The organism is Aquabacterium sp. CECT 9606 (genome assembly GCF_918741295.1).
In the GTDB taxonomy this organism is placed as follows: domain Bacteria; phylum Pseudomonadota; class Gammaproteobacteria; order Burkholderiales; family Burkholderiaceae_C; genus Aquabacterium.
In genome coordinates this window covers 1,360,929-1,476,271 of the sequence record NZ_CAKKNB010000001.1, presented here as the reverse complement: position 1 = coordinate 1,476,271, position 115,343 = coordinate 1,360,929, and the positions used below count along the sequence as shown (strand labels likewise).

At 62.1% G+C, this 115,343-nt stretch carries 98 protein-coding genes (2 of these 98 cut by a window edge); 57 read left to right on the top strand and 41 right to left on the bottom strand.

Features of this window, described 5'->3' with window-relative positions; all coding sequences use genetic code 11:
• Positions 1 to 304, top strand: the 3' portion of a protein-coding gene (locus tag LQ232_RS06880) for a methylamine utilization protein (RefSeq protein WP_230179517.1). 290 nt of this gene lie to the left of the window's left edge; the window shows 304 of its 594 coding nt (coding positions 291–594); its start codon lies off the left edge, out of view; its stop codon occupies positions 302 to 304.
• A gap of 127 nt (positions 305 to 431) precedes the next feature.
• On the opposite strand, the gene LQ232_RS06875 is transcribed toward LQ232_RS06880, so the two are convergent.
• Complete coding sequence (locus LQ232_RS06875; RefSeq protein ID WP_230179516.1) at positions 432 to 1,412, bottom strand: asparaginase; 981 nt, start codon at positions 1,410 to 1,412, stop codon at positions 432 to 434.
• 98 nt (positions 1,413 to 1,510) lie between these two features.
• Here LQ232_RS06875 and lexA point away from each other — a divergent pair, with 98 nt between their 5' ends.
• Both lexA and LQ232_RS06865 read left to right on the top strand, forming a co-directional pair.
• Positions 1,511 to 2,206: a transcriptional repressor LexA gene (gene lexA / locus LQ232_RS06870; protein WP_230179515.1), complete on the top strand. Its 696-nt coding sequence runs from the start codon at positions 1,511 to 1,513 to the stop codon at positions 2,204 to 2,206.
• 131 nt (positions 2,207 to 2,337) lie between these two features.
• On the top strand, positions 2,338 to 2,580 hold the full coding sequence (locus LQ232_RS06865; RefSeq protein ID WP_230179514.1) for a hypothetical protein: 243 nt from the start codon (positions 2,338 to 2,340) through the stop codon (positions 2,578 to 2,580).
• A gap of 96 nt (positions 2,581 to 2,676) precedes the next feature.
• Here the strand turns inward: LQ232_RS06865 and phbB are convergent, their stop codons facing one another.
• The 5 genes from phbB to pgeF form a co-directional block, all read right to left on the bottom strand.
• Positions 2,677 to 3,414: an acetoacetyl-CoA reductase gene (gene phbB, locus LQ232_RS06860; protein ID WP_230179513.1), complete on the bottom strand. Its 738-nt coding sequence runs from the start codon at positions 3,412 to 3,414 to the stop codon at positions 2,677 to 2,679.
• Between the two features lie 66 nt (positions 3,415 to 3,480).
• On the bottom strand, positions 3,481 to 4,659 hold the full coding sequence (locus LQ232_RS06855; RefSeq protein WP_230179512.1) for an acetyl-CoA C-acetyltransferase: 1,179 nt from the start codon (positions 4,657 to 4,659) through the stop codon (positions 3,481 to 3,483).
• A gap of 55 nt (positions 4,660 to 4,714) precedes the next feature.
• The gene (phaC, locus tag LQ232_RS06850) at positions 4,715 to 6,436 is read right to left on the bottom strand and encodes a class I poly(R)-hydroxyalkanoic acid synthase (protein ID WP_371820121.1); all 1,722 of its coding nucleotides are present in this window, start codon (positions 6,434 to 6,436) and stop codon (positions 4,715 to 4,717) included.
• Positions 6,437 to 6,526: 90 nt separating this feature from the next.
• Entirely contained in the window at positions 6,527 to 6,772 is a 246-nt protein-coding gene (locus LQ232_RS06845; protein ID WP_230179511.1) for a hypothetical protein, read from the bottom strand.
• 52 nt (positions 6,773 to 6,824) lie between these two features.
• A complete protein-coding gene (gene pgeF, locus LQ232_RS06840) occupies positions 6,825 to 7,565 on the bottom strand; it encodes a peptidoglycan editing factor PgeF (protein ID WP_230179510.1) in 741 nt (246 codons plus the stop codon).
• A 171-nt stretch (positions 7,566 to 7,736) separates the two neighbouring features.
• Between pgeF and LQ232_RS06835 the strand changes: the two genes are divergently transcribed.
• From LQ232_RS06835 to LQ232_RS06820, 4 genes are read left to right on the top strand one after another with little or no spacing between them, the layout of a single operon-like run.
• Entirely contained in the window at positions 7,737 to 8,231 is a 495-nt protein-coding gene (locus tag LQ232_RS06835; protein WP_230179509.1) for a chorismate lyase, read from the top strand.
• Positions 8,232 to 8,259: 28 nt separating this feature from the next.
• Entirely contained in the window at positions 8,260 to 8,805 is a 546-nt protein-coding gene (locus tag LQ232_RS06830) for an NUDIX hydrolase (RefSeq protein ID WP_230179508.1), read from the top strand.
• A 33-nt stretch (positions 8,806 to 8,838) separates the two neighbouring features.
• Entirely contained in the window at positions 8,839 to 11,010 is a 2,172-nt protein-coding gene (locus tag LQ232_RS06825; protein ID WP_230179751.1) for a type I secretion system permease/ATPase, read from the top strand.
• Between the two features lie 15 nt (positions 11,011 to 11,025).
• Positions 11,026 to 12,468: an HlyD family type I secretion periplasmic adaptor subunit gene (locus tag LQ232_RS06820; protein WP_230179507.1), complete on the top strand. Its 1,443-nt coding sequence runs from the start codon at positions 11,026 to 11,028 to the stop codon at positions 12,466 to 12,468.
• Positions 12,469 to 12,475: 7 nt separating this feature from the next.
• Here the strand turns inward: LQ232_RS06820 and LQ232_RS06815 are convergent, their stop codons facing one another.
• A complete protein-coding gene (locus LQ232_RS06815) occupies positions 12,476 to 14,389 on the bottom strand; it encodes an EAL domain-containing protein (protein ID WP_230179506.1) in 1,914 nt (637 codons plus the stop codon).
• A gap of 22 nt (positions 14,390 to 14,411) precedes the next feature.
• On the bottom strand, positions 14,412 to 15,032 hold the full coding sequence (locus tag LQ232_RS06810) for a transglutaminase-like cysteine peptidase (RefSeq protein WP_230179505.1): 621 nt from the start codon (positions 15,030 to 15,032) through the stop codon (positions 14,412 to 14,414).
• 338 nt (positions 15,033 to 15,370) lie between these two features.
• Here LQ232_RS06810 and LQ232_RS06805 point away from each other — a divergent pair, with 338 nt between their 5' ends.
• The 3 genes from LQ232_RS06805 (at position 15,371) to LQ232_RS06795 (ending at position 18,762) form a co-directional block, all read left to right on the top strand.
• Positions 15,371 to 17,176 carry a TolC family outer membrane protein gene (locus LQ232_RS06805; protein ID WP_230179504.1) on the top strand — a complete coding sequence of 602 codons (1,806 nt, stop codon included), beginning with the start codon at positions 15,371 to 15,373 and terminating at the stop codon, positions 17,174 to 17,176.
• A 128-nt stretch (positions 17,177 to 17,304) separates the two neighbouring features.
• A complete protein-coding gene (locus tag LQ232_RS06800; RefSeq protein WP_230179503.1) occupies positions 17,305 to 17,496 on the top strand; it encodes a hypothetical protein in 192 nt (63 codons plus the stop codon).
• 75 nt (positions 17,497 to 17,571) lie between these two features.
• A complete protein-coding gene (locus tag LQ232_RS06795) occupies positions 17,572 to 18,762 on the top strand; it encodes a glycosyltransferase (protein WP_230179502.1) in 1,191 nt (396 codons plus the stop codon).
• On the opposite strand, the gene LQ232_RS06790 is transcribed toward LQ232_RS06795, so the two are convergent.
• Both LQ232_RS06790 and LQ232_RS06785 read right to left on the bottom strand, forming a co-directional pair.
• Positions 18,738 to 19,742 (bottom strand): NAD(P)-dependent oxidoreductase, encoded by a 1,005-nt coding sequence (locus tag LQ232_RS06790; protein ID WP_230179501.1) that lies wholly within the window; start codon positions 19,740 to 19,742, stop codon positions 18,738 to 18,740. The genes LQ232_RS06795 and LQ232_RS06790 overlap by 25 nt on opposite strands.
• The gene (locus LQ232_RS06785; protein ID WP_230179500.1) at positions 19,739 to 20,809 is read right to left on the bottom strand and encodes a Gfo/Idh/MocA family protein; all 1,071 of its coding nucleotides are present in this window, start codon (positions 20,807 to 20,809) and stop codon (positions 19,739 to 19,741) included. The genes LQ232_RS06790 and LQ232_RS06785 overlap by 4 nt, the downstream gene beginning before the upstream one ends.
• A gap of 729 nt (positions 20,810 to 21,538) precedes the next feature.
• Here LQ232_RS06785 and LQ232_RS06780 point away from each other — a divergent pair.
• On the top strand, positions 21,539 to 22,972 hold the full coding sequence (locus LQ232_RS06780) for a right-handed parallel beta-helix repeat-containing protein (protein ID WP_230179499.1): 1,434 nt from the start codon (positions 21,539 to 21,541) through the stop codon (positions 22,970 to 22,972).
• 86 nt (positions 22,973 to 23,058) lie between these two features.
• Here the strand turns inward: LQ232_RS06780 and LQ232_RS23585 are convergent, their stop codons facing one another.
• Both LQ232_RS23585 and LQ232_RS06770 read right to left on the bottom strand, forming a co-directional pair.
• On the bottom strand, positions 23,059 to 23,562 hold the full coding sequence (locus tag LQ232_RS23585; protein WP_305878587.1) for a serine O-acetyltransferase: 504 nt from the start codon (positions 23,560 to 23,562) through the stop codon (positions 23,059 to 23,061).
• The gene (locus tag LQ232_RS06770) at positions 23,559 to 24,767 is read right to left on the bottom strand and encodes a glycosyltransferase (protein ID WP_230179498.1); all 1,209 of its coding nucleotides are present in this window, start codon (positions 24,765 to 24,767) and stop codon (positions 23,559 to 23,561) included. The genes LQ232_RS23585 and LQ232_RS06770 overlap by 4 nt, the downstream gene beginning before the upstream one ends.
• A 75-nt stretch (positions 24,768 to 24,842) precedes the next feature.
• Between LQ232_RS06770 and LQ232_RS06765 the strand changes: the two genes are divergently transcribed.
• On the top strand, positions 24,843 to 25,973 hold the full coding sequence (locus LQ232_RS06765; RefSeq protein WP_230179497.1) for a glycosyltransferase: 1,131 nt from the start codon (positions 24,843 to 24,845) through the stop codon (positions 25,971 to 25,973).
• A gap of 9 nt (positions 25,974 to 25,982) precedes the next feature.
• Here LQ232_RS06765 and LQ232_RS06760 read toward each other — a convergent pair whose 3' ends face one another.
• Both LQ232_RS06760 and LQ232_RS06755 read right to left on the bottom strand, forming a co-directional pair.
• Positions 25,983 to 27,158, bottom strand: coding sequence for a glycosyltransferase family 2 protein (locus LQ232_RS06760; protein WP_230179496.1), 1,176 nt, complete (start codon positions 27,156 to 27,158; stop codon positions 25,983 to 25,985).
• Positions 27,159 to 27,191: 33 nt separating this feature from the next.
• Positions 27,192 to 27,794 (bottom strand): hypothetical protein, encoded by a 603-nt coding sequence (locus tag LQ232_RS06755; RefSeq protein ID WP_230179495.1) that lies wholly within the window; start codon positions 27,792 to 27,794, stop codon positions 27,192 to 27,194.
• A 9-nt stretch (positions 27,795 to 27,803) separates the two neighbouring features.
• On the opposite strand from LQ232_RS06755, the gene LQ232_RS06750 reads away from it, so the two are divergent.
• Positions 27,804 to 28,379 carry a hypothetical protein gene (locus LQ232_RS06750; protein WP_230179494.1) on the top strand — a complete coding sequence of 192 codons (576 nt, stop codon included), beginning with the start codon at positions 27,804 to 27,806 and terminating at the stop codon, positions 28,377 to 28,379.
• A 146-nt stretch (positions 28,380 to 28,525) separates the two neighbouring features.
• On the opposite strand, the gene LQ232_RS06745 is transcribed toward LQ232_RS06750, so the two are convergent.
• Positions 28,526 to 29,866: an O-antigen ligase gene (locus tag LQ232_RS06745; RefSeq protein WP_230179493.1), complete on the bottom strand. Its 1,341-nt coding sequence runs from the start codon at positions 29,864 to 29,866 to the stop codon at positions 28,526 to 28,528.
• Between the two features lie 7 nt (positions 29,867 to 29,873).
• Positions 29,874 to 30,962 carry an acyltransferase gene (locus LQ232_RS06740; RefSeq protein ID WP_230179492.1) on the bottom strand — a complete coding sequence of 363 codons (1,089 nt, stop codon included), beginning with the start codon at positions 30,960 to 30,962 and terminating at the stop codon, positions 29,874 to 29,876.
• A gap of 152 nt (positions 30,963 to 31,114) precedes the next feature.
• Here LQ232_RS06740 and LQ232_RS06735 point away from each other — a divergent pair, with 152 nt between their 5' ends.
• The 15 genes from LQ232_RS06735 (at position 31,115) to LQ232_RS06665 (ending at position 49,679) form a co-directional block, all read left to right on the top strand.
• Positions 31,115 to 32,638 carry an oligosaccharide flippase family protein gene (locus tag LQ232_RS06735; RefSeq protein WP_230179491.1) on the top strand — a complete coding sequence of 508 codons (1,524 nt, stop codon included), beginning with the start codon at positions 31,115 to 31,117 and terminating at the stop codon, positions 32,636 to 32,638.
• 133 nt (positions 32,639 to 32,771) lie between these two features.
• Positions 32,772 to 33,395 carry an XrtA/PEP-CTERM system exopolysaccharide export protein gene (locus LQ232_RS06730; protein WP_371820140.1) on the top strand — a complete coding sequence of 208 codons (624 nt, stop codon included), beginning with the start codon at positions 32,772 to 32,774 and terminating at the stop codon, positions 33,393 to 33,395.
• Between the two features lie 51 nt (positions 33,396 to 33,446).
• On the top strand, positions 33,447 to 35,009 hold the full coding sequence (locus tag LQ232_RS06725) for an XrtA system polysaccharide chain length determinant (RefSeq protein WP_230179489.1): 1,563 nt from the start codon (positions 33,447 to 33,449) through the stop codon (positions 35,007 to 35,009).
• Positions 35,010 to 35,016: 7 nt separating this feature from the next.
• Positions 35,017 to 35,958 (top strand): XrtA-associated tyrosine autokinase, encoded by a 942-nt coding sequence (locus tag LQ232_RS06720; protein ID WP_230179488.1) that lies wholly within the window; start codon positions 35,017 to 35,019, stop codon positions 35,956 to 35,958.
• Entirely contained in the window at positions 35,948 to 37,450 is a 1,503-nt protein-coding gene (locus LQ232_RS06715) for a TIGR03016 family PEP-CTERM system-associated outer membrane protein (protein WP_230179487.1), read from the top strand. Before LQ232_RS06720 ends, LQ232_RS06715 begins: the two co-directional genes overlap by 11 nt.
• Positions 37,451 to 37,459: 9 nt before the next feature.
• Positions 37,460 to 39,619, top strand: coding sequence for an XrtA/PEP-CTERM system-associated ATPase (locus LQ232_RS06710; RefSeq protein WP_230179486.1), 2,160 nt, complete (start codon positions 37,460 to 37,462; stop codon positions 39,617 to 39,619).
• Between the two features lie 82 nt (positions 39,620 to 39,701).
• Positions 39,702 to 40,700 (top strand): polysaccharide deacetylase family protein, encoded by a 999-nt coding sequence (locus LQ232_RS06705; protein ID WP_230179485.1) that lies wholly within the window; start codon positions 39,702 to 39,704, stop codon positions 40,698 to 40,700.
• Positions 40,701 to 40,898: 198 nt separating this feature from the next.
• Positions 40,899 to 42,308 carry a TIGR03013 family XrtA/PEP-CTERM system glycosyltransferase gene (locus tag LQ232_RS06700; protein WP_230179484.1) on the top strand — a complete coding sequence of 470 codons (1,410 nt, stop codon included), beginning with the start codon at positions 40,899 to 40,901 and terminating at the stop codon, positions 42,306 to 42,308.
• A gap of 197 nt (positions 42,309 to 42,505) precedes the next feature.
• On the top strand, positions 42,506 to 43,501 hold the full coding sequence (locus tag LQ232_RS06695; protein WP_230179483.1) for a lysylphosphatidylglycerol synthase domain-containing protein: 996 nt from the start codon (positions 42,506 to 42,508) through the stop codon (positions 43,499 to 43,501).
• Between the two features lie 34 nt (positions 43,502 to 43,535).
• Positions 43,536 to 44,597 (top strand): glycosyltransferase family 2 protein, encoded by a 1,062-nt coding sequence (locus LQ232_RS06690; protein ID WP_230179482.1) that lies wholly within the window; start codon positions 43,536 to 43,538, stop codon positions 44,595 to 44,597.
• A gap of 14 nt (positions 44,598 to 44,611) precedes the next feature.
• A complete protein-coding gene (locus LQ232_RS06685; protein ID WP_230179481.1) occupies positions 44,612 to 46,408 on the top strand; it encodes a glycosyltransferase family 39 protein in 1,797 nt (598 codons plus the stop codon).
• A gap of 4 nt (positions 46,409 to 46,412) precedes the next feature.
• Entirely contained in the window at positions 46,413 to 47,135 is a 723-nt protein-coding gene (locus tag LQ232_RS06680; protein ID WP_230179480.1) for a phosphatase PAP2 family protein, read from the top strand.
• Between the two features lie 88 nt (positions 47,136 to 47,223).
• A complete protein-coding gene (nadA, locus tag LQ232_RS06675; RefSeq protein ID WP_230179479.1) occupies positions 47,224 to 48,345 on the top strand; it encodes a quinolinate synthase NadA in 1,122 nt (373 codons plus the stop codon).
• A gap of 22 nt (positions 48,346 to 48,367) precedes the next feature.
• The gene (nadC, locus tag LQ232_RS06670; protein WP_230179478.1) at positions 48,368 to 49,276 is read left to right on the top strand and encodes a carboxylating nicotinate-nucleotide diphosphorylase; all 909 of its coding nucleotides are present in this window, start codon (positions 48,368 to 48,370) and stop codon (positions 49,274 to 49,276) included.
• Between the two features lie 118 nt (positions 49,277 to 49,394).
• Positions 49,395 to 49,679 (top strand): late competence development ComFB family protein, encoded by a 285-nt coding sequence (locus LQ232_RS06665; protein ID WP_230179477.1) that lies wholly within the window; start codon positions 49,395 to 49,397, stop codon positions 49,677 to 49,679.
• Here LQ232_RS06665 and nadB read toward each other — a convergent pair.
• A complete protein-coding gene (gene nadB, locus LQ232_RS06660; RefSeq protein ID WP_230179476.1) occupies positions 49,676 to 51,313 on the bottom strand; it encodes an L-aspartate oxidase in 1,638 nt (545 codons plus the stop codon). The genes LQ232_RS06665 and nadB overlap by 4 nt on opposite strands.
• Before the next feature lie 103 nt (positions 51,314 to 51,416).
• On the opposite strand from nadB, the gene LQ232_RS06655 reads away from it, so the two are divergent.
• Together LQ232_RS06655 and LQ232_RS06650 are read left to right on the top strand one after the other, a co-directional pair.
• Positions 51,417 to 52,331, top strand: coding sequence for a neutral zinc metallopeptidase (locus tag LQ232_RS06655; RefSeq protein WP_230179475.1), 915 nt, complete (start codon positions 51,417 to 51,419; stop codon positions 52,329 to 52,331).
• Positions 52,332 to 52,359: 28 nt separating this feature from the next.
• Positions 52,360 to 53,337, top strand: a complete 978-nt coding sequence (locus LQ232_RS06650; RefSeq protein ID WP_230179474.1) for an NADPH:quinone oxidoreductase family protein — start codon at positions 52,360 to 52,362, stop codon at positions 53,335 to 53,337.
• A gap of 131 nt (positions 53,338 to 53,468) precedes the next feature.
• Here LQ232_RS06650 and LQ232_RS06645 read toward each other — a convergent pair whose 3' ends face one another.
• On the bottom strand, positions 53,469 to 53,735 hold the full coding sequence (locus tag LQ232_RS06645) for a YdaS family helix-turn-helix protein (protein ID WP_230179473.1): 267 nt from the start codon (positions 53,733 to 53,735) through the stop codon (positions 53,469 to 53,471).
• Between the two features lie 50 nt (positions 53,736 to 53,785).
• Here LQ232_RS06645 and LQ232_RS06640 point away from each other — a divergent pair, with 50 nt between their 5' ends.
• On the top strand, positions 53,786 to 54,493 hold the full coding sequence (locus LQ232_RS06640) for a hypothetical protein (protein WP_230179472.1): 708 nt from the start codon (positions 53,786 to 53,788) through the stop codon (positions 54,491 to 54,493).
• 12 nt (positions 54,494 to 54,505) lie between these two features.
• Here the strand turns inward: LQ232_RS06640 and queG are convergent, their stop codons facing one another.
• Positions 54,506 to 55,558: a tRNA epoxyqueuosine(34) reductase QueG gene (queG, locus tag LQ232_RS06635; protein WP_230179750.1), complete on the bottom strand. Its 1,053-nt coding sequence runs from the start codon at positions 55,556 to 55,558 to the stop codon at positions 54,506 to 54,508.
• 171 nt (positions 55,559 to 55,729) lie between these two features.
• On the opposite strand from queG, the gene tsaE reads away from it, so the two are divergent.
• Complete coding sequence (tsaE, locus tag LQ232_RS06630) at positions 55,730 to 56,182, top strand: tRNA (adenosine(37)-N6)-threonylcarbamoyltransferase complex ATPase subunit type 1 TsaE (RefSeq protein WP_230179749.1); 453 nt, start codon at positions 55,730 to 55,732, stop codon at positions 56,180 to 56,182.
• Positions 56,175 to 57,671 (top strand): N-acetylmuramoyl-L-alanine amidase, encoded by a 1,497-nt coding sequence (locus tag LQ232_RS06625; RefSeq protein WP_230179471.1) that lies wholly within the window; start codon positions 56,175 to 56,177, stop codon positions 57,669 to 57,671. The genes tsaE and LQ232_RS06625 overlap by 8 nt, the downstream gene beginning before the upstream one ends.
• Before the next feature lie 7 nt (positions 57,672 to 57,678).
• On the opposite strand, the gene LQ232_RS06620 is transcribed toward LQ232_RS06625, so the two are convergent.
• On the bottom strand, positions 57,679 to 60,024 hold the full coding sequence (locus LQ232_RS06620; protein ID WP_230179470.1) for a cache domain-containing protein: 2,346 nt from the start codon (positions 60,022 to 60,024) through the stop codon (positions 57,679 to 57,681).
• Positions 60,025 to 60,154: 130 nt separating this feature from the next.
• Here LQ232_RS06620 and LQ232_RS06615 point away from each other — a divergent pair, with 130 nt between their 5' ends.
• The 5 genes from LQ232_RS06615 to LQ232_RS06595 all read left to right on the top strand — a co-directional run bounded on the left by LQ232_RS06615 (position 60,155) and on the right by LQ232_RS06595 (position 66,829).
• A complete protein-coding gene (locus LQ232_RS06615) occupies positions 60,155 to 61,039 on the top strand; it encodes a CPBP family intramembrane glutamic endopeptidase (protein ID WP_230179469.1) in 885 nt (294 codons plus the stop codon).
• A 158-nt stretch (positions 61,040 to 61,197) separates the two neighbouring features.
• The gene (locus LQ232_RS06610; protein WP_230179468.1) at positions 61,198 to 62,646 is read left to right on the top strand and encodes an IS1182 family transposase; all 1,449 of its coding nucleotides are present in this window, start codon (positions 61,198 to 61,200) and stop codon (positions 62,644 to 62,646) included.
• A gap of 512 nt (positions 62,647 to 63,158) precedes the next feature.
• Positions 63,159 to 63,914, top strand: coding sequence for a VOC family protein (locus LQ232_RS06605; protein ID WP_230179467.1), 756 nt, complete (start codon positions 63,159 to 63,161; stop codon positions 63,912 to 63,914).
• A complete protein-coding gene (locus LQ232_RS06600) occupies positions 63,914 to 65,773 on the top strand; it encodes an FAD-dependent monooxygenase (protein WP_230179466.1) in 1,860 nt (619 codons plus the stop codon). Before LQ232_RS06605 ends, LQ232_RS06600 begins: the two co-directional genes overlap by 1 nt.
• Before the next feature lie 81 nt (positions 65,774 to 65,854).
• A complete protein-coding gene (locus tag LQ232_RS06595; protein WP_230179465.1) occupies positions 65,855 to 66,829 on the top strand; it encodes a fumarylacetoacetate hydrolase family protein in 975 nt (324 codons plus the stop codon).
• Here LQ232_RS06595 and LQ232_RS06590 read toward each other — a convergent pair.
• Positions 66,820 to 67,281 (bottom strand): Lrp/AsnC family transcriptional regulator, encoded by a 462-nt coding sequence (locus LQ232_RS06590; protein ID WP_230179464.1) that lies wholly within the window; start codon positions 67,279 to 67,281, stop codon positions 66,820 to 66,822. The genes LQ232_RS06595 and LQ232_RS06590 overlap by 10 nt on opposite strands.
• Before the next feature lie 127 nt (positions 67,282 to 67,408).
• Here LQ232_RS06590 and mdeB point away from each other — a divergent pair, with 127 nt between their 5' ends.
• The 4 genes from mdeB (at position 67,409) to LQ232_RS06570 (ending at position 73,533) form a co-directional block, all read left to right on the top strand.
• Positions 67,409 to 70,108 carry an alpha-ketoglutarate dehydrogenase gene (gene mdeB / locus LQ232_RS06585; RefSeq protein WP_230179463.1) on the top strand — a complete coding sequence of 900 codons (2,700 nt, stop codon included), beginning with the start codon at positions 67,409 to 67,411 and terminating at the stop codon, positions 70,106 to 70,108.
• 26 nt (positions 70,109 to 70,134) lie between these two features.
• Positions 70,135 to 71,445 carry a dihydrolipoyllysine-residue acetyltransferase gene (gene aceF, locus LQ232_RS06580; protein WP_230179462.1) on the top strand — a complete coding sequence of 437 codons (1,311 nt, stop codon included), beginning with the start codon at positions 70,135 to 70,137 and terminating at the stop codon, positions 71,443 to 71,445.
• Positions 71,446 to 71,456: 11 nt separating this feature from the next.
• Complete coding sequence (gene lpdA, locus LQ232_RS06575; RefSeq protein WP_230179461.1) at positions 71,457 to 72,959, top strand: dihydrolipoyl dehydrogenase; 1,503 nt, start codon at positions 71,457 to 71,459, stop codon at positions 72,957 to 72,959.
• 103 nt (positions 72,960 to 73,062) lie between these two features.
• Positions 73,063 to 73,533 (top strand): hypothetical protein, encoded by a 471-nt coding sequence (locus LQ232_RS06570; RefSeq protein ID WP_230179460.1) that lies wholly within the window; start codon positions 73,063 to 73,065, stop codon positions 73,531 to 73,533.
• Positions 73,534 to 73,590: 57 nt separating this feature from the next.
• On the opposite strand, the gene LQ232_RS06565 is transcribed toward LQ232_RS06570, so the two are convergent.
• Complete coding sequence (locus LQ232_RS06565; protein WP_230179459.1) at positions 73,591 to 74,346, bottom strand: TetR/AcrR family transcriptional regulator; 756 nt, start codon at positions 74,344 to 74,346, stop codon at positions 73,591 to 73,593.
• 216 nt (positions 74,347 to 74,562) lie between these two features.
• Between LQ232_RS06565 and LQ232_RS06560 the strand changes: the two genes are divergently transcribed.
• Positions 74,563 to 75,543 carry an SDR family oxidoreductase gene (locus tag LQ232_RS06560; protein ID WP_230179458.1) on the top strand — a complete coding sequence of 327 codons (981 nt, stop codon included), beginning with the start codon at positions 74,563 to 74,565 and terminating at the stop codon, positions 75,541 to 75,543.
• A 45-nt stretch (positions 75,544 to 75,588) separates the two neighbouring features.
• Entirely contained in the window at positions 75,589 to 76,548 is a 960-nt protein-coding gene (locus LQ232_RS06555) for an SDR family NAD(P)-dependent oxidoreductase (RefSeq protein WP_230179457.1), read from the top strand.
• Positions 76,549 to 76,919: 371 nt separating this feature from the next.
• Here LQ232_RS06555 and LQ232_RS06550 read toward each other — a convergent pair whose 3' ends face one another.
• Genes LQ232_RS06550 through LQ232_RS06535 form a run of 4 tightly spaced genes read right to left on the bottom strand, consistent with a single transcriptional unit; the run spans position 76,920 to position 80,215 of the window.
• Entirely contained in the window at positions 76,920 to 77,825 is a 906-nt protein-coding gene (locus LQ232_RS06550) for a pseudouridine synthase (protein WP_230179456.1), read from the bottom strand.
• A 1-nt stretch (position 77,826) separates the two neighbouring features.
• On the bottom strand, positions 77,827 to 78,651 hold the full coding sequence (locus LQ232_RS06545) for a rhodanese domain-containing protein (RefSeq protein ID WP_230179455.1): 825 nt from the start codon (positions 78,649 to 78,651) through the stop codon (positions 77,827 to 77,829).
• Between the two features lies 1 nt (position 78,652).
• Positions 78,653 to 79,504 carry an archaetidylserine decarboxylase gene (gene asd, locus LQ232_RS06540; RefSeq protein ID WP_230179454.1) on the bottom strand — a complete coding sequence of 284 codons (852 nt, stop codon included), beginning with the start codon at positions 79,502 to 79,504 and terminating at the stop codon, positions 78,653 to 78,655.
• 60 nt (positions 79,505 to 79,564) lie between these two features.
• A complete protein-coding gene (locus LQ232_RS06535; protein ID WP_230179453.1) occupies positions 79,565 to 80,215 on the bottom strand; it encodes a DedA family protein in 651 nt (216 codons plus the stop codon).
• A gap of 35 nt (positions 80,216 to 80,250) precedes the next feature.
• On the opposite strand from LQ232_RS06535, the gene mutL reads away from it, so the two are divergent.
• The 5 genes from mutL (at position 80,251) to LQ232_RS06510 (ending at position 86,565) form a co-directional block, all read left to right on the top strand.
• Positions 80,251 to 82,194, top strand: a complete 1,944-nt coding sequence (gene mutL, locus LQ232_RS06530) for a DNA mismatch repair endonuclease MutL (protein WP_230179452.1) — start codon at positions 80,251 to 80,253, stop codon at positions 82,192 to 82,194.
• Positions 82,195 to 82,211: 17 nt separating this feature from the next.
• Positions 82,212 to 83,438 carry a pseudouridine synthase gene (locus LQ232_RS06525; protein WP_371820118.1) on the top strand — a complete coding sequence of 409 codons (1,227 nt, stop codon included), beginning with the start codon at positions 82,212 to 82,214 and terminating at the stop codon, positions 83,436 to 83,438.
• Complete coding sequence (locus LQ232_RS06520; protein WP_230179451.1) at positions 83,425 to 84,678, top strand: multidrug effflux MFS transporter; 1,254 nt, start codon at positions 83,425 to 83,427, stop codon at positions 84,676 to 84,678. The genes LQ232_RS06525 and LQ232_RS06520 overlap by 14 nt, the downstream gene beginning before the upstream one ends.
• Positions 84,679 to 84,685: 7 nt before the next feature.
• Positions 84,686 to 85,663, top strand: coding sequence for a tRNA (adenosine(37)-N6)-dimethylallyltransferase MiaA (gene miaA, locus LQ232_RS06515; RefSeq protein WP_230179450.1), 978 nt, complete (start codon positions 84,686 to 84,688; stop codon positions 85,661 to 85,663).
• A gap of 155 nt (positions 85,664 to 85,818) precedes the next feature.
• Entirely contained in the window at positions 85,819 to 86,565 is a 747-nt protein-coding gene (locus tag LQ232_RS06510; RefSeq protein ID WP_230179449.1) for a hypothetical protein, read from the top strand.
• Positions 86,566 to 86,648: 83 nt separating this feature from the next.
• On the opposite strand, the gene LQ232_RS06505 is transcribed toward LQ232_RS06510, so the two are convergent.
• Positions 86,649 to 87,188 carry a MarR family winged helix-turn-helix transcriptional regulator gene (locus tag LQ232_RS06505; RefSeq protein ID WP_230179448.1) on the bottom strand — a complete coding sequence of 180 codons (540 nt, stop codon included), beginning with the start codon at positions 87,186 to 87,188 and terminating at the stop codon, positions 86,649 to 86,651.
• Between the two features lie 77 nt (positions 87,189 to 87,265).
• On the opposite strand from LQ232_RS06505, the gene LQ232_RS06500 reads away from it, so the two are divergent.
• The 3 genes from LQ232_RS06500 to LQ232_RS06490 are packed head-to-tail and all read left to right on the top strand — an operon-like array spanning position 87,266 to position 90,417.
• Positions 87,266 to 89,062: an ABC transporter transmembrane domain-containing protein gene (locus tag LQ232_RS06500; RefSeq protein WP_230179447.1), complete on the top strand. Its 1,797-nt coding sequence runs from the start codon at positions 87,266 to 87,268 to the stop codon at positions 89,060 to 89,062.
• 15 nt (positions 89,063 to 89,077) lie between these two features.
• The gene (locus LQ232_RS06495; protein ID WP_230179446.1) at positions 89,078 to 89,929 is read left to right on the top strand and encodes a thymidylate synthase; all 852 of its coding nucleotides are present in this window, start codon (positions 89,078 to 89,080) and stop codon (positions 89,927 to 89,929) included.
• The gene (locus LQ232_RS06490; protein WP_230179445.1) at positions 89,926 to 90,417 is read left to right on the top strand and encodes a dihydrofolate reductase; all 492 of its coding nucleotides are present in this window, start codon (positions 89,926 to 89,928) and stop codon (positions 90,415 to 90,417) included. The genes LQ232_RS06495 and LQ232_RS06490 overlap by 4 nt, the downstream gene beginning before the upstream one ends.
• Here LQ232_RS06490 and LQ232_RS06485 read toward each other — a convergent pair.
• Complete coding sequence (locus tag LQ232_RS06485; protein ID WP_230179444.1) at positions 90,411 to 91,610, bottom strand: DAPG hydrolase family protein; 1,200 nt, start codon at positions 91,608 to 91,610, stop codon at positions 90,411 to 90,413. The genes LQ232_RS06490 and LQ232_RS06485 overlap by 7 nt on opposite strands.
• A gap of 105 nt (positions 91,611 to 91,715) precedes the next feature.
• Here LQ232_RS06485 and LQ232_RS06480 point away from each other — a divergent pair, with 105 nt between their 5' ends.
• A complete protein-coding gene (locus tag LQ232_RS06480) occupies positions 91,716 to 92,279 on the top strand; it encodes a TetR/AcrR family transcriptional regulator (RefSeq protein ID WP_230179443.1) in 564 nt (187 codons plus the stop codon).
• Here LQ232_RS06480 and LQ232_RS06475 read toward each other — a convergent pair whose 3' ends face one another.
• From LQ232_RS06475 to nirB, 5 genes are all read right to left on the bottom strand, one after another.
• Complete coding sequence (locus tag LQ232_RS06475; protein WP_371820139.1) at positions 92,280 to 94,013, bottom strand: protein kinase; 1,734 nt, start codon at positions 94,011 to 94,013, stop codon at positions 92,280 to 92,282.
• A complete protein-coding gene (locus tag LQ232_RS06470) occupies positions 94,013 to 94,822 on the bottom strand; it encodes a formate/nitrite transporter family protein (protein ID WP_230179441.1) in 810 nt (269 codons plus the stop codon). Before LQ232_RS06470 ends, LQ232_RS06475 begins: the two co-directional genes overlap by 1 nt.
• A 222-nt stretch (positions 94,823 to 95,044) precedes the next feature.
• A complete protein-coding gene (locus LQ232_RS06465; RefSeq protein ID WP_230179440.1) occupies positions 95,045 to 96,334 on the bottom strand; it encodes a nitrate- and nitrite sensing domain-containing protein in 1,290 nt (429 codons plus the stop codon).
• Between the two features lie 83 nt (positions 96,335 to 96,417).
• On the bottom strand, positions 96,418 to 96,750 hold the full coding sequence (gene nirD / locus LQ232_RS06460) for a nitrite reductase small subunit NirD (protein ID WP_230179439.1): 333 nt from the start codon (positions 96,748 to 96,750) through the stop codon (positions 96,418 to 96,420).
• Positions 96,751 to 96,775: 25 nt separating this feature from the next.
• Complete coding sequence (nirB, locus tag LQ232_RS06455; RefSeq protein WP_230179438.1) at positions 96,776 to 99,304, bottom strand: nitrite reductase large subunit NirB; 2,529 nt, start codon at positions 99,302 to 99,304, stop codon at positions 96,776 to 96,778.
• 603 nt (positions 99,305 to 99,907) lie between these two features.
• On the opposite strand from nirB, the gene LQ232_RS06450 reads away from it, so the two are divergent.
• A complete protein-coding gene (locus tag LQ232_RS06450) occupies positions 99,908 to 101,167 on the top strand; it encodes a site-specific integrase (RefSeq protein ID WP_125243399.1) in 1,260 nt (419 codons plus the stop codon).
• 5 nt (positions 101,168 to 101,172) lie between these two features.
• Here LQ232_RS06450 and LQ232_RS06445 read toward each other — a convergent pair whose 3' ends face one another.
• Positions 101,173 to 102,765 carry a hypothetical protein gene (locus LQ232_RS06445; RefSeq protein ID WP_230179437.1) on the bottom strand — a complete coding sequence of 531 codons (1,593 nt, stop codon included), beginning with the start codon at positions 102,763 to 102,765 and terminating at the stop codon, positions 101,173 to 101,175.
• A 532-nt stretch (positions 102,766 to 103,297) separates the two neighbouring features.
• Here LQ232_RS06445 and LQ232_RS06440 point away from each other — a divergent pair.
• Positions 103,298 to 104,077, top strand: coding sequence for a hypothetical protein (locus LQ232_RS06440; RefSeq protein WP_230179436.1), 780 nt, complete (start codon positions 103,298 to 103,300; stop codon positions 104,075 to 104,077).
• Between the two features lie 47 nt (positions 104,078 to 104,124).
• Here the strand turns inward: LQ232_RS06440 and LQ232_RS06435 are convergent, their stop codons facing one another.
• On the bottom strand, positions 104,125 to 104,403 hold the full coding sequence (locus LQ232_RS06435; protein ID WP_133609156.1) for a hypothetical protein: 279 nt from the start codon (positions 104,401 to 104,403) through the stop codon (positions 104,125 to 104,127).
• A complete protein-coding gene (locus LQ232_RS06430; protein ID WP_230179435.1) occupies positions 104,400 to 105,818 on the bottom strand; it encodes a PRTRC system protein D in 1,419 nt (472 codons plus the stop codon). Before LQ232_RS06430 ends, LQ232_RS06435 begins: the two co-directional genes overlap by 4 nt.
• Positions 105,819 to 106,657: 839 nt before the next feature.
• Here LQ232_RS06430 and LQ232_RS06425 point away from each other — a divergent pair.
• A complete protein-coding gene (locus LQ232_RS06425; RefSeq protein ID WP_230179434.1) occupies positions 106,658 to 107,851 on the top strand; it encodes a phage integrase N-terminal domain-containing protein in 1,194 nt (397 codons plus the stop codon).
• A gap of 67 nt (positions 107,852 to 107,918) precedes the next feature.
• Here the strand turns inward: LQ232_RS06425 and LQ232_RS06420 are convergent, their stop codons facing one another.
• A complete protein-coding gene (locus LQ232_RS06420) occupies positions 107,919 to 109,970 on the bottom strand; it encodes a ParB/RepB/Spo0J family partition protein (RefSeq protein WP_230179433.1) in 2,052 nt (683 codons plus the stop codon).
• A 302-nt stretch (positions 109,971 to 110,272) separates the two neighbouring features.
• Between LQ232_RS06420 and LQ232_RS06415 the strand changes: the two genes are divergently transcribed.
• Positions 110,273 to 113,686 (top strand): ATP-binding protein, encoded by a 3,414-nt coding sequence (locus LQ232_RS06415; protein WP_230179432.1) that lies wholly within the window; start codon positions 110,273 to 110,275, stop codon positions 113,684 to 113,686.
• On the opposite strand, the gene LQ232_RS06410 is transcribed toward LQ232_RS06415, so the two are convergent.
• The 4 genes from LQ232_RS06410 to LQ232_RS06395 all read right to left on the bottom strand — a co-directional run.
• Positions 113,639 to 114,091 (bottom strand): hypothetical protein, encoded by a 453-nt coding sequence (locus LQ232_RS06410; protein ID WP_137839909.1) that lies wholly within the window; start codon positions 114,089 to 114,091, stop codon positions 113,639 to 113,641. The two genes, LQ232_RS06415 and LQ232_RS06410, sit on opposite strands and share 48 nt — an antisense overlap.
• 30 nt (positions 114,092 to 114,121) lie before the next feature.
• A complete protein-coding gene (locus tag LQ232_RS06405; RefSeq protein ID WP_230179431.1) occupies positions 114,122 to 114,841 on the bottom strand; it encodes a hypothetical protein in 720 nt (239 codons plus the stop codon).
• Positions 114,842 to 114,856: 15 nt separating this feature from the next.
• Positions 114,857 to 115,093 carry a hypothetical protein gene (locus LQ232_RS06400; protein ID WP_137839907.1) on the bottom strand — a complete coding sequence of 79 codons (237 nt, stop codon included), beginning with the start codon at positions 115,091 to 115,093 and terminating at the stop codon, positions 114,857 to 114,859.
• A 183-nt stretch (positions 115,094 to 115,276) separates the two neighbouring features.
• Positions 115,277 to 115,343 carry the end of a hypothetical protein gene (locus tag LQ232_RS06395; RefSeq protein ID WP_230179430.1) on the bottom strand. The gene runs 230 nt beyond the window's last position, so 67 of the gene's 297 nt are visible here — the last part of the coding sequence; the start codon falls outside the window, past its right edge — the gene reads right to left on this strand; it ends in the stop codon at positions 115,277 to 115,279.

Below are 115,343 nucleotides of genomic sequence, written 5' to 3'. Positions count from 1 at the left end.
GCCGACCAAGAAGTTCGAGATCAAGCTCTATGCCGGCACCCCGGCCGCCCCGGTGGTGTTCGACAAGGCCGGCACGGCCACGCTGGGCTGCAACATCCATGACCAGATGCTGGGCTACATCCACGTTGTCGACACGCCTTACTTTGGCGTGACGGGCAGCGACGGCCAAGTGAGCCTGGACTTGCCCGCTGGCGAACACCGTGTCCAGATCTGGTGGCCCGCCCTGGGCGAAGCCAATCCCGGCATCGAGCAAACCTTGAAAGCGGGTGGCGGCCAAGCCATCATGCTGCGGGTCAAATCCTGATCCCTTGGGCAGACAAGGCTGTCATCAGGCTGTCATGACGCGACTCTAAAGTGGCGCTGTCTCGGGACAAGTTGCTTGTCTCAGGGGTGAAGGCAGCACTTGGCTAGTCGGACACCGCAGCACGGGTTCAGTCCTTCATCCCGCCAACGGGACACCCCAACAATTCCAGCATCAAGGCCACCCGAGCCTGCGCCGCCGTCAACGCGCCCGCAGCCTGCCAGTGGTCGCCCTCGCGAGGCAGCACCCCGCCTCGGGCAACGCGGCTGCTTCGCCAAACCCTGACCCCTTGATCCTCGGCTTTTTGCAAGGCACGCGCGAGCCCCTGGTGGACGGTGCCATGCCCTGTGCCGGCCACCACCAAGCCAGCCAAGCCAAAGCTCAGCTGCTGGGCTTGTGCCAAAAGCGCCTCCACAACCACACCATCGGCACCCGCATGGCTGGTCACGATCTCGACCCGAGGCGGTTCCGCCACATCCAGGCAAGACCATCCGACGCGACCGGGTGAAGGCCACGGCCTGTCGAACACCACGGCGCCGTTGTCGCCAACACGGCCCAGTGGTTCAACGCCACCGCCATCGAAAGCATCGATGTGCCAGGTGTGGGCTTTGCGCACCGCGTGCCCGGACCAGAGCACTCCGGCCATCACAGCCACAACACCTGCCAGGCCTTCAGAGGCCGCGAGTTCGGCCACCCGAACCGCGTCCCTCAGATTGCGGGGCCCGTCCGCCTGGGCCGAGGTCGCAGCGCGCATGGCCGCCGTCAGGACCACCGGTTTGTCGATGTCGAGCAGGCAGTGCAGCAGGTAGGCCGTTTCCTCCAGCGTGTCGGTGCCATGGGTGATGACCACGGCACCCACCTCATCACGCAACAAAGCCAGCTGAATCTGCTTGGCCAGCGCCTGCCAGACCGCCCAGCCCATGTCCTTGCTGTCGATCTGGGCCACTTGCCGGGTTTCCAAAGCCACGCCATGCAAGCCGGGCACCGCCTGCAGCAACTGTTCGACGCTCAACTGCGCCGCCTGGTAGCCCACATCGTCTGGCCCCGAACCCGTGCCGGCGATCGTGCCCCCGGTGCCAAGAACGACGACCACTGGTGACTTCACATCCATGCAACGCACTTTCATCAAAAACACTGGACAAACGAACAGGCCTGTATAAAATGACAGTCAACCAAGCCATCCTGCGGTCAAGCCGACCACTCAGCCAGATGAACGATAAACCCAAACTCACGCCCCGCCAGCAAGAGATCTTCGAGCTGATCCAGCGGGCCATTGCCCGCACTGGTGCCCCACCCACCCGGGCAGAAATCGCCAACGAGTTGGGTTTTCGCTCGGCCAATGCCGCTGAAGAGCACCTTCAAGCCCTGGCACGCAAAGGCGTCATCGAGTTGCTGGGCGGCACGTCACGCGGCATCCGGCTCAAGGCCGGCACCCTGCGCACCGTGAACGAAACCCGCAAAAAAACCGGCTCGGCTGGCGCCCCCTTCAATCTGAGTCTGCCGGGGCTTGAGCAATTGGTGTTGCCGCTGATCGGCCGGGTGGCCGCAGGCAGCCCCATCCTCGCGCAAGAACACGTTGAGCAAAGCTATTCACTGGAGCCCAGCCTGTTCGCCAAGCGCCCTGATTACCTCCTGCGCGTGCGTGGCATGAGCATGAAAGACATCGGCATCCTTGATGGCGATCTGCTGGCCGTGGCCCGTGCCAAAGAAGCCCGCAATGGGCAGATCGTGGTGGCACGCCTGGGCGATGAAGTCACCGTCAAGCGCTTCATGCGCACGTCCAAAGGCATTGAACTGCTCCCTGAAAACGCTGACTTCCAACCCATCATCGTGCCGCCCGACCACCCCGAATTCGAACTCGAAGGACTGGCCGTGGGCCTGATCCGAAATCAACTGCTGATGTGATCAAACTTGCCATGTTGGCAACGTCACCGCGCGGGTGGCGGGCATTTGCACCTCGCATGAGTGTGCAGTCCCGTGCGTTGACGTCATCTTGGAATCCTGCCGAACTTCAATCGTTGTTGCCGGAGTTCTCCATGATTCATCATTTCGCCCGTGCTTTTTTTGTTCGTTCTTCCAACGCTGCGCGCGCCGTCGCCATCCGCACAGAGCCCAGCCTGGCCCCCGAGCGTTTGTTGGCCAGCCATGCCATCAGCCCTCGTCGGCTGCGCATCAGCAGTGATCCTGCCGATGCCCGCCGCACCGTCATCGCGGGCCGTTTCGCCGATGTGTGCGCAGCGCTCGACCGCCTGGTGCTTGAACAAGAGGCTGCCGCCTGAAGAAAGCTCACTGACTGGCGAGGCGCCATTGAAAAAGCCCCGCGGTCTGGAAGACCTGCGGGGCCGTCGGGTCAAGCCAACGCCAGGGGCTTTGGCTTAGCCCATGTGCAGCCCGCCATTGATCGAGAAGTCTGCGCCCGTGGCAAAACCCGATTCGTCGCTCGACACCCACGACACCATCGAAGCGATGTCTTCGGGCGTGCCCAAGCGCTTCACCGGAATGGTGGCCACGATCTTGTCCAGCACGTCTTGGCGGATGGCACGCACCATGTCGGTGCCAATGTAGCCAGGCGACACGGTGTTGACCGTCACGCCCTTGTTGGCCACTTCCTGGGCCAAGGCCATGGTGAAGCCGTGCATGCCGGCTTTGGCGGCCGAGTAGTTGGTTTGGCCAAACTGGCCCTTTTCGCCATTGACCGAGCTGATGTTGACCACGCGCCCCCAACCACGGTCCACCATGTCATCGATGACCTGCTTGGTCACGTTGAACAGGCTGTTCAGATTGGTGTCCATCACCGCGTCCCAATCGGCCTTGGTCATTTTGCGGAACATGCCGTCGCGCGTGATGCCGGCGTTGTTGACCAGCACATCGACAGGGCCATGCTCGGCGCGGGTTTTCTTGAAGGCTTCCACGGTGGAATCCCAGTCGGCCACATTGCCAACCGAGGCGTAAAACGAATAGCCCAAGGCTTTTTGCTCGTCCAGCCACTTCTTGAAGTCACGACTGGGCCCGCAGCCTGCGATCACCTTGAAACCGTCTTTGTGCAGACGTTGGCAGATCGAGGTGCCGATGCCGCCCATACCGCCGGTCACGTAGGCCACTTTTTGACTCATGGAATGCTCCTCTTTTTGGGGAAAAAATCTAATCGTGTTGCGAGAGAGAAAGAACAAATCGGGTGATCAGCGTTCGACCGTGAGGGCCACGCCCATGCCGCCGCCAATGCACAGTGAAGCAATGCCCTTGTGGGCATCGCGCTTTTGCATTTCGTGCAGCAGCGTGACCAACACGCGGCAGCCCGAAGCACCGATGGGGTGGCCAATGGCAATGGCGCCGCCATTCACATTGACCTTGCTGGTGTCCCAGCCCATTTCCTTGTGCACGGCGCAGGCTTGCGCGGCAAAGGCTTCATTGATTTCAAGCAGATCCAGGTCGGCCGCCTTCCAGCCAGCGCGTTCCAGCGCGCGGCGCGAAGCCGGCACGGGCCCCATGCCCATGTAGGCGGGGTCCAGCGCCGCATTGGCGTACGAGGCAATGCGCGCCAAGGGCGTCAGCCCCAGTTGTTGGGCCTTTTTGGCACTCATGACCAACACGGCGGCGGCGCCATCGTTCAGACCCGAGGCATTGCCAGCCGTCACGGTGCCCGCCTTGTCAAAAGCCGGCCGCAGGCCTGCCAGCACCTCGGCGGTTGATTTGCGGTTGACAAACTCATCGGTGTCAAAAACCAGTGGATCGCCCTTGCGCTGGGGGATCAGCACGGGGGCGATCTCATCCTTGAATCGACCTGAATCAACCGCGGCCGCGGCCTTCTGCTGCGAAGCCAGCGCCAGCGCATCTTGCTGCTCGCGGCTGATCTCGTACTTCTTGGCCACGTTTTCGGCGGTGATGCCCATGTGGTACTGGTTGTAGACGTCCCACAGGCCGTCGGTGATCATGGAATCGATCAACTTCCAATCACCCATGCGCTGGCCCTCGCGCGACCCTGGCAGCACGTGCGGCGCCATGCTCATGCTCTCCTGGCCCCCGGCAATGACGATTTCAGAGTCGCCGTCGCGGATGGACTGCGCGGCCAGCATCACGGCCTTCAGGCCCGAGCCGCATACCTTGTTGATGGTGAAGGCGGGCACCCCTTGGGGCAGACCGGCCTTGATGACCGCCTGGCGGGCCGGGTTCTGGCCGACGCCTGCCGTCAGAACCTGGCCCAGAATCACCTCGCTGATCTGGTCGCCGGTCAGGTTGGCGCGCTTGAGCAGATCCTGGATGACGACCGCCCCCAGGTCAGAGGCCGGGGTCTTGGCCAGGGTTCCGCCGAACTTGCCCACGGCGGTGCGGGAAGCGGCAACGATCACGATGTCGGTCATGACAGGTTCCTTTTTTCCAGAATTGTCAATTGCTGCGATAAATGATGAGCGCGGTTCACGCCTTGCGCAAGACGTAACGGCCCGGAGCCGGCTCGATTGGCCGGTGTTTTTTGCTGCCCAGTTGCTTCGGGGCCGCAATCTTCTTGCCCGCATGCGTGCCGAGCCATTCAGCCCAGGTGGCCCACCAACTGCCGGGGTGCTCTTTCGCAGACGCCATCCATGCCTGGGCCGTGGACGGGAAAGCCCCCGTGGCGCCGCTGGTCCAGTAACTGCGCTTATTTTTCTGCGGTGGATTGATGACCCCGGCGATGTGTCCGGAAGCACCCAGCACGAAGGTGGTGGGGCCCTGCAGCAACTGCGTTGAGGCGTAGGCGCTGTCCCAAGGCACGATGTGGTCTTCGCGCGACCCGTACACAAAAGTGGGCATGTTCAGGCGGCGCAAATCCACCGGCTGGCCGCACACCGTGACGGCGTTGGGCTGCGCCAGCTTGTTTTCGAGGTAGGTGTTGCGCAGGTACCAGCAGTACATGGGCCCGGGCAGGTTGGTGCTGTCGCCGTTCCAGTACAACAGGTCAAATGCCGGGGGCTTTTCACCTTTGAGATAGTTGCCCACCACGTAGTTCCAGACCAGGTCGTTGGCGCGCAGGAAGGAAAACGTGGCGGCCAGCTCGCCACCACGCATCAAGCCGCCGCCCTGTGGGCTGCGCTCACCAATGCTTGTTTCGCGCACCTGCACCATGGCCTCGTCCACGAACAAATCCAAGGTGCCCGTGTTGACGAAGTCCAGGAAGGTGGTCAGCAAGGTCAGGCTGGCCACGGGTTTGTCGCCGCGCGCATCCATCACCGCCAGGGCCGTGGCCAGCAAAGTGCCGCCCACGCAGAAGCCCAGGGCGTTGATCTGCTCAGTGGCCGCGATCTCGCGCACCACGTTGATGGCCTCGATGGTGCCTTTTTCAATGTAGTCGTCCCAGGTGGACTGGGCCAGCTCTTCATCGGCATTGACCCAGCTCACCACGAACACGCGGTGGCCCTGCGACACGGCGAAACGCACCAGCGAGTTGTCGGGCTGCAGGTCCAGGATGTAGAACTTGTTGATGCACGGGGGCACGATCAGCAAGGGCAAGGCATGCACCTTGTCGGTCAGCGGCTTGTACTCGATCAGTTGAAAAAACTCGTTCTCGAACACGACCGAACCTTCAGAGGTGGCCACATTGCGCCCCACTTCGAACACGCTTTCGTCGGTCTGCGACATGTGCCCTTGGCTGATGTCGTTCAACAGCATCTGCAGGCCCTGGGTGATGCTTTCACCCTTGGTCTCGATGGCTTTTTTCTGCGCCTCGGGGTTCAATGCCATGAAGTTGGAGGGCGCGGCCGCGTCCACCCACTGCTGCACGGCGAAACGCACGCGGTCTCGGGCTTTTTCGTCACCGCTCAAGCTGTCGGCCAGGCGCTGCAAGGTGCGGGCATTGAGCAGGTACATCGACGCCATGAAGGCATTGGCCGGGGTGCTGATCCACTCGGGCGAGGCAAAGCGGCGGTCATCTGGCTTGAGCTGGCCCGGCTGCTCCAGCGCCTTGTTCCATAAGCTCGTCGCCTGCTCCACATAGTCTTGCTGAATGCGGGACATCTGGTCCCAAGGCACGGTCAGCCCTGCGATGGATTGCAGGCTCGAGCCCACGCTTTCAGTGAGGACTTGCGTGGATTCAATGGGCGGCGGCGGAGTCGTGGAGGAAGCATTCGTCGATTTTTTGGAACGAGACCGTTGAATGACAGCCATATGTCTCCTTGGCAGGACCTGCGAGGTTGCGAGCACCGATGTCGGTGTCGCCATGTTGCCGTATTCTGGGCACAGATTTTTTGCAGCGGATCAACATCTCCCCTCGGCGTGATGTGTTTTCGCCTCATTCAAAGCAAACTTCGGGCCGCGCACGGCTTGACAAAGGCCTCGACCTGAAATGTGGATCATTGCAATCGCCTGGATGTTTGTCGTCCTGTTGATGACTGTGGCCGAAGCCGTCAGCCCCATTGGCAGCGTGCTGGGGGCGATCGTCACCTTCTTTTTATACGGGGTCGGCCCCTTGGCGTTGGTGATGTACCTGGTGGGCACGCCCATGCGCCGGCAGGCACGCCGCGCCCGCGAGGCCGCGTCAGAGGCGCAAGCGCTGTCAGAGCCCGGTCAACCAGATGCAAGCGGCCTGACGCCCCGTGACCCGGTCGCGCCGGAACGAAAAGAAGCGTGAAGGCGCCGACACCGTGCACCAATGGCCACCCTCTATGCGGTGAAGCCCCAGGGTTTGAAGGCGATCTGCGGCCAGGCCCGCCAGGTCCGCCAACCAGCGGTTTGCCGACTGCGGGATGAAGCGCGGGTGGCTTTGGGCGGGATCGACGCCAAACCCGCTCAACACATCGGGCCCCACCTGAAACGCGGTCGGGCCGATGCAGGGCCCCAGCCAGGCGCGCAAATCCACTGGATCACAAGACGCCGCCTCGCACAAGGCGGCCACGCCAGTGTGGGCAATGCCCAGGCCATTCAGATCGGCCGCCCCGGCCAAGCCCCGCCAGCCGGCGTGCAGGGCCGCCACACCCCGGCCTTCCGGGGCCGCCAACAGGATGGGCAGGCAGTCGGCGACCATGATGGCGCAGACCAAGCCAGGCTCGGTGGTGACGGCGCCGTCGGCCTGTGTCTCGGCCAAGGTGGTCAGGGTCTGGCTGCTCAGGCGAACCACCCGGTTGCCGTGCACCTGCTGCAGCCACACAGGCTGGGCCTGAAGCGCCGCGGCCAACTCCTCGCGGTGGCGCTGCACATCGGCCGGCTCATCACCGACATGGTTGCCCAGGTTGAAGGCGTCCCAGGGCGGCTGGCTGGCGGTACCGGGGTGCAAGCCGTCGCGCGCCGTCATGAGCATGCGCACGCCCGCCCCGAGCGAGGAGGAAATCCAGCCAGCAGGCCAAGTGGGAGGTGTCGAGGCTATCATCGCGGCCCGATGCTACCTCGTTCCGCCGCCCCCAATTTGCCCAGCCAACGCGGGGTCCACCGCCCCGGCCGTTGCCGTCAGCCTCATCCAAGCAACGCGTCGTTGCACGCCTGGCTGAGCGCCACAGGGTCGCTCACCGCGCGGTTGCGGGCGCACGGGGTGGTCGAAGTCCAGGTGCAGCGCCAAGGCAGCCAGCGTCTTTGGCCTCAAGAGCGCCGCGACCTGGCTTGCCGCAGTGGCCACGTCCGCGAAGTGGTGCTGTTGCTGGATGGCGTGCCGGTGGTGTGGGCGCGCAGCGCCACCTCACACAGGGCATTGCAAGGCACCTGGAAAGCGCTGACCGGCCTGGGCACACGGCCACTGGCCGAACTACTGTTCCAGCGTTCCCACGTGCACCGCGAGCCCCTGCGCATCCAGCAACTCGCCCGCCACGGACTGGCCGAACCAAGACTGCGCGCGGCGTGGCCGGGCAGGCACCCGCGGTGGGCACGCAGTTCGGTGTTCTGGCAGCATGGCCAGGCCTTGCGGGTGATGGAGTCCTTTGCCCCCTGGATCGAGCAACTGGACGCTCACCGCCTGACCCGCCAGGTCGGCTGAGCCGGCCTGATGCCTTTACACTGGGGCCATGCTTTTTTCACGCCGCATTGAGCACTGCCAAGTCTGTGGCACCCGGGTGGAGTACCGCGTTCCCGAAGACGACAACCGCGAGCGCGCCGTCTGCCCCGCCTGCCACCATGTCCACTATGTGAACCCACTCAACGTCGTGGGTACCCTGCCTGTCTGGGAAGACAAAGTGCTACTGTGTCGGCGCAACATCGAGCCTCGCAAGGGCTTCTGGACCTTGCCCGCCGGCTTCATGGAGTTGGGCGAAAGCACCCAGGAAGGCGCCGCCCGCGAAACCGATGAAGAAGCCGGTGCCCACATCGAGATGCAAGGCCTTTACTGCGTGATCAATGTGCTGACGGCCGGCCAGGTGCACTTCTTCTACCGGGCCCGCCTGCTGGACACGGATTTCTCACCTGGCCCTGAAACCATCGAGGCCCAGTTGTTCAGCGAGAAAGACATTCCCTGGGACGAGTTGGCCTTCCGCACTGTCCGCATGACACTCGAAAAGTACTACGCCGACCGAGTGAGTGGTCAATTTGACGTCCACTGTGCCGATATCCGTTGAGTGAACAAACCTCAGGAACCCATCGCCGCGGTCATGCCGCCATCCAGCACGTCGTCTGCTGACGCCACAGCACGCCTGCGCGAAGACCTGATCGCCCCCGATCCGCTGCTGGATTGCCTGATCGAGGTTGGGCGATTGCATGGCCACGCGGCCACCCGCGCCTCCCTGTCCGCCGGGTTGCCGATGGACAAAGGCCCCTTGCCCTTGTCTCTGGCGGAACGCGCGGCCTCCCGTGCTGGCTTGGCCGCCAAGGTCCAACGCGTGCCGCTCAAGAACATCGACGACAAAACCCTGCCGGCAATCCTGGTCCTCAAAGACAACCAGGCTTGCGTGCTGCTCAGCCAGGACACCCAGGGAAACGCCAAGGTCCTGCTGCCTGAAACCGGACAAGGCAGCATCGAACTGTCCGCGCAAGACCTGGCCGCACGCTACAGCGGCATCGTGCTGTTTGCCCGCCCTCATTTCCGGTTCGATGAGCGCACCCCGGAAGTTCGCGCCACCAAAACGGGCCACTGGTTCTGGGGCGCGGTGCTGGCGCAGCGTTTCGTTTACCGCGACGTGCTGTCGGCCGCGCTGCTGATCAACCTCTTCGCCCTGGCGTTTCCCATCTTTTCCATGAATGTGTACGACCGGGTGGTGCCCAACCACGCGGTTGAAACCTTGTGGGCCCTGGCCATCGGCGTGATGCTCGTGCAGGCCTCTGACCTGGCCATTCGCCTGTTGCGCAGCCATTTCGTGGACGAAGCCAGCGCGCGCATTGACGTGCAGATTTCGGCCACGCTGATGGAACGGGTATTGGGCATGAAGCTGGAGAATCGTCCGCAGTCAGTGGGTTCTTTCGCTGCCAATCTGCGCGGCTTCGAGCAGGTGCGCGATTTCATTGCCTCCAGCACGGTCACGGCCTTGATCGACCTGCCCTTCGCCATCTTGTTTGTGCTGGTCATTGGCTGGATCTCGCTGTGGTTGGTGATCCCCGTGGTGCTGGTGTTCACCTTCATCCTGGTGGCCGGCTACGTGCTTCAACACCGCCTGCATGAGTTGTCGCAAAGCACCTACCAGGCCTCGGCGCAACGCAACGCCACGCTGGTGGAAAGCCTGACCGGCATCGAGACCATCAAGTCGCAAGGCGCCGAAGGCCTGATCCAGGCGCGTTGGGAGCGGGCCAACCAATACCTGGCCAAGCTGAATGTGCGCATGCGCGGGCTGTCGTCCAGCGCCATGTACACCACGGCCAGCCTGCAGCAACTGGTGTCGGTGGCCATCATCCTGATCGGCGTGTACCTGATCACCGACAAGAGTCTGACCATGGGCGGCCTGATCGCCTCGACGATGCTGGCGGGCCGCGCGCTGGCGCCCGCCGGGCAAATCGTTGGGCTGCTGATGCAGTACCAAGGCGCCGTCACCGCGATGGAGTCGCTGAACAAGATCATGGACCAGCCGGTGGAGCGGCCGCTGGGCACCAGCTTCGTCGAGCGCCGCGAGATCAAAGGCGAGATCGAGTTCCGCCACGTGTCCTTTGCCTACCCCGGGCGCAAGGATTCGGCGCTGGACAACATCAGCTTCAAGATCAAGCCGGGTGAAAAGGTTGCCTTGATCGGCAAGGTGGGCTCGGGCAAGACCACGCTGCAAAAGCTGATCCTGGGCCTGTACCAACCCGCCCAGGGCGCCGTGCTGCTCGATGGCATCGACATGCGCCAGTTGGATCCCGCCGATGTTCGCCGCAACCTGGGCTATGTCTCGCAAGACGTCACCCTGTTCTTTGGCACGCTGCGCGACAACATCATTTTCGGCATGCCGCACGCGCAAGACGACGCCATCGTGTCGGCCGCCGAGCTGGCTGGCATCAGCGACATGATCCACCGCCACCCGCAGGGCTTTGACATGCCGGTGGGCGAGCGGGGCGAATTGCTGTCGGGCGGGCAGCGGCAAGGCGTGGGCATCGCGCGGGCGGTGCTGCACAACGCGCCCATCCTGCTGCTGGACGAACCCACCAGCGCCATGGACTTTTCAACCGAGGCCTTCGTCACCCAACGCATGAAAGAATTCTCGGCCGGCAAAACGGTGGTGCTGGTCACGCACCGCACCTCCATGTTGTCGTTCGTCGACCGCGTCATCGTGGTGGACCAGGGCAAGGTCATGGCCGATGGTCCGCGCGAGCAGATCCTGCAGGCCCTGGCGTCCGGGCGCATCGCCCGCGCGGTCTGAGCCAAGGCAGCCACCATGAAGACACTCATGAAATTGGGCCAGGTGATGATCGCGGTGCTGGAGTCGATACGGCGCTTCACCGCACCAGCCACCGACTGGTTGCTGGACCACCTGGCCGGGCCACGCGTCACGCCCGAATCGGCCCAGGCCACCGGCATGCGCAGCTTCGAGCTGGATGCCGATGCCGTCATGTCCACCCATGGCACTTACCGGGCCCAGACCCTGGTGCGCTCGGCCGTGTTCGTGGTGCTGGGCCTGATCGTCTGGGCCGCCTTGGCCGAGATCGATGAAGTCACCAAAGGCGAAGCCAAGGTCATCCCATCGCGGCAGCTGCAAGTCATCCAGTCTTACGATGGCGGCGTGGTGTCAGAGATCCTGGTCAAGGAAGGCCAAGTGGTCGAGCAAGGTCAGCTGCTGCTGAAGATCGACGAGACACGGGCCACCTCGGGCATGCGCGAAAGCAATGCCAACGCCTTTGCCTTGCGCACCAAGCTCGCCAGGCTGAAGGCCTTGGCCGAAGGTGTGGCCTTTGCCCCGCCCACACCCACCGCCGACAACCTGGACGAGGTGCGCATCGTCGAAGAAGAACGCCAGCTCTACGATGCCAAGCGCGCCGAACTGGCTTCCATGATCGGCATCAACCAACAGCAACTGGCACAACGGCAACAAGAGTTGAGCGAAATGCGCTCGCGCCGCGAATCAGCCGGCCGCACCCTCGATCTGTCGCAGCAAGAGCTGGCCAAGACCCGCCCATTGCTCGCCACCGGTGCCGTGTCCGAGGTGGAAGTGCTGCGCCTGGAACGCGATGTCAGCAAAGCCCGGGGCGACATGGAGCAGGCCGGTGCGCAAAGCGCCCGCGTGATGGCCGCCATCAACGAGGCGCAACGCAAGATCCAGGAAACCGAACTCACTTTCCGCAACGAGATCCGCAAAGACCTGTCGGATGTGCTGGGCAAGCTCAACGCCTTGAACGAAGGCGCCGTGGCCCTGGCCGACAAGGTCGACAAAGCCCAGGTCAAGTCGCCCGTTCGTGGCCGCATCCAGCGCCTGCTGGCCAACACCGTGGGCGGTGTCGTGCAACCTGGCAAAGACATCCTGGAGATCGTGCCGCTGGACGATGCCCTGGTGCTGGAGGCCCGCGTGCAACCGCGTGACATTGCCTTCATCCACCCTGGCCAGGCCGCCACCGTCAAGCTCACCGCCTATGACTTCTCCATCTATGGCGGGATGGATGCCACGGTCGAGAACATCAGCCCCGACACCATCACCGATGAGCGCGGCGTCAACACCTATTACGTTGTGCGGGTGCGCACCAAGGCGACCAACTTCAGCGCCAAGATGCCCATCATCCCCGGCATGACGGCCGAGGTGGACATCCTCACGGGCAAGAAGACGGTGCTGTCCTATTTGCTCAAGCCCGTGCTCAAGGCCCGGGCCTACGCACTGAAAGAACGCTGAACCGACGTCAGGCCCTGACCGCGGGGCCGGTCACGCCATCGATGCCGCAATGGACCAGCGCGGGAATGTCTTCGGCTTCGGCCACGCCCTCGGCGTAAACCTGCAAACCCAAGCCGTGCAACATGGAGGCCGTGGCCGCCACGAAAGCCGCCCGGGCCAGGTCTTTCGACACGCCCTGCACCACCGACGCGTCCAGCTTGACGTAGTCCAGGCCGGCTTCGAACAGGAACTCAATGCGCGTCAGGCGCTCACCGGCATGCTCCAGCCCGATGCGGGCACCCAGGGGACGCAACTGCTTGCACAGCTCACGCACCAGCTCGAAACGTTCAACCGCCGCCACTTCAGAGACTTCAAGCCACAACAGCTGCGCTTCTTCAGGCGCCTCGGCCAGGCGCGCGCGCAGGCGAGGCACAAATCCGCTGTCCAACAGGGAAGCGGGCGACAGGTTCACACCGCGAGGCTGCTGGTCGGCCGCGATCTGTGACAAGGCCAAGGCCACCGCCGCTTCATCAATCTGCGAAATCAAATTGCAGCGCAAGGCCATGGGCAGCCAATGCGCCGCGGACTCGAAGGGCCCACCGGGCTCCAACTGCATGCGCATGGGGGATTCGTGGTGCACCAGTTTTGAATCGCGGTCCAGCACCGGGAAACTCACCAACAACAGCCGATCTTCCAACAGGGCCGACGTCATGCGGCGACGCCACTCGTCCTCGCCCATGGCCGACTCGGACGCCGAACTCATCTTGGACAACTCCACCGCGAAGCCGCCACGGCTTTCGGCACGGGCCAGGGCCGAATCGGCGGCGGCCAACACCTGCTGCATGGCCACGCCACGCTCCCAGTGCGTGGCGCCCACCACCACGCTGGCTGTGGTGCCCAGCTCGGCAAAAGCACGTTTGATCGAATCGGCGTAATGCTCGGGCTGCGGCAAGGGCACATCGTCGTGCGTCAGGCACACCGCGAAGTCGCCCCCATTCAGACGCCCTGTGGCCACGCCCACCACACCCACCGACACCTCATTGAGCACCGAGGCCAGCTTTTGCAACAGCAGGTCGGTTTGCCGGTGCCCCATCACGCGATTGACCATGGCCAGGTCGACCACACGGATCATGCACAGCAAGCCACGCCCGGACCCCTCGTCGTTGTTCAGCGCAGTGCCCAGCTGGGCGACAAAGTGCGTCCGGTTGGACAAGCCCGTCAACGGATCGCAATGCGCCTGCCGACGCAACTGCTCCACCTGGAAGGCTTGGTCGTCAAATTGGGATTTCAGCCGCTCGACCACGGCGTTCATGGCCTGGCTCAGGCGGGCCAGCTCGGGCACCTTGGGTTGCTCCACCGTGATGAAACGCCGCTCCATCAAGGCTTGGGCCTGGCCCACGGTGGCATTCAGGGGGCGGCGGATGGCGCGCACCCCGAAGCTGGCCACCACACCAGCCAAGGCGCCCAAAGCCGCCAGCCACATGGCCGTGGTGATGCTTCCTTGCCACAGCTGGTCGTCGGCGAACGAGGAATGGCTGACCACCTCCACCGACCCAAGCGCGCGCCAGCCATCAGACACCTGCGCCACACCAGGCGTGGAATCAATTGAAAGCATGTTCACGAACCAGGCCGGAGCCTGCGAATCGGCACGCTTGAGGTCCGCCTCATGGTTGGACACCACCTGCCCACGCGGATCTCGCAGAGAAATGCGCTTGTAAAACCCGGTATCGAACTGGGCGGCCACCACCAGGTCCATCAAGGCCATGTCGCCCTTCTGCTGGGACAGGCTCAAAGCCAAAGATTGGGCGTTGTCCGCGTTCTTCAGGCGCAACTGTGTCTCCAGATAGTTCCGCGACGAAACCATCCAGACCGCAAAGCTGCCCAGAAAAGCCATCAGCAGCGTCACCACCAACAGCAGCCAGATCTGACGGATCAGCGACATGCAGCGTCCCTTGTCATCAACATCACCACCACCCCTCCGCCCGTGTCTTGGTCAACACCTCCCGCCAGCGCGAAAGGCGTGCCACCGGATCCCCAGCCGTGGTACTGCCCACACCTTGCCACAAACCTTCAGCGTTGAAGCTGAAAACAGGCGCCAAATCCGGCCTCCTGGAGGCGGGCCGAATGTCGGTGATCAGGTTATCCAGGATCAAAGGCTCGGCTTGCGGCTCTGGATAATAGGCCAGCACCATGTGGGCCAGGATCGCGCCCCCCACCTCGGCCCGCACGTACACCAGCCTCATCTTGGCAGGAGACACGCCCGCGGCGATCAGGGATAAATACTTGCCAATGGCGTAGTCCTCGCAGTCCCCCGCGCCCTTGTTCAACATTTCAAGCGGCGTGGCCCAGTAATCGACCTGGCCCCAGATGTCCCGGTCATCGCGGTACTCCACACGCCGGTTGAAGAATGCATTGATGCGTTTGACGCGACTTACCTCTTCGCTGGACGACGCTTCAGCAATCTCCTGGATCAAGGCCTGCGCCTGGCTGACCGTGGCCGGCCCCATCCGTTGCGCCGCCGCCATGATCTTTTGAGTTTCAAAGGCCATGCCGGCATGGCCCAGCAACAAGCTGAGCAACACCATCCAACGCGCCAGCCCAGCGGCGAACCGCCGCTGAGCACCCTGCCCCGGCCAGCATCCCTTGAAGGGCAATCTCAATGCGGCACGGGCCAGGCTCATTCCAGGGGGGACCCGGTCAAGGGTCAAAGTCGAAAAACTCTCACCTCACTGAATCGACACACCCTGCCCAAACTTGATGTCAGGGCTCTCCCCAGGGCATTTCTGGCACGAAATCACTGAATCGCTGAAGGATGATGTAACGGTTGATGACAAAATGAGTCCGCTTTGCCACGGCTTTGCCGCACAACCCAGGAACGAGGTCAGATTTGAAAAAAGCGACGTTTGAACATGGCATGACGGCCATGGCTTTGGCAGCCTTCGCGTTCGCCGCTCAGGCTCAGACTCAGACAGCACCGACCGCGGGCCTGGGCGCCGCAGCTCAGAAAGCCATTGACGGCAACCCCGAAGTGACCGCGCGCCTTAATGCGCTGCGCGCCGCGACCGACGAAATCAGCGTTGCCAGAGGCGGCTACCTGCCGCGGGTTGATCTTTCGGCCAGCGTGGGCCGCGACAGTGACCGCATCACCAACCGCAACCCCGACTCTCAAAGCCTCAATCGCAATGGCGTGGCCTTGAGCGCCAACCAGGTTCTGTGGGACGGCCTGCAAACACGCCGCGAAGTCGAACGTCTGGGCCATGCCAAGCTCACCCGCTATTTCGAGTTCCTGTCCGCCACCGAAGAGGCGGCCCTGGAAGCCTCGCGTGCCTACATCGACGTTCAGCGCTACCGCAGGCTGGTGGAGCTGGCCCAGGACAATTACGTGCAACACCGCTATGTTCAAGACCAGCTGCAATCCAAGGTGAAGGCCGGTGTGGGCCGCGGCGTGGACTCCGAGCAAGCCACCGCCCGCCTGGCCTTGGCCGATTCCAACCTCACTACCGAAGCCGCCAACCTGCACGACGTCAGCGCCCGCTATCTGCGCGTGGTGGGCGAAGCCCCCGCGAATGACCAGCCGGCCGTTCAAGGCCTGGACAAAGGCATCCCCAGCAGCAGCGAAGACACCACCAACCAGGCCGTCCTGGCCAGCGCCACGGTTGAAGCCGCGGTTGAAAACCTCCGTGCCGCCAAGGCCCAGGCCTCGGGCCAGAAAAGCAACTACCAACCCAAGGTGGAAGCCCGTGTGCGCAGCGGCGTCGGCAAGAACTTCGATGGCATCGAAACTCAAAAGCGGGACACCTCGGCCGAGATCCTGATGTCGTGGAACCTCTACAACGGCGGCTCTGACCAGGCCCGCGCCCGCCAGTTGGCCAACTTGGTCAACCAGGCTGCGGACCAGCGGGACAAGGCCTGCCGTGATGTGCGCCAAACCGCCTCCATCGCCCACAACGACATCCAGAAGCTGAAAGACCAGTTGACCGCCCTGGACCGCAATGTGCTGGCCATTGAAAAGGCCCGCGATGCCTACCGCCAGCAATTCGACATCGGCCAACGCAGCCTGCTCGATCTGCTGAACTCGGAAAACGAGCTGTACACCGCCAAGCGCGCCTACGTGAATGCCGAAGCCGACCTGCAACTGGCTTACGCCCGCACCCACGCGGCCAAGAATTCACTGACCGCCAACCTGGGCCTGAACCCCAGCGCCGCGACCGACAACGAGAACGGCCAGAACTGGCAAGCTGCCGAAGACGCCGCCCAGCGCTGCCCCGCCATCAGCATTGAGGCGCCCACCATCAACCGCGAAGAACTCAACGACCGCGCCAGGAAGTTGGGCCGCCCGGCTGCTGCAGGCACCGCCGCGGTGGCCACCACCACGGCATCCGCACCCGCTCTGCCAGCCATCCCCACGGTGACCGAAAGGCTGCGTGGCTGGGCCATGGCCTGGGCCGCCAAGGACATCGCCCGCTACATGGGTTTTTACGCCAAAGATTTTGCGCCAGCGCGTTCCACTTCGGCCAAATGGATCAATGAACGCCGCCGCCTGCTGGCCAAGCCGGGCCCGATCGAAGTCCAGTTGAGCCAAGTGAAAGCTGAAGCCCGCGGTGACGCGGTGGTCACGAGCTTCACCCAGAATTACACATCGCAAAACTTCAAGGACAGCAGCTTCAAGGCGCTGACCTGGAAGCTGATCGATGGCCAATGGGTGATCGTCAACGAAAGCAACCGCTGACCCAGCCTCCCCCCGCGAATAGGCACTAGCCCGCCTCAGAAGCAGCGGGTAAAGTGAGACCGTCAAGCACACAGGCCGCCCCGTGGCCTGCTTGAAGTTGTGATGGTCTCGGGGGCAGGAGTACGCTGATGCATGACGAAGAACGCTCAGAACAGATGAGGCTCAAGCTCCTCGACATGCAGGCGGCTCTGTTCAATTTGCGCGATGGACTGGTGAACCTGAGCCTGTCGCTGCAAGAGTTGTCCTTTCTCACCGACGAAAACGCCCAGCGCGAAGCCAGCCAGGAAACCGACAATTTGCTGTTGCGTCTGCGCGGCTGACATCCGGGCCCCGATGCTGCGGTGACAATACCGCCTTGCATGCCGCTTCCGGCATGCCCGCAAAGCCACCTCTCCATGCCTAGACGCATCGCCCTGGTCACCCCCATGCTGCCGGTCGCCCACGATCAAACCCGTGGGCGCTACATTCACGAAACCGCCAGGTCCTTGTCCAAACTGGCCGACGTGAAAGTCTTCTTTCAGCAATCGCGTTACCCGCGCTTGCCCTTCATGGCGCCGCGCAGCTACCTGTATGGCGAAGTTGGCCCAGACTACCAGCTCGACGGCGTGGATGTCGATGCCTTCGACTACCCGGCCTTCCCCGTGATCTCGCGGGCGCTGAACGGTCACATCAGCAGCATGGCGCTGACACCGCGGGTCCGACAGTTCAAGCCTGACCTGGTGCTGGCTTACTGGGTCTACCCCGACGGCTACGCGGCGCTGCGCACGGCCCGCCAGCTCTCACTGCCCTGCGTGGTCGGCGCCCTCGGCTCCGACATCCACGTGCGCGACGGCCTCAACGCCTTCATGACCCGCCGCACCATCATGGGCGTCGATGGGCTGCTGACGGTCAGCGAGGCCATGCGGCAAACGGCCATCAATCAGTTTGGGGCTTCACCTGACAAGGTGCACACCATCGTCAATGGCTTCAACACAGCCATCTTCCGCTGGCAAGACCAGGCCCACGCCCGCCAGAAGCTGAAAATCGCGGCCGATGAGCGCCTGATCATTTATGTCGGGCGCTTCGTGGAAGCCAAGGGCATGCGCGAACTGCTGGCCGCCTTCCAGCGCATGGTCCAGGAAGATCCGCAGACCCGACTGGTCATGGTGGGCGATGGCGTCATGAAAGAAGAACTGCGCGCGCTCATCAAATCATCCGGCCTGGAGCAGCAGGTGTACTTCCCTGGCGGACTGCCGCCCGAGCAAGTGGCCGACTGGATCAGCGCCAGTGACGTGCTGACGCTGCCCAGTTGGTCAGAGGGCTACCCCAACGTGGTCGTGGAAGGTGTGGCGTGCGGCCGGCCCGTCGTGGCCACGGACGTGGGTGGCACGCGCGAGATCCTGCACATGGGCAACGGCATCCTGGTCAAACCACGCGATGTCGATTCTCTGCACAAAGGCCTGGTGCAGGCTCTCAAACAGACCTGGGATCACCAGGCCATCGCGGCCGCCATGTCCCGCACCTGGGACGATGTCGCGGTGGAAACGCTGGCGGCTTGCGAACGGGTGATCGCCAACCGCGCTCAGGGCTTGCCGCGCAAATACTGAAACGTGGTGGTCAGGCCATCGGCCGTGCTGACCCGCTGCCGCCAGCCGATCGCCTTCAGGGCGGCATTGGTGTACCGCAAAGGGCGGTACATCGAATTGACCACGTAAGGCGTGAAGACCGCCGGCAACTGCCCCTTCGACTTGCGGTGGTAGTTCACCAGCACCTTGGAGCCCCACAAAAAGGCCCAATGCGGCACCGGGATGCAGCGCAGCTTCTGCACACGCTTGCGGTAATCCTTCAGGTAGCCATTGCAGGTGGGCAAATCATCGTCCACCACGTTGAAGGCGCTGCCTGCTGGTGCTTTCAAAGCCGCCTGGGCCACGGCATCCGCGCAGTTGTCCACATAAGTCAGCGGCAACAAGGCGCGGCCGCCCAGGCTGAAGAAAAAGCCCAGGGCGTTGATGCCCACGCGAGAAGACATCGCACCGCCACCAGGGCCATAGATCACACCAGGGCGCAAGATGACCGACTCAAAACCAAAGCGTTTTTGGTAGTCAAGGAAAAGATGTTCCTGGCGAGTCTTGGCATAGCCATACGCGCCGCGCTCGACGCCAACGCGCTCGATCGGCGTGGTTTCGTCAAGCACCGCGTCTGGGGCCAGGGTCTCGGCGTGGTAGACCGAGAAAGAGCTGATCAGCACGATGCGCTTGATCTTCTGCGCGGTGGCTGCGTCCAGCAAATTGCGCGTGGCCACCACCGTGTTGGCGAACATATCCGCCGCCGCGCCGCGCATGCCGGCTGCCGCATGCACGATGCAATCGGTGCCAGCCACCAAGGCCTCCAGCGATTCCTTGGCGAGCAGATTGGCCTGAGCCACCTCAATCGACGCGCCGGGAAACTGCAAGCGCAAATCCTCGATCATGCCCTTTGGCGGTTTCTGGCGGAAATGCAAACGCAAGTCCTGCGCGCCCATTCTCAAAATGCTGTCGGCAATGCGCTTGCCCAGAAATCCGCCCGCCCCCGTGATCAATACTTTCATCGCGCCGTCTCCATGCCTTCAACAATTTGGTCAATCACCCGGCAAACACGAAGAATTTGCGCAGCAGGAATAGGATCCTCACCTCGGCCCTCTACAGAATCATAAAAGCGATCCAATAACACGCGCATGCATTGAAAGTAATGAAACTCATGGCGCCTGAATTGGCCCAAACTGCTCATGCCATTTCGGAGAAACTGCCGGGCCTGCACCCAGGGTGGAAACAGCCGGCCTAAAGCACTGGGCTGGGTCCAACGCGCGCTTTGCACCAAAGTGCGCGTACCGTAGTCCAGCTCAACCGTGTCCTTGGTACCCACCACCCTCAAACTGTGAGCCACAGGGCGGCCGTGGGCGCTCACCAGGCCAGTCACCGTGGTACCGCCACTGCGCAACATGAAGCGCAGCTCATCGTTCAATGCATCGATGACCGGATTGCCCGTGGCTTCGCGACGCCGAAACGCCAGCACCTGCACCGTCGTGTCGTCGCCAATGAAAGGCACCACTTTGGCCAGCACGTGGTCCAGCACATTGTGAAAAAGCTTGCCTGGCAAGCGATGAACCCAATGGTTCGGGTCGGCCATCACCGCCAAGCCGTAATCGCCCGCCAAGTTGTACCCATAGTTGGTCTCCAGGTGGACCACGTCGCCCAGCGCCCCTTTGCCCATCAGCTTTTCCAACTCCAATCCGGGCGGCTCAAAGTTGTACAAGTAATTAACGCTCACGCGCTTACCCACCTGGCGGGCCCGCTCCAGGATCACCTGGGCGTCGGCGGTGGTCATGGCAAACGGTTTTTCGACGAAAACGTGGCAGCCAGCATCCAGTGCTGCACAGGCCAACATCACATGAGAGTCTGGCGGCGTGGCAATGTGCACAACATCTGGCCTAACTGTCGCCAACATGTCATGAACATCGGTGAATTGACCCGAAATCCCCATTCTCACGGCCAATTGCTCAACCATCAAGGGCTCGCGGTCGCACACGGCCACCACTTCGCCTCGGCCAATGGCGCGGATCTGCTCCACGTGTCCGTCGGCAATCTTGCCGCATCCGACAATCGCAACTTTTAGCACGCCGTCTCCATTCATCACTCTTTTGACATCCGGGATTGTATGGGCAGGGTTTTGCACCAATTACAAACACATGATTTTGGGCCTTTTGGGCGGTCTTGAAACAAATTATTACAAAATCAGCCACTAGTTACCAGCTAGTACCATCGACCACTCCGTTTATTACGCCCCCTTACATCACAATGTGACGAAATTACGGGCGGTCATTTGGCGGCCTACCGACAATACATCCAACAGCTTCACATCCGTGGCTTGACCCAGTCAGGCAGCCAATGTTGAGGCCGACATGAAGGGTGTTTCGTCCAAGTTTGATGAGCCAACCTTCTTAGATTGACCCCGTTTCAAGCGTGACACTTGCTCGGCAACGAGCAACGCGAACTGAAGCAAAACTTTCGATTGAGTCTTATGGCGCAGTTTGTCTTGTCTAATTCTTCTCGCATTACCCTTGCCAGCCTTTGCATGTTGACCCTGGCCGGCTGCGGCGGTGGCGGTACCACCGACACCACCGGCGGCGGCAGCATCCCAGTTGCCCCAAGCAGCGTGGTCACAGCGCCGGCTCCCGCACCGGCCCCTGCTCCAGCGCCGGCACCTGCGCCCGCCCCAGCACCGGCCCCAGCACCGGCTCCAGCGCCTGCCCCCGCACCAGCTCCAGCTCCAGCCCCCGCTCCTACTGCCGCCTCGCCCATCCCCAACCTGACCGCCTGCCTCCCAGGTTCCGGCAAAGACTACCAAGTGGGCACCCTCGCCGGTCAAATCGCTGAATTGGACCAAGTGCCATGGGCCTCCTTGGCCGCTGGCGACACGGTTCGCATTTTCTACCGCAGCACGCCTTACCGCGGCAAGTTCCTCGTGGCAGCCTCCGGCACGGCGACCGCACCCGTTCGCATCTGTGGCGTCAAGAATGCCTCTGGCCAACGTCCCATCATTGATGGTCAAAACGCGGTCACGACCCGCGGCCTGGATTACGGCGACAGCACCAACACCGCCTTCCTCCACCAAACTCGCGCAGTCATTCAAGTCAAGCAACTGGGTTCTCAGGGCTGGACGGCGTTCCCCAGCTACATCCAGATCGATGGCCTGGAAGTGCGCGGCGCCACACCGGCCAACAAGTTCACCGATGCCGCTGGCGTGATCCGCAGCTACACCGACTTCGGCGCTTGCATCTGGGTCAACCGCGGCCAGAACATCACCATTGCCGACAACGTCATTCACGATTGCACGCAGGGCATCTACACCAAGTCGACTGATGACGGTGACTTCGCTGTGACCAAGAACGTCCGCATTGCCGGCAATTACATCTACGGCAACGGCGTGGTTGGTGACGTGCACATGCACAACACCTACACGGCCAGCTCCGGCATCGTCATGGAGTTCAACCGCTACGGTCCTCTGCGTGCAGGCGCCCTGGGCAACATGATCAAGGATCGCTCGATCGGCACGGTGGTTCGCTACAACTACCTGCAAGAAGGCGCTCACTCGATCGACTTGGTGGAAGCCGAAGACTTCCCGATCGCGGCCAAGGCCAACGCCGCGTACCGCACCAGCTATGTCTACGGCAATCAGATTGTCAAAGACGGCTCCACCGGCAGCGCGATTCACTATGGTGGTGACCACTTCGGCTCGACACCGACGTCGTCATGGGGTGAGCCCAATTTCCGCCAGGGCACCATGTACTTCTACAACAACACGATGCGGATCACGGGCACTGGCTCCACCGCTGTGCTGTTCCAGGTGTCGACCACCCTGGAGCGTGCCGAAGTCTGGAACAACGTCTTTGTCTTTGACTCGACGGTGACTTACCCAGCCATGCGCTCCAACCAGGAAGTCAACAGCACGTACTGGACTGGCGGCGGCATTGTGAACTTGGGCCGCAACTGGATCAACTCGCGTTGGGCAGACTCCGATCCTTGGCACCCTGTGACCGGCCAACTGCTGGGCCAAGCCAACCTGATCACCGGAACAGCCTCCCCGATCGACACGACCACCCTGGCGCCTTTGGCAGGCAGTGCGATCTTGGACAAGGGCGTGATCACCACCCTGCTGAGCTCCACGATCTCCTCAGCCATCACGGCTCATCCAGTGACCTACCAGCTGAACAGCTCGTTCTTGCCCGTGGCACGCACGGTCAAGGGCACGGGCTCCGACCTGGGCGCGATCGAGTATTGATCAAGCAGGGGCGATGAGCCCCTCTCTTCCAAGATCAGCAAGCTGATGTCATCGGCCCACCTTCACAGGTGGGCCGATTTACTTTGTCAGGCCAGCACTTTGGCTGGAATGCCCACGGCCGTGCTGCCGCTGGGAACATCCTTCAAAACCACGGCATTGGCCCCAATGCGCACGCCATCGCCAATGGACACGCCACCAATGATCTTGGCACCCGAGCCCACGAAAATGTCATTGGCCAGCACGGGCGATTTGCCACGGTTGTCTCCGATCACCACGCCGCTTTCCAGAATGATGTGATTGCCGCCACGAACGCTGGAATTGATGACCACGCCGATCGGGTGGACCAGCACGAACCCTGGCCCAAAGCGCGCCCTGACACCAATCACGCAGCCCGTCAACAGCTTGTTGAGGTGATGGGGGATCAAGGCCAAAGGTGACAAGCCGGCTTCTGACAGCGCTTCCTGGCTCCTGAACAAAACATTGGCCAGGGTGCCATCCGCCAACGCTGCCTTCAACAAAGAGCATGGCGGCCCATATTGCGAATACAGCGCCTGCTTGGCGCGCAAATCGCTGAGCAACCGCGAGATCATGGACGCTTGCCCGTCAGCTCAAGGAAAAACTCCACCAGCTGCGACACGTTGTTGCGCCACTGGCGCTCTTTGGCCACGTAAGCCCTGGCCACCTGGCCAACCCGAGACAGCGCCGCACGGTCTTGACTGAACTTCAGCACCGCCTGAACCGCCACATCCAGCTCACCAGCGGGGAACATCCACCCGGTTTCCCCCTCGATCAGCACCTCGCGGATCGGCAAGAAATCAGGGGCAATCGGCGCAATGCCACAGGCCATGAACTCGAACAATTTGACCGGCGAGGTGTAGTCGCCCGCGCTGGGCAAGATCGCCATGTCCATCGCCGCCAGCAAGCCTGGCACGTCATCGTGAGCGACCCGGCCCGTGAGCAAAATCTGTTGCTCCAGCCCCCGCTCCTTGACAAAAGCTTCCACCGCGCCATACGTGGCGCCATCGCCCACCAGCAGCAGCTTGAGGTGAGGGGTTGCCTTCAAGTGGTCCGCGATGCGATAAACAAATTGGTCAATGGCATGCCAGGGCACGAAGGCCCCGAGGTAGCCGCAAACCACGTCAGACTCGACGCCCCACTTCTTGCGGGCGGCAAGTCGCTGCTCAGGCGTGTAGCTGAATTTGTCAATGTTGGCCGCATTGGGCGTGATGATGGCCGGCGCAATTAAGCCATGAGCGGCCTTGATGCGATCCCTGAATACACCCGACACAAACACCAGGCCAGACGCATTCTTGAATACCCAGCGCTCTACCACCATGGCCACGCGCAAAAAGAATAAAGGGCGCACACGCACCACACTGGCCGAGTCATTGACCTCGAGAATGATGGGCAGTTTCTTCCAGCGTGCCAGAAGGACAGTGGCAAACATGAACAGCGAATAACGCTCGTAAATGAATCCGACATCCTTGTACTGGGAAAGATACCGTGACACACGCCAGAATGAAACCAAGTTGTAGCCCAACTCGGCCAATTCAAACAAGGGTTCAGGAAACCTGGAAACCAACTTCATCAGGCTGGTGGCCTGCTGCGTGGGAGACATGGCTTTGGGGCTGATATAAGGATCTGCGCCCGGCAAAGAAATAATGTCTACCTGAACACCATCCGCCCGCAATGCATCGGTGATGCCTCGAATATGAACACCTTCGACCGCCTTCCCTTGCGTGCGGTGGTGATAGAGCACCCGGGTGACGTGCTTTGATAATTTATAGTTCAGCATTAAAAAGGTTCCTTAGAACCAGTGTAGCATCGCCGATTTGCCACTCGGCCTGCCAAAGCCGCTCAGTGAATTCATATGCCGACATCTCGCCCCCTGAGTCTCATTCATGTCGTTGATTCACTTGAGTTTGGCGGCCTGGAAAGGGTGGTCACCGATTTGGCAATTGAACAACATCGACAAGGCCACCGGGTCTGCGTTTTCAGCATCAACCGGGCCGAAGGTTTGGCCGATGAATTGACCAAGGCAGGCGTCGCAGTTCTTTCGGGCAATAAATCCAAACCTTTTGACCTTGGCGTGTTGAGCACCCTGCGCCGCAGTGCGGTCGAGCAAAATGCGGACATCGTTCATGCCCATAATTTCTCGCCCAATTATTACGCGGCCTGCGCCTTGTTCGGCATGGTCAAACGCCCCACCCTGGTGGGCACCTGCCACGACATGGGCACCCGTCTGAGCAACCGCAGGTTGAGGTGGATCTACCGGGCCTCGTTGACCCGAACCGCGCGCCTGGCCATGGTGGGCCAACAAGTTTTCGACCGTTACATTGCCCTGAACATGGTTCCAGCCGCCCGCGCTACCACCGTGCTCAACGGCATCCCGGTCGATCGATTCCAGAACTCGGCACCGCGTCGTCATGCGGCACGCACAACCCTGGCCCTTGACGAGAAGGACTTGGTCATTGGCTGCGTGGGCCGCCTGGTCGGCCTCAAAAATCACGGCCTGCTGGTGGGCATCCTGCCCCGGTTGATGGCCCGCTTCCCTGCACTGCGGGTGGTCATCGTGGGTTATGGCGAGCTGGAAGCCTCCTTGAAGGCCCAAGCGCAGGCTTTGGGCGTGGCAGACCGCTTGCTCATCACTGGCCAGCGCTCGGATGTGTCCGACCTGCTGCCAGCCTTCGACATCTTTGCGCTGCCGTCCAAAACCGAAGGCCTGTCGATCGCTTTATTGGAAGCCTGTGCCACGAGCCTGCCGGTGGTGGCGAGCGCCGTGGGCGGCAACCCTGAAATCATTCACCATCAACAAACTGGTTTATTGGTTCCGGTGGACGACGCTCAAGCCCTCGAAGAAGCCCTGTCCCTGCTCCTCGACTCATCGGAATTGCGCACTCGCCTGGGGTCGGCAGCGAATGACTGGGTGCGGCAAAACGCATCGATCACCGCTTTGCAGCAGGCTTACGAAGGCTTCTACACCACCGCCATGGAAGCGTGAGCCGGAAGCTCAGCGTGCCGTCCGCCGCCAGGAACCACTGAAGCGGCCCGTGGCATGGCGCATCGAAGCGATCAGGAATGCCCAATTCAGCGCAAATAAAAAGGCGGTGATCTTCAAGAGCGAGGGCAACCTGCCGCCACGGCCGCTGTGCCAATACAAGCCGGCAGCGCAAACATAAGCAGTGAGTTCCAGCCCCGCCACCCACGCCCAGCTTGAAAACTGCAATCCCAATGCCGCGGACGCGAGCAAAGAGACGATCAGCAGGTGTGGTGCAAACCAGCGCAAAACCTTGTGCGAGATATAAGAAAAACGCGTTCCCCAAGAGGTTTTCCAAAGATATTCGGGATGGCGGTAAAACGCCTGGAAATTGCCAATGCCGATTCGAATGCGGCGGTGATATTCATCCGTCATGGATTCGGGAGAGTCTTCTTCAGCGAAGGCCGTCGGCTCGTAAACCAGTTTGGCCCCCGTGGCCGACACATTCATGGCCACGCAAAAATCGTCGCACACAGTGTCTGGCGGCAATGGTTGCCACAGCGCTCGACGAATACCGTAAATGGCACCGTTGGCGCCCAACAAACCATGGATGCGGGCTTCGAAAAACTTCAAAAACTGTTCCAACCGCCAGTAGAGGCTGTCTTGGTTATCGCCAGCCGAGCGCAATAAACGCAACTCGCCGCTGACGCCTCCCACCTTGGCATCGGCAAAATGCCTCACCAGCCGCTTTAAAGCCTGCGCATCAAAAAAGGTATTGGCGTCTGAAAAAACAATGATGGGTTCAGTGCCGCGGGACACCAGATCATTGAGCACGCTGGCCTTGCCGCGATTTTGCTCAAAAACAAAACCATGGATGCGGGGATCACGGCAAGCGGTCAGGATCTGACCGGTTTGATCGCGGCTTCCGTCCGAGCCGATGTAGCAACTCAGTAACTCTGCGGGGTAGTCCAAGGCCAACAGGTTGTCAATCCGGGCAGCCAAGTGCTTGGCTTCATTGAAGGCGGAAATCACAACGGCGACGCGCGGCAAACCAACCTCAGGATGGGCGCGGCGGTCGCCTTTCTGCAGGACATAGCGGGCGTCGCCCACCAACTGCACCCACGAGGCCACCAGCGAAAGCACGACGGGGTATAGCGCATACGAATACACCACCAGCGCCACGCCAGCCACGGCAAAGAACTCAAGCAAGTTCAGACCCCGCACGGAAACACAACAAAAACATCACCGCGCCTCAGGCACATAGGTGGGACGAGCGACCACAAAATCGCGGTAGTCCACGGGGTCACCTGACTTGCCGGCCTCGGCAGCCTTCACGATGTTGTACATCTCGCGGGCGCTCACGTAGTGCAACTTCCAGTCGCGCCCGTCGTTGTAGCGGGTTTCCAGGTACTTGAACGCCTCGCGCATCGGCGTGCCAAGCAATGTGTCCATGTCTCGCTCTTGGGTGCCATGGGTGTGCACCTTGACGAAAATCCACTCGGGCCGGCCTTTCACGTGGATACCGGTATTCACCCAATCATCCACCCGGTCGTTCGTAGGCGGAGAGCTGGTTCGCACGTCCGAGTTTTCGATCCGTGGCAAGACGCCGAACTTGCGGCTCTTCTTCATGAAACCCAGAGGGCCCTGGATGATCATCAGGTCACCCACGGGCTGACCGCCAACCTCGACCCGCACCCCAGTGTCATGCGACTTGGGCCGCGCAGGATCGTCAGTGGCGTAATAGATGTTGTTGATGGTGCTGGTCTGACAGGGATCGGGGGCAGCTGGGAAGGTGTAGTCAACATAGCAGCCCTCTTCGCGCAGAACGATCAACTCATTATTCACACCGCAACCATGCCCATGGCCCTGCGGGTGGCTGTTGTCCAGCGCCCAGTTGCCATGGATGAAACACCATTGAGCCTGCTTGGTGACGGGGTGCCGGGGCAAGGCCCCGTGATCGCGGATCAACAACTCGGTGAAACGCTGAAGCTTTTCGCGCAAGCCTTGCTCGGTGTCCTTGTCATGGTGGAGGTGAATCTCAATTTCACCCAGGCCCATGCGGCAAAGATCGACAAGCGCATTGAGGTGCTCCGGGCGGTATTCTTCTTCGGGGTAGAAAAAAGAATGCACCGGGGAACGCCCATCAGCATCCTTGCGCCCCGCGCACAACGCTGGATATTCCTGCCGCCAACGAGCAACGCGCGCGCACTCGGTTTCGTAACTGGGCGACTGCCATTGCGGCTCGAAATGATCCACAAAGCAAAACATGAGGTGCTTGGTAACCCCCTCAGGAGCGCTGGCCCGCCAATCCTGCTTGAGATAGCTTTTGAGCCACACCAAGAGGTTTTTCTTTCGGACTTCCAGCAGCACCGCCGCAGAGGCTGCGCCCAACAACAAAAGCAAGACCCACAAGGCAATGGTCATGTGTGAATGGATTAAAACGTCAATACCATGTCGAGCTTTACAGCACGGGTTTGCCAACTTGGCAAAACCTGATGAGTCTAGCACGGGCCACCCAGAAAAACGGTCAAGACAGCGGCGCCAGCACGCAGCCGGACATCGCAATCCACGACTGCTCAATGCTTCAAATTGTGCATGAAGATGAACATGTAAACCGCCGTCATGCTGAGCGTGACCATCGTCATGGTCGATAAAAACCAGGGCATGCGCTTTTTCAACACGGAATCGGCTGAAACTGCCGGATGCTGCTGAGCGCAAAACAGCGCGGCAGAACACAAGGCCATCAAAGCGTAGAGGATAGGTTGGTAAGTTCGGGACAAAAACCAGGCGCAAGTGATGTACCCGATGAAAGACGATCTCAATAACAAGCCGGCATCTCGTTCCAACGACCCGTCGGGGGCATTTTGCGCTACCAGATTGACCGCTTTATAGGCCAGCACCAACAACGCGATCCATATGGTGTAACCGAACATGCCCAATTCTGCGAAGCACAGCACAAAAGAATTGTGAGCCGTCAAATAATGGTGCTCTGTAAAATTGCCATAGCCAACACCGAACAATGGGGATGATTTCAACATCATGAACCCCTCGTACCAGGCATCAATGCGCCCGCTGGCCGATTCTTCCTGGCTGGAAAAACCTCGCCCCCCCGTCATGTTGGCCAACATGGCCCCGCTGCCCATCACGGCCATCAAAATGGCTGTCCTGGTGGTGCCCAACACGCTTCGAACTCCAAAAAAAAGCAAGGACGCCATTCCCAGCAAAGCACCGCGAGAATTGGTCAGAAAAACCGCATAGCCCAGCACCATGCCTGGCAAACCAATCATCAGAAAATTCCTGACCCAACGGCCACGGCGATAAAACCACCAGAGCATGGGCATGGTCATCACAATGGCTTGCGCAAAGTCATTGGGGTCGTTGAAGAACCCGACGCCGCGCACCCGCCACATGTAAATCCCCGAATCATCCAAGGCCGGAATGGCAGGTTTCTCCGCCAATTCTCCGATGACATCATCGTCCTTGCGCTGTTGCAATACCAACTCTTCGGCCATGTAACCCGTGTGATAGGCATTGATGCCTGCCAAGCTCAATATGGTCATGCTGAGCAAAATCACATAACAGGCAGAGCGCAAACGCTCAATGGTCACCAGGTTGAAACTGATCAACACGAACAAAAGCGCGGAAGCGCTGAAGTCGCTGGCAGCGGGAAGTGCCCCTCCCGCCCAGCCAGAAAACAACATGGAAAAAACAATGGCCAATGTCAGGGAAAAAAGCAGCCAGTAATGGAGCGGACGCGCGGCCACACGCTTCTGGCGAAAAACCTGAATCAAGGCGGTTGAAAACGCGAACAGCCAAAGCACCAGCATGGGCCGGTATGGAATCAACCACTGGGCAAACAGCTCAACCGGCCGCAGGAACGTGAAGAACAGATACAGCAAAAAAGCGATGAAGCTCATGCCCAAGTCATCCTGCAGTTGGTATGGGGCCAAGGGCCCTGGCACGCAAGGCCCGCCTAAGGCGCGGGCCCAAGGGCTTTTCAGCCCATCTATTCAGTCCCCAAGAGACCATGACCACCCCAGCCAAAACCAGGATGGAACTTGAAACAAACCCCACGGAATTTTGGTGTAGCAGGCTTAAGAAAGCATAGCCAATGTATTCATGAAGCAAATACACGGGATAAGTCAAAAGCCCGGCCCAGTAAAACACCGCATGGCGCTTCATTTTGATTCGCCCAAAGGCAATAACGAGGAAAATCAAGGCGAACAGCGACAACAATGCGGCCACCACCCACGGGTTTTGGTTGATTTCTTGCCCTGGTTTTAGCAAAAGGAAAGGCTTGATGCCATACCACAGCGCCAGCAAATAGGCGCAGGCCATCAAAATCAAACGCCAGGCAGTTGCCCCATGGGATTTGATGCGGTAGGCCAGTGCCCCAAAGGTGAATAGCGGCGCCCAATTGGCCGCCAGCCAAAATTCAACCGGGTACATCGGCCTGATGCCGTTGACCAAGGCCAAGAACAACCAGCCAGCCAGCCACCATTCCGCCCTTCGGTCCAGGTCAAACTTCAGGGCCACGCCCACCAGAATGTAAAACTGCAACTCCACCCCCAGCGACCAATAAGCGCCGTCCACATAGGGAACCCCAAACCAGTGCGGGACCATGGTCAGGTTGACCAACATCTCCCACCATGAAACTTGCAAGTCAGGTAAATCAAAAAATCTGACGAACGCCCAGGTGAGCGGAACGGCCACCCAATATGCGGGATACAAGCGCGACACTCTGGAGGCAACAAAATCGCGAACGGTGGCATTTTGCACACTCAAAAAAATCACAAAACCGCTGATGATGAAAAACAGGTGGACGCCCAGATAACCATACCGAGCAAAGTCGGCCAAGCCACTGGGATCGGCCACCGGACTCCACCCATCCAGCGCGCCACGGTGGCCGTAGTGGAAAAAAACCACCATCAAACATGCCAACGCACGCAAAAGATCAATTTCGTGGAATCTTTCGCTGCCTGCAGGCAAAGTTCCGGCCGCGAGCTTGGTCATGAACTGGGGTGAGTTGAATAACGTGATTGGTCGAACATCAATTTTTGCATGGAAGATAAACCCCGCTACACTGCCCCGGCCCCACGGCCTCAGATTTTCTGTGTTGTTTTAACCCCCGCGCTCGCCCAATGAACAGACCACAAGGTCGATTGGTGGCACTCAAAGCCGCTGCCCTGATTGCCACGTCCACCTACGTGACCACCGCATTGGGCCTGATCGTGAGTGTGATCATTGCCCGCAGCCTTGGCCCCAAAGACTATGGGCAATATGCCTATCTTTTGTGGCTTTCAGGCTTGCTGGTGGTGTTTGGCAACCATGGCCTGGGCATTTCCGGCATCAGGTTTGTGTCAGAAAGCCTGGGCCGAGGCAACCCTGAAGAAGCGCGCAATGTGCACGGCTGGCTGCAGAGAAGGCAGTGGTTGAGCCTGCTGTCGGTCTTGGGTTGCTTTTCGGTGGGGGTGTTCGCCTTTCATCCGGCGGGCTGGCAAGAGAGCATCGGCTTGCTGGTGGGCGTGTGCATCGTCAGCGTCATCGCCAAAGTGATTTTCCTGTTCGACATCTCCATCGCGAAGGGCTACAGCCGCTTTTCGGTCGAAGCCATCACCAACATGGCCATGAGCCTGCTCTACGCCGCCGGCGTGGTTGCCCTGGGCATGGTGCAGGCCAGCTTGACCACCTTCGTCTTGTTTTTCACGTTGATCAGCGCCAGCCACGTGGTGATGGTGTCGTACCTGTTGCGCAAAGAGGGCATTGCCCCCGGCCATGGCGACTGCTCCCCCGAGCTGCTCACTCGGCTCAAACCTCACTTGATGTGGACGGTGGTGCTGGTGCTGGTCGGTACGCTCAGCAATAAAACGATTGAAACCTTCTTGCTGAGCACCCTGATCGGTCCAGCCGAGGTGGGCTTTTTTGCGATTGCGACCGCCTTGACCAGGGGCGGCATCGATCTATTGTCCTCCGCGCTGACCACCATGCTGATGCCCATGATGGGCCATGCATACGGCAAGGGAGGCATGAGCAAAGTCAACGAAATCCTCTCGGACGCCGTGCGCTATTTTCTGTTCGTCGGCCTGATCCTGGCGGGATTGGGTGTGCTGTGGGCTGCTTTGGGCATCTCGATCATGTACGGGCACCGTTACGATCCGGTGATCAACGTGCTGCGGGTGATGATGCTGGTCGGTGGATTGACCTTGGCCGAAAGCGCCTTTGGCGCGCTGCTGTCAACCACTGACCACCAAAAGTTGCGTGCCGGGGTGTCCATGCTGTCATTGGTGGTGAGCATGGTGGCGTCCATCGCCTTGGTGCCCAAATTTGGCCTGGCTGGTGCCGTGGCAGCGCACGCCATCACACGTGTTCTGGTACTGCTGATCATGGGCGCAGGGTTGATGCAAATGCTGAAAATCACCTTGCCAGTGCGCGAACTGCTTCGCCTGGCGGCGGCGGCCCTCGCCGCGGTCTTGCTGGTATTGCCCGTCCTGTGGGTGGCCAATACGCCGCTCATGCAATTTGCCGCAGGCCTGGTTTACCTGTTCGCCTTTCTGACAGCCACCGTGCTTTTCAAGGCATGGCAAGCCAAAGACGCGCAGCTGCTACTGTCACTGGTGGAGCGAAAACCTGGGATCTTTGGATCCATCACGCCTTGGCTGCGTCGGTGGACCCATTCACTGCCTGGGTGAAGGCGTGTCGAACACACAACCACGCGCGCGGCATCCCCCTAAGGTCAAGGATTCAGCGCACATGAGCCAGTTTCCATGCGCCAATTAGCCCTATGCTTGCAATATTGACTCTTCCGGGGTAACCACAATGGTCATTCGCCAATTCGCCAAATCTTTCATCAGCGCCGCCTTTGCCGGCGCCATTGCCCTGTCTCTGGCTGGGTGTGGTTCATTCAACCGCTACCCACCCGCGCCAGCGGTTGCTTCCACGCCTGACCACCCGTACAAAATTGGCGCCATGGATTCGCTGAACATTGTCGTTTGGCGAAATCCGGATTTGTCATCCACCATCACAGTTCGTCCAGATGGCCGAATTTCAATGCCTCTGGTGGAAAACCTGGAAGCTGCCGGCCGTTATCCTGCCGACTTGTCCCGCGATATTGAAAAAGCACTGGCCAAGTTCATCCGTGAACCGGTGGTCACGGTCATCGTGAACAATTTCCAGGGGGTGTCCACCGAGCAGATTCGAATCGTTGGTGAAGCATCCAAGCCCCAGTCCGTGCCGTTCCGGCAAAACATGACCTTGCTCGACGTGATGATTCAGGCCGGTGGCCTGACGGATTTTGCAGATGGCAATGGCGCCGTGCTGGTCCGGGGTTCCGAGCAAGGCAAGCAATACAGCTTGCGCCTCAAGGATTTGATCAAACGTGGCGATATTTCCGCCAATGTTGAAATCAAGCCTGGAGACATCATCATCGTTCCGCAAAGCTGGTTCTAAGCTGCACCTTCGGTCAAACGGCACGCGAGCCCTTGTTCAATTCTTCTTGGTATGGATGACATTCTTCGACAAGCCGCCAGCATCTTGACGGCCATGTGGCAGCGCCGCTGGCTGGGCGCGGCCATGGCCTGGCTGGTCGCCATCGCGGGCGCTCTGGGTGTGTTGGTGATGCGGGACAAGTACGAGGCTTCTGCCCGGATCTATGTCGACACCGAAACCGTCCTCAAGCCTTTGATGACTGGCCTGGCTTTCCAGCCCGATGTTGAACAACAGGTGCGGATGCTGGCCAAGACGCTGCTGAGTCGACCCAACGTTGAGCGCCTGATGCAATCACCCCGCATTGGCCTGGACAAGCTGAACGAGCGCGATCACGAGAAAGTCATCGACCGGCTGATGAAGGACATCCGTGTCATGCCCAGCGGCAACAACAACCTCTACGAAATCAATTACCGCGACATCAACCCCCAAAGGGCACAGCGCATCGTGGAAGAGTTGGTGTCGCTGTTCATGATTGCGGGGGTGGGCGACAAGCAGCGTGACTCCGAGCAGGCTCGCCAGTTCCTGGATGAGCAAATTCGAAGCTATGAAGGCAAGCTGAGCGCCGCTGAAAACAAGCTCAAGGATTTCAAGCTGCGCAACTTCGGTTTGACGGGCACATCCAACCAGGATTACTTTGCCCGCATGTCCAACCTGTCCGATGAAACCGGGCGACTGAGGGTGGAGTTGAGCGCCGCAGAACAGGCCCGCGATGCACTGCGCCGGGAATTGGCCATGGAAGAGCCGTCCATCCCGCCTGAAATGATGGCCACCAATGGCTTCTCGGCGCCAGTGGCCTCCGACCTCGATGTGCGCCTGGATTCGCAAAGGCGCCAGTTGGACGAACTGTTGCGCCGCTACACCGATGAACACCCCGACGTGGTCAGCGCCCGGCGCACCATTGCGCAACTGGAACAGCAGCGCAAGTCCGAGCAAGACAGCAAACTTCGGGCGCAGGCCAATGGATCACGCTTGAGGGCGGCGCCTACCAGCCCGGTCTTCCAGCGCATCCGGGTGGCGTTGGCAGAAGCCGAGGCCAAGGTTGCTTCGTTGCGCGGCCAGTTGGGCGAGCAAAACGCACAACTTGGACGCACCCGGGCCCTGGCCAGCCAGATGCCCCAGGTCGAGGCAGAGCTGGCCCAACTGAACCGCGACTACGAGATCGTGCGCAAGAACTATGAGCAATTGGTCACCCGCCGCGAGTCAGCCTCGTTGGGCGAAAAAATTGACCAGACGACGCGGGTGGCCGACTTCCGCGTCGTAGAGCCCCCCCGCGTCAAACCCAGCCCGGTCAAACCCAGCCGGACCCTGGTCGCCTTCCTGGCCGTTGTGGCGGCACTGATCGCTGGTGCGGCCACCGCGTTTGGCCTGACCCAAGTTTTCCCCACGGTCCATGACACGCGTCAACTCAAAGAAATCTCAGGACGTCCGGTGCTGGGCAGCGTTTCACTGGTGATCAGTCCGTCGATCAGCGAAGCCATCCAAAAAGGCAATCGCCTGTTTGGGATCAATTTGGCGTTCTTCTTCTTTGTGAATGTGGCATGGCTGGTGGTCGTCGCCCGTCAGCTTCTTCCTTGATGTACCCATGAACACCATTGAACAAGCCGCCAAACGACTGGAAGAATTGCGCCGCGCCGGGGTAGAGATCGGTCCAGCCGACATCGCTCGGCCTCCGGCGGCTGACGCAGCCACTCAGCCCCAGCCCAGGCCGGTAGCAGCTGCCCCTGCTCCTGCCGCCTTGACGGCCGTGTCAAGCGAGACTGCACGAATCAGCCGCGATGAGGTCCCTGCCGATCTGCGCCGCTCGCGACATGTTGACCTGGACTTGCAACGCATGGCCCGCTGCGGTTTGCTGGTGCCCGGCAACCCCCGGTCTCAGCTGGAAGAAGAGTTTCGAATCATCAAGCGGCCCTTGCTGGAAAACGTGCGCGGCCAGACCGCCTCGCGCCCAAAGCGCGCCAACATCATCATGGTGACCAGCGCACTGCCTGGTGAAGGCAAGACGCAAACCGCCATCAATCTGGCGGTCAGCATTGCCATGGAACTGGACCACACCGTCTTGTTGGTGGAGGCCGATGTGATTCGGCCATCTGCGTTGGACCGCATGGGCGTGTCTGTGTCAAAGGGCTTGCTGGACCTGCTCACCGCGCCTCAGACCGACCTCTCAGAAGTGCTCCTCAAGACCAACATCCCCAAGCTGACCTTGTTGCCGGCAGGCACCTCCAGTTCACGATCAACTGAGTTGCTGGCCAGCGCGGCCATGGACGCATTGCTGGAAGAGCTGGCCACCACCTACCCTGACCGAGTCATTGTGTTTGACACCCCGCCCTTGCTGCCCAGCACCGAGTCGCGTGTGCTGGCCACCTCCATGGGGCAGGTCGTGATGGTGGTTGAATCAGGCAAAACGCCCCTGAACACGGTCAAGCAGGCGTTTGCCATGGTGCAGGAGTGCCCCGTGGTCATGTCGATGTTGAACAAATACACTGGTCCGAAGGGGAATCGCACCTATGGCTACTATGCGCCGTAAGTCTTCAGCCCTTGTTGCCGCGTTGGCGGGGCTGCTGCCGGCCGCCCATGGTCAAAAGCTGGACATCAAGCCTGGCGTCGAAGCGCAGGCGAAGGCCACCGACAATGCGTTCGCGTCATCCCAAACGCCGCGCAAGGACGTGGTGCTCACCGTCTCGCCAGAGCTGAACGTGTCCTATTGGGGAGCGCATGCTCGGCTCAGCGGCCACGTCAAGGTGGACAGCATCTCTTTCGCGCGCAACAGCGAGCAAAACCGCACCTTGCCCAGCGGGGACCTCATTTTCCAGTCGGACCTGATCGACCAGTGGGCTGGCATAGACGCATCCTTGCAGACCAGCCAAACGGCCCCCAACGAACTGACACCCCCTGATGGCCCCATCACGGACACTTACACCACCACCAACGCGCGCATCTCTCCCTTCATTTCGCATTCGTTTGGAGACGGCCACACCAAGCTGAATGCACGGCTTCAGGAAGCCCTCGTCAAGTCCTCGGCGAGCAACAACCTGGCGCCACGCCCTGACCAGCGCTATTCATCCCAATCTGCACGCCTGGAGCGAGAACCCGTGCCCATCGGGGCCTCATTGGAATGGACCGCCCAGGAAACACGCGACTCGGGTCGAACGGCGAACTTCAAGGAAAACGCCACCCGCGCTGGCGTGAGTTATGCCGTCACCAGCGAGGTGTACACCGGCCTGATCTACGGGCGAGGCACCCTCAAAACTGCGTTGGACCAGCAAGACGAAACCATCAAAGGCGTCACCTTGTTCTGGCGCCCCAATGAGCGCGCCACGCTGGACTCGAAAGTGGAACGCCGCTTTTTTGGCACAGGCTGGCGAGTCGACTGGAACCACCGCACGCCCTTGTTCGCCTGGAGCGTCTTGTCAGAGCGTGACGCCAGCACCTATGCCTCATCGCTGGGCACCATGAGAACAGGCCAGACCCTGCGCGACTTGCTAGACCGCATGCTGACCAACGGCACGCCCAATGACCGGGACCGGGCCGATCTGGTTGATCAGACCATCGCTCAACGTGGACTGACCGATCAACTTCCACCTTTGCAGGATCCTTACTCTCTGAGCCCTACTTTGCGACAAGCCACCCGGGGCCGATTGATCCTCATGGGTCAACGCAATACCGTGAGCTTTGCCGGTGGCATGAACAAAAACGATCCCCTGACCCTGGGCGCCGTTACAGCCATTGGCGATCACACCCTGGAGCGCTATGTCGAAGCTGACTTCAGCCGGCGGCTCACTCCCCTGACCACGCTGAACACGGGTGTTCGATGGAGCACTCAGACCCAAGCCAGCCAGAACGCCAACCTGACGGGGCGCGTGCGCACGATCACCTGGCGCGGCGACATCAGCACGCGTCTGTCGCAACAGGCCACCGCAACTTTTGGACTGAAAAGCCAAAACAGCCAAGGCAATTTGCCCAGCGCCAATGCCAACGACGAATCGGCCATGTTCGTTGGCCTGGGCTATCGCTACTGACGCCCAGCCATGTACGAAAAACATTTCGGCTTCACCGGCGCCCCCTTCCTGCTCAATCCGGACCCAAGCTTCTTCTTTGACAGCAAAGGCCACAGCAGCGCCCTGTCCTACCTGAAGTTTGGCTTGTACCAAGCTGAAGGTTTCATCGTCATCACGGGCGACATCGGGGCAGGCAAAACCACCCTGGTCCGCACCCTGCTGAACGACATTGACCACGAGAAAGTCGTGGCGGCCCAGTTGGTGAGCACACAACTGGAAGCAGGCGACCTGCTTCGCGCGTCCATCACCGCGTTTGGCATTCCCAGCAAGGGCAACAGCAAGGCCGACCTCATCTCCACGCTCGAGGCGTACCTGACGCTGCTGGCCACGCAACAAAAGCGCGCCGTGCTGATCGTGGATGAAGCGCAGAACCTCAGCCGCGATGCGATTGAAGAGTTGCGCATGCTGTCGAACTTCCAGTTCGGCAACCAGGCCTTGCTGCAGAGCTTCCTGATCGGACAGCCCGAACTGCGCACCATGCTGCTCTCGCGCTCGCTGGAACAACTGCGACAACGGGTGATCGCGTCTTACCACTTGGGCCCCATGGACCGCGATGAGACTCGGCGTTACATCGAGCACCGGCTGCGCAAGGTTGGTTGGGTCGACAACCCACAAATCAGCGCCGAAGCCTTTGACGAGTGCTACGAGTGGACCTCCGGCATTCCACGTCGCATCAACTTGCTGTGCAACCGGATTTTGCTGGCCACCTTCCTGGCCGGTGAGCACGAGATCTCGGGCGCCAGCGTGTCGCGCATTGCTCAGGAAATCCGGGCCGAAATCGGTGAGCCGGTGCTCAGCAACACGGGGGCATCGCCCTCGGCCAACACCAGCCTGGCCTTGAAGGAATCGGTCATCCCCACGCTGACCCAAGGGCTGGACGGGCCCGTGCCTGGCAACAACTGGGCAGCACCCGTCATCAACCCCGAGGCGCAGCCCAACACCCCGTTCCTGTTGTGCCTGACCGGTTCGCGCACGGGCTGCCTGCGTGCGTCGCCATTGCTGAAGGCTTTGAGCAGCCGCGCCGATCTGCCACCCGCCAGGCTTTTGCACATTGACACGCCTGGCCACTTCGAGCTGACCCAGGACTGGTCGGAACACCTGGGCTTGCGGAACCCCGACTACCGATTGCGCCTGCCTCCCGGCCATGGGCTGACCCACCTGGCCGCCACCTTGCAGCAACTTGATCAGCTGTTCGAGCAACACCGCCCGACCGCCATCATTGTCCAGGCGGGAGACGACACCGCATTGGCAGGCAGCCTCGCGGCCCAGAGGCATGGCATCCCAATCATCCACCTCGAAGCCGGCCTGCGAAGCTTTGACCGGTCTCGCCCGCAAGAGGTCAACGGGATGATGTGCGACCACATGGGCGAATTGCTTTTCACCTCCGAGTGGGTCGCGCACGATAACCTGGCAAGGGAAGGCATCCCCGCCGATCGGGTGCTGTTCGTGGGCAACCTGCTGATGGATGCCATCCGCGCCATGCTGCCTCAAGCGTCGCAACCCAAGTACACACTGCGCCAGCTCAACCAGCCCACCGACATTCTCAAAAGCAAAAGCGGCGTGGGCGTGGTCTACCTCCAGCAGATGGACAAGATCACCAACCCGGAAGAGTTGACCAGCTTGGTCGGCATCTTGCGCATGGTGAGCAAGGATATTCCGCTGATCTGGCCCATGCACGACAGCACCCGCGCCTGCCTGGACCACCTGGGCTTGCTGCAAATTGCCCACGAGGGGCACATCATGCCGCTGCCCTTGGTCCCGTATCACAAGATGATCGGGCTGCTGGGCCACTCGGCTTGCGTGCTGACCAACTCATCCACGGTTCAGGAAGAAGCCACCATTCTGGGCATCCCCTGCCTGACCCTGCACAATTTCACCGAGCGACGCATCACGGTTGAACAAGGCACCAACATTGCCGTGGGACACAACAGCAGCGTGATCAGCCGGGCCGTGGCCGAAATCTTGCGCGGCGGTGGGAAAAAAGGCCGCCTGCCTAAGTTCTGGGACGGACAGACTGCCACCAGGATGGCAGAACACCTCTTGACGTGGATCAAGACAAAGGGCGTTTGCATCCCAAATCGAACGGATGACCAGGCGCCTTTACCGCTTGAACAACAAGCCGGTATTTGATGCCACTTTGACGGCACTAATCTATATGATGAAAGCAATTGCAGATGGCAGGCACCGCCACTGAGCGAAGGACCCCCAGTACATGACCGTTGTCGCGCCCTTGTTCCGCACCGCAGGACGATTTGTGTCGCCGGGAGGAGCCAAAGGCAAACTCACCATACTGACCTACCACCGGGTGCCTCCCGACATCGACCCGCTGCTGTCCAGCGACCAGGTCGACGCCCGGAAATTTGCCAGTCACATGGCGGTCATTGCCGAGTGCTTCAACGTGTTGTCCCTACCGGAAGCACTTGAGCGGCTGGAACGCGGCACGCTGCCATCCCGGGCCCTCAGCATCACCTTTGATGACGGCTACCGCGACAACTACACCATGGCGCTGCCCATATTGCAGCGCCATGGGCTGGTGGCGACCTTCTTCGTCTGCAGTGGCTACCTCAATGACGGGCTGATGTTCAATGACGTCATCATCGAGTCGCTGAGGGCGTGTCAATCGCCACAGCTCGACCTGAGCTGGCTGGGTCTGGGCCTCCAGCCGGTGCATGACATGGTCTCAAAGCGCGAGTGCGCCGAGAAAATACTGACCAGCGTCAAATACATGCCGTTTCTGGAGCGGGAGCGAGCCTGCACCCGGTTGTGGGAGACCGCAGCCCCCGGCAAGGAACGCCCCCTCCTGATGATGACGGACGACCAAATCCGCCAACTGGCGGCCCAGGGCATGACCATTGGCGGCCACACCCACACACACCCGATCCTTAACCGCATTGACTTGGCCAGCGCTCGCCAGGACATCGTGCACAACCGTGACTTGTTGGCCGACTTGATCGGACACAAGCCCTTGATCTTTGCCTATCCCAACGGCCGCCCGGTGCGCGACTATGGCCATGAGCACGTGCAATTGCTGATGGAGTTGGGTTACCAGGCCGCGGTATCGACCGCCTGGGGCGTCGCGACCAGATCTTGCGACCACTACCAATTGCCCCGTTTTTCACCTTGGGACAACAACCCCAAGCGCCTTGTCCTGCAATTGCTTCGCAATGCCCTGACGGGCCAAGATCCGTTGACCGCAAAAAGTGCGGGCTAAGCCGCACCAGCGCTGGACGTCGAAATCTCGACTATTCCCGGATTGGACAACTAACCCCCTTGAGTTAGGGCCCCCCCCTCGTTTGCAGGATTATTTCAAGCACCCGGTATGCCGATAATCGCTCATTACAAATAATTACGGGTTAGGCAAGTTGTTGCAGAGCTGCACAATTTGTTTGGTCTTGAGAGGCGCACCAAAATGTTCCGGGTCTTCCAGCACCACATCTCCATCGCGACGTTGTCCGAGCTATTGGCGGACAGCTTGACCAGCTTTTTGGCGATCGTGCTGGGGGTCATGACCTTCCTGCACATGTCGGGCACATCCCCCGATCTGGTTAGCATGTCCACGGCTTTGTGGGCCGGCTTGGGCTTTGCTTTCGTGATGCCTCTGCACTGCGGTTTGCTGGGCGTGTACCGCGAAGGCTCCGAACGCAAGACGCCGCGTGCCAAATTGGGCCGCGCCTTGTTGGGCTGCCTGCTGGGCGCCCCCATCGCTTACCAATTGGCCATCAAAACCATGCTGGACGGCACCCAGGCCTATCAATTGATGGGGTTTGCGGCGGCGTACCTGGTTTTTGGCCTGGTCGTGGTGCGCGGTTATCTGATGACCACATGGCGCAGCGCCTTTGTGCAACAACGCATTTTGATCGTTGGCACAGGCAAGGAAGCCCACTCGGTTGCATCTGACTTGAAGGCGCGCCGTGTTCAAGGCCATTCGGTGATCGGTTTTTACCCCGCCGGAGAGGCCGACCATGGCGTCACTGACAAGCGCTTCAACATTTTCTCCAGCGCCCTGTCCATCAAGGACATCATCCAAAGCCATGAGATCAATCAGATCATCGTGGCCGTGAAAGAACAGCGTGGCGGCAACGTGCCCATGGACCAACTGCTGTCCGCCCGCATCCAGGGCATTCCGGTGCTGGACTTGGCCGCTTTCTACGAACAGACCACTGGCGAAGTGCCTGTGGACAGCCTGAAGGCCAGTTGGCTGGTGTACGGCCAGGGCTTCGCCCAGGACCGCACGCGCATGGCGATCAAGCGCCTGTTCGACATCGTCAGCTCGTCAACGCTGTTGTTGCTGGCTTCGCCGATCATGCTGATCACCATGCTGGCCATCAAACTGGAAAGCGAAGGTCCGATCATTTATCGTCAGGAGCGGGTAGGCTTGGGCGGCAAGAGCTTCATGTGCCTGAAGTTCCGCAGCATGAGCACAGATGCCGAAAAAGACGGCGTGGCCGTGTGGGCCAAGAAGAACGATTCGCGCGTGACCCGCGTGGGCGCCTTCATCCGCAAGACCCGCATCGACGAACTGCCCCAGATCCTGAGCGTGCTCAAGGGCGAGATGAGCATGGTGGGTCCACGTCCTGAACGTCCCACCTTCGTCGAGCAACTCAAGCAGCAGATCCCTTACTACGACATCCGCCACAGCGTCAAACCTGGCGTGACCGGCTGGGCCCAAGTGAAGTACAGCTATGGCGCTTCCGTCGAAGACGCGCTGCACAAACACCAATACGACCTGTACTACGTGAAGAACAACTCCTTGTTCCTGGACTTGCTGATCTTGTTCGAAACCGTGAGCGTGGTGATTTTCCGCGAAGGCTCACAGTGAACATCCGCTGATCTGACGTTCTTCAAGCTGGACAATGGCGCACCTTCGGGGGCGCCATTGTCATTTCTGGCGGCCTTGATGGGCAGACCGACCACAAAGATGCGGGACAATAGAGGGTTGCCCAGCGTGCAGGACCCGTACTCCGCCCACCTCTTGTGACCGATCTTCACGACGCTCCCCGCCCCACACCGGCTGCCATGCCAAGCTCGCGCAAGAAGCTGGCTTTGGCTTGGGCGCTTGGGATCGTCCTGCTGGGCTGGCTTTTGTCGCGCACGCCGATTGCATCGGTCATCGAGGCCCTCCAGAGACCTTCCATCACGATTTGGGTGCTCACCTTGTGCGGTCTGCTGCTCAGCTACGGCTTGAGGGGCGCCCGCCTGCAGGTCGTGCTCAGCCTGGACGAGCACCATGCGCCACCCCAACGCTGGCTGGGTTTGCGGACCGACGCCCTGCGGGTGATCCTGCTGCACAACGCGGCGGTGAACCTGCTGCCCATGCGGGCGGGCGAACTGAGCTTTCCCTGGCTGGCGGCACGGGAGCTGCGGCTGCCCATGTCACGCGCCTTGGTCTGCCTGATGTGGATGCGACTGCAGGATCTGGCGGTGCTGGCAGGCTTGGGATTGGCCCTGTGGCCTGGGTTGCCCTTGGTGGCCAGATTCCTGGGCTTGTTGGGCCTGGTCCTGTGCTGGCACGGCGGATGGTGGCTGTTGAGGCGGCTGTTGGCCCAAACACCGGTCGACGGCACCGCTGGGAACATGAACAGATGGCGCAGCGTGGCCTTCAAACTCAGAGCCGCCTTGTTAGAGCCATCACACCATCGGCCTGCCGCCTGGGTATTGACCTTGGCCAATTGGGCGCTCAAGCTGGCCGCCGGGGCCACTTTGCTCAGCGCCATCAGCCAGACCACTTGGCCGGTGGCCTGGGCCGGCGCCTTGGGCGGCGAGCTGGCCGCCATCTTTCCGTTGCAAGGGCCCGCAGGCTTTGGCACTTATGAAGCCGGCGTGTGGGCCGGCACCGCCACGCTGCTGGACCATGGATCGCCCTTGTTGGCGCACGTGGTGCCCGCGGCCCTGGCGCTCCATGTTTGCTTCTTGCTTTGTGCGGTTTGCGCGGCTGGTGTAGCGGCCTTGCTGTCCAGTGGAATGAGCAAAGCCGCGGCGCAAGGGGAATTTCCCCCGCATCATCCCGGTTGAGCAACATCGTCGTCGTTTGTTAGAAAGAGTGTTCATGAGTTCAGTGCCGACGCCCTCCGTCGCTCCCCTGCCTGCCGTGCCAGACCATCATTTGTCCATCGTTGTGCCCATGTACAACGAGGTGGACAATGTCGCGCCCTTTGTGGCTGCCGTTCACGAGGCCTTGGCCACTTACGCCTGGCCGTGGGAACTCATCATCGTCAACGATGGCAGCCGCGATGGCACGCAACAGGCACTGGATGAGCAAGCCAAACTCCGGGGCCCTCACGTTCGCCCTGTCCACTTGTGGCGCAATTTTCGCCAGACGGCCGCCATGCAGGCTGGCATTGACGCGGCCCGCGGTGATGTGATCGTGACTCTGGACGGCGACCTGCAGAACGACCCGAAGGACATCCCTGCTCTCGTCGCCAAGCTGGTGAATGAAGACCTGGATCTGGTCGCGGGGTGGCGCCAGAACCGCCAGGATGGCCTCTTCCTGCGCAAGGTGCCCTCGCGGATAGCCAATCGCCTGATCCGCAAGATCACCGGGCTGGAGTTCCAGGACCTGGGCTGCAGCTTGAAAGCGTATCGGGCCAGCGTGCTCAAGCGCGTTCGCCTGTATGGCGAAATGCACCGCTTCATCCCCGCGTGGATGGCCACTGTCACGTCGCCAGCGCGCATGTCCGAGCTGGCGGTCAGCCACCACCCCCGAACCCTGGGTGAATCGAAATACGGCATTTCACGCACGCTGCGTGTGGTGCTGGACTTGCTCGCGGTGAATTTTTTCCTGCGCTTCGCGGGGCGCCCTGGGCATTTCTTTGGCGGTGTCGGACTGGGCGTGGGCCTGATCGGCAGCTTGATCCTGAGCTACCTGGCCGTGCTCAAAATGTTGGGTAACAACATCGGCGGCCGCCCGTTACTGTGGCTGGGATTTTTCTGCGTGCTGGGTGGACTACAGTTTCTAACCACGGGCGTGCTGGCCGAATTGCTGATCCGCATTTATTACGATCGGGGCGAAGTGGCTCCGTATCACACGACCGAAGCGCCCGCCCAGGCCCCCGATCAGGGCTGGCATCGCCAGGCACAGGGCCTGTCCAAATCACATTTGCCTCATTGACCATGAACACAGAGATGCCTGACCAACCGACTGTCGCGCAGGACAAGCCCGCCTCCACGGCCACGGCCGCCCGACCATCAGGTCAGCGCTGGCCCCGCCTGTGGGGGCCGCGCATGTGGAAACTGCTGGCCCTGGCCGTGGTCTTGACGCTCTACCGATTCTGGGTGGTCAAGCACAGCGGGATCTCATTGTTCTTCGACGAATCTCAGTACTGGGATTGGTCGCGACAATTGAGCTGGGGATACTTTTCAAAGCCGCCGTTGATCGCCGGCCTCGTCGGTTTGAGCACCAGCTTGTTTGGATCGGGCGTTCTGGGCGTCAAGGCCCTGTCGATCTTGGTCTACCCGCTCACCGCGGTGGCCATGGTGGGCCTGGCTCGGGCCCTTTGGCCCACCAGCAGCGGCGTGCGCACCGGCATGGTGGCAGGGGCCTTGTTTTTAACCACCCCGCTGGTCGGCCTGCTGGGCTTGGTGGCCAGCACCGACGGCCCCTTGCTGCTGTGCTGGACGCTGGCAGCCTGGGCCCTTTGGCGTGCGCAGGTGACCAACCGACTGGGCCTGTGGGTCTTGTGTGGCGCTGTCGTGGGCGTTGGCATCATGGACAAATACACCATGGCGGCCTTTGGTTTGACCGCCATTTGGGCGCTTTGGGGCGTGCATGGCCCCAAGCGTGGCCTGCTGCGCTTGGGGCCTTGGGTGGCTTTGTTGGTCGCGGCCGCCGTCGTGTCACCCAATGTGTGGTGGAACGCGCAGAACGGTTTCCCAACCATGCACCACACGGCCGAATTGACAGCTCAGTCCGGACGCCACGGTGGGCTCGTGCCGATGATCGTTTTTGCGCTGGGACAGCTGTTGATGCTGGGCCCCGTCACGGTGGTGGCTGCCATGTGGTTGCTCAAACAAGCCGCCAACGCGGGCAACGCCTCGATTCCGCCCAGCCAATGGGCCGCGTCCAGCCAGATGATGCCGCCCAGCCAATGGCGCGCCTCCAGCCCGGTGTTGCCCCCCAGCCAGCTCAACATGCCAGGCGCACGTGACGCGGCCAGTGGCGATGGCCGCCCTCAGGCCATCCGCACCTCGGCCTATTACCTGGCGTCGATGTCGTCCTACCGCTTTTTGTGGGCGCTGAGCATCCCTTTGCTGCTGGTGGCGATGGCCCAGGCGTTCTACGCAGATGCCCATGTGAACTGGGCCGCGCCCTCCATGATCGGGCTGACCATGCTGGTGGCCTCGCGTCTCAGCCAGCCTTTGGTGCCCTTGGCCGCCCCACGGCCCAACCGGTGGCTGGCGGCGGTTCTGATCAGCAATCTGGTGTTGACCAGCCTGGTGCTGCATGCAAGGGACATCGCGGGCGACAACTTGCCCTCCAAATACGACATCCTCGTGCGCATGCGTGGTTGGCAAGAAGCGTTTGACCAACTGGCCCCCGTGATGGAAGAACCCACCATCGCCGGTTTGCCAGTGCTGGCCGACAAACGCTTGCTGCTGAGCCAGACGGCGTACCACTGGCGCCGTTTCAATCCCAAGGTCGTGGCCTGGAACCCCAAGAACCTGCAAACGAACCACTACGAACTCACGCAAAGCCTGAGCAACAAGGTGGGCCAGGACCTCGTGCTGGTGACCGACGAGGCCAACCCCAAAGCCATCCTGCAGCGCTTTGCCATTGTTCGTGAAATGAAGAGCGTCGTGGTGCCCACGGGCCCCGACCGCAACCTGGCGCTGCATGTGTTTTTCCTGCGGGGCTTCCTGGGTTATGACGAGAAGTCTTACCTGGAGCAAAGCAGCGGCGGCGTGCCCAGCAGTGACGAGTAAGGTGATGATGACAGAGCGTGAAAGCGGCTCAGAGGATGCCCGCTGGATTTGGGCCGTGCTCTTCTTTTGCGCAGCCGCTTTTGCCAAGGTGCCTAGCCTTGACATGATGGTGAGCGAGCGCCTGTACACGCCAGGCCTGGGTTTCATCCATGCCCAGAATGCGCTGGTGCTGGCCTCGTACCACTGGACGCCGCTGATCGGCCGAAGCATCCTGGCCGGGTTGGTGCTGCTGGCCTTGCTGGCCCCCTTGCTAGCACGCCTGCTGCGCTGGCAAGGCCGACAACAACTTGCCATGCGATGCCTGGGGCCCTGGCGGCGCATGGCAGCGGTGGCGGTCATTTGCGGCGTATTGGGGCCAGGCCTGGTGGTCGAGGTCTGGTTCAAGAACACCGTAGGACGACCTCGCCCCGTTCAGGTCGTGCCATTTGGCGGTGACCAGCCTTTCCTGGGGGTTTTTCAGGAAGGCTCAAAGCCAGAGACACACCGCAGCTTTGTCAGCAGCCATGCGGCAGCCGGGTTCTGGCTGCTGAGCTTGGGGCTGACCTGCGGCCCCGTTTGGCGCCGCCGCTGGCTGCTCATCGGGCTGGCTGCGGGCAGCCTGATTGGCCTGGGGCGCATGATGCAGGGTGGGCATTTTTTGAGCGATATCATTTTTTCGTTCTACGCCGTGTGGATTCCCTGTCAGCTCCTCATGGCCTTGGACCGGCGCAGGCACCGCGCCCAATGACCTCGGCGCCCTGGGCTGGTCTCATCTGGGCTAGCATTCCAGGCCGATCCCTGATACTTTTTCCCATGCGCACGATTGATTGCCGACCATGAGTTCCCCTGAGACCGTTCTCTACGATTACACCCGCCAGGACGCCACGGGTGCCAGTTGCACCGCCCACGCCTGGGCCAAGGTACCCGCCCCTCTCAGCCCGCCCCAGCGCGAAGCCACCAAGGCGCGCATCAAGCAACTGCTGGTCGAACGCCAGGCTGTGCTGGTGGCCCACTATTACGTCGATGGCGATTTGCAGGATCTGGCCCTGGAAACCGGCGGCTGCGTGTCTGACTCGTTGGAGATGGCACGCTTTGGGCGCGACCATGAAGCCAAGACACTGGTCGTGGCTGGCGTGAAGTTCATGGGTGAAACGGCCAAGATCCTGAGCCCTGAAAAACGCGTGCTGATGCCCGATCTGGATGCCACCTGCTCACTGGACCTGGGCTGCCCAGCCGATGATTTCGCCAAGTTCTGCGATGCGCACCCAGACCGCAAGGTCGTGGTTTATGCCAACACTAGCGCCGCCGTGAAGGCGCGGGCCGACTGGATGGTGACCAGTTCCTGCGCGCTGGCCATCGTCAGCCACCTCAAGGCACAAGGCGACAAGGTGTTGTGGGCCCCCGACCGCCACCTGGGCCGCTACATCCAGAACCAGACCGGCGCCGACATGCTGATGTGGAATGGCGAGTGCATCGTGCATGACGAGTTCAAAGGCGTCGAACTGCAACTGATGCGTGAGCAATACCCCGACGCCAAGATCCTGGTGCACCCCGAATCGCCTGAAAGCGTGGTGGCCCTGGCCGATGTGGTGGGCTCGACCTCGCAATTGCTCAAGGCTGTGGTCGAGTCCAACGCGCAGACCTTCATCGTGGCCACGGACAATGGCATCCTGCACCGCATGCGCCAGCTTGCCCCGACCAAAACGTTGATCGAGGCACCGACCGCGGGCAACAGCGCCACCTGCAAGAGTTGCGCGCATTGCCCCTGGATGGCGATGAACGCTTTGCAAGGCGTGCTGGACTGCCTTGAAAAGGGCACGGGCGAAATCAACGTGGACGAGGCCATCCGCGTTGATGCGAAGGGCTGCATCGACCGCATGCTGGACTTCGTGGCGCGCCACCCCACCTCCATCCAAAAGCCTGCCCAGGGCTTTGTTCCCAACATTGGCGCCGCCTGAGCGCGCCTTGCCTGCATCACCCATGTTCGACCACAACGAGACCTTGACCGAAGCGCGCGAGCGCAACATCCGCGACGCGCTTTTCGAAGACGTGGGCGTGTGCGATTGGACCGCGCAACTCGTGCCTGCCGGCCAGCGCGTCAAGGCGCGCCTGCTGGTGCGCGAGCAAGCCGTGCTGTGTGGGCGCGACTGGTTCGAAGGCTGCTTGTTCAAGCTCGACCCCAAAGCCTCGATCGCCTGGGCCTACGATGAAGGCGCCCTGATGACCGAGGGCACCGAGGTTTGCCTGATCGAAGCCGACGCGCGAGCCCTGCTCACCGCCGAACGCCCCGGCATCAACTTCTTGCAAACCTTGTCGGCCGTGGCCACGCTCACGCATGTGCACATGCAGGCCATCGAAGGCGCTTCGCCCAACCCACGCGGTTGTGTGGTGCTGGACACGCGCAAGACCCTGCCCGGCCTGCGCCTGGCTCAAAAGTATGCCGTGCGGGTGGGCGGTGGTGCCAACCAGCGCCTGGCCTTGTACGACGGCATCCTGATCAAGGAAAACCACATCGCCGCGGCAGGCAGCGTCACCAACGCCCTGCGCAATGCGCAAGCACTGGTGGCGGCGCAAGCCCAGCCTTTGCGCGATCAGATCAGCATCCAGATCGAGGTTGAAACCCTGACCCAATTGCGCGAGGCCCTGAGCGCTGGCGCCGTCAGCATCCTGCTCGACAACTTCGACCTGGAACTGATGCGCCAGGCCGTGGCCATCAACGAGGAGCTGACCCAGGGTAACGCCTTGCTGGAAGCCTCGGGCGGCGTGACCATGGACCAGTTGCGGGGCATCGCCAGCACGGGCGTGGACCGCATTTCGATCGGCAAGCTGACCAAGGACGTCAAGGCCGTGGACTTTTCATTGAGGGTGCTGGAGCGGCTGGGCACCTGAGCTGAGGGGTCGCGCAGCGGGCATAGTGCACAAAGCCGGTGGGCATGAAACCGCTCAAGCCCGTTTCACACATGGCGGATGCGCCAAACTGGCCGGATCTTCAAGGACGAGGCCGCCCATGCCCGCTGATTTCTCATCGCTTCGCAACTATTTTGAACGCCAGGTCTTCGAGGCGGTGGTGGACCTCGCTCCCCAATACCCCCTGTTGTCCGAAGAGCAACTGCCCGACGTGGCTTGCGTGGCGCTCAACCATCTGCCCACGCGCTACATCCGCCACGAGGTGGACCTGGCCTTTTACCTGACCGAGAAAGAGCGGGCCGACAACGAGGTGGCCATCAATGACGCCGTTCGCTATGCCTGTGAGTTCGTGCAGGCACGCTTTGCGATGCGGGCGCGCCGTTAAGGCAACCAGGCGTCGCGCTTCTTGGGCTTCTTGCTCAGGATGGTGGGGAAGCTGACCGGCAGCGTGCGCGGGTAGTCGCGGCTGTAATGCAGGCCACGGCTTTCCTGGCGCGACAAGGCCGAGCGCACGATCAGCTCGGCGCAATCGACCAGGTTGCGCAGCTCCAGCAAGTCACGGCTGACGCGGAAGGCGGCGTAGTAGTCGTCGATCTCGCTGCGCAGCAGCTTGATGCGGTGCAGCGCGCGCTCCAGGCGGCGTGTGGTGCGCACGATGCCCACGTAGTTCCACATCACCAGGCGCAGCTCATCCCAGTTGTGTGAGATGACCACTTCTTCGTCGGCATCGGACACCTGGCTTTCGTCCCAGCCCGGCAGGGTCGGACCAGCGGGCGGACTTTGCGCCGCGATGTCGTCGGCGCAAGTGCGGCCCAGCACCACGCACTCCAGCAAGGAGTTGCTGGCCAGGCGGTTGGCGCCATGCAGGCCGGTGTACGTGGTTTCGCCCACGGCGTACAGGCCCGGCAAATCGGTGCGGCCTTGCAGGTCGGTCACCACGCCGCCGCAGGTGTAGTGGGCAGCGGGCACCACGGGGATGAACTGCTTGGCGATGTCGATGCCCAGGCTCAGGCAGCGCGCGTGGATTGTCGGGAAGTGCTCTTTCAGGAAATCTTCGCCCAGGTGCGTGGCGTCCAGCCAGACGTGGTCCAGGCCGTGCTTCTTCATCTCGAAGTCAATGGCGCGGGCCACGATGTCGCGGGGGGCCAGCTCGCCCCGCTCGTCATGCGAAGGCATGAAGCGCGTGCCATCGGGCAGGCGCAGGATGGCGCCCTCGCCGCGCATGGCTTCGGTGATCAAAAAGCTGCGCTCTTGCGGGTGGTACAGGCAAGTGGGGTGGAACTGGATGAATTCCATGTTGCCGACGCGGCAGCCCGCGCGCCAGGCCATGGCGATGCCATCGCCAGTGGCGGTGTCGGGGTTGCTGGTGTAGCGGTAGACCTTGCCCACGCCACCGGTGGCCAGCACCACGGCCGAGGCCGCCAGGGTTTCAACGCGGTGGGTTTCGATGTCGAGCGCGTAGACGCCATGGCAGCGTTGCGTGTTGGCCGACGTGGCGCCGCCCTTGCGCAGGTGGCGGTCGGTGATCAGGTCCACCGCCATCCAGCGTTCGCGCATGCTGATATTGGGATGGCGCTTGACCTCATCCAGCAAAACATCGTGGATGGCCTTGCCAGTGGCATCGGCCGCGTGGGCAATGCGGCGCACAGCATGGCCGCCTTCGCGGGTGAGGTGCAAACCGAGCGGGCCATCAGGATCGGGCGAGAAAGGCACACCACGCTCGACCAGCCATTGCACCGCGCGGGCGCTGTGGCGGGCAATGAACTCGGCCGTGTGCTCATCGACCAAACCCGCGCCAGCCTCCTGGGTATCGCGCACGTGCGAGCCGATGCTGTCATCGTTGCCCAACACACCGACGATGCCCCCTTGGGCCCAGGCCGTGGCGGCTTCTTCGAGCTGGCGCTTGGCCAGCACGATGACGGGTTGCGTCTCGGCCAGGTGCAGTGCCACCGTGAGACCGGCCAGGCCCGCGCCGATGATGACGACTGGGAGTTTTGAGGCCGAAAGTTGGTCTGGCATGCAAGTGAGCGACGAGGTCGCAAAGACGTCAATCAGCCATTTTAGTCACTGCTACCATTCTCCCGCACCGTCCTTCCTGGCGGCATCACTTTCGGAGTTCCCCATGCGCTGGAAAGGCAACCGTCAAAGCGACAACGTCGAAGACGCCCGAGACGACACCTCGGACGGCGGTGGAGGCCGGCAAGGCTTCTCCATCGGTGGAGGCGGCTTGAGCCTGGGCACCGTGGCTATCGCACTGGTGGCCAGCTACTTTCTGGGCATCAACCCCATGACCGTGCTCAACATGCTGAGTGGGGGCGGCGGTGTGGTGAGCAACCCGGCTCCATCCCAAGTGAGTGACCCCACGGCACCCAACACGCCGCGGCAGCCCAGCCAGGATCCCCAAGTGCAGTTCGTGGCCACCGTGCTGGCCGACACCGAAGACGTCTGGGGCGAGATCTTCAAGCAGGCTGGCGGCACTTATGAGAACCCGAAACTGAAGATCTTTCGCGGTGCCACCAGCACGGCTTGCGGCCGGGGCGAATCAGCCATGGGCCCGTTTTACTGCCCAGCCGACCACAAGGTCTACGTCGATCTGGCGTTTTACGACACCTTGCGCGACCGCCTGGGCGCCCCGGGTGACTTTGCACAGGCTTACGTGATCGCGCACGAGGTGGGTCACCACGTTCAAAACCTGCTGGGCACTTCGGCCAAGCTGGACGAGGCCCGCGGCCGCGTCAGCCAGGCGCAGTACAACGCGCTGAGCGTGCGCCTTGAACTGCAGGCCGACTGCTTCGCGGGCGTGTGGGCCAACCATGCGCAGCGCTCGCGCCAGATCATCGAAGCTGGCGACATTGAAGAAGCACTGAACGCCGCCTCTCAGATTGGCGACGACACGCTGCAACGCAAATCACAAGGCCAGGTGGTGCCCGAGAGCTTCACCCATGGCAGCAGCCAACAGCGCGTGAGCTGGTTCAAACGTGGCTTTGAAAGCGGCGAGATCAACCAGTGCAACACCTTCACCAAACAGCCTGTTTGAACAGGCATTGACCGAGGAGACACCCACCATGCAAGCCTGGACCTGCGACAACCCCACTGGCGTCGACGCCCTGACCTGGGAAGAATCCCCCACCCCGGAGCCCGGCAAAGGCGAAGTGCGCGTGGCCATCAAGGCCGCCAGCCTGAACTTTCCGGACCTGCTGATCGTGCAGGGCAAGTACCAGATGAAGCCCAACCCGCCCTTCGTGCCGGGTGCCGAGTTCGCGGGTGTGGTCGAGGCCGTGGGCGAAGGCGTCAAGCACCTGGCCGTGGGCACGCAAGTGGCGGGTTTTGCCGGCACGGGCGGTTTTGGCACGCACACCGTGGCCCCGGCCGCCATGTTGATGCCCTTGCCCCCCGCGTTTTCGTTTGAAGACGCCGCCGCGTTTTTGTGCACCTATGGCACCTCGTACCACGCGTTGATGGACCGCGCGGCCTTGAAAGCCGGCGAGACCGTGCTGGTGCTGGGCGCCGCTGGCGGCGTGGGCACCGCGGCCATCCAGATCGCCAAGGCCGCGGGCGCCAAGGTGATCGCGGCCGCGTCAAGCGACGACAAGTGCGCGCTGTGCAAGCAATTGGGTGCCGACGAAACCATCAACTACAGCACCGCCAACCTGCGCGATGAATTGAAGACACTGACCGGGGGTAAAGGCCCGGACGTGGTCTATGACCCGGTGGGCGGCGACCTGACCGAGGCCGCCTTCCGATCGATTGGCTGGCGCGGCCGCTACCTGGTCATCGGCTTTGCCAACGGCACCATCCCGGCCCTGCCCTTGAACCTGGCCTTGCTGAAGGGCGCGTCGATCATGGGCGTGTTCTGGGGCGAGTTCGCCAAGCGCGAACCGCAGAACAACGCGGCTTGCCTGATGCAACTGGCGGCCTGGTACATGGAGGGCAAGATCAAGCCCTTGATCGAGCACAAGCTGCCCATGTCGCAACTCAAGGAGGCGTTTGCGCTGATGGGCGCGCGCCAGGTTCGCGGCAAGGTCGTGCTCGTGAACAGCTGAAGAAAAGCCCACCCCCGCCTCTCAGGGCAAACAGCCGCATGCACGGGAGGGTGCGCATGAGAGGAAGCGGCCGCCGCGGCAAGCAGAACCCTGAGTTTGGTGGGTCCGTCGGGGGTGGGAGAAAAAACTGATCAACTTCGCAACACCCACCAGTCGACGAGGGGATTGAGCTCTTCGCAACGCACTTCTTTTTTGACGATGCGCTCGATCGAGGGACAGTGTTCGGCCGGGACAACCGGGGCCTTGGTCAGCCAGTAATGCACATGCGCCTGGGTGATGCCCCCGCCGATTTCGCGGGCCAGCCTGCTTTGGGAGCCAACGATGGCCACGGCCTTTTTGAGAGCTTCCTGAGGTGTCATTGTTTTGTATTCCGATCTGCAGATGTATTTGTAGTGCATTAAAGATATTTTTGCAACGGGTGCCACAAAGAGCTTTGTAGCATTCGTGCATGAATGAATGGAAAACCTTCACCGGTCGCCTTTTGTGGGCCATGAGCCGCGCCGGCAAGACCAACCAGAGTGAGTTGGCGCGGGCCGTGGGGGTCAAGCCGCAATCGATCCAGTACCTGTGCCGGGCCGATTCGGGGGCGCAAGGCAGCACGCACACGCCAGCGCTCGCGCATGAGTTGCGCGTCGCGGCCCATTGGCTGGCCAGTGGCGAGGGTCACCCCGCCGACGTCGAACAAACTGGCTTGCGGTTTGACGATTCGGCCTCGCCTTCCTATGTGGCCGGCCCTGTCACGCGGGCCAAGGTCACGGGCACTTACCGACTGACAGGCACGGGCGATGTCGAAGTGCTTGAGCCCGAGGCTGGGTGGGATGCGGGCCATGTGCTCACGCCCATCGTGGCCACAGGCGTGCATGCCATACGGGTCAAAGGCAATGCCTTGTCACCGTATGTGAAAGACGGCCAATACCTGCTGCTGCAATCGGGATCAGACCAGCTGCCTTCAGAAGAAAACATCCTGATCACACTGGTCGGCGGACAAAAGCTGCTCAGGGAACTGATGCACCAACGCGATGGCAGTCTGGTGGTCTTGCCCGTGCAGGGCGGTCAACCCGAGGCCATCGAAGTCAGCACCATCCAGCAGATTGATTCGGTGGTCTGCGTGGTGAGCCGCCGGTGGTGGCAGGCCGGCGACGGCTCTTCGCGCTAGCAGGCTGCCGGCTCAGCGTTGCTGCAAAGCCCAGCGCACGTGCTCGCCCACCAGTTCAAGGTCAATGCCTTCGGGTGGTCGGTCCAGCCATTGCCGCAAGGCTGTGCTGATGGCTTCATCACCCGTGGTGCGCCAGGCGTTGCCCAGCGCCACCGCGATGTTGCGTTGCCACTTGGCAAAGCCGATGCGGCGGATGGGGCTGCCCTCCATGGTCCGCAGGAATGTGGCTTCGTCCCAGGCCCACAGCTGGAGCAAGGTGGGCGCGTCGAACACGGCGCGGGCATCGAAATCGGGCACCTGGGCGCGCTGGGCGAACTTGTTCCAGGGACAGGTCAATTGGCAATCGTCGCAACCGTAGATGCGGTTGCCCATCAGGGCGCGCAACTCCAGCGGGATCGGGCCCCCGTGTTCGATCGTCAGGTAAGAAATGCAGCGGCGCGCGTCCACCTGCCGTTCGCCCACGATGGCCTGGGTCGGGCAGACGTCCATGCAGGATTGGCAAGCGCCACAATGCGCGGTCTCGGGCGGTGTCACTGGCAAAGCCAGGTCCACGTAGATCTCACCCAGGAAGAAGGTCGAGCCCGCATCGCGTGACAGCAGCAAGGTGTGTTTGCCACGCCAGCCAAGGCCGCTTCGGCTGGCCAGCTCCACCTCCATGACCGGGGCCGAATCGGTGAACACGCGGTGACCAAACGGCCCCAGGTGCGCGGCCAATTGGTCGGACAGGGTTTGCAGCCGCGCGCGCAAGACCTTGTGGTAATCACGGCCCCGCGCATAGACCGACACGGTGGCGTCCAGGGGCCGCGCCATCCGGTCCCATTCGATGGTCTGCCAGCCCTCAGGTGTGGCCTGCGGCAGGTAATCCATGCGCGCCGTGATGACCCGGACCGTGCCCGGCACCAGCTCTGCAGGACGTGCCCTTTTCAGGCCATGGGCGGCCATGTAGTGCATCTCACCGTGGAAACCACGCGCCAACCAGTCCAATAAACCAGCCTCGGCACTTGACAAGTCGACGTCCGCGACCCCAATCTGCGAAAATCCCAACTCCGAGGCCCAAACCCGCAAGCGTGTCAGCACTTCACCGAGGTCCAAACCCGATGATGAAGTGCTTTCCGACAAGCTTGGCCGCAGTTCCTGACGCATGTGACGATCCTAACAAGCCCCCTGCCCCATCCCTCCAGCCCATCGGCACCACACGGCGACTTTGTCTGGCTTGACGAAGACGCGTGCAGCGCCATGGCCCAGCAGTGGGCAGACATCTTGAAGCCGGCGCTGCAAAACGGAGAGTCCGCGATCATCGAGCTGCGGGGCACTTTGGGCGCGGGCAAAACCACCTTCACGCGCCACCTGCTGCGTGCCCTGGGCGTGGAAGGCCGCATCAAAAGCCCCAGCTACGCGGTGGTAGAACCCCACGAAGCGCCAGGCATGGCGATCTGGCATTTTGATTTTTACCGCTTCAACGATCCGCAGGAATGGGAAGACGCGGGGTTTCGCGACCTGTTCGCCAACGCGGGCCTCAAACTGGTTGAATGGCCGGACAAGGCGGCTGGCCTGTTGCCCGCGGCCGACTTGCTGCTGACCTTGACGCCCATCGACGAAGACCGCCGCCAGGTCCGCGTCGATGCCGGCACGGCGCAAGGCGCGCAATGGCTGTCACGATTGATTCAGGAGGGCGTGCCCCATGGATGACCTGAACCGACGCCAACTGCTGACACGCGGCGCCCAAGGCGCGCTGGTGCTGCTGCTCGGCCCGCTGGAGTTGGCGCATGGCGCCCAGCTCATGGCGGTGCGCGTGTGGCCTGCCTCTGACTACACCCGCGTCACGCTCGAGTCCGACACGCCATTGAAGGCCAAGCACTTTTTGGTGGTCAACCCGCTGCGCCTGGTGGTCGACATCGAGGGCCTGGAGCTGAACATGCAGCTGCGCGAGCTGGTCAGCAAGGTGCGCGCCGACGACCCGTACATCGCCAAGGTGCGCGCAGGTCAGTTCAAACCAAACATCGTGCGCCTGGTGTTTGACCTGAAGCAGGCGGCCAAGCCGCAGGTGTTCAGCCTGCAGCCGGTGGCCGCCTACCAGCACCGCCTGGTGTTTGATTTGTACTCGGTGGTCGAGGCCGATCCGCGCCTGGCCTTGCAATCCACCTCACAGCAGCAGGCGGCCAGCGCGGCCACTGCCGCCAGCCAGGCCGCTGAGCCGGCTTCGGCAGGCCATGGCGCCTCTGCGCCCATCAACCTGGCGGGCGTGGGCAAGACCCAGAGCAGCGCGTCCGAGCAGGCCGCCAACGCCGTCAACGACTCGCTGGGCGACTTCATTGGTGACCTGCGGCAACGCAGCACGGACAAGGCGGTGGTGCGCGCCACGCCGCCCAGCAAAAGCACTGACCGGGCAGCCGACAAGGCCTTGGCCGAGGCCGAGCGCCAGGCATCCGCCCCCGAGTTGGCCAGCCTCGATGCACGCAAGTCCACGCAGCGCCTGGTCATCATCGCGCTGGACGCGGGTCACGGCGGAGAAGATCCCGGTGCGGTCGGCCCCAGTGGCCTGTACGAAAAAGACGTGGTGCTGTCGATCGCCAAGCTGCTGCGCGCGCGCATCAATGCCCAACCCGGCATGCGCGCCATGCTCACGCGCGAGTCCGACTACTTCGTGCCCTTGAACGAACGGGTGACCAAGGCCCGGCGCGTGCAGGCCGATCTGTTCATGTCCATCCACGCCGATGCATTTTTGAACCCACAGGCCCGTGGCGCCTCGGTGTTCGCCTTGTCCGAGAACGGTGCTTCGAGTGCCGCCGCGCGCTGGATGGCCAAGAAAGAGAACTCGTCCGACATGGTGGGCGGTGTCAATATCAAGGCGAAGGATGCCAGCGTGATGCGCGCCTTGCTCGACATGTCCACCACCGCGCAGATCAAGGACAGCCTGAAGCTGGGCAGCGTGATCCTGGGCAACCTGGGCAAGATCGGGCGGCTGCACAAAGGCAAAGTCGAACAAGCCGGCTTTGCCGTGCTGAAGGCGCCCGACATACCCTCGGTGCTGGTGGAAACCGGCTTCATCTCCAACCCGGAAGAAGAGGCCAAGCTGCGTGACGAGGACTACCAGGCCAAGATGGCCGATGCCTTGTTGGCCGGCATCCAGCGCTACTTCGCCAAGAACCCGCCGATGGCGCGCAACCGGGCCCTGTGACGTTTCTTCAATCGTGCTTGCGCTCGCGTTCGCGCTGGCGCAGCACATCGATCAACACGTTGAAGGTGCGCGCCAGGTGGCCGATTTCATCTTGGGTCTTGACCGTGAGGTTGGCCGCTTCGTAATCGCCGTTCTTCAAGGCATGGGCGGCGCGCGTCAAGGCACGGATGGGTTGCACGATGGTGCGGGCAAACATCAGAGCCAAGGCCGTGAACAACAAACCCACCAGGCCCACGCTCCACAGCAATTGTGTGAACAGGCGGGTGAGCGGCGCCTCGAACAGCGCTTGTGATTCGCCCACCCCCACCACCCAGTTGTGGCCTTTGACAGGGGCGTAACCCGCGATCTCCTGGCTGTTCGAGATGGTGGAGTGGTAGTTGACGTGACCCAGCTCATGCGCGCCCACCATCACCTTGGCCAGCTCAGGCATGTTCAGGCTGTCGATGCGGTCGCGGGCAAAGCGCTGGTCGGCGCGGATCTCCGCCGCCTTGGCCGGGGGCAAGGTGTCCAGGCTGCTGTACAACAGGGTGGCGTTGGGGTGGTAAAGCAGGATGCCATCGCCATCGACGAGGAAAGGCTCGCGCACCGAGTCTTCTTGCGCTTCGTTGAGGATCGAGACCACCGAGGTGGCTTTGAGGCGCAACACCACGGCGCCAATCACCCGGCGGCTTTCGTCAAACACCGGATAGGCGAAGAACATGCCGGCGGTGCCCGTCACCGCGCCCACCACGATGCCCGTGATGTGAGGCTGCCCCGTCATGGCCGCCTTGAAGTACTCGCGGAACTTGAAGTTCTTGCCCATGACCGTGGGATCGCTGGACACCACGGCGGTGCCGCCGGTGTCCATCACCATGATCAGGTGGATGTCGGGGTTGGAGCGGACCAGCGCATCCACCTTGGCTTTGATGGCGGGCTTGCGGGCGTCCTGCGGGTGGGCCAGGAAGTCGATGAACTCGGCGTCGTTGCCCATGGCGCGCGCTTGGTTCTGGCTGTCGGTGATCAACTGCGACAGGCGGCCGGCCGTGCTGCGGGCCAATTGCTCCAGGTTCTGCAACTCGCTGCTGGACACCGTGGCCAAGCTGGCGTGCAGGTTGTAGTAAGCCGTGATCATCATGGGCATGAGCGCGGTCAGCACCATGGCCAAGGTCATCTTCAAAGCCAGGGGCCAGGACGACGGCGATGCCACGCCGCGCAAGTACACGCCCAGCCGTGCTTTCAAAAGCCGGGGTGACTTCTTGATCAAGGCCCAGCCGGGCAGCTCCAGGTGGGATGCGCCATCACCGGCGCGCAAGGCCTCTTGCAAGCCCATGCTGGCCGCGTGGGCCGCGAACAGTGCGCGGCGCCAGGTCTGGATGTCTTGTGGCCGCTGGGTCGGGTCCATCTGCAGCGCCCAGTCGATGGCGCCCAGGAACTGCGGGCTGAAACGGCCCTCGCCGGCTTGAACGGCCGGCACCAGGGGATCTTGCGGCGCCATCTGGCGGTCCATGGCATCGGGCGGCTTCTTGCCAGTGACCAACCAATACAGCGTGGCGCCGAAGGCGTAGATGTCGGTCCAGGCGCCCTGGTGGCCATCTTCGTATTGCTCGATGGGCGCGTAGCCGGGGGTGACGGCGATGTCGGCCTGGTCGGAGGCGCCCACGGCCTGCCGGGCCGAGCCAAAATCCAGCAGCACCAGCGAACCATCGGACTTGCGCACCTGGATGTTGTCGGGCTTGATATCGCGGTGCAGGAAGCCCGCGGCGTGCACCACCGACAGGCCGTCCAGCAAAGGCTGCAACAGCAGGGACAAGGCTTTCTCGCCCTTGTTGGCATGCAAGGGCCACCAGGCCTTGAGCGGGCTGCCGCGCTCGTATTCCAGCACCATGTAGGCGGTCTGGTGGGCCTCGAAGAAGCGGGCCACGCGCACGATGTTGGGGTGGCGGAAGGTCGCCAGGGTGCGGCCCTCGATCAGGAAGCTGTCCAGCCCGTTCCGGTAGCGTTCGCGGTGGCGCGTGGAGTGCGCCGACACCGTCTTGCCCGAGGTGCGAAAGGCGATTTCTTCGGGCAGGTATTCCTTGATGGCCACGCGCGAGTTGAGGTTGACGTCGGTGGCCAGGTAGGTGATGCCGAAGCCACCCTGGCCCAGCACGCGGTCGATGCGGTACTCGTGCAGGCGAAAGCCGGCGGGCAAGGCCAGGGCAGTACTCCCGGTCTGCGCGGGGCGTGGTGGGGCGGGTGCTTGGGCTTGAACCGCTGGCGCGGTGTTGCCCTTGGGCCAATGCGGATCGATGCGGGTCTGGTCGTCGTCCTGCGGGCAGGCTGGCGCCACCACCGTTTTGTCGGGGTCGTCCAGTTCGCTGTCCGCCGTGTTCATGCCGTGTCGTGCTCCAGGTCGCCAGGCAGGCAGTGTCCCTCAGTTCGTGCGCGTGCATCCGCACCACCGTTGTTGCATCTGCGATTCAGCAGCAAAGATGCACACGAAACCTGATCCCCGACAATGGCCCATGCCCATCACTTTTGCATTGCTCGCGTGCGCCATCGCTTCGGCATGGTGGCCCAAGGCATTTCCTGGCAGCAAGGGATTGCTGCTTGCGCCCTGGATGATCTTGTTCGCGGCCGCCATGGTGGCAGGTTGCTTTGCTGGGGTGTTGACCGCCACTGGCGTCGTGGCACTCCTTGTGATGGCGGGCATCTGCTTGAAGGCCGCGAGCCTGGAGACGCGCCAGCAGCAAGCGGGGGCATGGACTTGGGCTGCAGGAGGGTTCGGCTTGGCCTTGGCAGTGCATGTGCTGCCCGGCTTTCACAACCCCTTGCTGGTCAACGCCGTGCGCACGACTCCGGATGCGGTGCCATTCACGCTGTACGCCAATTTCGACAAGGGCAGCGTCGGCCTGTTGCTACTGGCCTGCTTGGCGCCCCGCCTGGCCTCCTGGCAAGATGCGCGCGCTGCCGTGGCGCCGACGCTGGTCGCCGCTGTGGCCACGGCGACTGCGGCGATTGGTGCGGCTTGGCTGGCGGGCCAGGTGCGCGTCGAACCCAAGCTGGGCACCTCACTGCCGTCGTTTGCGCCGACGTTCCTGTTCGTCAACTTGTTCTTCACCTGCGTGGCTGAAGAGGCGTTCTTTCGTGGGCTGATTCAGGAGCAGCTGACGCGCGCCCTGGCGCACAGACCGGGGCTGATTTTCTTGCCCATCCTCGTGTCTGCCACCTTGTTCGGACTGGCGCATCTGGGGGGCGGGCCGCTTTACATGGCGTTTGCCACACTCGCCGGGCTGGGTTACGCAGGGGTGTACGCCAAGACCCGTCGCGTGGAGGCTGCGGTGGTGACGCACTTTGTGGTCAATGCGACGCACTTCATTTTCTTTACTTATCCTGCTTTGGGCAGATGACAGCGCTTGGGAGGGGTGACTGGTCGGGATCGACTCATTGCTGTCACGAGGCAACCTGCGGGCACAGACCGCTGTGCAGCGAGGCTGTGTGAAAACTCGCTGATTCGCGGGAACCTGGCCCATGGTTTGCGTGCACAAGACCCACGTGGAGGTCATGTATGCCCAGATTCATCGAGGGACAAGACAGGCACCAAGTTACCTTGCTGCCTGAGTGTCTGGACGACTTCATTGCAGAAGACAACACGGTGCGAATCGTAGATGTCTTCATCGGTGAGTTGGACCTGGTGGCCCAGGGCTTCGACGGCGCAAGCCCGGCGGCAACTGGGCGGCCCTCTTATCACCCGTCCGTGATGTTGAAGCTGTACCTGTATGGCTATCTGAACCGTATCCAGTCCAGTCGCCGCCTGGAGCGTGAATGCCAGCGCAACGTAGAGTTGATGTGGCTGATCGGCAGGCTGGCCCCCGACTTCAAGACCATTGCTGACTTCCGCCGCGAAAACGGCAAAGGCATTCGCAACGTCTGCCGCCGCTTCGTGATGCTGTGCCGTGAGTTGAAGCTGTTCACCGAAGCCGTCGTCGCCATCGACGGCAGCAAGTTCAAGGCCGTCAACAACCGCGAGCGCAACTACACGCCCGGCAAGATTGAGCGTCGCGAGCGGGAGTTGGAAGAGAGCATCCAGCGCTATCTCGAGGCTCTGGACACGGCAGATCGAACTCAGCCAATTGAAGTGCAGGCCAAAACCGAGCGGCTGCAGGGCAAGATCCAGAAAATGCGCCAGCGTCTGCAGGACCTACAGACAGTGAAGGCTCAGCTGGAGACCTTGCCAGATCGGCAGCTATCCCAGACGGATCCCGATGCGAGGGCCATGACCACGTATAGCGCTAAGGGCACCGCGCTGGTGGGCTACAACGTGCAGGCAGCCGTCGATACAAAGAACCACCTGATCGTTGCTCACGAAGTGACGAACAACGGGAACGATCGGGCGCAGCTGAGCGTCATGGCTTTGGCCGCACGGGAAGCGATGGGCAAACGCAAGATGAAAGCCATAGCTGATCGCGGCTACTACAGCGGCCCGGGGCTGAAGGCTTGCGAGGATGCTGGTGTTGCGGCGCTTGTGCCTAAGCCCATGACATCCAATGCCAGAGCAGAGGGCCGATTCGACAAAACAGACTTCGTCTATATCGCGCATGCCGACGAGTACCAATGCCCTGCAGGGGCGCGAGCAATACACCGCTTCAGCCGTGAAGAGGATAGGCTGCAGATCCACATTTACTGGTCCAGTGCCTGCCCTGCGTGCCCAATGAAGGCGCAGTGCACGACGAGTCAGTACCGGCGTATCCGACGCTGGGAGCACGAAAGCGTGATGGACTCGGTGCAGCAGCGGTTGGACCAAATGCCAAACGCCATGACCGTACGCAAGCGCACCGTCGAACACGTATTCGGCACACTAAAGCACTGGATGGGCTGGACCCATTTCCTGATGCGAGGGAGGCAGCACGTTGAGACAGAGATGAACCTCAGCGTGCTCGCGTACAACTTCAAGCGCGTTCTCTGCATTCTTGGCTTCGAGCGGACCAAGAAGGCGATGAGACTGCTCGGGGCGTAAGCCCATGTCGTGCTCTCACAGCGCCCGCCGTCTTTAAGACGGCCGCCATACGTTCCAGGGAGGCACGCTAGACCCTGTGTGGTCGTGGTTGGGATCGCGATTGGGTGAATCCAGGATCCGGGGTCGTGCGCGCCAAGTGCTAGATGCGTTATCACACAGCCTCCAGCGGTTGCTGCCGGTGGTGACCACACGCCGTACTCACGGTGTCAAACACATTGCGGTCATGGGGACGCCGAATCAGCATTGACGGGGATGACCTGTGCCGAAGGTGCAGCGACATCGTCGCTATCGGCCCTCAGACAGCGCCGCCTCGGCCTGTCCAATGACAGCGCTGTCAAAGCGCCTAACTCACGCACCCGACCCATGCCCATCCGCCTTGAGCCAATTGTGGCCACTGTTGCAGCCTTGGCCAGACCACTCAGTCACGCCCGGGTCATCAGCGATGCCAAGTTTTTTTCGCGCCAAGTCGAGTCGATTTAAAGCATTCCCTGAGAAAAGACGACTAAAAATCAATGTCGATTTATGATCGACTATCTGTTACAGTGTCTCCGTCCGACCGGTTTGCGGCAACCATCCCTTGGCTGTGCCGCGCCCACCCCATTCACGCCTTCATCACTAGACGGAGCCATCACATGGCAACACCTTCCAGCCCAAGCAGCGGCGCCGCGAAACCAATACCGCAGTACATCGCGCATTGGGTGTGCAAGACCGCCAGGCGCGAGGAGATGATCGCCTGGTACCAGCAAGCGTTTGATGCGGAGGTCGTCCACATCGACAAGACCATCGCCTTCCTGACCTGGGACGGCGAGAGCCATCGGCTCGCGTTAGTCAAGTTGCCGTCATGGCTGCGATTTCTCTTTCCCTTTTCAAAGCTGCGCCGCAAGATCTATGGCTTTGACCACATCGCGCTGGGCTTTCGTTCACTGGAAGACTTGCTCGGCACCTATGTGCGCATGCGTGATCGCGGCATCCAGCCGGTCTGGTGCATCAACCACGGCCTGACGACGTCCATCTACTACGAAGATCCGGATGGCATCAGGCTGGAGTTCCAAGTCGAAAACTTCGACACCCCCGAGGAAACGAAGCGCTATTTCAGCAGCGAAGCCTTCGCCAAGAACCCCATCGGCGTGAACTTCGATCCCGAGTACCTGCTTGAGCAATTCCGCGCCGGCGTCCCGGTCAAGGAACTCGTGCGGCAAGGTGCGGGCACGCCGCCGGGCCAGAAGCAAGTGGGCAACATGAAGGCCATCAACTGGAGGACGCTGTGATGACAACTCAACACACCGCGCGAGTGGTCATCGTTGGCGCAGGTGCCACCGGCTGCACCCTCGCCCTCCTGTTGGCCGGCTACGGCATCCGAAGCATCCTGCTTGAGCGACGCAAGGTGGCCATGCCGCATCCTGCAGCGCACGTCATCAATGGTCGCAGCTTTGAGATCTGGTCGGGCTATTCCCATGACATGGCCCAAGACCTCTTGGCGCTGTGCCCGCCCATCGAAGACATCGGCGAGATACGCTGGTGCACCAGCTTGGCCGAGCCATCGCTTGGCGGCTTGAACGTCCTGGGTGACAAGCAGAGGGTCGACGAGGTCTTGACGCACTGCCACTATCACATCGCCCACATCGGCCAGCATCAACTCATGCCCGCCCTGTGGACTTGGGTGGAGAAAGAGCCGCTCATCTCTTTTGTCAAGGGTGCAAATGTTCGCGAGTTCAAATCGAACAGCGCTGGCGTGACGGTGAAGGTGGACCATCAGGATGGCAGCGCATCCACGCTGGAAGCCGACTGGCTGGTCGGCGCGGATGGTGCCAACAGCGCCGTCCGGGAAGCCCTTGGCATCGAGTTGAAAGGGCCTGTCCTGGCACACATGGCCAGCGTGTTCTTCCGGGCCAATCTGGACGCGATCCTGCCCAAGCCTTACCCGCTGTTGACCTGGCTCTACAACCCCGACTTCTGCGGTGTGTTGATCAAACATGCCGATGACCACTACATCCTGATGGGGCCGTTCGTGTGCCGAGACCAGCAAATGGTCCGCGATCCGCAAGCCTACTGGTCACGCATCATTCCCACGGTCATCGGTGAGCAGACGCCCTTTGAGATCAAGACGCAAGGCAACTGGAGCATGACCGCCCAGCAGGCGAGTCGCTATCGCGATGGTCGAGCCTTGCTCGCGGGTGACGCCGCGCACCGGTTTCCACACACGGGCGGCTTTGGCCTCAATGGCGGGGTACAGGACGCCCAGAACATCGCATGGAAGCTGGCCGCCGTGCTTGAAGGCCGTGCGCGCGACACCCTGCTGGACACGTATGAAGTCGAGCGAAAGGCGGTCATCCAGCTTTTCTTGGAGCAAAGCGTCGGCAACCACTTCAAGCTTGACGAAGTGACCACGCACCTCAACATCACCAACCGGAGCTTGATGGGGGTCACCCGGGCTTTTGAATCTGCGCCCCTCAAATGGTTGCCAAGGCGATTCAAGGGAGCTTTGGCCGATGGGATGATGAAGCTGGCATTCAGCAAGACCAAGCTGCTCAGCCGAAAGACCAAACAGGCCGACAAGCTGCGCAAAAAGATCGCCGATGCGATCCCGGGTCAGATCGAGCACTTCGTGTCGACGGGGCTGGAGTTTGGCTACGCCTACAAGGCCGGCTTGGTGATCCCAGAAGGGTCGCAGCAGCCCAAGATGGGCGCCGGCGTGGTGGACTACAAGCCCACGACATGGCCTGGCGCGCGCCTGCCCCATGTCCCTGTGCTGCATGAAGGGCAGACCAAGCCGCTGATCGATCTGGTGGACAAGCGCAAGTTCACCCTGATCGTGCACGATGCCGATGCCTGGTCACAGGCCTTGAGCCAGTCAACAGACCAGGCACGCCATCACCTGAACCTCGTGCTGGCCCAATCCAGCCTGGCTGCTGACCCGCAATGGCCGGTCCGTCAACTGGAGGTCGGGCAGCACGGTGCGGTCCTTGTCCGCCCAGATGGACATGTCGCCTGGAGAACCCACAAGCCTGCCGCGTCATCCATCGCAGCATTGGACATGGCCATGGCCAGTTTGACGACATGCTTTTTGACAGATGGTCGTCCTGAGGCCAGTCAATCTCAGCAGCAACCCGCACGCAGAACAGCCTGAACGCGCCCCCGTGCGCCCCTCGTCGCGTTTGCCCATTCGGGCAGGCGCGCCTTCCCGGTCACTTCAAGAGTCTTCTCCACCATGGCCGTACAAGTCATCAGATACCAACTCTCTGGCAGCCAGGCATCACACCAGCCTCAATGGGGCGTCGTCTTTGGCGACAAGGTCGCGCCCCTGGCCGGTTCCTTTGCGACGACAGGCGATTTCGTCCAGCACGGCCTGCAAGCGGCCAGGGCCGCCACCGAGCGTGAGGCCACCCTGGCGCTGTCGGGCCTGACCGTGCTCTCGCCGGTGACGACCAATCAGCAGTTCGTGTGCCAAGGCATCAACTACCCGAGCCACATCCGCGAATCGGGCCTGGACCCCGACAACCTGCCCTTCAACTGCATCTTCACCAAGGCCTCCTCATGCATTTCGGGCCCGTTCGATGACGTGATCCGGCCGCGCCATGTGAAGCTGCTGGACTACGAGATCGAGCTGGGCCTGGTCTTGAAGCGTGACCTGCTGAGCGAGGAGAACGTGCCGGCCGACAAGCTGCATGACTACCTGGCGGGCGTCACCATCGTGAACGATGTGTCGGCGCGCGATGTGCAACTGCCGCAAGGGCAGTTCTACAAGGGCAAGAGCTACCGTACCTTTGGCCCCGTTGGCCCTTACCTGCTGCTGCTTGAACCGGCGGAATGGCGGCAGGTCTCCGCCTTGCAGATGACGCTGGAAGTCAATGGCCAGGTCAGGCAGCAGGATGTGTGCGGCAGTATGGTCAACAAGCCCCACACCACGCTCACTGAGCTGTCAGGCCTGCAGAACCTGTATGCGGGTGACCTGATCGCCACGGGCACGCCTGCGGGTTGTGCGGCGCAATCGCCCGGCAAACTGGCGATGCTGGCGGCCAAGGTGCTGCTGAGCGACGCGCAGAAGTGGCGCATCTTCATCAAGGGTGGCGTGAAGAACCCCGACTACCTGCAGCCCAACGACCTCATGACCCTGTCCATCCGCACCAAAGATGGCGCGCTGGACCTGGGCACCCAAAGAACCCGGGTCGTCGCTCAAGCATGAGGCAGAGGCAGCGCCGTCTTGTAGCGCACCTGCTTGAGCGCGAAGCTTGAACGGATCTTTTCGATCTGGGGCATGGGCGACAGCTGCTCGATGATGAAGCGCTCCAGCGTCGGCATGTCGGGCACCGCGACGCGGAGCAGGTAGTCCTCATCGCCGGTCATGAGGTAGCACTCCATGACCTCTTCACGCAGGCAGATCTCGCGCTCGAACCGCTCCAGCGCGGCGCGTGTCTGCTGCTTGAGGCTGATCGAGATGAACACGTTGAGGTGCAGGCCCAGCGCCTGCGGGTCGAGCAAGGCGACGTAGTGCCGGATCAGCCCCGAGGCCTCCATGGCTTTCACGCGCGCGAGGCAGGGTGACGGCGACAAGTGGACGCGACGAGCCAACTCGACGTTGGACAGGCTGCTGTCCTGTTGAAGCTCGCTCAATATTCTGAGATCGACGGCATCCATGTTTATTTCTGCTTAAAGATGATTTATTTGCAGCATTTTGTGCTGCCATTTCGGGTGTTTGTCAAGCAATTCAGCACCATCTGTTTTGCCCTTTTTTCTACAGTCTCTAGCTCAAGAGGAGACACCCATGAGCAACCTGTCCGACCAGAAAGCATGTTCACAAGCCGTGGACATCGACCCCGTTGAAACCGAAGAATGGCTGGCTGCACTGCAGTCGCTGCTTGCGCATGGCGGCCCCGAGCGCGTGCGCGCCATCCTGGATCAACTGACCCTTCAGGCGCGTGAGCCGGCCATCGGCTGGCAGCCCGTGCGCGGCACGCCCTACGTCAACACCATCACGGTGGACAAGCAGCCGAGCTTCCCGGGCGACCTCGCCATCGAAGAGCGCCTGGCATCGCTGATGCGGTGGAACGCACTGGCCATGGTGGTCCGGGCCAACAAGGCCTATGGCGAACTGGGCGGACACATCGCCAGCTATGCCAGCGCGGCTGACCTGTTCGAGGTGGGCTTCAACCACTTCTTCCGTGCCAACGAGCAGCCCGGCACGGGCGACCTGGTCTTCTACCAACCCCACTCCGCACCCGGCATCTATGCGCGGGCGTTTCTGGAAGGGCGCCTGGACGAAGCTTCTCTGGCCCACTACCGCCAAGAGATAACCGCAGCGGCCCAAGGCGTGCAAGGCCTGTGCAGCTACCCCCACCCCTGGTTGATGCCCGCGTTCTGGCAGTTCCCGACAGGCTCGATGGGCCTGGGGCCGATCAGCGCCATTTACCAGGCCCGGTTCATGCGCTACCTCGCGCACCGCGGCCTGATGCAAAGCAGCCAACGCAAAGTCTGGGGCGTCTTTGGCGACGGCGAGATGGACGAGCCAGAAAGCATGAGCGCGCTGACCCTGGCCGCCCGCGAAAAGCTCGACAACCTGATCTGGGTGGTCAATTGCAACCTGCAGCGCCTCGACGGCCCCGTGCGGGGCAATGGCCGCATCATCGATGAGCTGGAGGCGCTCTTTGAAGGCGCGGGCTGGCGCGTCATCAAGCTGGTGTGGGGCTCGGATTGGGATGGCCTGTTCGCACGCGACAAGGAAGGCGCCTTGGCCAAGGCCTTTGCGCAGACCGTTGATGGGCAGTTCCAGACCTTTGCCGCCAAGGACGGCCGCTACAACCGCGAACACTTCTTCGGCCAGAACCCGCAGCTTGCGGCCTTGGCCCAGGGCTTGACGGATGAGCAGATTGACCGCCTCAAGCGCGGTGGGCACGACCTGATCAAGATCCACGCGGCCTTCCAAGCCGCCATGCAAACCACGGGGCGGCCCTGCGTGGTGCTCGCGCAGACCAAGAAGGGCTACGGCATGGGCGATGCCGGCCAGGGCCGCATGACCACGCACCAGCAAAAGAAGCTGGAGACACAAGACCTCATCGCGTTCCGCAACCGCTTCAACTTGCCATTGAGCGACGAGCAGGCCGCCAACATCGCGTTCTACAAACCCGCCGAAGACAGCCCCGAGATGCGCTACCTGCATGCGCGCCGGCAAGCCCTTGGGGGCCACATGCCCCAGCGCCATGTGCACGCGCCCGTGATCGCCACGCCGCCCTTGAGCCAGTACGGCGATTTTGCGGTTCAAGCCGACGGCAAAGACATGAGCACCACGATGGCCTTCGTGCGCATGCTCGGCAACCTGCTCAAGGACAAGGAGCTCGGGCCGCGCATCGTGCCCATCGTCGCGGACGAGGCGCGCACCTTCGGCATGGCCAACCTCTTCAAACAGGTGGGCATCTACTCCTGCAATGGCCAGAACTACGAGCCCGAAGACATCGGCTCGCTGATGAGCTACCGCGAGGCCACCAACGGCCAGATCCTCGAAGAAGGCATCAACGAGGCCGGCGCCCTGAGCAGCTGGACTGCTGCCGCGACCAGCTATTCGGTGCACGGCCAGCCCATGCTGCCCTTCTACATCTACTACTCGATGTTCGGCTTCCAGCGTGTCGGCGACCTGGTCTGGGCGGCGGCGGACCAACGTTCGCGCGGCTTCCTGATCGGCGCCACGGCGGGCCGCACCACGCTGGGCGGTGAAGGGCTGCAGCACCAGGATGGCAGCAGCCTGGTGCAGGCCGCCATGGTGCCCAACTGCCGGGCCTATGACCCTTGCTTCGCGGGCGAGCTGGCGGTCATCCTGGACCACGGCATGCGCGAGATGCTGGAACAACAGCGTGATGTTTTCTACTACATCACCGTGATGAACGAGAACTACAGCCAGCCCACGCTGCCCAAGGCGGCGGAGGGTGATGTGATCAAGGGGATGTACAAGTTCAGTGCGCACAAGGTGGGCACGGGCCGCCCGGTGGTTCGCTTGGTCGGCTCCGGCACCATCTTGCGCGAGGTGATCGAAGCGGCCGAACTGCTGACCCAGGACTGGCAAATCGACTCGGAAATCTGGAGCGCCACCAGCTTCAGCGAACTGGCCCGCGATGCCCGGGAAGTGGAGCGCTGGAACCGACTCAATCCAGGCGACGCACCGCGCGCAAGCCATGTGGCGGCCTGCCTTGGTGGCAGTGCGCCGGTCGTGGCGGCCACGGACTACGTTCGCGCCTGGCCGGAGCTGATCGCCCCACACGTTGACGCTCCCGTCGTGGCCTTGGGCACCGATGGATTCGGGCGCAGCGACACGCGTGCGGCCTTGCGGCAGTTCTTCGAGGTGGACCGGCATCAGGTGGTGCTGGCCGCGCTGACGGCGCTTCGCCAACAAGGTGCGCTGGATGCGTCCGTCTGCGCGCAAGCCATCGCGCGCTACCAGATCGACGCCTCACGTCCTTCGTCGTGGTCGTGCTGACCGATACGCCATCTCCACAAAAAGCCATGACTGAAACCATCGAACTGCAGGTCCCCGACATTGGGGACTACCGCGACGTCAGCGTCATTGAACTGCTGGTCAAGCCCGGGGACCGCATCCAAAAGGATCAGAGCCTGCTCACGGTCGAGAGCGACAAGGCGGCCATGGAGATCCCGGCCTCGCACGGCGGGGTGCTCAAGCAGCTGCTCGTCAAACTGGGCGACAAGGTCTCCAAGGATTCCCTCATCGCGGTGGTGGAGCTTCAGGCCGAGGCGCCATCGGCCCCCCCCGCATCCATTCCACCCGTGGTGGTCGCCGAGCAAGCGGCCAGCGCCTTGCCTCCCCCTGCGCAAGAGGAGAAGCCCAGCGCAGCGTCTGTTCAAGGCACAGACGCTCAACATCGGCCCCACGCTTCCCCCTCCATCCGTCAACTGGCCCGAGAGCTGAACGTCGGCCTGGCCGATGTGCGCGGCACGGGCCTCAAAGGGCGGATCACCCGTGAAGACGTCATCGGCTTTGTCAAACAAGTCATGGCTGGCGAGACCCTGACCAGCGCGCAACGCGCCCATCCAAGCATGGGCGCTGCGGGCAACCCGGGCCCCTTGGCTGGGCTCTTGCCCTGGCCCCAGATCGACTTCGAAAAGTTCGGCCCGATCGAACGCAAGGCACGCTCTCGCATCAAAAAAATCTCTGGCGCCAACCTGCATCGCAACTGGGTGCTGATTCCCCATGTCACCAACCATGAGGAAGCCGACATCACCGAGCTGGAAGCCCTGCGTGTGCAACTCAACAAGGAGCACAGCGCCTCGGGCCTCAAGGTCACGTTGCTGGCCTTCCTGATCAAGGCTGCAGCAGCGGCCTTGAAGCGCTTCCCCGAGTTCAACGCCAGCCTGGATGGCGAACAGCTGATCCTCAAGCACTACATCCACATCGGCTTCGCGGCCGACACACCCAACGGCCTGGTGGTGCCGGTGATCAAGGACGTCGACAAGAAGGGCATCTTGGAGATCAGCCGCGAAATGGGCGAGCTGGCGGCCAAGGCACGCGAAGGCAAGTTGGCGCCAGCGGACATGAGCGGCGGCTGCTTCAGCATCAGCTCGCTGGGTGGCATCGGTGGCACGGGCTTCACGCCCATCATCAATGCGCCGGAGGTGGCCATCATGGGTGTGTGCCGCAGCCAGATGAAGCCGGTGTGGGATGGCACGCAGTTCTTGCCCAGGTTGATGTTGCCGCTGTCCTTGTCGTGGGATCACCGCGTGATCGATGGCGCGGCGGCTGGTCGCTTCAACGCGCACTTCGCAGCCTTGTTGGCGGACTTCCGCCGCATCGCATTGTGAGCGGGGGCTACATGGAGAGCCGATACGAAGGCCCGGTTGACTTGTCCTGCGATGTGGCCGTGCTCGGCGGCGGCCCGGGTGGCTACTCAGCTGCGTTCAGGGCGGCCGACCTGGGGCTCAAGGTCGCGATCATCGAGCGCTTTGGCACCTTGGGCGGCGTGTGCCTATACGTCGGCTGCATCCCATCGAAGGCGCTGCTGCACGTCGCGTCCGTCATGGGCGAGGTGAAGCACCTGGCCCGCGCGGGCATCGCCTACGGCGCACCCACGATCGACCTGGATGCGCTGAGGCAGCACAAAACCCAGGTCGTGGGCAAGCTGACCGGTGGCTTGAGCAAGATGGCACAGGCCCGCAAAGTCCAATCCTTGCGGGGCGTGGGCGAGTTTCTGGACCCCTTCCACCTCAGGATCAACGAAACCACCGGCGATGGGCAAGAGCGGACAGGCCGCAGCCAGGTGTTGCGGTTCAAGTACGCCATCGTGGCTGCTGGCTCCCAAGCCGTCAGGCTGCCCTTCCTGCCGGTGGATGAACGCATCGTGGACTCGACCGGTGCCCTCAAGCTGCCCTTTGTGCCCCAGCGCATGCTGGTCATTGGCGGGGGCATCATCGGCCTGGAGATGGCCACGGTGTACGCCAGCCTGGGCGCACGCATCGACGTGGTGGAGGCCTCCGACGGGCTCATGCCCGGCGCCGACCGGGATCTGGTGGGGGTTTGGCAGAAGATGAATGCCCCCAGGTTTGAGCACATCAAGGTGAGCACCCGGACGGTCGGCGCACAGGCCACGGACCAGGGGATTCTGGTCACGTTGGCGGCCAGCGATGGCGCGCTGTCAGAGCAACTGTATGACCTGGTGCTGTGCGCCGTGGGCCGCACACCCAACACAAGCGGCCTGGGCCTGGACCGGTGTGGGCTGACGCCCGATGAACGGGGCTTCATCCCGGTGGACGCCCAGCTTCGCACCCAAGCTGCCCACCTCTTTGCCATTGGCGATGTGGTGGGGCAACCCATGCTCGCGCACAAGGCCGTGCACGAGGGGCATGTGGCCGCCGAGGTCATCGCGGGCGAACTGCTCGATGTGGCCCACCTTGCCCGATCCCGCTTCGATGCCCGGGTCATCCCCAGCGTGGCCTACACCGATCCGGAAATCGCCTGGGTTGGCATCACCGAAGCGCAAGCACGATCGCAGGGCATGGCCGTGAAGAAGGGGGTGTTTCCTTGGTCTGCATCAGGCCGCGCGATCGCCAATGGGCGCGATGAGGGGTTCACCAAACTGCTCTTTGAAGTCGCGCCAGATGGCAACTGCGGCCGCATCCTGGGCAGTGGCATCGTGGGCCAGCACGCAGGCGACCTCATCGGCGAAGTGGCCTTGGCCATCGAGATGGGGGCCGATGCCGTCGACATCGGCAAAACGATTCATCCTCATCCCACGCTCGGCGAAAGCATTGGCCTTGGCGCCGAAGCCGCGCAAGGCAAGTGCACGGATTTGCCACCCACGGGAGTCTCTAGGAGGTAAGCGGTCATGTGGATGCCCCAGAGGGATGGACCTGCCACACCTCTTGGTCTGAACCCAATACCGCTCTCTGGCCTCTTGACTCACCCAGCCCGGAATTTTCCGCATGACTGCATCTGCCACCAAGCCCATTCGCGGCCTTCAGGACATCGAAGCCCTGGAGTCGAGCATGCCCGACCTCATGGCCGGACAGCACAGCACCTACGCTTTGTTGTCCGAAGTGCCCATGGTCTACGTGCAGTTACGCCCGGGCAGTCAGGCCACGGTCGATGAATTGATGACGCATGCCAAGTCAACCATCGCAGAGCGTGCAGCGCACCCCAAGCTGGTTCGCGTCGTCGATGTCCTGCCCACCACGGTGATCGGCAAGATCTTCAAGCCCACGCTGATCCAGCGCGAGGTGGAGTCCGTTTTCATGGACGAGGCGAGCGCCCTCGGTGTGCAAGTGGTGAGCGCCAAGGCCAGCCAGGATGCCAAGCTGGGCTTGGTCTTGCGTTGGCAGGCCAGGGGCGATGTGACTGCGCTCAAGGCGCGACTGGATGGATTCATTTTCCGCCACGAGCAGTTGCCAACGTGAGTCAGCCAATCGGCGCGACGGTGGTCAGCCTAGGGCACAGAACACCCGAGTGCCCGATCAGAGGCCAGGCGGACTTGGAGCCGCGTCGCTTGGTGTCTGCCCGGACTCCCGGTCAACAAAGAAGCGCGCGAAGCCAGGGATGGGTGGCAGGGGCTTGCGGGCCAACTGCAGCGACTCCTTGGCCGGGACGCCCAGGATGCGCAGCACCAGCGCGGCCGAACGCTTCGTCATGTCCAAATCACCATGCCCCTTGGCGGCATCACTCCCCTGCTGCAAGCCGAGATTGCCCAGGACCGTTGCCAACACATCGCTCTCCATGCGGAGCATCGCGTCAAGCGTTCCAGCGATGGCCACGACGCTCATCGGAACGTCTTCCACCTCAAAGCGCTTGCTGGCCAGCCCCTCCAGCACGTCGCGCAAGAAGAACTTGCCCAGACCACGGGCCGCCGATGCCGGACTCATGAGGGAGGTGGACAGGAACTTGCCCCACAGCACATCCGCGCGCGCCTGAAGCAGCGTGTATTGGATGCCCGCGCTCAAACGTTCGGCGGGATCGGTCAGATGACGGGTGGCGGCGTCGACGACGCTGCCGGAAGACGCCAGCACCTCTTCGACCAAGGCGTCGTAGATCGACTCCTTCGATGCGAAGTAAGTGTAGAAGGTGCCGAAGCCCACATCGGCTGCCGACGTGATCTCTTGAATCGACACATCGGGCAACCCCTTCGTGGCCATCAAGGCGTAGGCCGACTCCATCAGTCGCAGGCGGGTGGCCTGCTTGCGCTTCTCCAAGCGTGGGCGTTTGGCTGCAGTCACTGTTCCTCCAAGGTGGGTCCATTCTACCACCGAGACCAAGGGTAAACGATTTTTAATCAATGTCGATTACTAATCGACATTTAGGTATACTGACGCAAGATCGCGTTGCCGACAGCCCAGCGCACCTGCGTCTTGAAAAATGCAACCCTCGTTGCTCTGTGCTTGGGCGCTCGCATCCCTTTTTTTGACCCCCAGATCCCATTGAACGGACACCTCATGATCCTCATCACCAGCGCCGCAGGCGGTATCGGGCGAATCCTGACTCGTCGCCTTCACGAGAAAGGCCTCCCCGTGCGTGCATTCGTCAAGAATGAAGCTCAGGCGGCCCAAGTCAGGAAAGATGGGGCGACAGAGGTGTTCATTGGTGACCTGCAGAACCCTCGGCAAATTCACGAGGCCATGAGCGGCGTGAACCAGCTCTACCATGCCGCCCCGACCCGGATCATCGATGAGCAACCGGTACTTCAGAGCATCATCCAGGCGGCCAAGGCTCACAAGACCGAGAACATTGTTTTTCATTCGGTCATCCATCCCGATATCAAGGAGCTCCCTCACCACCAGCAAAAGCTTCATGCTGAAGAGCGCCTGCTGGAATCTGGCCTGCCTGTGACCATTCTTCGTCCCTCGCACTACATGCAGAATTACCTGGAGGTCTGGCAGTTCATCTGCGCGGGGGTGCTGCCTTATCCAGTTTCATGCTCATCGAAGATGGGCGTTGTGGACGTGGAAGACATCGGCGAAGCGGCCAGCAATGTGCTCGCCCGTCCGGCGCCCCACATCGGCAAGACTTATGAGCTCTCGGGCCATGTGCTGGACCGCAACGAAATGGCGGCCATCTGGAGCAAGGTGATGGGCCACAAGGTGACCGCGATCCGCCTCAGCCCGGACTCCATGAAGAATTCGAAGTCGCTGTTCGGCTCGACCATGCAGATGATTCAGTCGCTGGCCAGCCCCAAGTTGCGCTCGGCGAAATACTTTGTCCAAGGCATTGGCGAATCGTGGAACGCGCGTGACATCCGAAACTGGCCCGAGGAAGCACGTGACTGCTACGTGCGCATGATGATGTATTACGACCAGCACGGTTTGCCTCCCGGCGACATGCGCCACCTGCCCACGCTGCTGGGCCACCAAGCCACGAAATATGAAGAGTTTGCCCGCCGCGAAGCTGCAGCACGGGGCTGGCCGCTTGCTCGCTAACGGCAAGGGCGCCACGAATCAAAAGCTAACTCAAATAGGCAGAACATGACGACCATTGCCATCACCGGCGGGCACAGCGGGCTGGGCCTGATTTGCAGCAAGAAACTGGCCTTGCTCCCCAAGGTTCATTTGCTGATGCTGGGCCGATCCACCCAGAAAATAGAAGCCGTTGCCGCGAAACTGCGTTCAGCCTCATGCACGGTGACGGTCATCGAGCTGGATCTGGCCTCTCTGGCCTCGGTGAGGAAGGGCGCAGACCAGATTCGCACCTTGAGTACTTCCGGGCAAATTCCGAAACTTGATGCGCTGATTCTCAATGCGGGCATCCAGACCTTGGGCGGCACTTCTGCGAGCTTCAGCATTGACCATCATGAAGAAACCTTCGCGGTCAATGGCCTGGGCAATTTCCTGCTTGTGAATCTGCTCATGGATGTCATCGCGCCACACGGTCGTATTGTTTTCACCGCCAGCGGTACCCACGATGGCGAGTCCATGGACGGCAGGATCATCGGTAAAGCCGTGCAACCCGATGTGCGCCAGTTGGCGGCCAACAAGCCCGCGCTTCGTGGCGGGGTTCGCTACGCGACGTCGAAACTCTGCGAGATCCTGTACGCGTACGAATTGCATCGCCGCCTGCGCGCGGCAGGAAAGGGCATCACGGTCATCGCCTACGATCCAGGCTTCATCCCGGAAACCGGGCTGGCAGACAGCTCGCCCAAGATTTTCAAAGTCATGGCCAGCCAGCCCTGGGTGAAATCGATCCTCAAGCGCATCGGCGTCACCATCGGGCGTGAAATCTTCTCGGCAGAATCGCTGGCGGTGCTCGCGACCGACGCTCGCTATAAAGACTCGTCCAACAAGTACTTTCAGTCCCACGACGGGGTACTTTATGAGCGCAAATCATCCAAGATGTCCTATGACGCCCGCGTGGCCGGGAAAGTTTGGGAAGACTCAAAAAAATTGACGGGTATTACACCAACGGAGATGCCGAATTGGATGGCGTGAACCCGTACTGAAGCGCTCACTCCAGGTCCTGGATAAGAGCCGTTCATTCAAAACCCGCTACCGGCTCCTTAAGGTCGGCTGCACTAGGTCACGGCTTTCCGATGCGGCATTGGGACCCGCATCGCATGGCGACTTGATCGCCGTCAGTCAAGGTCTGTTCCCGCGTGGACCTGACTTACGCCCGTGAAAACCATCAATGTCAGGTTTAGGTAGGCGCCGACATTCGATGTTGAATCTCATGCGACAGCCTCAGCCTGGAGCAGACATCGAATGCCATCCGTAGACCTTCCGTGCAGGCCAGTCGCAACCCTGTGGCGTAAGTCGCCACCGATTTGGCGCACGACGAGGAAATGAACACTTAAAAAAACCACTCATTCCCGCAGCATCAAGGCCTGCTGGCTGGTGAACCGCCGGGCTTGGCCGGTGACGGGGTCAGTGAACTCAATGCCCTTGGCCAGCAACTGCAAAGGTTTGGCGTGGTCATCGCTGTCGGCCGCAAACAGCCGGGGATAGATCAGGTCATTGACGATGGGCAACCCCAAGGCCGCGCAGTGCACGCGCAACTGGTGCTTGCGGCCGGTGACGGGGCTCAAGGCATAAAGGGCCAGGTCGCCCTGCACCTTCAGCACGTCGATGCGCGTCTCGGTGTTGGGCTCGCCAGGCACCTCGCGCATCTGCATGAAGTGCTCGTCTTCTTCAAGCCGGCTTTGGCGGGTCAGCGGCCAAGCCAGATCAGGGCGCCAGGGGGCCACAGCCTGGTAGTGCTTGGTGGCGGTTCTTTGCGAAAACACGCTCTGGTAAGCGCCACGGGTGGTGGGTTGGATGGAGAACAAGACGATGCCCGCCGTCTCGCGGTCCAGGCGGTGAATGGGCGCCAGGGTGTCGATGCCCAGCTTGCGTTTCAGGCGCACCAGCAGGGTCTCTTGCAGGTAGCGGCCACCGGGGGTGACGGGCATGAAGTGCGGCTTGTCGGCCACCACGATGTGCTCATCCTGGAAGAGCACAACCTCGTCAAACGGCAGGCGCGGCTCGGTCTCAAGCGACCGGTAGTAATACAGGCGCAGATTGGCTTGGTAGGCGCGCTCCTGAGTGACGGGTACGCCATTTTCGTCAACCACCTCGCCGCCCTGCATGCGCGCCTGCCAGGTCGCGACCGAGACCGCCGGAAACTGCTGCACCAGGAAGTCGGCCATGGTGCGCCAGGGGCCGGATGGCAAGGCCACGCAACTGGGGCCGACGCCGTCCTTGGTGGGCAGCGGGCGCGGCTTGGCCGACACGCTACTGGCTGCCTTTGGCCAGCCGCTTGGCGCGCTGCAGCCGCCACTGCTCGTCGGGGTCGCCCGCGTACACGTCTTCGGCCGTGGTGTCGGTTTGCTGCAAGTGCGTGTCAAGCGCGATGCGGTTGTCGAAGACGAAGCACTCGCCTTCCCAATCCTTGTCGGCATCGGGCATCTGGGCGAAATAACTCAGGATGCCGCCTTCCAGCTGGTACACCGGGATGTCCATGCCCAGCATCCAGGCGCTGGTCTTTTCGCAGCGGATGCCGCCGGTGCAGTACATGGCCACGCGCTTGCCTTCGGCCTTCCATTCATCCACGTGCGCTTCGATGTAGCGCGGCAAGTCGCGGAAGGTGTGCACCTGCGGATCGACCGCGTTCTTGAAGCGCCCCAGCTTGAACTCGAAGCTGTTGCGGTTGTCGATCAGGACCACGTCGTCTTGTTTGATCAACTCACGCCACTCCTGCGGGCTGACGTTGATGCCGGTCTGGTGGATGGCGTCCACGCCTTCGACGCCCAGGGGCAGGATCTCGGGCTTGTGGTGCACCTTCATCTTGAAGAAAGGCCGCGTCTTGCAGGGGCTGCGCTTGAAGGTCATGCCGCCAAACAGGCCCGCCACGCGCGGGTCAGCCAGCAATGCCTCATGAAACGCATCCAGCGCTTCAGGCTTGGCCGCGACCATGCCATTGATGCCTTCCGTGGCCACCAGGATGCTGCCGGTCAGGCCTTGCGTGATCTCGCGCAGGGCAATGGTGCAAGCCTCGGGGTCTGCGATGGCCACGAACTTGTAGAAGGACTCGTGGACGATGTCCAGCAGATCAGTCATGTCAGACATCAACGCGGTTGGCCATGGCCTCACCGAGGCGGACCGGGCCGGTCGAAGCCCACTTGGGGTTGAAGGTCAAGGGGCCTTTGGGGAACAGCATCACCACGGTCGAGCCCAGCAGGAAGCGGCCCATCTCGTCGCCTTTTTTCAGCACGATGGATTGGTCGGTGTAACGCCATTCGCGCACTTCCTTGGCCCGGGGCGGGTTCACCACGCCATGCCAGACGGTCGCCATGCTGCCCACAATGGTGGCGCCCACCAGGGTCAGCACGAAGGGGCCATGCTCGGTCTCGAACACGCAGACCACGCGCTCATTGCGGGCGAACAGGCCGGGCACACCGCGCGCCGTGGCGGGGTTGACCGAAAACAAATCGCCCGGCACGTAGATCATGCGGGTCAGGCGGCCATCGCAAGGCATGTGGATGCGGTGGTAATCCTTGGGGCTGAGGTAGATGGTGGCGAAGTGCCCGTCCTGGAACTGCGCGGCCAGCAAGGCATCGCCGCCCACCAAGGCCTGGGCAGAGTAATGGTGGCCCTTGGCCTGGAAGATCTGGTCTCCGGCAATGGGGCCGACCTGGCTGATGGCGCCATCGACCGGGCAGATCAGGTCGGCCTGGACCAGGGGCCGCGCACCCGGCTTCAGCGGCCGGGTGAAGAACTCATTGAAGGTGGGGTAGCTGGCGATGTCGGGGTTCGCGGCCTCGGCCATGTTCACGCCATAGCGCCCCACGAACCAACGGATGAAGCGCGTGGTCAGCGCCCCGCCCTTGACCCACGCCATGCGCCCGGCAAAGGCCGTCAGGGCTTGCTTGGGCAAGGCGTACTGCAGCATGACAAAGAGACGGTCTGACACGGCGGCTACCAATGCAATGGTGAGGGGCCGCCATTGTATCGAGCGACCACCGAGCGGCGCTCAGGCCAGGGCCTTGCCCTTGCGGCCAGCACGCCACGCCCCCAGGAGGGCCACCACGCCGGGAATCAGGATCATCGCCCAGATGATCTTGCTCAGATTCGCTTGCACGACCGGGATGTTGCCGAAAAAGTAGCCCACCAGGCTCAGGCCCACCACCCAGATCAGCGCGCCGATCACGTTGTAGGCGGTGAAGGTGGCGCGGTTCATCTGTGCCACGCCGGCCACGAAGGGCGCGAAGGTGCGGATGAAGGGCATGAATCGGGCAAGGATGATGGTGATGCCGCCGTGCTTTTCGTAAAAACTGTGGGCCGCCTCGAAGGCCCGGCGGTTGAACCAGCGGGAGTTTTCCCACTGGAAGACCTTGGGCCCGATGGCGCGGCCAATCGTGTAGTTGACCTGGTCCCCCAGGATGGCGGCCACCAGCAGCACAGCCATCGCCACCGGCAGATTGATGGCGCCAGCGCCAGCCAGGGCACCCACGATGAAGAGCAGTGAATCGCCCGGCAGGAAAGGCATCACCACCAGCCCGGTCTCCACGAACACGATCAGGAACAGCAGGGCATACACCCACGCGCCGTAGTTTTGAACGAACTCCGCCAGGTGCTGGTCGACGTGGAGGATGAAATCGAGGAGGAAATGAGCGATGTCCATGCGCCCATTATCGGGGGGCTTCGTACAATCCCTTGATGACGACCTCCTCCGCCCGCCGAAACATCCGCGAATTGCCCGACGAACTGATCAGCCAAATCGCGGCTGGCGAGGTGGTCGAGCGCCCTGCCTCGGTGGTGCGCGAATTGGTGGACAACGCCCTGGACGCGGGCGCGCGCCAGATCACCGTCAAGCTGCTGGCCGGCGGCATCCGCCAGATCCTGGTCGAGGACGATGGCAGCGGCATCCCGACTGACGAACTGCCCTTGGCCTTGAAACGCCACGCCACCAGCAAGATCGGCTCATTGCACGATCTGGAAAGCGTGGCGACCATGGGTTTCCGGGGCGAGGCGCTGGCGGCGATTGCTTCCGTGTCGGACATGGCGATTGCCAGCCGCACGGCGGAAGACGCCCATGCGCACCGGCTGGATGCCCGATCAGGCGAGCTGAGCCCGGCCGCGCGTGGTGTGGGCACCAGTGTCGAGGTGCGCGAACTGTTTTTCAGCACGCCTGCCCGCCGCAAGTTTTTGAAGACCGAGGGCACCGAACTGGCCCATTGCCTGGAAGCCGTGCGGCGCCACGCCCTGGCCCGGCCCGATGTGGGCTTCGCCGTGTGGCACGAAGGCAAGCTGGTGGAGCAATGGCGCGCCGGCTCGCCCGACCAACGTGTGGTCGATGTCCTGGGCGATGATTTCATGTCGACCTCGCGCGCGGTCGAGATGAGCATGGGCCCGATGCGCGTGTACGGCTACACCGGCCTGCCCGACGCGGCCCGCTCGCGCGCCGACCAGCAGTATTTCTACGTCAATGGCCGCCATGTGCGCGACAAGCTGCTGAGCCATGGCGTGCGCGCCGCGTATGAAGACGTGCTGCATGGCTCGCGCCAGCCCACGTACGTGCTGTTCATCGAGATCGCGCCCGACCGCGTGGATGTGAACGTGCACCCGACCAAGATCGAAGTACGCTTCCGCGATTCGCGCGAGGTGCACCAGGCGGTGCGCAAATCGGTGGAGGCAGCGCTGGCTTTGTCGCGGGCGACCTTGGCAGCGGCGGGCGAGGCGGTTGCGCCTTTCGCGGGTTCGCCCAACCCCGTTGGCGGCACAGTGCCTGCGTCGTCCGTTGATGGCGCTGTGGCTTCATCAGTGCAGGCGCCCTTGTCGGTCAACCAGCAAAGCCCACTGGCCTGGCAGCGGCCGGCCGATGCGGCACCGGAGCGCCGCTGGGCGGGCTGGCCGCAAGCCGATGTCGGTGGATCGACATCCTTCCTCGCCTCGGAGCGCATGCCAGTGCCCAACTTAGGGCAGCCGGCGTCCGATCAAGACCAGCCCACATCGTTCGGCTTCGCACCCGAATCGCTGAGGCCGGTGACGACACAGCCCGCTGAAACCCCTTCGCATGAATGGCCCCTGGGCCGCGCCCTGGCGCAGGTCGGCGGCGTGTTCGTGCTGGCCGAGAACGCCCACGGCCTGGTCATCGTCGACATGCACGCCGCCCACGAGCGCATCGTCTACGAACGCCTGAAGGCGCAACTGGCGCACGAGCGGCTGGAAAGCCAGCCTTTGCTGATCCCGCAAAGCTTTGCCGCCACGCCGCAAGAAATCGCCACCGCCGAATCACAGCGCGAAGCCTTGATGAGCCTGGGCCTGGACATCGACGCGCTCGGCCCCACCACCCTGGCTTTGCGTTCGGTGCCCCTGGCCCTGACGCAAGCCGATGGCGTGGACCTGGCCCGCTCGGTGCTGGCCGAACTGGCGCAACTCGATGCCAGTGATGTGATCAAACGCGCGCAACACGAACTGCTGGCCACCATGGCCTGCCACGGCGCCGTGCGTGCCAACCGGCAACTCACCATCACCGAGATGAACGCACTGCTGCGCGACATGGAAGCCACCGACCGCGCAGACCAATGCAACCACGGCCGCCCCACCTGGCGGCAACTTTCCATGCGTGAACTCGACGCCCTGTTCATGCGCGGCCGCTGAACGAAACGAAGGCCCCCATGACCGAACGCAAGAAAATCATCCTGGCCAACAAGCCAGCCACACCCGATGCCGAGCGCGATGCTTTCGCACCCCGGCGCCCGCCTGTGCGCGGCGCAGGCTCGGCGCCTCGCAAACGCATGACCGTCGAGGAGGCCGAGCAGGCCGCCAAGGCGCGTGAGGAAGCGACCAAGGCAGCGGCACGTGCGCCTGCGCCTGCAGCTGCTGCGCCGAGGGATGAATCGCGGTGGCCTGGCGAGCGTCCACGCACACCCGCCCCGCGCCGCGATGAGCGGGATCGCCCCGTGGCAGCCAGGCCCAGGGATGACCGCCCGCGTGGCCCAGCGCCGCAACGTTTCGACAACCGCCCCAACACGCCGCCACCGCCTCAACAGGATTTCCGCAAGGACGGCCGCCGCGCCCAGGGCCCGCGCCCTTCCACGCCCGTTCAACAAGCCACCGACGGCAGCGTCGAACACGATGGCCGTATTCGCCTGTCCAAGCTGATGAGCGAGCGCGGCCTGTCTTCGCGCCGCGAAGCCGATGAATGGATCGAGCACGGCTGGGTGCTGGTCGATGGCCAAGTGGTCAGCGAACTGGGCTCGCGCGTCTACCCGCATCAAGACATCACCATTGACGCGGCCGCCAAGACGCAGCAAGCCCAGCGCGTCACCATCCTGATCAACAAGCCCATCGGCTACGTGAGCGGCCAGGCCGAAGATGGCTATGAGCCCGCCTTCGTGCTGATCCGCCCCGAGAACCAATGGAAGGAAGGCGACCGCACCAAGCTGAGCTTGACGCGCGGCCACCTCAAGCACCTGGCGCCCGCAGGCCGGCTCGACATCGACTCCACCGGCCTGCTGGTGCTGACGCAAGACGGCCGCATCGCGCGCGAACTGATCGGCGAGGATTCGAACGTCGAGAAGGAATACCTGGTGCGCGTCGAGCTGCCCGACAACCCCGAAGAGAAGAACATCTCGGGCGTTTTCCCTGGCGAGCTGATGGACAAGCTGCGCCATGGCCTGATGCTGGACGGCATCGAGCTCAAGCCCGCCAAGGTGTCGTGGCAGAACGAGCAGCAACTGCGATTCGTGCTGCGCGAAGGCCGAAAGCGCCAGATCCGCCGCATGTGCGAGCAGGTCGGCCTGAAGGTGGTGGGCCTCAAGCGCGTGCGCATGGGCCGCATCGTGCTGGGCAACCTGCCGCTGGGCCAATGGCGCTTCCTGCAGCCTGATGAACGCTTCTGAGGCCCCCCGCCCACCCGCAACCTGGGTGGTCGTGGTGGCGCTGTCCCTGCTGTTGGGCCTCCAACCCATCACCACGGACGTCTACCTGCCCGCCTTGCCGCAAATGCAGCGCGCCTTGGGCGTGAGCCCCTCGGCCTCGCAGCTCACCCTGTCGGTGCTGGTGCTGGCCTTCGGCATCGGGCAACTGGTGTGGGGGCCGGTGGCTGACCGCGTCGGGCGCCGCCCAGTGTTGCGTTGGGGACTGAGCCTGTTCGTGGTGGCCAGCGGCCTGACCTTCATCGCCGACAGCTTGAGCCTGATGGTGGCTGCCCGCGCCGCGCAAGGCGCCTGCCTGTCCGCCGCCGTGGTTTGCGGGCGCGCCATGATCCGCGACCTTTACGCGCCCGTGGAGGGCGCCCGCATGATGGCCCACGGCATGGGTGGCCTGGGGCTCATCGCCCTCATGGGCCCGATCACCGGCGGCTTTCTGGCCACGCACCTGGGCTGGCGCTATGCACTGGCCGCCGTTGGTGTATTCGGCGCCATCACGCTGTTGTTCGTGGTCTGGCGCCTGCCCGAGACCTTGCCGCTGGATCGCCGCACACGCGCCACGCACCCCATGAGCTTGCTGCGGGACTGGTGGGACATCGCCCGGCACCCCACCTTCCGCGCCCACGCCATGCTGACCTCCGCCACCTTTGGCGGCCTGTTCGTCTGCCTGGCGGGCGGGCCCTTCGTGTTCATCGACGTGCTCGGCTGCAGCCGCCAGGCCTTCGGCTTCGTCATGGCATCGTGGTCTGTGTCGTACCTGATCGGTGTGGCCCTGTGCCGCCGCATGCTGGTCAGCCGGGGCCTGATCGGCAGCGTGCGGGTGGCCGGCCTGCTCACGCTGGCGGGCGGCCTGTGGATGGCGGGCGTGTCGGCGTACGCGGTGCTCTCGGGCACCGTGCCCGGCATGTTCTGGATCCTGCCCGGCCTGTGGGTCTACGCCTGCGCCCACGGCATTCACCAGCCATGCGGCCAGACCGGTGTGGTGGCCAGCTTCCCTCGCCAGGCGGGCGCGGCGTCGGCCCTGTCAGGTTTCGTTCTGGCTTCCATCGCCTTTGGGGTGGGTGCACTGCTGGCCGCCGCCATGAAGCTGCCCATGTGGATAGGGACCATTTATCCGATGACGCTGGGCGTGTCCGTGGGCGCGGCCTGCACGGCCTGGGTGGCGCTGCACCTGGTGCAACGCGATGGCCTCGCCCCCGCAGCTGTCTGACCTTGCCATGAGCCTGGACAACACGCCCACCACCCTGATCCTGGCCGGCCCCACGGCCAGCGGCAAGACCGCCATCGCACTGGGGCTGGCCGCGCACGCCCCGATCGAGATCATCAGCGTTGACTCGGCCTTGGTCTACCGCGGCATGGACATCGGCACCGCCAAACCCACGCCCGATGAGTTGGCCGCCGTGCCGCACCACCTGATCGACATCATCGATCCGCTGGAAAGCTACAGCGCCGCGCGCTTCGTGCGCGACACGCAGCGCTTGATGGCCGAGATCCGCGCGCGTGGCCGCCACCCCGTGCTGGTGGGCGGCACCATGCTCTACATCAAGTCTTTGCTGGACGGCCTGGACGAGATGCCCCCGGCTGATCCGGCCGTGCGCGCCATGCTGGACGCCCGCGCTCAAACCGAAGGCTGGGCCGCCTTGCACGCCGAGTTGGCCGCGGTCGACCCAGTGACCGCCACACGGCTGCCCCCAGGCGACACACAGCGCATCCAGCGTGCGCTGGAGGTGTGGCACAGCACCGGCAAGCCCCTGTCCAGCTTCCACCTGCGCGCCCCATCGCATGGCGAGCAGGGCCCGGCCCACACCGTGCTGGTCTCACTGGAGCCCACCGAGCGCCCCTGGCTGCACCACCGCATCGCCCAGCGCTTTGAACAAATGATGCAGGCCGGCTTCATCGATGAAGTGCAGGCGCTGCGTCGGCGCGGCGATCTGCACCTGGACCTGCCCTCCATGCGCTGCGTGGGCTACCGGCAGGTGTGGGAAGCGCTGGACGAAGGCCTGGAACTGCATGAGGCCAAAAACCTGGCCGCCGTGACCGAACGCGGCATCGCCGCCACCCGCCAATTGGCCAAGCGCCAGCTGACCTGGCTGCGCGGCATGCCGTGGCGGCATGTGGTGGCGGCCGACGCGCCCGATGCGGTGGAACAGGCCCAGGCCTTGTTGATGCCGCATTTGTCGCCCAAACAAGATTGAAGCGCCGCCCCGCATCCAAGGGGTAGCCTTTCATTGACCAAGCCACGTGCCTCCGCTACCCTGCCGACGCGAAGGACCTTGCCGGGTCACGCAAAGGGAGGTGAGAGCCAAAGGCTCTCTCTGAATACATCAACGAGTTGAATAAAACCAACCATATGCAAACCAATCTCAAGCGCGTCGTCGTTGCCGCAGCTTCCGTATTTTTCTCCTACCAAGCCCATGCCCTGAGCATTGACGCAATCAACGTCAGCACCGTGGCTGGCTATCCAGACAGCCACTATCCTGTTGATTACCCGAGCTATGACCGCTTCAGTATCCTGGGGGCGGCGTACTCATACCAATTGAGCAACGGAGAGGTTCGTCAATCGGGAGCCGGATGGATCCCCTACACCAATGGCGAATTGCTGAGCGTCGAAACCAGCAATGACGAAATCACCTACCGTTTCGGCCGTGTCAACAATTGGGCAAGAGGCGAGGGAAGTATCTTCTATTCTCAAGGACAGGTTTGGTGCCCTTCATGCAATGAGCCAGGCGCTGGTTTGTGGACAGAAGGCGAATTCGCCCCAGTGTCACCAGTCCTCTTGAAGGCCAAGATTGGATCGACTGTGGCGACCCTCGTAGGAACTGCCAGGATCGTGTTCAACCACGCTGGTGGCTGGGGTTCAGGTGACCAGTATTTCATACCCTTCACCCTGCCAGAGGGATCCATCGTCAACTATGCAGCCACCTACACGCTGCTCAACGCCACCTGGAACGTCGACACATTCACACAGCAGTTCTCTTATCAGATGACAGGTAAGATCAATGTGTCTTCGGTTCCCGAACCAACGCAGGCCCTGCTTTTATTGGCCGGGTTGCTCGTCGTGGGTGCCAACATCAAGGGCAAGCGCAACATCGCCTGATCGACAGCGGATTGCAGGATCAGGCGACCGCCTGGTTTGCGGCATGCTCGACCGGCCCCACGGGCTGCCACGTCACCGGCGCTTTAAGATTTGGGCTGGTGCACATCGTGCGGGCCGCCACTGGCCTCGCGAACGCGTTCGGCGTTGTGGGCCATGCGGCGCAGAAAATCGAGCAGGGTCTGCCACTCGTCGTGGCTGAATCCGTCCAGAAACGCGTTGAGCGTTTCGCACAGCACCTTGGGCACATGGGCTGAAGCGGCCAGGCCCTCATCGGTCAAGGCCAGGTGCACCACCCGCCGGTCTTGCGTGGATCGCTCGCGGGTGCACAGGCCTTTGGCCTCCAGCCGGTCCAGGGTGCGCGTCAGGGCGCCGGGGTCCAGTTGCAGCTCGCGTGACAACTCTGCCAGGGTATTGACACGCCCTTGCCGCAGCAGGAACAAAGGCGTCCACTGGGCGTGCGTCAGGCCATGCGCTTCCAACTGGCGGTCCACATCGGTCACCAAAGCCATCATGACGCGCTTCATCAGGAAGCCCACGCTGTCGGCGCTGGAAAATCGCTCCGGCGAGTAGAAGTCGGCGCCCTGCAAGGCGCCTGTCGCCAGATCCGGTTTCTTAGTCGTCATGGGAAGAATTTAATTGCCTAAACAAATATTGTCAAGGCACCATAATCACACCCTACCCTGTTCACGCTTTGCATTCCATGCCCGATTCAGCTTCACCTCAGGCCGCACCCAAGGCATCGCCACAGTCCTTGAAAGGGCTGGCGCCGTTCCTGCGTCCGCACCGAGGCCGCATCATCATGGCAGTGTTGTTCCTGACGCTGGCCGCCGTCACCACGCTGGTGCTGCCCATCGCCTTGCGCACATTGATCGACAACGGCTTCATGCCCGGCGACCCGGGCCAGCGCGTCATGGCGCTGCGTGGTCACTTCCTGGCCTTGTTTGGCGTGGGCTTGGCGCTGGGCGTGTTTTCGGCCTTGCGCTACTACTCGGTGACGTGGCTGGGCGAGCGCATCACCACCGACCTCAAGCGCGCGGTGTACAGCCATGTGCTGCGCCAAAGCCCCGAGTTCTTTGAACGCACGCAGACCGGCGAAGTGCTGTCCCGCCTGACCGGCGACACCACCCTGATCCAGACCGTGGTGGGCTCCAGCCTGTCGATCGGGCTGCGCAACGTGATCATGGGCCTGGGCGCCCTGACCATGCTGATCATCACCAACCCGTATGTGATGGCGCAGGTGCTGGGCATCCTGGTGCTGGTGGTGCTGCCGGCCATCGTTTACGGGCGCCGTGTGCGAAAGCTTTCGCGCAACAGCCAGGACCGCCTGGCCGACTCCAGCGCCATTGCCGCCGAGGTGCTCAATGCCATCCCCGTGGTGCAAAGCCACACCGCCGAGGGCCGCGAAGCCGCGCGTTTTGGCCAATCGGCCGAAAAGGCGTTCAGCACTGGTGTGCGCCGCATCCGCGCCCGTGCCGTGCTGGTCGCCTTCATCATCAGCGCCACCGCGGGTGCCTTGTTGTTCGGCCTGTACCAGGGCACCCAGGCGGTGATCGAAGGCCGCATCACCGCCGGCCACATGAGCCAGACGGTGGTCTACGTCATCCTGCTGATCAGCTCAGTGGCGGCCTTGTCCGAGGTGTATGGCGAGGTGCTGCGCGCCGCCGGGGCCACCGAGCGGTTGATGGAGTTGCTGTCCACCCGTTCGGTCATCCAGGCGCCGGCCATCGCCCGCACCCTGCCCGCCCGCCAAGGCGGTGCCAGCGTCAAGCTCGAGCACATTGGCTTCAACTACCCATCACGCCCCAACCAGGCCGCGCTGCGCGACGTGAGCTTGATCGTCAACCCCGGCGAGACCGTGGCCCTGGTCGGCCCCAGCGGTGCCGGCAAGACCACCGTCTTCCAGCTGCTGCTGCGCTTTTACGATGCGCAGTCAGGCCGCATCGAGCTGGACGGCGTCGCCATCCAGGACCTGAGCCTGGACACCTTGCGCGACCGCATCGGCATCGTCCCGCAAGACAGCACCGTGTTCTCGTCCAGCGCCATGGACAACATCCGCTATGGCCGCCCCGAGGCCACCGATGACGAGGTGATCGCCGCCGCCAAAGCCGCCCACGCCCACGACTTCATCAGCCAGTTGCCCGAGGGGTATCAAACCTTTTTGGGCGAGCGCGGAGTGCGCTTGTCGGGTGGCCAGCGCCAGCGGATCAGCATTGCCCGCGCCATTTTGAAGAATGCGCCACTGCTGCTGCTGGACGAAGCCACCAGCGCCCTGGACACCGAGAGCGAGCGCGCCGTGCAAGCCGCCCTCGAAGCGGCCATGCAGCACCGCACCACCCTGGTCATCGCCCACCGCCTGAGCACCGTCATCAACGCGGACCGCATCGCCGTCATGGACAAGGGCCATTTGATCGACGTGGGCACGCACGCCCAGTTGATGGCACGCTGTGAGCTCTATGCCCGTTTGGCCTCCGCGCAATTCGACGACCAGGCCGCCTGAAATAAAATCGCCGCCATGAGCACCACGCACCCGCACCACAGCCGCCCTATCCGCAGCCAGTATGAAGATTTCATGCGGCATGTCTTCACGCAAGGCGTGGCCAAGACCGACCGCACGGGCACCGGCACGCGCAGCGTGTTCGGCCACCAAATGCGCTTCGACCTGAGCGAAGGATTCCCGCTGGTCACCACCAAGAAGGTGCACCTCAAGTCCATCATCGTTGAGCTGCTGTGGTTTCTGCGTGGCGACGACAACGTCAAGTACCTGAAAGACCACGGCGTCACGATCTGGGACGAATGGGCGCGCGAAGATGGCTCTCTCGGCCCCGTCTATGGCGTGCAATGGCGCAACTGGCCCAAGCCCGATGGCGGCCACGTTGACCAGATCAGTGAAGTCGTCAAGCAACTCAAGACCAACCCCGACTCGCGCCGCATCATCGTCAGTGCCTGGAACGTGGGCCTGATCGATCAGATGGCGCTGCCGCCCTGCCATGCCTTTTTCCAGTTCTACGTGGCGCCGCCCACGGAGGCCGGTGGCAAGGGCAAGCTCAGCTGCCAGCTTTACCAGCGCAGCGCCGACATCTTTCTGGGTGTGCCCTTCAACATCGCCAGCTATGCGCTGCTGACCCACATGCTGGCCCAGCAATGCGACCTGGACGTGGGCGACTTTGTCTGGACTGGTGGCGATTGCCACATCTACAGCAACCACACCGAGCAGGTCGAGCTGCAACTCAGCCGCCTGCCGCACCCTTACCCATTGCTGAACATCAAGCGCAAGCCTGACTCGATCTTCGACTACCAGTACGAAGACTTCGAAGTGCTGGAGTACCAGCACCACCCGGCCATCAAAGGCGCCGTGGCGGTATGAAGCTGTCACTGATCGCCGCCGTGGCCCGCAATGGCGCCATTGGCCGGGACAACGCCTTGCTGTGGCACCTGCCTGGCGATTTGCCGCGCTTCAAGCAACTCACCATGGGCTCGCCGCTCATCATGGGCCGCAAAACCTATGACTCGATCGGCAGGCCGCTGCCAGGCCGGCGCAACATCGTCATCACCCGCAACGCGGATTGGTCGGTGCCCGGCGTGGAAGTGGCACGGTCACTGGACGAAGCCCTGGCCCTGGTGGCCGACGCGCCGCAGGCCTTCGTGGTGGGCGGTGGCCAGATCTACACCCAAGCCCTGCCACGCGCCGACGAACTGGTGCTGACCGAAGTGGACCAGGACGTGCTGGACGCCGACACTTTCTTCCCCGACTGGCCGCGCGCGGACTTTGAAGAGACCGCGCGCGAGGCTCGCTTGGTGACTGAACCGCAGCCCCTGGCGTTTGCCTACGTCACCTACCAGCGCCGTCACTGATTCAGGTATTCGCGCTTGTAGAGGCGAGGCAGGAAGTACGGCAGCATCTGGAACTCGCGCAGCGCGTGCGAACCCAGGTCATCAAAGAAGTCTTTGTTGAGGATGCGCGCCAGCACGGTGTTCACAAAGGTGCTGGTCAAGATCACGCCATCGCCCGCAGCGTTGGGGCGCCATTGGTGCGTCAGCGAATTGCTGGGCAAGATGCCCGCCAGCAAGGTCAGGTCAGTGCGGGCATAAAAGTAACCGGGATCGGTCAAGGGCACGGGCGGTGGCACAGCGTGTGGATCAGCGCCGGTGATGTTGAGCGTCAATGCTGTCTTGCCAATGTACTCCTTGGCCTTTTGCACCGCGCCAATGTCGTACTGCAGATCGGGGCTGTTGGGCGGCACCGTCCACTCAAAAGAGACGTGGTCGATGGGCTGCCACAGGCGGTAGCGCTCGGTCGATCCTATGTGGTCCCACCACCAGGCCAGCATCTCGGGCGTGATGCCTTTGATCTCTTGCACGATGGTCAGCGTCACGTTCCAGTTCTTGTCCACCGGGCCAAAGGCGTAGTGGCCGCGCGCCTTGAGCACAGCGTTGAAGTAGCGCTGGTTGAGCGCCTCGGTCAAGGTGGGCTTGAGCCCGCACAAGGTCTTGCGCAAGTGGTCCACATAGGCTTGGGCCAGGCGCGGGTCAGACGCCAGCGTGGCCTGGATCCGGAACTGCGTGTCGCTGAAGGTGCTGCCCGTGGGCGTGTACTGCACCAGCACCGTGAAAGGCGGCTTGCCATCGATCGACACGCTCTGCGCCACAAAGCTGTAAGGTTTGCTGCCCAGGAAGTTGTCGGAGGCCACGCGGCCATGCATGGTTGCGGGATCCAGGTAGCTGACGTCCACCGTGTGCCGGGCGCCACCAAAGGTGCTGGTGGCCTGGTAGCGGGCGCCCTCCGAGTAACCCAGATGCTGCGGGCTGGCTGGCGGCTGGATCCAGCGGAAGGCGCTGTTGTCCCCATTGGCCCCGGTGAACAAGCCCTGGTCCACGTTGTCCCAATACCAGCTGAAGGCTTCAGGCCGAGTGGCGGGCACCACGAACTGCGCCGAGGCGCTGAGCACCTGGGCCTGAGCTGCACCAGGCAGGTCCTGCCCGAAGTAGGCCGGTTGAATCAGGCTGATGACGCCCGCTAAGATGAAAGAGCGCAGGGGTTGTGACACGATCGACCTCCAATGGTTATCTACATGTGTAGAGAATACCAAAACTCTACTGGTGTAGAGATGATGCCGCCATGCCGTAAACCCTGACCCCCTTGTCATCCCCTGATGGAAAAAGACCGAAAGACCTTGATTGCCGATGCCGCCATTGAATTGCTCGGCACAGTGGGCGCACGTGGCTTGACCCACCGCGCAGTGGACACGCAGGCCGACCTGCCCGTGGGCTCCACCTCGTTTTACTGCCGCACCCGCCTTGAACTGCTGACCCTGACCCTGAAGCGGCACGCGGCGCTGGACATGGCCGACTTGCAAGTCGATGCGCAGCGCATGGCCAAGTCCCCCTTGTCGCCAGACAGCCTGGCCGATCTGCTGGTCGCGCGGGTGTCGGACTGGTTGTCGGCGGCCAAACGCTCGCGCCTCGTGGCCCGCTTCGAGCTGTTTTTGATCGCTTCCCGAGAGCCCGATCTGGCCGAGATCATCACGCAACAGCGCGAGTATTTTCTGGAGGCCACCGAAGCAGCCTTGAAGCTTGCCGGCGTGCCAAAGCCCCGGATGGTGGCCCCGATCCTGGTCGTGCTGGTGGATGGCATGCTGCTGGACCAGGTGCGGGCCAATGGCCCCGTGGCCTCGCTTGCTCAACAAAAGGCAGCGTTCAAACAGCTGCTGGGGTGATCACCGGCCGGTAAGCCTGAGCCCCAGCAACACCAGCACGGCCAAGGCCAGCAACACCGTCAAGGTCTGCCAGAACACCACGGGATTGCGGTCGATCAGCGGCGACGGGCGGTGGCCCTGGTACTGAGATCCAGGTGTCGACAGATCATGGACAAACTCGGAGAGCGCTTCCTGGCGCTTGCTGGCTTGAGGGTGCAAGGCCCTGCGCAACACGGCATCCAGCCAAGGCGGCAACTCAGGCCGCCGTTCGCGAACCGGGATGTAGCGCAGCCGGTTCAGGTCACCAGGCGATCGCAGTTGGGTCACTTGCAAGCCGTAGGGCAGATGGCCGGTCAGCATCTGGTAGGCGATCACCGCCAACGAGAACAACTCGGATTGAGGCGTGCCCACGCCGCCCACAAAGTACTCGGGCGCCGTGTACTGCAATGAACCGGCAATGGCTTGCGGCCGGGCGTCCAGCGTGCCTTCGGTCAACCCCGCCACGTGCGTGGAAGCAAAGTCGATGATCTTGACGGTGCCCGTGCGGTCGATCATCAGGTTCTCCGGGCGCAGATCCTGGTGCAGCATCTCTTTGCGGTGAAACGCCCGCAGGCCCTTGGCCACTTGCTCGACGATGCTGCGCACGCTGTCAAGGTCAGGCTCCGGATGGTCGATCATCCACTGAGCCAATGTTTGGCCATCAACGTACTCCATGGCCACGAAGAGGTGCTCGCGCGGGCGGTCCGCCGCGCTGGCCTTGAGCACATGGGCGCTGTCGATCCGGCGTGCAATCCACTCTTCCAGGATGAAGCGGTCCAGGTAGACGGGATCAGTGCGCAGGTCGACCGACGGGGTCTTCAAGACCACGTGCTGCCCGCTGAGCTGGTCAATGGCCAGATGCACGTGGCTGCGCGAGCTGGCATGCAGTTCACGCACGATGGTGTAGCCCTCGAAGTCCATGCGGGGCTGCAAAGGCGGCGGCATGCGCAGCCCTTCGCGTTGTGCGTGCAACTGCGAAGCCTGGGCATCCGGCAGCGCGTCGATGCGCACCAATTGAACCGTCAGGTTGTCCGCACTACCGCGCGCCAGGGCCAGGTCGGTGAGCGATGCTGCCGCGGCATCGAAATCATCGGGGTACTGGGCCAGCGCGGCATGCACGGCGGCAGCATCGAGGTATTCGTAAGCGCCATCGGTGGCCAGCACATAGACCTCGCCCACCTCGGCAAACCAGCTTCGGTAGTCGATCTCAACCGTGGGCCCGGCACCCAAGGCGCGCCCCAGGTAAGTCTCGACAGACGAGACGCGAACGCGGTGGTCATCGCTGAGCTGCTCCAGGGCTTGCGCGTGCAGCCTGAAGACGCGGGCGTCACCCACGTGCAGCAGGTGGGCTTCGCGGCCCTTGAAGATCAAGGCGCTGAAGGTGCAGACGTGGCCACGGTCCTTGTCAAAGCGGGCATCGCTTCTCTGCGTCTGCGCATGCAACCACGAGTTGGTGGCCTCCAGCACGCGCTGCGCGGCGCGCGACACCGACCAGGCCTCGGAGGTGCAGTAGTAGTCATCCAGAAAACCGCGCACCGCAGCGGCGCTCGCCACCTGGCTGACTGCGCTGCTGCTGATGCCATCGGCCAAGGCCACGACGATGCCTTTGCTGCTCAGGTGCGGCTCAAGCGGGATGGCCGCGCCATGGAAATCCTGGTTGACAGGCTTGCGCCCGGCCTGCGAATGCTGGCCGAGCGTGATGCGCAGTTGAGGGATCAAGCGACGCGCTTGGCTGCGGTCTTGTAATGCGTGGAGTACAGCGTGGCCCCCACGAAGGTCAGACCACCCACCAGATTGCCGATCACCGTGGGGATTTCGTTCCAGATCAGGTAGTCCATCAGGGTGAACTGGCCGCCCAGCATCAGGCCCGAAGGGAACAGGAACATGTTGACGATGCTGTGCTCGAAGCCCATGTAGAAGAACAGCGCAATCGGCATCCACATGCCGATCGCCTTGCCCGACACCGTGGTGGACATCATGGCCGCCACCACGCCGGTGGACACCATCCAGTTGCACATCACGCCGCGGATGAACAGCGTCAGCATGCCGGCGGCGCCGTGCGCGGCGTAGCCCACGGTGCGACCTTCACCGATGTGGCCAATTTTCTGGCCCACCGCATTGGGAGCCTCGCTGAAACCGAAGGTGAAGATGATGGCCATGAACACCGCCACCATGAAAGCGCCCCCGAAGTTGCCGAAGAACACCAGCGTCCAGTTGCGGAACACGCCGCCCCAGGTGGCGCCAGGGCGCTTGTCGAACACGGCCAGCGGGGCCAGGGTGAACACGCCGGTCAGCAGGTCAAAGCCCAGCAGGTACAGCATGATGAAGCCGACCGGGAAGAGCAAAGCGCCCAGCAGCGCATTGCCGGTGTTGACCGTGATGGTGACCGCGAAAGCCGCACCCAGCGCCAGGATGGCGCCCGCCATGAAGGAGCGGATGAGGGTGTCCCGCGTGGACATCAGGAGCTTGGATTCACCAGCGTCGACCATCTTGGTCACGAATTCGGCAGGAGCGAGGTAAGCCATCAGACTTCCTTTTGAAAATAAGAGCGGAAAAACAAAAAACGGCGTCCCCGCCTGATCTACAGCCTGAGCTGAGCCAGAACGGGGACGCCGTCATCCACGTGTTCAAGTGCCAGGCCGCCATTAGCCTGACCCATCACCTGATGCACGTTTCATGCCCGGAATTTGGCGCGATTCGCCGGTTGGTCAGTACCGATCTGGTGCATCAGGCTCGCTTGTGGTGCATCAGGGCTTGGCGGCAAAGGCCAGGTCGGGCAAGGTCAATGTGGCCTCGGCCACGTCCAGCAATTTGCGGTTGTGGTCCATGGACGCTTTCTGCAAGGCGCGGAAGGCCGCGTCTTCGGTGATGCCCAGGCGAGACATCAAGGCGCCCTTGGCCCGCTCGATGACCTTGCGCTCGTGCAAAGCCCGGCGTGCCGCGTCCAGTTCAACCTCCATGCTGGCCAGGCGTGCTGACTGGGTTTTCAACAGATCGACCAGCTCGGGCGATTGGGGGGGCTGGCTAGGGCCGTCCGACATGGCCGGCAGCACAGGGGCCGACTCGGGCTGCTCGGCGGCGTTGTTGAAGAATCGGTCGACCGCGTGGGTGTGGGGTGGCGGGTTGTCGCGCAGTTGCTTGAGCAAGCCTTCCGAATCCTGCAGGTCTTGCTGCGTGGCCTGGCGTTGAGCCTCGCAAACCTGGCGCAGGCACTGCACCAGGTCCACCTGCACTTGCCACATCTCGGTGATGCGCTCGCTGGACACGTTGAACCAGCTGTCGCTCAAGCCCGTGTCCAGGGCCGCGCCAGGCCGGGCCGTGCACAAGGTGCGGCGCAAACGCTCCAGCAGCGCCACATTGGGCGTGAGCTGGTGCCGCTGCCAGCGCTCACGCAGGGCCGGCTCGGCAAACTCCTCGAACACGCGCAGGCTGCGCTCCTGGGCATCGATCAGGTGAATGATGCGTTGCTGCTCCGCATCGTCGCTGGCCCCCGAGGCAAACAGGTGGGCGCCCACGGCACGCTCCTGGCCTGCGGCCTCCTTGCCCTGCACCAGGTGAACCAGGGCCACCAGCAAGCGCGAGATGCCTGGGTGCAAGGCGGCATCGGCCACATGGAAGATCAACTCGACCAGGCCGGCAATCAAGCGGCTGAACGCCGCCACCGACTCGTGCGCGGTCGTGGTGCGCTGGTCGATCTGCAAGCGCAAATCAGCCAGGGTGTCCAGATCGAGCAGTACCCAGGCCATCAGCGACAGCATGCGGGCCGTGGCGCCCTGCGCGGGCTCCAACTGCTCGGCAAACAGCTTGCGCAAGGTCGCCTCGATCGGCAGAGCCTCTTCCAAGGCCGACCGACGCTCGGCCAGGAAGCGCTGCCCGCCCGAGGCCAGGTAGATGCTGGTGGCGCCCCGTTCCCTCTGCAGGGCGTGGATCAACTGGCCGATGACGTCCGCGAACTCGACGCGACCGGCCAGGTGCCGCACGGCATCGATTTCCAGTTGCTTGGCACGCAGAACGAGCTGGGATACAGAGAGGGACATAGGAGGACAAACAGGCTGACGGGAACGGTAGCCGATTGTCCTCAATTTCACCGGCCCGTGGGGCCCGTGAACAGGCGCGGCGTTTACCCCACCAGCACTTGCCCACCCTCCACGCGCACCTCATGGGCACGCACCGACAGCTCGGGCAGTTCAAGGCACTCGCCGGTCTTCAAGTCGAAATGGTGCTTGTACAGCGGCGAGGCCACCACAGTGCGGTCGCCCAGGTTGCCGACCAGGCCGCGTGACAGCACGCTGGCATTGGCCTTGGGGTCGACGTTGTCGATGGCGAAATAGTGGCTCTCGCCAACGCGGAAAACCGCCACGTGCCGGCCATCGACCAAGGCGCACACGCCCGTGTTCGGCAGGATGTCATCGGCCGCGCACACGGCGGTCCAGTTCAGGGTATCGGTGGTCATGGTGAATGGCTCCTAATGCTGCAGGTTAGGCCAAGGAATCGGACGAGGCGGTGGCGCGCTCTTCAGGGCGGGCGGGGCGGATCTGGCCACGCTCTTCCACGAAGACGATGTGCTCGTCCTTCTTGTCGCTGTTGACGAAGGAGCGGAAACGCTGGCGCACCTCGGGCGTGGTGACGGCGGTCTTCCACTCGCACTGGTAGGTGTTGACCACGTGCTGCATCTGGGCTTCGAGCTCGGCGTTCAGGCCCAGGCTGTCGTTCAGAATCACGTTCTTGAGGTAATCCAGGCCGCCTTCCATGTTATCGCGCCAGGTGCTGGTGCGTTGCAGGCGGTCGGCGGTGCGCACATAGAACATCAGCACGCGGTCGATCAGCTTGATCAGCTCTTCCTTGCTCAGGTCGGAGGCAAAGAGTTCGGCGTGGCGGGGCTTCATGCCACCGTTGCCGCACACGTACAGGTTCCAGCCCTTCTCGGTGGCGATCACGCCAATGTCCTTGCCCTGGGCTTCGGCGCACTCACGCGTGCAGCCCGACACACCGAACTTGATCTTGTGCGGTGCGCGCAGGCCCTTGTAGCGGTTCTCCAGCTCCACGGCCAGGCCAACGCTGTCGTCCACGCCATAGCGGCACCAGGTCGAACCCACGCAGCTCTTGACCGTGCGCAGCGACTTGCCATAGGCGTGGCCGGATTCGAAGCCGGCGGCAATCAACTCTTCCCAGATCAGGGGCAACTGCTCCACTCGCGCGCCAAACATGTCAACCCGAGCGCCGCCCGTCACCTTGGTGTACAGGCCGTATTTCTTGGCCACCGTGCCCACGGCGATGAGGCCATCAGGCGTGACTTCGCCACCGGGCATGCGTGGCACGACCGAGTAGCTGCCATCCTTCTGGATGTTGCCCAGGTAGTAGTCGTTGCTGTCTTGCAGGCTGGCCAGTTCCTTCTTGAGGACGAAGTCGTTCCACACCGAGGCCAGGATCGACGCGGCGGTGGGCTTGCAGATGTCGCAGCCCAGGCCCTTGCCGTGCTTGGCCAGCAGTTCATCAAAAGTCTTGATCTGGCCGACGCGGATCAGGTGGTACATCTCCTGGCGCGAGTAAGCAAAGTGTTCGCACAGGTGGTTGTTCACCTCCATGCCCTGCTTCTTCATCTCGAACTTCATCACCTGCGTGACCAGGGGCACGCAACCGCCGCAGGTGGCACCGGCCTTGGTGCAGGCCTTGAGCTTGCCGATGTCGGTGGCACCGTCGCACACCGCAGCGCAGATCTGGCCCTTGGTGACGTTATTGCACGAACAGATCTGGGCACTGTCAGGCAAGGCTTCCACGCCCAGGCCGGGTTTGGCCTGGCCATCGCTGGAAGGCAGGATCAGGAACTCGGGCGATTCGGGCAGCGTGATTCCGTTGAGCGCCATCTGCAGCAGCGTGCCGTATTCATCGGCATTGCCCACCAGCACGGCGCCCAGCAATTGCTTGCCATCACTGCTCACCACAATCTTCTTGTAGATCTGCTTGATCTCGTCCACGTACTGGTAGGTGCGGCTGTGCGGGGTCTTGCCATGGGCATCGCCAATGCTGGCGACGTCCACACCCATCAGTTTGAGCTTGGTGCTCATGTCGGCGCCAACAAAAGCTGCGTCCGTGTTGCCAGCGATCTGCTTGGCTGCCACGCGGGCCATCTCGTAGCCGGGCGCCACCAGGCCAAAGGTCTGCTCGTTCCAGGACGCGCATTCGCCGATGGCGTAGATGTCGTGGTCGCTGGTGCGGCACTCGCTGTCGATGGCCACGCCACCACGGGGACCGATGGCCAGCACGCATTGGCGGGCCAGTTCATCGCGGGGACGGATGCCGGCCGAGAACACGATCATGTCGGTCTCCAGCCAGGTGCCATCGGTGAACACCATGCGGTGGCGCGCCGTGGCCCCATCGGTGATTTCGACCGTGTTGCGGTTGGTGTGCACGTGCACACCCAGCTCCTCAATCTTGGCGCGCAGCACGCGGCCGCCACCTTCGTCCACCTGCACAGCCATCAGGCGCGGGGCGAATTCCACCACGTGGGTTTCCAGGCCCAGGTCACGCAGGGCCTTGGCGCATTCCAGGCCCAACAGCCCACCACCAATCACGACACCCTTCTTGGACTTGGCGCCAGCGGCCGTCATCGCCTCCAGGTCTTCAATGGTGCGGTAGACAAAACAGTTCGGGCGGTCACGGCCCGGCACCGGGGGCACGAAGGGGCTGGAACCCGTGGCCAGCACCAGCTTGTCATACGACAGCACTTCGCCATCTTGCGTGGTGACGGTGTTGTTGCGGCGCTCGATGGAGGCAGCCTTGGCGGCCAAGCGCAGCGTGAAGCCGGTGCGCTCGAAGAAACCGGGCTCGACCACGGACAGATCATCGGCGGACTTGCCCGCGAAAAACTCGGACAGGTGCACGCGGTCATAGGCGGCGCGAGGTTCTTCGCACAGCACGGTCACTTCGGCATGCTGCACACCGGCTTCAACCAGGCTTTCCAGAAATTTGTGACCCACCATGCCATGGCCAACGACGACGATCTTCATGTTTGCGAACTCCTGCGACGGTCAGAATGGGCAAGCCGCAGCGGACGAGCAAGGTCGCTCGAATCCGGTGGGATTGCCAGAATCAAAAGGGAATGAACAGCCTGCAGTGCCAACCTGAACCGATGGCATGCAGCTGATTTCCGCCGTCGTTAGCGGAGAACGGTGCATGTGCGCTGAGGCGACGATACCTGCGGGCACGTCACCAATAACGCAATATGCATGCCCGGCTCAAAAGCCCTCAAACTGCGGGAAAGCAGCCCATCCTGATGCAGCCAACGCACCAAATGAGGATTCCCAGCAGGCCCATGCACCCAAAACGTGCGGCGCGTCAGCGCTCGTGCAGCACCGTGCCCACGGAGATAATGCAGGCCACCTGCAGCGCACACGAGCCTTCCAATCCCCATGAAATTCGCCACCTGCGAGTTCAAATAGCGTTTCAGGGGAGTTCAACACATCCCAGGAAATGACCATAAGTCATTGTCATCAAAGCGTTTTCTTCCAACAGCGTCCCATCGCGTCTCACTGAAGCACAACAAAAATGGGTAGCTAGCTGGGTAGCTAGCGGACTAAAATTGCGCCTAGCTACCCAATGGAGGACGAGCCATGGCACGCCGGGGAAATTTGCTGGACGATGTACAGATTCGACGCTGGGTCGCAAAGGGCGCCGCCATCGCGCGATCCGATGGCGATGGCTTGACTTTCACCTTGTCGAGTGCAGGAACCGCCACGTGGGTTCTGCGCTACCGAGTGTCTGGAGTGCGCCGCAAAGAAATCACGCTTGGGAACTATCCGGACCTGACACTCGCAGCAGCCCGAAAGCTTGCGCGTGAGCGACGCGTTGATGTAGACCAAGGCAAAGATCCTGCCGCAGACAAGAAGGTCCTGAAAATGAGGACCCAGATGGCTTGGACAGTGCGGGAGTTGATCTCGGACTACAAGGAAAAGAAGCTGACCACACCGCCATTGGCGGAGGGAACTGTCTACTACCGAAAGTGGGATCTGGACAAGATCATCGGACCCAAGTTGGGCTCCATGGAAGTACGCAACGTCACCCCTGCTGATATCGTGCACGTGATTGAGTCAAGCAAACGTTCTTGGACGATCTGCAAACGCTTGCTCACTTCAGCGAAATTGCTTTTCGCACACGCGTGCGGCAAGCGCCTGATCAATGTGAACCCATGCGTGGGCATTGACCTCACTGCTTTGATGGGCGCACGCCCACCCATTCGCAAGCGCGTGATGCTGGCCGAGGACGAACTGCGTGCGCTCCTGAAGGACATCAACGACATTGGCGTTGAAAACGGCCTGGCCTTCCGCATCTTGCTGGCCACCTGTGTTCGGTCCATCGAACTGGCCAAAGCCAGATGGGAGCACATCGACTTCGAACTTGGTACTTGGTGGGTGCCAGCCGAATCGGTCAAGACGCGCACAGGCTTTTTGGTCCCCATCACACCAACAGTTGCAGAGTGGTTCAAAAGTCTCCAGTGCCTCTCCGGTGACTCCCCTTGGGTTTTGCCTGCCAGAACGGATCGACGCCGCAAACGTGTGGGTGACACTCATGTGGGCAAAACGACGCTTTGGGCGGCAATCACCCGGGCCTTTGATCGCGGCGACATCGACGTGCGACGCTTTACCCCTCACGACACCCGTAGCACGGCAAAGGGGCACATGCGAAACATGGGGATCCCCAACGACATCACCGAGATTGCACTCAATCACGCGCTCAAAGGCATGGAGGCTGTCTACGATGTGCGCGAGGAGATCCCCGAGCGCCGTCAAGCCTTGGAAAAATGGGCGGCCTTCATCGAGGCTTGCGAAACTGGCCGCCCCTGGAATGTGCAACCTATACGGCGCGTGGCTTGATGCACTTACAAAGGCTCCGGTTGCAAACCATATTTCTTCGCAATGCCCCGCGCCATCTGAGGAAACAAAACGCCGAGCACCTTGTCGTAGGTGCTCGGACGCAGGTAAGTCACGTCTTGAAGATCAACCCCATCAATGATGGATTGCCTCCATCGGGCATAGCTATCAGCCTGTGCCTTTGTGAAATGCGCCTCTAGGCCATAGGCCTTCACCGCCATCGTGTAGATGGTGTGCCAACGCTTGTTGTCAGGCCCGCTCTGCATGATGGCGTTGAGCACCTGGTAACCAGTGTTCATGTCATACCCCACGCCGCGGTTCTGCTGGATCGACAGGATGCGGGCGACCATCCCGGATTCGTCCACCATCATCCGGTCAAGAGCGCCTGGCAGTCCATGCGCAGCAAGCGCCTCAGAAGCTTCCTCCACTTGCTGCCAAAGTTCGCTGTCGTTGCCCAAGAATTGGGGCTTGGGGCCATTACCCACGTGCTTTCGCCCTGCCCTCTTGATACCGACGTTGGCGTCATGAAACGACGTCATCGCAGAGATGTACCTGGCGGCCCAGTACGCTGCGGGTTGAGCAAGGTAGGCGGGGCGGCGCAACGCCAAGAGTCGCTCGCGGTAGCGCAAGGTCACCGGGTGTTCATCAACCGCTGATTCAAGCACCCGCCGCTTGGTCCGCAGGACGGGGTGGTGCACCCACCGCTTCCCGACCAACTGGTTGACCACCAAGTCACGCAAATTCTCGCGTGTCACCGTTCCGCCCAACGCTCCGAGGTCAATCTCCAGTGTCGGCATGTCCAGATCCCGAATGCGCCGCAACTTCTCGTCGTCGATGCCATGCGTCACAGTCACCTCAACCAGGATGGCTGCAGGCCAAGTGAAGGGGTACGTGTCTTCTTCGTCTTCGTCGAAGTCCCCGGCAACCCAAGTCATGGTCCCGCCCCAACCATGAACCTTGCCTGGATTCAGATCTGCAATGACATCGGGAACGATGCTCGCCACCTTTTTTTCAAGACGAACATCGCCAAAGTCGAGTTGACGAGACCCTGTCATCCACATCTTGCGGATGCTGGCCGTCTCCCACTCTCCGGCGAACTCATCTGGCGGATCCCGCTCCACCACAACCTCCAGGCCCGGGGTTGCAATGGACGATGCACTTTCAAGGATGGCTTTCACCTCGCGGTGCAGCACCGTCTCGCGCCTCAAACCAGGAATGAGGCTTGGCTCCACGTCTTTCGGCAACCGTGCCAGAAATTCAGCTTCGTCTGCCGCATCCCAACTGTCGAGTGCATCCTTTGCAGCTTTGGCCGCGACTGCATCACCTTCAACAGCCAGACTGGCGTCATTCCAGTGTGAACACCAGTGCATATCAGGAAGGATTCGCAGTCTCGCGCGGATCTCTTCCGGGTCCATCATCGCAAGAGATGGATCTGAGAGCGAAAGAGTCACGACGGCATGCCCCAGTCCATCAGCCCCAGGCTCACGCACCCCCGTCAGATCAACCAGCAACTGCCGCCCGTCATCCAAGGTCAGCAGCGCCGTGGCGTGGTCGTGCATCGTCGCGTTAACGATTGAAATGAGCTCGGTGGGTTGTTCCACCCAGACCTCATACCCATGCCCTAGAAAACCAAGTGCCGTTCGACTCATTCGTCGCCGCGGCAACACCAGCACCCCCAACTCCAACAAGTGCCGAGTTGCCGCTACGCGGGCAGCAACGATTGAACAGTCGTCTTTGTGCGCGCCATCAGGATGCCGGAAATGAGCCGTTGGTCTCACCCGCAAGGGCTGACCCGCCATCACCGGAGTGAGGGGCAAATCACAAGCTGGGCAGATGCAGGCAGCGGTCCGACTGACGACGTCCGAGTCATGTATGTAGCGCGGCTGACCAGTTTTTGCGTCGTGCGCCCACTTCAACGGCACAGCAGACGCATCCGCACCAGCATCCTTACTTGCCGAGCCGCTAAGGTCAATTTGCCATGTGCTCATTGATTGCGATCCTCTTCCATATTGGATTGAGCGTGAATGTGCTGATGCCCGGTCAAAGTGGATTTTCAGAGATACTTCGGCCACTTGGCAGTCATTATCCCGACGCGAGTGAGCGCACCAAGACTCGCATGATCCAATGTGTCCGATGAGCAAGCCCACCGAACAAACCGTCAAGCGCTTATTCGCCCTGTCTGGCAACCTGTGCGCCTTCCCCGGTTGCTCGCTACCCATGGTCGAGGGCACTGGCGTCGTCACCGGCGAGATATGCCACATCCACGCAAGGCGAAGCGGCGGGCCGAGGTTCGCCCCAGATCAGACAGAGAAAGAACGGCAGGCTTTCAACAACCTGATTTTGATGTGTGGCCCTCACCACAAAGTCATTGATTCCCAGCCAGACATTTACTCTGCCGACGTCCTCAGGGAGATGAAGTCGGTTCACGAAGCTGCAGCGGGTCGGCCCGAGCAACCGACTGATGGCGTCTATGCCAAGATCCTTCTGAACCATATGGATCGCATTGAGGTGGTCAACAACTCTGGCAACGTTGCGATCAACAGCCCTGGAGCGATTCAAGCGGGCACTGTCGTTCTCAAGACCACACGCAAATCAGTCACGGTCACGCCTCCGCCAAACACTGTTGGTGCCGACGCGCAACTCAGCCGCTACGTTCAGTACCTGATCTCCCGCTACAACGAGTTCGCGGGCTCAGATCCAAGGCGCGCCACAGCATTCAATCCCAGCGTGATTTCTAAGAACATTGAACACAAATTCGGCGCGCCCTGGCGGCTCCTATCTGTTGCTAGTTTCGACGAGGTATGTGGCTACCTTCAGCAGAGGATCAGCAAGACAAGTCTGGCCAAGCTGAACACCAGCAAAGGCAGACCTTCATTTTCAAGCTACGCCGACCACCTCAGGAAGAACGCCTGACGCGCTGCGTGCCACCCATCGGAGAAACCTCTTCGACAGCTTTCTGATCAGTCCGCGATGGACGGCCCAAACAAATCGTTAGTGATCTGTTCCCCACGACCCACCTCCTCCCCTTGCTGATCACCGCCTGGGCGAGACGCCACGATGGAAACGACGTGCCCGCTCTGAATGAGCAAGCCATCGTAAGCAAGCACCCGCAGTCGATTGATCCTCTTGGTGCCCTTGGGGAACTGGATCAGATCGTCGTACAGCCTGGGGTGATCGGCACGCGCCAATTCAAACACCAGTCGGATCGGTTCCCCACTGACCTTGGCGTTGCCGTTCATTGCTTGCTCCCCGATAGCGTCGCACCTTGATCGGCCCGTGATGCGGCCATCACCGACCGCGCATAGTTCTGCCCTGCCAGTTGAAAGCCCCGCACATTGGCGAACATGGGTTCCTTGACCTCATGGATCTTGTGATTCGGGAATGCCGCCTTCACCGCCTTCTTGAACAGGAAGGCACCGCCGCCGACCAGGATGATGTTCTGCAAGCTGTGTGGCGATTCGATGTACTGCTTCATTGCCGACACGGCCTGCTGCGCCACCGCCTCAGCCATGGGCATGAATCTGGTGATGTCGTAGGACTTCTGGAAAATCACTGGCTGCTTGCCCGTTCGCAAGGCCAGGTCGATGGCGTCGAGGTCGCGATAGGGGCTACCGATGTCCTTGGTGATCTCGGCCGCGATCAGGCGCAGCACATCCGACATGCCACGGTTAAACGAATGGCTTTGCTTTTGCACCTGCCTCATGCCCCTGGCCACCAGCCAATCGAAGGTTCTTGAGCCAGGGTCGATGATCAAGCTCTGCTCGTTGCCGATGGTAGCCATCTTCTTGTGCACCGATGCGTAATGCGCCAGTGCTCCCTGAGGCTGCGCAACAGCGAGTGCCTTGGCGACAGTCACCGTCTTGCCACCCCCAACGTCATGCGTTCCCGTCATCGCCTTCTCCAGCGCCGCCTTCTTGAGGTGCAGCAGGGCCACAGGCAAGCCCACCACCAGGAGGTCGATGCGACTTTGCTTCATGAGATGCAGGGCGCCTCGAAGCAAGGCCATGTACTCGGGCGTGTCGGTGTACTCATCGTGCAATTGGGTTGCACGCACGGAATCGGCCACCAGGTGGACATCGGGCCCGACCTCGTAGAACAGGTGTCCGATGGGGATGGACACGGTTTTGCGCCGCTCGGATGCCGACCAGGCCTGAGTCTCGCTGGCGCTCGGGTAGGCAATGGAAGGGAAGCTGGCGCAGCGGATCTCGGTGCCCTCCGTGCCAACGACGTATTTGGTGTTGCCTGATCCGACATCCACCGCTCTGACGATCAAATCCATGATGAGCCTCCAAGGCGTGGGTTCATGAGCGATCAGCATCAGCAAGCTGACACGATCCCGCCACGGCAAACCCCGACTCAGAACACATGATTTCGGCATCGGTGCAGATTCACTGTTAGCCTGCATGCGTCGCAATGACATTGGCCTATTGCCAAACCTTCGCGCTCTGGGTTCTGGGGTCGCGTGTGTCACCACGTTCTCATTCGAATGACACTCGTCAACCCCTTTCGCCACGCCCGAGGCAGGCGCCATCGAGGTCCATCTCAGCCCATCGAGAACCTTTGTTGGGAACCAGAGGCAGGATTTCTTGATGTCAAGCCCACGGGCCGTCTGGCGCTTGTGCCGTATCAGTAAATAAGCACGGCTCAAGGGCATGTTGCGCACCCCAAGTTCGCCACGTGCAAGCCTCCTGCAATGCGGGCCGTTGCGGTTGCGGTCCTTGACCGAAAGCCTCCCGGCGAGTCCACTACAGATTCCCGAGAGCCGTCCTGGCTCTGCTCCTGATGGAGCAAAAGGCGTCGCAGTCGTTACCTGCCCTCCAAGCTCCGGTCCTTGAACCGGAATTCGCCATCGCCCCTGAGGTGCTGGCCCTGAGGTCTTCTTCGCAGTGCATGCACCGATGGCCCTGCCAACTCCCTGAGTTGGGCGTTCCTGAAACGCGCCACGGTCTTCGAGCACGCAGTCGGCACCCGATGCCGAACCGCTGTTCCCGCCATCCCTTGAGCACGCGCCTCGGCGCACCGCACGGCTGTGTTTGCCTCTTTAGGCTCCCCGTGCGACCACGCTCATGAACTCGGCACCGCCCTGGACTTTCGGTCAGGGGTGGACCCATGCGAGTGGATGGCGCTCCGAATCCAGAACTGATCCACCACAGACGCGAGAGGCCAGACCTCCGCGCCGATGCCGCCCATGCCCCAGAGGCAAACCGGCATCACCAACCCCACGGCTGCAGAAATGCACGACTGGGACGGATCACCCGTTTCGTTTTTAAGAAAGACCGAGTTGGACGGTGTCGATGCATCAACGCAGGCACACCGACCGACAAACCTTTGGGTAGGCGCCGCACCTGTCGTGGTCGCGTGCGGCGCTGAATTCTTGACCACGACCCGATGGGGCGACGGAATCCGCGCCATCGGCGATCTCCATGGGATTCAACCTTCACTCACGACCAACCCGCTGTTCGGGCAGCGGGCCCTTGACCAAGGGCACACATCATGTCTGACTCATCCACCCCTCGATCCACAACGCCCAGATCATCACGGCGCAGGGTTCAGGAAGAATCCAGCCCTGGGCGCTCCAGCCAGCACCAGCCCCCACGCCGTCAAAGCTGGGCGGGCAAGTCACCCCAGGACATCCTTGCCCACTACCCCACGGGCAAGACGCCGCCGCTCAAGGTGCTGGAAGTGCTGATCGAACTGTTCAACGCCTTGCACACCTCGATGGCCAAGACCGTCTCACACAAGACACGGCAAGAGCGCGCCCAGTTCCTGCGCCGATTCTTTCGGGACTTGAGGACAAAGGCCGGGTTCAAGACGGTGCCTGACCCGCGCAACCTGGGGCAAAAGCACATCCGGGCCATGGTGCAGGTCTGGCAGCAGGAGCACCTGGCCCCGGCGACGATCCAGACCTACCTGAGCTTTCTGCGAGGCCTGGCCATGTGGATGGGCAAGCATGGCTTCGTGCGATCACCGGACCACTACGGCCTGAGCGTTGACGAATACCAGCGCCATGAGTACGCCAGCCGGGATAAAGGTTGGTCGGCAAATGGGGTGGACATCGACGCCGTGATCACCCAGGTCTGTGACCATGACCGCTTTGTGGGGGCTTCGTTGCGATTGATCCGCGCCATGGGCCTGCGCCGCAAGGAATCGGTGCTGTTTCGGCCGTTTGAGAGCGTCGTGCCCTTCGAGTCCACTGGCCTGCCGCCCGAGGACAAGTTGGCGGATCGGTACGCGAGGATCAAGGGCAAGGGAGGCCGGGTGCGCCACATCCCTCTGGACAGCCAGGAGCGCCTTGCCGCCGTGGCATTCGCGCAGGGCGTGGTCAGCAGCCAGGATGCGCACATGGGCAACCCTGCCCATGACCTGCGCAAGAACCTCAGGCACTTTGACTACGTGTTGACCAAGTTCGGCATCACCGTGCGCGAACGAGGGGTGACCGCCCATGGCCTGCGCCATGAGGTGTTGATCGGTCACTATGAGGCCCTTGTAGGAACCCCACCCCCGGTGCGTGGCGGGCAGATGGTGCCACCGGAACTTGACCGTCAGGCCAGGCAATCAGTGTCCAGATTAGCCGGGCATGCGCGCATACGAGCTTCGGGGGCCTACCTTGGTGCGGTGCGAGTGCAGCGCCATCCTGGATCACGTGATGCGGATGGCATGGACGACGCGCCGCCAGAGCGGGCGTGACCAACGCCAACGGCGCAGAGCCCTTGTCTGCGCCGGATTGGTGGGAAAAGTTCTGTGAGCCCTTGCCTCAGGCCGCTGACTCCGCGAGTTCATCGGCTTCAGACTGGGAGTCGTCCAGGCTGGCCGTCCCAACTTCGCCTGTTGTCGCAACCGAGGCAGCTTGGCCCCTCAAGCATGGAGGCAACCAACCGGAGCCCGCCAAGGCCAACTCAGCGGCCACCACGGCGGCATTCTTCTTCATGCTCGCCATCGGCGCTGCCGCGTTGATGTCCACCGCCTCGGTGACCACGTCCACCACGCGGCTCTTGGACACATGGTTCAGGTAGGAAGGACCATTGGCTGTCCACCAGCGGCGCATGTCCAGGCCCAAGGCCTGTGCCAGCACATCGGTGCGTTGGCTGGGTGACTCCACGCCCTGAATGCCGGTGACTGAGCACGCCACCACCACGGTCAGCAGTTGGAGCACCGTGGCTTGGTCTTGCGCCAGCAACCACGGGAACACGGCATCCAGGTCTTGGGGCAGCTTCTGCGCCCAGGCGCTGCGCTCAGCCTCCATGCGCAGCCATGCCGGGCTGGCCTCGATGTCATCGGCAGCGGATTGCAGCGCAGACTGGCTGTCCGTGACCGAGACATCCAGCACCTGAGGCTGCTGGTGGTAGCGGTAGTCGCGGCTCAGGAACAGCTTCTGGGCCAACTGAGCCGTGAGCGCGACCAGGGCCACGTCCGGGCGCGCAATCAATTCGGCCTGCACGGCGGCGACCCGGTGTGCCGTCAGACGGCGCATCAGCTTGTCGGAGTGAACCGGGCGAACCTTGGCCGGTGGGCCAGACAACATGTCGCCTTGCGAACCACCATCGCCTGCCTCCCCTGCGCCGTGCGTCAGGACATGGGCCACGGCACTGCGGTCCTCCGGGCGAATCAGGCCACATTTCACCGTGGCCGCGCCGTTGTGACCCACGTGGACCACGCACCCGGCCAGTGCCATCAGGTCCGCTGGCCACACGCTCAGTTCGTCGTCGAGGGCCTTGAGCCGCAGTTGCAAGGCTGCTTGCTCGCTTTCAAGCGCCTGGTACGCCGTGCCGTCATCCCGGTCGGCTTCATCGCCGTCCATGTCGTCCAGCACATCCAGGCGTTGTTGCACAGCCTGCATCGCAGCGTCCAGTTCCGCCAGCGCGGTGGCCTCTTGCTCTGTGGGTTCGCGCCGGACTTTGCGCAACTCGGCATGGCCGGTGTACTCGTCACGGTCATAGCGCACCCGCACGTCCACCCACTTCCAGCCCTCGGCACGCACCTGCTTGGCCTTCTTGTTGAGTTTCTCCACGGCCAGACGTTCCAGCAATGGTGCGTCCAGCAAGTAAGCCTTCTTGTCGTCGTCGTTGAACAGGTCACGGCGTGTGGCCCCACCGGCCTTCTCGTATGCCTTGAGCGTCACGTACTTCGCCACCGGGTCACGGTCGGACTCGATGTCGCCCTGCGTCAGCAATTGCCGCAAGTAGTCGGGGCGGCGGTTCCATTGCGGCAAGCCAGCCCAGGCCTGTTCCTGCTTTTCGTGATCATCGACCGACGCCAGCACCATCAGGCATTCCAGGCTGATGTCATCCGCCCTGAACTCGTCCATCAGCTTGGGCGACACGCTTGCCAGCCTCATGCGGCGCTTGACCACCAGGGGCGTGACACCAAAGGCCGCAGCCACCGTCTCGACGGACTTGCCCTCGCCCAACAGGCGCGAGAAAGCCAGGTACTCGTCGGCGGCATGCATAGGCACATGGAAGATGTTCTCGGACAGGCTGGCCATCAGCGCCTTGTCGGCGGGCACGATGAGGATGGGCACGGGGTAGTTGTCGGGGATGTCGCCGTTGCTCATCAGCAGGTTCAGCGACTCCAGGCGGCGGCCACCGGCGCACACTTCAAACAGGCCACGCGGGCCCTTGATGACGATCAGGTTCTGCAACACGCCGCAGTCCAGGATGGACGCAGCCAACTCGGCGATGCTCATCTTGCTGGTGGTGCCGCCTGGGCGCACCTGATGGTCTGCCGACAGCACCAGCTTGTTCAACGGCGCGGTGGTACGGGGGGATGCTGCAATCACGGCATCGATCTCTGCCTTGGTGAATTTCATGGGGGGCTCCTGCACGGTTGAGGGACATGCCTTGTGCGTGTCCATGCATTCAGAATCTCATCCGGCCCGCTGAAATCAAGGTCGTGAACTTGCCCCTCTACGGGCCCCACCAAGCACCGCCCCCAAGCACTCAAGCCCCCGCCCCCAATCGATCCACAAAGGACTTTGGGCCGCAGCCCTGGCTTGAAGCGCTGTACCATTTCCACTGTTTTGGTCTGCTTGCCACGCGCGCAGATCGCCCACCCTTGATCGGTCAGGACACGCTGTAAGTACGCGCCGATATTCACCGACGAGGTCTTTCGTTGAACGTATCGGCTACCGCTCCGCTTTCTGTCCTGCGCTTCTGGCGTGATCTGGAAGTCTTCAACATCCCGACCGCACCATCGGCCAAAGACAGCAGCAACCAGGTCAAGATCGTCACGCTCAGACGCGGCGATGTCCTGCCTTGGCAACACCCTCACTTTCAGCCAACACAAGAACATGGCTACGTCCATGTCGTCTATGTGGGCGTGGCCGACACGGAGGACCTCTCCCGGTTGATGCTTCAGTCGGTGTTCCCCGAGGAAGACCTCAGTGAGCGCGAACGCCAGCGCGCAACCGGAAACGGCTGGCTTGCCGCATTCGTCGCCAACGAAGATGGCCACCCCAAGCTAGACAGCTACCTGCCTGCCAGCTTCGCCCACGGGGTCGATGCCCTGTGGCATTCGGAGCCGCTGGAGAACGTCAATGCCCGACTGGCACGCGCCACGGATGAGTTCGGACAACGACGCCACCACCTGCGGCCGGTCGCCACCGACCCGCAGCAAACACCGCCCACTGGCCAGCCCGACACCCCACCGGCACCAAGCCCCTTGACCTGGAGCGATCTGGACGAAGAGTTGCGCACCGTGTGCAAGCTGCTGGGCCCAGGGGCCGATGCGGCAGGCCTGGACTGGCGTGTGGTGGTTCGGGTGTCACGGGTCAAGCGCCGCTTCCTCGATGACAGCCTCAACGCCGCCATCGACTACCTGAACTCCTTCTACCTGGATGACCTCAACCGCCTGATCACACAGGCGGGCAAGAACAAGCCCTTTGGCAAAGCCCTGAGCACCTTTCTGGGCGCGCCCATTGCCCCCGAGCAGCGCATCGACATCCTGAACGACCACGCGGCCATGGGTGAACTGGTGAGCGTGGCCCGCCTGCCCAGCGCACGTTGGCCAGCTTCACCAGAGGCCCCACTGGTGCTGGCTCAGCAAGCTGCGGTGGCCCAGGTGCTCAGCACCTTGGGGCGCGATGGCGGCACGCTGGGCATCAATGGCCCACCGGGCACGGGCAAGACCACCTTGCTGTGCGATGTGATCGCCGAGGTGGTCACCGAGCGTGCGCGCAAGATCGCCGCGCTCAGCCGCCCCATCGAGCTGTTCGAAGACAGCGTGAGCGTGGCGGGCAAAAACTTCTTCCCGCTCAAGGCCAAGGTGGTGGGCGGCTCGTCCATCGTTGTGACCAGCACCAACAACAACGCGGTCAAGAACATCACGCAGGAGCTGCCTGCGCGCGCGAAGGTGCACAGCGACTTTGCCTCGGCCACCTACTTTGACGAGGTGATCCGAGAGGTGTTCGCGGCCCAGAAGGTGGTGGACGACGACAAGCAGCCCATCGACTGCTGGGGCCTGGCCGCCGCCGCGTTGGGCAATGCAGGCAACCGCCGCTCTTTCGCCCGGGGATTTTTTCGGGATGAACCACGTCAGGCACCCAACACCGAAACGCCATCGCCCGGCAACGCTCAAGAAGGCGAAGCCCCAGGTGCGACCGCTCAAGCCACCACGCCTACACCCGTCGATCCGTTGCCACCCTCGATCAAACAACTGCTGGAAGCGGCCAGCAACGACTACAGCCGCTACCAAGGCGAATGGCATGCGGCCAAGAAGTCCTTCCTGGCGCTTCTGGCCGATTTCGATGCCTGCCGTGGCGTCTTGCTTCAGGCGGAAAAGTCAGCTCAGCGGATCGATGCCTGCCAGCAGCGGGTCAATGCCCAGCGTGATGCCGCGCAGGCCCAGGCCCAAGTGATCGACCAAGCCAGCCGCCACCTCGCGCAGCTTCAGGACAACAAGGCCATCCAGCATGCCCTGGTCGATTCCCGCCGGGCCACGCTCGACCAGGCGCGTTCGCAATGCCTGCCCAAGCTGTGGGACAAGCTGTGCGCTTTGTTTGGGCAAGACACCGAACGCATGAAGGCGCTGCGCGCCACGCTGGTCGAGCCCACGCGGGCCTTGGCGCAAGCCGCCGAAGCGCTGGCCCAACTGGCGCAGGATGGCGCCATGGCCGAAGCACGGCTGGAGCAACAGCGCGAGGTGCATCGTGCCCAGGTCCTGACACTGCAGGGTTCCGAGCGCGAATTGCAAGGCCACCAACGTGCGCTGAAAGCCGGACACGACGCCGGGGCACGGCACTTCCCCGATGCCAGTTTCTGGCAACTGCCCGCCGATCAGCGCCATCGCGCGTCGGTGGCGGTCAGCCCGGCGCTGGATGCACTGCGGGCCCGCATCTTCCTGCAAGCCATGGAACTGCACCGACTGACGGTGCTGGCCAACGCAGGCAAGTTCATCGGCAACCTGCGCGCCGTCAACGGCATGCTCACCGGTTCGCTGAAAGACAAGCTGCCCCTGGAGCAGCGTCCCCTGTTGTGGGACGCCTTCTTCTTCATCGTGCCAGTGGTTTCGACCACCCTCGCGTCCTTCGATCGCCTGTTCGCTGGCATGGGCCAGGACAGCCTGGGTTGGTTGCTGGTCGATGAGGCGGGGCAAGCCACCCCGCAATCAGCAGCCGGTGCCATCTGGCGCAGTCAGCGGGCGGTGCTTGTGGGCGACCCCTTGCAGATCGAACCCGTGTTCACCGTGCCCTTGATGCTGGTCGAAGAGTTCCGCCGCCGCCACGCCGTGGACCCCATGTGGTCACCCAATGACGAATCGGTTCAGACCCTGGCCGACCGTGTCACCCGTCATGGCTCCTGGGTCGCATCCCAAGTCACCAGCGGCGCCGTCGATGCGGAGAAGGCTCAGCCCATCTGGACGGGCATGCCCTTGCGCACGCACCGCCGCTGCGACGATCCCATGTTCAACGTGGCCAACCGCATTGCCTACGCCGAACAGATGGTGCATGGCCGTGTGGACGATCTGGGCCAGCCTGAAAAAACGAAGTTCACCTGCGTGCTCGGTGACAGCGCCTGGCTGGACGTGCGCGCCACCCGCGCCACCCATCCGGTCATCGAAGACGAACTCCATGTCCTGGTGAACTGCCTGCGCCAGCTTCAACAGCAACCAGCATTCACACCTGCCAGAAAGGCCGGGGGCAAGGACAAGGCCGCCAAGGTGTTCGTGATCTCGCCGTTTCGCAAAATCAAGAACGCCTGCATCAAGCGGATCAAGGATGCAGGGTTGGGCCAGATCGAGTGCGGAACCGTGCACACCTTCCAGGGCAAGGAAGCAGAAATCGTGTTCCTGGTGCTGGGCACGGCCCCTGGGCAAGCCGGGTCAGGCGCGCGTGTCTGGGCTTCGGGCAAGCCCAACCTGCTGAATGTGGCCATCACGCGCGCCAAGCATCGGCTGTATGTGATCGGGGATGCCTCGCAGTGGGGTGGACTCAACCATTTTGATCAATTGGCCGAAGACCTGCCTGCCCGACCAACCCCATCAACGCCCCGGTCGTTTGACACCATTGCTCATGAAGCCCGCCTCTAGATGTTCAAAGCGTGTCCATGTGTCTTTCTTGAGGAAGGCCACAGTCGCATCGTCGTCCAGCCCTTGGCGAAAATTCATTTCCTCCTGAATGATCGCATCGGCAATGGCGATGCACCACTCAGGCGCGTACTGGGTTTCATCTAGAAGAACGTTGTCTTGGCGCCCGGCGTTCACCGCCAAGCAGGCCTTGTCCCACCAACGAATCACCCTGAGCAGCTCGTCCTTCAGACCAGGCTTTTCGGGAAGTTTTCCGGCTATGCAAGATGTGCTGAGGGCATCAATGGCGGCTCGACGAGCGAGTTGCTTCAGCCTGTCTTCCTCATGATGAGCTTCGCATAAACCACCTAAGAACGGAGCCTCTTCGCAGTCCCATCGTCTACAAGTCAGTGTTTTCTTTCTGCCCACTCTGCACCTTTCGTGATGACACTTTTTGCGTCAGCTGCGCAATCCAAACACATCATTGGGAGCGAACAGCAATGTCGGTCCCGGACACCATGCTGCCTCATCCTCCGACGGCAGCTCATGCGGAAACGGCACCATGTTGAGTTCGTAGAGGCGCAGCATGCCTTCAATGGGTATGTAACTGCCATCCAGCTTCGAGCATGTTGGGCAGGCATGGCGTGAGCTGACGGCATGCACGTCATGGTTCTTCAACATCCTGGATCGCCACAACACCTCATAGTTGCGCCTGAGGGTCCGAACGAAGCCGCCGACAGCCACGTTGTCGCAAACACCAATGAGTGCGTTCGATCCCTCGTTGGCGAACCGATAGTCAGGCGATGACGCCATGAACAATGCGTCATTGGTGGGCATGCCGCCCAAGGTAAGACCAGCCAAATCGGGCATGAAGCTCACTGCACTGAGGGTTGGCAAAAAGCGGTTGAAATCGGGCGCGCTCATGTGATATCCATTGAGCTCGATGTCCCGTTCTTGCGCGATCATGCGGTTGGCAGCATCGACCCGGTCCTGCTCCATCTGGAAAGGGGACCGTCCTGCCTGACGCGCCTGGACGATTTGAGCCAGCGTCTCCGCCTCTACCTTGTCCATCAGCCGTTTGTAATCTGGCTCGGTCAGGGTCAGATACGCGCCGACAAGCCCATTGATCTCAGTCCAGACCTTCTGCTTGTACCGCTCTTCCTCAGGCGTTAGATGCATAGCCCACCGTCCGATTCAATCGCTGACGCTGATGTTGATGGCGCTGATCGGGATCCGAGCATGCATGTTTTCTGGATCTGTCAGCCACTGCGGCAACAAGGACAGCTCAAGATGGATAGGGATGGAGGTATCTTCCATACCTCCTCCCGTTGTCAGGGCATGGATCAGCGCCTGGCGATCACGGGAAGACAGGTGGAAGTTGAGCATCGCGCCATCGGATCGATGGCGAACGTAAATTTCGATACCGCTCATGTTTGGCTCCTACACACATGTTTGTGTTGATTGTGCCCGCGGTGTAGGACAGGTGTCATCCACCCTGGCGGGCAACTTTATCCACAGAAACTGGGGATAACTTGCCGCATTGAAGGGCAATGCCTGCCTGCCCGTAGCCGAAACCTCGGGCTGCTCTATTTTTGGGCAACCATTGCCAATGGCTCAACGTGCCCAACCCAGATCACGAAGCACAAAACCGAGGGCCTCGATGGCAAAGGCACCATCAGCG

What these genes read in the sequence shown, in the direction of transcription:
- LQ232_RS06875 (WP_230179516.1), bottom strand. Translation starts at nt 1,412, where the DNA reads ATGGATGTGAAGTCACCAGTGGTCGTCGTTCTTGGCACCGGGGGCACG.
- lexA (WP_230179515.1), top strand. Translation starts at nt 1,511, where the DNA reads ATGAACGATAAACCCAAACTCACGCCCCGCCAGCAAGAGATCTTCGAG.
- LQ232_RS06865 (WP_230179514.1), top strand. Translation starts at nt 2,338, where the DNA reads ATGATTCATCATTTCGCCCGTGCTTTTTTTGTTCGTTCTTCCAACGCT.
- phbB (WP_230179513.1), bottom strand. Translation starts at nt 3,414, where the DNA reads ATGAGTCAAAAAGTGGCCTACGTGACCGGCGGTATGGGCGGCATCGGC.
- LQ232_RS06855 (WP_230179512.1), bottom strand. Translation starts at nt 4,659, where the DNA reads ATGACCGACATCGTGATCGTTGCCGCTTCCCGCACCGCCGTGGGCAAG.
- phaC (WP_371820121.1), bottom strand. Translation starts at nt 6,436, where the DNA reads ATGGCTGTCATTCAACGGTCTCGTTCCAAAAAATCGACGAATGCTTCC.
- LQ232_RS06845 (WP_230179511.1), bottom strand. Translation starts at nt 6,772, where the DNA reads ATGGGCGTGCCCACCAGGTACATCACCAACGCCAAGGGGCCGACCCCG.
- pgeF (WP_230179510.1), bottom strand. Translation starts at nt 7,565, where the DNA reads ATGCTCATGACGGCGCGCGACGGCTTGCACCCCGGTACCGCCAGCCAG.
- LQ232_RS06830 (WP_230179508.1), top strand. Translation starts at nt 8,260, where the DNA reads ATGCTTTTTTCACGCCGCATTGAGCACTGCCAAGTCTGTGGCACCCGG.
- LQ232_RS06825 (WP_230179751.1), top strand. Translation starts at nt 8,839, where the DNA reads ATGCCGCCATCCAGCACGTCGTCTGCTGACGCCACAGCACGCCTGCGC.
- LQ232_RS06820 (WP_230179507.1), top strand. Translation starts at nt 11,026, where the DNA reads ATGAAGACACTCATGAAATTGGGCCAGGTGATGATCGCGGTGCTGGAG.
- LQ232_RS06815 (WP_230179506.1), bottom strand. Translation starts at nt 14,389, where the DNA reads ATGTCGCTGATCCGTCAGATCTGGCTGCTGTTGGTGGTGACGCTGCTG.
- LQ232_RS06810 (WP_230179505.1), bottom strand. Translation starts at nt 15,032, where the DNA reads ATGGTGTTGCTCAGCTTGTTGCTGGGCCATGCCGGCATGGCCTTTGAA.
- LQ232_RS06805 (WP_230179504.1), top strand. Translation starts at nt 15,371, where the DNA reads ATGGCTTTGGCAGCCTTCGCGTTCGCCGCTCAGGCTCAGACTCAGACA.
- LQ232_RS06800 (WP_230179503.1), top strand. Translation starts at nt 17,305, where the DNA reads ATGCATGACGAAGAACGCTCAGAACAGATGAGGCTCAAGCTCCTCGAC.
- LQ232_RS06795 (WP_230179502.1), top strand. Translation starts at nt 17,572, where the DNA reads ATGCCTAGACGCATCGCCCTGGTCACCCCCATGCTGCCGGTCGCCCAC.
- LQ232_RS06790 (WP_230179501.1), bottom strand. Translation starts at nt 19,742, where the DNA reads ATGAAAGTATTGATCACGGGGGCGGGCGGATTTCTGGGCAAGCGCATT.
- LQ232_RS23585 (WP_305878587.1), bottom strand. Translation starts at nt 23,562, where the DNA reads ATGATCTCGCGGTTGCTCAGCGATTTGCGCGCCAAGCAGGCGCTGTAT.
- LQ232_RS06770 (WP_230179498.1), bottom strand. Translation starts at nt 24,767, where the DNA reads ATGCTGAACTATAAATTATCAAAGCACGTCACCCGGGTGCTCTATCAC.
- LQ232_RS06765 (WP_230179497.1), top strand. Translation starts at nt 24,843, where the DNA reads ATGCCGACATCTCGCCCCCTGAGTCTCATTCATGTCGTTGATTCACTT.
- LQ232_RS06750 (WP_230179494.1), top strand. Translation starts at nt 27,804, where the DNA reads ATGCCCATGGCCCTGCGGGTGGCTGTTGTCCAGCGCCCAGTTGCCATG.
- LQ232_RS06745 (WP_230179493.1), bottom strand. Translation starts at nt 29,866, where the DNA reads ATGAGCTTCATCGCTTTTTTGCTGTATCTGTTCTTCACGTTCCTGCGG.
- LQ232_RS06740 (WP_230179492.1), bottom strand. Translation starts at nt 30,962, where the DNA reads ATGACCAAGCTCGCGGCCGGAACTTTGCCTGCAGGCAGCGAAAGATTC.
- LQ232_RS06725 (WP_230179489.1), top strand. Translation starts at nt 33,447, where the DNA reads ATGGATGACATTCTTCGACAAGCCGCCAGCATCTTGACGGCCATGTGG.
- LQ232_RS06720 (WP_230179488.1), top strand. Translation starts at nt 35,017, where the DNA reads ATGAACACCATTGAACAAGCCGCCAAACGACTGGAAGAATTGCGCCGC.
- LQ232_RS06715 (WP_230179487.1), top strand. Translation starts at nt 35,948, where the DNA reads ATGCGCCGTAAGTCTTCAGCCCTTGTTGCCGCGTTGGCGGGGCTGCTG.
- LQ232_RS06710 (WP_230179486.1), top strand. Translation starts at nt 37,460, where the DNA reads ATGTACGAAAAACATTTCGGCTTCACCGGCGCCCCCTTCCTGCTCAAT.
- LQ232_RS06705 (WP_230179485.1), top strand. Translation starts at nt 39,702, where the DNA reads ATGACCGTTGTCGCGCCCTTGTTCCGCACCGCAGGACGATTTGTGTCG.
- LQ232_RS06700 (WP_230179484.1), top strand. Translation starts at nt 40,899, where the DNA reads ATGTTCCGGGTCTTCCAGCACCACATCTCCATCGCGACGTTGTCCGAG.
- LQ232_RS06695 (WP_230179483.1), top strand. Translation starts at nt 42,506, where the DNA reads ATGCCAAGCTCGCGCAAGAAGCTGGCTTTGGCTTGGGCGCTTGGGATC.
- LQ232_RS06690 (WP_230179482.1), top strand. Translation starts at nt 43,536, where the DNA reads ATGAGTTCAGTGCCGACGCCCTCCGTCGCTCCCCTGCCTGCCGTGCCA.
- LQ232_RS06685 (WP_230179481.1), top strand. Translation starts at nt 44,612, where the DNA reads ATGCCTGACCAACCGACTGTCGCGCAGGACAAGCCCGCCTCCACGGCC.
- LQ232_RS06680 (WP_230179480.1), top strand. Translation starts at nt 46,413, where the DNA reads ATGATGACAGAGCGTGAAAGCGGCTCAGAGGATGCCCGCTGGATTTGG.
- nadA (WP_230179479.1), top strand. Translation starts at nt 47,224, where the DNA reads ATGAGTTCCCCTGAGACCGTTCTCTACGATTACACCCGCCAGGACGCC.
- nadC (WP_230179478.1), top strand. Translation starts at nt 48,368, where the DNA reads ATGTTCGACCACAACGAGACCTTGACCGAAGCGCGCGAGCGCAACATC.
- LQ232_RS06665 (WP_230179477.1), top strand. Translation starts at nt 49,395, where the DNA reads ATGCCCGCTGATTTCTCATCGCTTCGCAACTATTTTGAACGCCAGGTC.
- nadB (WP_230179476.1), bottom strand. Translation starts at nt 51,313, where the DNA reads ATGCCAGACCAACTTTCGGCCTCAAAACTCCCAGTCGTCATCATCGGC.
- LQ232_RS06655 (WP_230179475.1), top strand. Translation starts at nt 51,417, where the DNA reads ATGCGCTGGAAAGGCAACCGTCAAAGCGACAACGTCGAAGACGCCCGA.
- LQ232_RS06650 (WP_230179474.1), top strand. Translation starts at nt 52,360, where the DNA reads ATGCAAGCCTGGACCTGCGACAACCCCACTGGCGTCGACGCCCTGACC.
- LQ232_RS06645 (WP_230179473.1), bottom strand. Translation starts at nt 53,735, where the DNA reads ATGCACTACAAATACATCTGCAGATCGGAATACAAAACAATGACACCT.
- LQ232_RS06640 (WP_230179472.1), top strand. Translation starts at nt 53,786, where the DNA reads ATGAATGAATGGAAAACCTTCACCGGTCGCCTTTTGTGGGCCATGAGC.
- tsaE (WP_230179749.1), top strand. Translation starts at nt 55,730, where the DNA reads ATGGCCCAGCAGTGGGCAGACATCTTGAAGCCGGCGCTGCAAAACGGA.
- LQ232_RS06625 (WP_230179471.1), top strand. Translation starts at nt 56,175, where the DNA reads ATGGATGACCTGAACCGACGCCAACTGCTGACACGCGGCGCCCAAGGC.
- LQ232_RS06620 (WP_230179470.1), bottom strand. Translation starts at nt 60,024, where the DNA reads ATGAACACGGCGGACAGCGAACTGGACGACCCCGACAAAACGGTGGTG.
- LQ232_RS06615 (WP_230179469.1), top strand. Translation starts at nt 60,155, where the DNA reads ATGCCCATCACTTTTGCATTGCTCGCGTGCGCCATCGCTTCGGCATGG.
- LQ232_RS06610 (WP_230179468.1), top strand. Translation starts at nt 61,198, where the DNA reads ATGCCCAGATTCATCGAGGGACAAGACAGGCACCAAGTTACCTTGCTG.
- LQ232_RS06605 (WP_230179467.1), top strand. Translation starts at nt 63,159, where the DNA reads ATGTCGATTTATGATCGACTATCTGTTACAGTGTCTCCGTCCGACCGG.
- LQ232_RS06600 (WP_230179466.1), top strand. Translation starts at nt 63,914, where the DNA reads ATGACAACTCAACACACCGCGCGAGTGGTCATCGTTGGCGCAGGTGCC.
- LQ232_RS06595 (WP_230179465.1), top strand. Translation starts at nt 65,855, where the DNA reads ATGGCCGTACAAGTCATCAGATACCAACTCTCTGGCAGCCAGGCATCA.
- LQ232_RS06590 (WP_230179464.1), bottom strand. Translation starts at nt 67,281, where the DNA reads ATGGATGCCGTCGATCTCAGAATATTGAGCGAGCTTCAACAGGACAGC.
- mdeB (WP_230179463.1), top strand. Translation starts at nt 67,409, where the DNA reads ATGAGCAACCTGTCCGACCAGAAAGCATGTTCACAAGCCGTGGACATC.
- aceF (WP_230179462.1), top strand. Translation starts at nt 70,135, where the DNA reads ATGACTGAAACCATCGAACTGCAGGTCCCCGACATTGGGGACTACCGC.
- lpdA (WP_230179461.1), top strand. Translation starts at nt 71,457, where the DNA reads ATGGAGAGCCGATACGAAGGCCCGGTTGACTTGTCCTGCGATGTGGCC.
- LQ232_RS06570 (WP_230179460.1), top strand. Translation starts at nt 73,063, where the DNA reads ATGACTGCATCTGCCACCAAGCCCATTCGCGGCCTTCAGGACATCGAA.
- LQ232_RS06560 (WP_230179458.1), top strand. Translation starts at nt 74,563, where the DNA reads ATGATCCTCATCACCAGCGCCGCAGGCGGTATCGGGCGAATCCTGACT.
- LQ232_RS06555 (WP_230179457.1), top strand. Translation starts at nt 75,589, where the DNA reads ATGACGACCATTGCCATCACCGGCGGGCACAGCGGGCTGGGCCTGATT.
- LQ232_RS06545 (WP_230179455.1), bottom strand. Translation starts at nt 78,651, where the DNA reads ATGACTGATCTGCTGGACATCGTCCACGAGTCCTTCTACAAGTTCGTG.
- LQ232_RS06535 (WP_230179453.1), bottom strand. Translation starts at nt 80,215, where the DNA reads ATGGACATCGCTCATTTCCTCCTCGATTTCATCCTCCACGTCGACCAG.
- mutL (WP_230179452.1), top strand. Translation starts at nt 80,251, where the DNA reads ATGACGACCTCCTCCGCCCGCCGAAACATCCGCGAATTGCCCGACGAA.
- LQ232_RS06525 (WP_371820118.1), top strand. Translation starts at nt 82,212, where the DNA reads ATGACCGAACGCAAGAAAATCATCCTGGCCAACAAGCCAGCCACACCC.
- LQ232_RS06520 (WP_230179451.1), top strand. Translation starts at nt 83,425, where the DNA reads ATGAACGCTTCTGAGGCCCCCCGCCCACCCGCAACCTGGGTGGTCGTG.
- miaA (WP_230179450.1), top strand. Translation starts at nt 84,686, where the DNA reads ATGAGCCTGGACAACACGCCCACCACCCTGATCCTGGCCGGCCCCACG.
- LQ232_RS06510 (WP_230179449.1), top strand. Translation starts at nt 85,819, where the DNA reads ATGCAAACCAATCTCAAGCGCGTCGTCGTTGCCGCAGCTTCCGTATTT.
- LQ232_RS06505 (WP_230179448.1), bottom strand. Translation starts at nt 87,188, where the DNA reads ATGACGACTAAGAAACCGGATCTGGCGACAGGCGCCTTGCAGGGCGCC.
- LQ232_RS06500 (WP_230179447.1), top strand. Translation starts at nt 87,266, where the DNA reads ATGCCCGATTCAGCTTCACCTCAGGCCGCACCCAAGGCATCGCCACAG.
- LQ232_RS06495 (WP_230179446.1), top strand. Translation starts at nt 89,078, where the DNA reads ATGAGCACCACGCACCCGCACCACAGCCGCCCTATCCGCAGCCAGTAT.
- LQ232_RS06490 (WP_230179445.1), top strand. Translation starts at nt 89,926, where the DNA reads ATGAAGCTGTCACTGATCGCCGCCGTGGCCCGCAATGGCGCCATTGGC.
- LQ232_RS06480 (WP_230179443.1), top strand. Translation starts at nt 91,716, where the DNA reads ATGGAAAAAGACCGAAAGACCTTGATTGCCGATGCCGCCATTGAATTG.
- LQ232_RS06470 (WP_230179441.1), bottom strand. Translation starts at nt 94,822, where the DNA reads ATGGCTTACCTCGCTCCTGCCGAATTCGTGACCAAGATGGTCGACGCT.
- LQ232_RS06465 (WP_230179440.1), bottom strand. Translation starts at nt 96,334, where the DNA reads ATGTCCCTCTCTGTATCCCAGCTCGTTCTGCGTGCCAAGCAACTGGAA.
- nirD (WP_230179439.1), bottom strand. Translation starts at nt 96,750, where the DNA reads ATGACCACCGATACCCTGAACTGGACCGCCGTGTGCGCGGCCGATGAC.
- nirB (WP_230179438.1), bottom strand. Translation starts at nt 99,304, where the DNA reads ATGAAGATCGTCGTCGTTGGCCATGGCATGGTGGGTCACAAATTTCTG.
- LQ232_RS06450 (WP_125243399.1), top strand. Translation starts at nt 99,908, where the DNA reads ATGGCACGCCGGGGAAATTTGCTGGACGATGTACAGATTCGACGCTGG.
- LQ232_RS06440 (WP_230179436.1), top strand. Translation starts at nt 103,298, where the DNA reads ATGAGCAAGCCCACCGAACAAACCGTCAAGCGCTTATTCGCCCTGTCT.
- LQ232_RS06435 (WP_133609156.1), bottom strand. Translation starts at nt 104,403, where the DNA reads ATGAACGGCAACGCCAAGGTCAGTGGGGAACCGATCCGACTGGTGTTT.
- LQ232_RS06430 (WP_230179435.1), bottom strand. Translation starts at nt 105,818, where the DNA reads ATGCCCTTGAGCCGTGCTTATTTACTGATACGGCACAAGCGCCAGACG.
- LQ232_RS06425 (WP_230179434.1), top strand. Translation starts at nt 106,658, where the DNA reads ATGTCTGACTCATCCACCCCTCGATCCACAACGCCCAGATCATCACGG.
- LQ232_RS06420 (WP_230179433.1), bottom strand. Translation starts at nt 109,970, where the DNA reads ATGAAATTCACCAAGGCAGAGATCGATGCCGTGATTGCAGCATCCCCC.
- LQ232_RS06405 (WP_230179431.1), bottom strand. Translation starts at nt 114,841, where the DNA reads ATGCATCTAACGCCTGAGGAAGAGCGGTACAAGCAGAAGGTCTGGACT.
- LQ232_RS06400 (WP_137839907.1), bottom strand. Translation starts at nt 115,093, where the DNA reads ATGAGCGGTATCGAAATTTACGTTCGCCATCGATCCGATGGCGCGATG.